This window comes from Gordonia sp. NPDC003429, assembly GCF_053588575.1.
Genome location: NZ_JBSFQF010000001.1, coordinates 56,728 through 169,815 on the forward strand (window position 1 = coordinate 56,728; position 113,088 = coordinate 169,815).

At 68.1% G+C, this 113,088-nt stretch carries 106 protein-coding genes, 5 tRNA genes, 1 pseudogene and 1 riboswitch (2 of these 113 cut by a window edge); of the genes and pseudogenes, 64 read left to right on the plus strand and 48 right to left on the minus strand.

Annotated features, from left to right (window positions below; translation table 11 throughout):
• A protein-coding gene (gene nrfD, locus ACWDSI_RS00265) for an NrfD/PsrC family molybdoenzyme membrane anchor subunit (protein ID WP_449755285.1) crosses the window boundary here: on the plus strand, positions 1–240 show its 3' end. The gene continues 861 nt to the left of window position 1, outside the view; 240 of the gene's 1,101 nt are visible here — the last part of the coding sequence; its start codon lies off the left edge, out of view; it ends in the stop codon at positions 238–240.
• A gap of 13 nt (positions 241–253) precedes the next feature.
• Here the strand turns inward: nrfD and selD are convergent, their stop codons facing one another.
• Complete coding sequence (gene selD / locus ACWDSI_RS00270) at positions 254–1,270, minus strand: selenide, water dikinase SelD (protein ID WP_449755286.1); 1,017 nt, start codon at positions 1,268–1,270, stop codon at positions 254–256.
• A gap of 93 nt (positions 1,271–1,363) precedes the next feature.
• On the opposite strand from selD, the gene ACWDSI_RS00275 reads away from it, so the two are divergent.
• The 4 genes from ACWDSI_RS00275 (at position 1,364) to ACWDSI_RS00290 (ending at position 5,215) form a co-directional block, all read left to right on the plus strand.
• A tRNA-Sec gene (locus ACWDSI_RS00275) sits at positions 1,364–1,458 on the plus strand.
• A gap of 65 nt (positions 1,459–1,523) precedes the next feature.
• On the plus strand, positions 1,524–2,873 hold the full coding sequence (gene selA / locus ACWDSI_RS00280) for an L-seryl-tRNA(Sec) selenium transferase (protein WP_449755287.1): 1,350 nt from the start codon (positions 1,524–1,526) through the stop codon (positions 2,871–2,873).
• Positions 2,874–4,661 carry a selenocysteine-specific translation elongation factor gene (gene selB / locus ACWDSI_RS00285; protein WP_449755288.1) on the plus strand — a complete coding sequence of 596 codons (1,788 nt, stop codon included), beginning with the start codon at positions 2,874–2,876 and terminating at the stop codon, positions 4,659–4,661.
• Positions 4,662–4,825: 164 nt separating this feature from the next.
• Positions 4,826–5,215 carry a DUF4189 domain-containing protein gene (locus ACWDSI_RS00290; RefSeq protein ID WP_449755289.1) on the plus strand — a complete coding sequence of 130 codons (390 nt, stop codon included), beginning with the start codon at positions 4,826–4,828 and terminating at the stop codon, positions 5,213–5,215.
• A gap of 189 nt (positions 5,216–5,404) precedes the next feature.
• Here ACWDSI_RS00290 and ACWDSI_RS00295 read toward each other — a convergent pair whose 3' ends face one another.
• Positions 5,405–7,120, minus strand: a complete 1,716-nt coding sequence (locus ACWDSI_RS00295) for an FAD-dependent oxidoreductase (protein WP_449755290.1) — start codon at positions 7,118–7,120, stop codon at positions 5,405–5,407.
• 71 nt (positions 7,121–7,191) lie between these two features.
• Positions 7,192–7,647: a hypothetical protein gene (locus ACWDSI_RS00300; protein WP_449755291.1), complete on the minus strand. Its 456-nt coding sequence runs from the start codon at positions 7,645–7,647 to the stop codon at positions 7,192–7,194.
• Here ACWDSI_RS00300 and ACWDSI_RS00305 point away from each other — a divergent pair.
• Positions 7,634–8,161 (plus strand): MarR family winged helix-turn-helix transcriptional regulator, encoded by a 528-nt coding sequence (locus ACWDSI_RS00305; RefSeq protein ID WP_449755292.1) that lies wholly within the window; start codon positions 7,634–7,636, stop codon positions 8,159–8,161. The two genes, ACWDSI_RS00300 and ACWDSI_RS00305, sit on opposite strands and share 14 nt — an antisense overlap.
• A complete protein-coding gene (locus tag ACWDSI_RS00310) occupies positions 8,158–8,580 on the plus strand; it encodes an organic hydroperoxide resistance protein (protein WP_449745750.1) in 423 nt (140 codons plus the stop codon). The genes ACWDSI_RS00305 and ACWDSI_RS00310 overlap by 4 nt, the downstream gene beginning before the upstream one ends.
• A gap of 107 nt (positions 8,581–8,687) precedes the next feature.
• On the opposite strand, the gene ACWDSI_RS00315 is transcribed toward ACWDSI_RS00310, so the two are convergent.
• Positions 8,688–8,763 (minus strand) — tRNA-Lys (locus tag ACWDSI_RS00315).
• A 243-nt stretch (positions 8,764–9,006) separates the two neighbouring features.
• Here ACWDSI_RS00315 and ACWDSI_RS00320 point away from each other — a divergent pair.
• The 9 genes from ACWDSI_RS00320 to ACWDSI_RS00360 all read left to right on the plus strand — a co-directional run bounded on the left by ACWDSI_RS00320 (position 9,007) and on the right by ACWDSI_RS00360 (position 16,184).
• Positions 9,007–9,079: transfer RNA gene (locus tag ACWDSI_RS00320), tRNA-Glu, on the plus strand.
• 36 nt (positions 9,080–9,115) lie between these two features.
• A tRNA-Asp gene (locus tag ACWDSI_RS00325) sits at positions 9,116–9,192 on the plus strand.
• A 30-nt stretch (positions 9,193–9,222) separates the two neighbouring features.
• Positions 9,223–9,296: transfer RNA gene (locus ACWDSI_RS00330), tRNA-Phe, on the plus strand.
• A 133-nt stretch (positions 9,297–9,429) separates the two neighbouring features.
• Positions 9,430–10,500 carry a hypothetical protein gene (locus ACWDSI_RS00335; protein ID WP_449755293.1) on the plus strand — a complete coding sequence of 357 codons (1,071 nt, stop codon included), beginning with the start codon at positions 9,430–9,432 and terminating at the stop codon, positions 10,498–10,500.
• A complete protein-coding gene (locus ACWDSI_RS00340; protein ID WP_449745748.1) occupies positions 10,497–11,141 on the plus strand; it encodes an NUDIX hydrolase in 645 nt (214 codons plus the stop codon). The genes ACWDSI_RS00335 and ACWDSI_RS00340 overlap by 4 nt, the downstream gene beginning before the upstream one ends.
• A 117-nt stretch (positions 11,142–11,258) precedes the next feature.
• Positions 11,259–11,819: a YceI family protein gene (locus tag ACWDSI_RS00345; protein ID WP_449755294.1), complete on the plus strand. Its 561-nt coding sequence runs from the start codon at positions 11,259–11,261 to the stop codon at positions 11,817–11,819.
• 300 nt (positions 11,820–12,119) lie between these two features.
• Positions 12,120–13,760 (plus strand): adenylate/guanylate cyclase domain-containing protein, encoded by a 1,641-nt coding sequence (locus ACWDSI_RS00350; protein ID WP_449755685.1) that lies wholly within the window; start codon positions 12,120–12,122, stop codon positions 13,758–13,760.
• Positions 13,761–13,778: 18 nt separating this feature from the next.
• The gene (gtfA, locus tag ACWDSI_RS00355; protein WP_449755295.1) at positions 13,779–15,299 is read left to right on the plus strand and encodes a sucrose phosphorylase; all 1,521 of its coding nucleotides are present in this window, start codon (positions 13,779–13,781) and stop codon (positions 15,297–15,299) included.
• Between the two features lie 9 nt (positions 15,300–15,308).
• Positions 15,309–16,184: an oxidoreductase gene (locus tag ACWDSI_RS00360; protein WP_449755296.1), complete on the plus strand. Its 876-nt coding sequence runs from the start codon at positions 15,309–15,311 to the stop codon at positions 16,182–16,184.
• A gap of 63 nt (positions 16,185–16,247) precedes the next feature.
• Here ACWDSI_RS00360 and ACWDSI_RS00365 read toward each other — a convergent pair whose 3' ends face one another.
• On the minus strand, positions 16,248–16,895 hold the full coding sequence (locus ACWDSI_RS00365; protein ID WP_449755297.1) for an alpha-ketoglutarate-dependent dioxygenase AlkB: 648 nt from the start codon (positions 16,893–16,895) through the stop codon (positions 16,248–16,250).
• Positions 16,896–16,928: 33 nt separating this feature from the next.
• The gene (locus ACWDSI_RS00370) at positions 16,929–17,558 is read right to left on the minus strand and encodes a TetR/AcrR family transcriptional regulator (protein ID WP_449755298.1); all 630 of its coding nucleotides are present in this window, start codon (positions 17,556–17,558) and stop codon (positions 16,929–16,931) included.
• 127 nt (positions 17,559–17,685) lie between these two features.
• Here ACWDSI_RS00370 and ACWDSI_RS00375 point away from each other — a divergent pair, with 127 nt between their 5' ends.
• On the plus strand, positions 17,686–18,714 hold the full coding sequence (locus ACWDSI_RS00375; protein ID WP_449755299.1) for an NADP-dependent oxidoreductase: 1,029 nt from the start codon (positions 17,686–17,688) through the stop codon (positions 18,712–18,714).
• Here ACWDSI_RS00375 and ACWDSI_RS00380 read toward each other — a convergent pair.
• A complete protein-coding gene (locus ACWDSI_RS00380) occupies positions 18,711–19,871 on the minus strand; it encodes a pyridoxal phosphate-dependent aminotransferase (protein WP_449745741.1) in 1,161 nt (386 codons plus the stop codon). The two genes, ACWDSI_RS00375 and ACWDSI_RS00380, sit on opposite strands and share 4 nt — an antisense overlap.
• 162 nt (positions 19,872–20,033) lie before the next feature.
• Here ACWDSI_RS00380 and ACWDSI_RS00385 point away from each other — a divergent pair, with 162 nt between their 5' ends.
• Positions 20,034–20,639: a pyridine nucleotide-disulfide oxidoreductase gene (locus ACWDSI_RS00385; protein ID WP_449755300.1), complete on the plus strand. Its 606-nt coding sequence runs from the start codon at positions 20,034–20,036 to the stop codon at positions 20,637–20,639.
• Positions 20,640–20,771: 132 nt separating this feature from the next.
• Positions 20,772–22,571 (plus strand): protein kinase domain-containing protein, encoded by a 1,800-nt coding sequence (locus ACWDSI_RS00390; protein ID WP_449755301.1) that lies wholly within the window; start codon positions 20,772–20,774, stop codon positions 22,569–22,571.
• Positions 22,572–22,589: 18 nt separating this feature from the next.
• On the opposite strand, the gene ACWDSI_RS00395 is transcribed toward ACWDSI_RS00390, so the two are convergent.
• A complete protein-coding gene (locus ACWDSI_RS00395) occupies positions 22,590–24,257 on the minus strand; it encodes a DNA repair helicase XPB (RefSeq protein WP_449755302.1) in 1,668 nt (555 codons plus the stop codon).
• Positions 24,258–24,498: 241 nt separating this feature from the next.
• On the opposite strand from ACWDSI_RS00395, the gene ACWDSI_RS00400 reads away from it, so the two are divergent.
• The gene (locus tag ACWDSI_RS00400) at positions 24,499–25,977 is read left to right on the plus strand and encodes an MFS transporter (protein ID WP_449755303.1); all 1,479 of its coding nucleotides are present in this window, start codon (positions 24,499–24,501) and stop codon (positions 25,975–25,977) included.
• A 33-nt stretch (positions 25,978–26,010) separates the two neighbouring features.
• Here the strand turns inward: ACWDSI_RS00400 and ACWDSI_RS00405 are convergent, their stop codons facing one another.
• Positions 26,011–28,347 carry a helicase-associated domain-containing protein gene (locus ACWDSI_RS00405; protein ID WP_449755304.1) on the minus strand — a complete coding sequence of 779 codons (2,337 nt, stop codon included), beginning with the start codon at positions 28,345–28,347 and terminating at the stop codon, positions 26,011–26,013.
• Positions 28,348–28,476: 129 nt separating this feature from the next.
• On the opposite strand from ACWDSI_RS00405, the gene ACWDSI_RS00410 reads away from it, so the two are divergent.
• The 4 genes from ACWDSI_RS00410 to ACWDSI_RS00425 are packed head-to-tail and all read left to right on the plus strand — an operon-like array spanning position 28,477 to position 30,122.
• Complete coding sequence (locus ACWDSI_RS00410) at positions 28,477–28,668, plus strand: hypothetical protein (protein ID WP_449755305.1); 192 nt, start codon at positions 28,477–28,479, stop codon at positions 28,666–28,668.
• On the plus strand, positions 28,665–29,162 hold the full coding sequence (gene moaC / locus ACWDSI_RS00415) for a cyclic pyranopterin monophosphate synthase MoaC (RefSeq protein ID WP_449755686.1): 498 nt from the start codon (positions 28,665–28,667) through the stop codon (positions 29,160–29,162). The genes ACWDSI_RS00410 and moaC overlap by 4 nt, the downstream gene beginning before the upstream one ends.
• Positions 29,159–29,641, plus strand: coding sequence for a MogA/MoaB family molybdenum cofactor biosynthesis protein (locus tag ACWDSI_RS00420; protein ID WP_449755306.1), 483 nt, complete (start codon positions 29,159–29,161; stop codon positions 29,639–29,641). Before moaC ends, ACWDSI_RS00420 begins: the two co-directional genes overlap by 4 nt.
• Positions 29,642–29,666: 25 nt before the next feature.
• Positions 29,667–30,122, plus strand: a complete 456-nt coding sequence (locus ACWDSI_RS00425) for a molybdenum cofactor biosynthesis protein MoaE (protein ID WP_449755307.1) — start codon at positions 29,667–29,669, stop codon at positions 30,120–30,122.
• A 137-nt stretch (positions 30,123–30,259) separates the two neighbouring features.
• On the opposite strand, the gene ACWDSI_RS00430 is transcribed toward ACWDSI_RS00425, so the two are convergent.
• From ACWDSI_RS00430 to ACWDSI_RS00450, 5 genes are all read right to left on the minus strand, one after another.
• Positions 30,260–30,913 (minus strand): transglycosylase family protein, encoded by a 654-nt coding sequence (locus ACWDSI_RS00430; protein ID WP_449755308.1) that lies wholly within the window; start codon positions 30,911–30,913, stop codon positions 30,260–30,262.
• Between the two features lie 7 nt (positions 30,914–30,920).
• Positions 30,921–31,093: riboswitch (cyclic di-AMP (ydaO/yuaA leader) on the minus strand.
• A 258-nt stretch (positions 31,094–31,351) separates the two neighbouring features.
• Positions 31,352–31,600: a MoaD/ThiS family protein gene (locus tag ACWDSI_RS00435; protein WP_449745732.1), complete on the minus strand. Its 249-nt coding sequence runs from the start codon at positions 31,598–31,600 to the stop codon at positions 31,352–31,354.
• 7 nt (positions 31,601–31,607) lie between these two features.
• A complete protein-coding gene (moaA, locus tag ACWDSI_RS00440; RefSeq protein ID WP_449755309.1) occupies positions 31,608–32,678 on the minus strand; it encodes a GTP 3',8-cyclase MoaA in 1,071 nt (356 codons plus the stop codon).
• A complete protein-coding gene (locus tag ACWDSI_RS00445) occupies positions 32,675–33,211 on the minus strand; it encodes a flavin reductase family protein (RefSeq protein ID WP_449745730.1) in 537 nt (178 codons plus the stop codon). Before ACWDSI_RS00445 ends, moaA begins: the two co-directional genes overlap by 4 nt.
• A complete protein-coding gene (locus ACWDSI_RS00450) occupies positions 33,208–33,417 on the minus strand; it encodes a hypothetical protein (protein ID WP_449745729.1) in 210 nt (69 codons plus the stop codon). Before ACWDSI_RS00450 ends, ACWDSI_RS00445 begins: the two co-directional genes overlap by 4 nt.
• Positions 33,418–33,618: 201 nt before the next feature.
• Here ACWDSI_RS00450 and ACWDSI_RS00455 point away from each other — a divergent pair, with 201 nt between their 5' ends.
• On the plus strand, positions 33,619–34,032 hold the full coding sequence (locus ACWDSI_RS00455; RefSeq protein ID WP_449745930.1) for a cold-shock protein: 414 nt from the start codon (positions 33,619–33,621) through the stop codon (positions 34,030–34,032).
• A 58-nt stretch (positions 34,033–34,090) separates the two neighbouring features.
• Here ACWDSI_RS00455 and ACWDSI_RS00460 read toward each other — a convergent pair whose 3' ends face one another.
• The gene (locus ACWDSI_RS00460; RefSeq protein ID WP_449755310.1) at positions 34,091–34,642 is read right to left on the minus strand and encodes a DUF2771 family protein; all 552 of its coding nucleotides are present in this window, start codon (positions 34,640–34,642) and stop codon (positions 34,091–34,093) included.
• Positions 34,643–34,645: 3 nt separating this feature from the next.
• On the minus strand, positions 34,646–36,697 hold the full coding sequence (locus tag ACWDSI_RS00465; RefSeq protein WP_449755311.1) for an MFS transporter: 2,052 nt from the start codon (positions 36,695–36,697) through the stop codon (positions 34,646–34,648).
• 94 nt (positions 36,698–36,791) lie between these two features.
• On the opposite strand from ACWDSI_RS00465, the gene ACWDSI_RS00470 reads away from it, so the two are divergent.
• The 3 genes from ACWDSI_RS00470 to ACWDSI_RS00480 are packed head-to-tail and all read left to right on the plus strand — an operon-like array spanning position 36,792 to position 40,496.
• Positions 36,792–37,574, plus strand: a complete 783-nt coding sequence (locus ACWDSI_RS00470) for a DUF3027 domain-containing protein (protein ID WP_449755312.1) — start codon at positions 36,792–36,794, stop codon at positions 37,572–37,574.
• 4 nt (positions 37,575–37,578) lie between these two features.
• A complete protein-coding gene (locus tag ACWDSI_RS00475) occupies positions 37,579–40,185 on the plus strand; it encodes a sacsin N-terminal ATP-binding-like domain-containing protein (protein WP_449755313.1) in 2,607 nt (868 codons plus the stop codon).
• The gene (locus ACWDSI_RS00480; protein WP_449755314.1) at positions 40,158–40,496 is read left to right on the plus strand and encodes a hypothetical protein; all 339 of its coding nucleotides are present in this window, start codon (positions 40,158–40,160) and stop codon (positions 40,494–40,496) included. The genes ACWDSI_RS00475 and ACWDSI_RS00480 overlap by 28 nt, the downstream gene beginning before the upstream one ends.
• A 108-nt stretch (positions 40,497–40,604) precedes the next feature.
• On the opposite strand, the gene ACWDSI_RS00485 is transcribed toward ACWDSI_RS00480, so the two are convergent.
• On the minus strand, positions 40,605–41,195 hold the full coding sequence (locus ACWDSI_RS00485) for a TetR/AcrR family transcriptional regulator (RefSeq protein WP_449755315.1): 591 nt from the start codon (positions 41,193–41,195) through the stop codon (positions 40,605–40,607).
• A 97-nt stretch (positions 41,196–41,292) separates the two neighbouring features.
• Here ACWDSI_RS00485 and ACWDSI_RS00490 point away from each other — a divergent pair, with 97 nt between their 5' ends.
• The 3 genes from ACWDSI_RS00490 to ACWDSI_RS00500 are packed head-to-tail and all read left to right on the plus strand — an operon-like array spanning position 41,293 to position 45,491.
• Positions 41,293–42,435 carry an acyl-CoA dehydrogenase family protein gene (locus tag ACWDSI_RS00490; protein WP_449755316.1) on the plus strand — a complete coding sequence of 381 codons (1,143 nt, stop codon included), beginning with the start codon at positions 41,293–41,295 and terminating at the stop codon, positions 42,433–42,435.
• 19 nt (positions 42,436–42,454) lie between these two features.
• Positions 42,455–43,027, plus strand: coding sequence for a phosphatase PAP2 family protein (locus ACWDSI_RS00495; RefSeq protein WP_449745722.1), 573 nt, complete (start codon positions 42,455–42,457; stop codon positions 43,025–43,027).
• A 49-nt stretch (positions 43,028–43,076) separates the two neighbouring features.
• Positions 43,077–45,491 carry an outer membrane protein assembly factor BamB family protein gene (locus ACWDSI_RS00500; protein ID WP_449755317.1) on the plus strand — a complete coding sequence of 805 codons (2,415 nt, stop codon included), beginning with the start codon at positions 43,077–43,079 and terminating at the stop codon, positions 45,489–45,491.
• Here ACWDSI_RS00500 and ACWDSI_RS00505 read toward each other — a convergent pair.
• From ACWDSI_RS00505 to ACWDSI_RS00545, 9 genes are all read right to left on the minus strand, one after another.
• Complete coding sequence (locus tag ACWDSI_RS00505; protein WP_449745720.1) at positions 45,479–46,162, minus strand: TetR/AcrR family transcriptional regulator; 684 nt, start codon at positions 46,160–46,162, stop codon at positions 45,479–45,481. The two genes, ACWDSI_RS00500 and ACWDSI_RS00505, sit on opposite strands and share 13 nt — an antisense overlap.
• A 64-nt stretch (positions 46,163–46,226) precedes the next feature.
• On the minus strand, positions 46,227–47,372 hold the full coding sequence (locus ACWDSI_RS00510; protein WP_449755318.1) for an acyl-CoA dehydrogenase family protein: 1,146 nt from the start codon (positions 47,370–47,372) through the stop codon (positions 46,227–46,229).
• 103 nt (positions 47,373–47,475) lie between these two features.
• Entirely contained in the window at positions 47,476–48,684 is a 1,209-nt protein-coding gene (locus ACWDSI_RS00515; protein ID WP_449755319.1) for an acyl-CoA dehydrogenase family protein, read from the minus strand.
• Positions 48,681–50,369, minus strand: coding sequence for a class I adenylate-forming enzyme family protein (locus tag ACWDSI_RS00520; protein WP_449755320.1), 1,689 nt, complete (start codon positions 50,367–50,369; stop codon positions 48,681–48,683). Before ACWDSI_RS00520 ends, ACWDSI_RS00515 begins: the two co-directional genes overlap by 4 nt.
• A gap of 8 nt (positions 50,370–50,377) precedes the next feature.
• Complete coding sequence (locus ACWDSI_RS00525; RefSeq protein WP_449745716.1) at positions 50,378–51,127, minus strand: SDR family NAD(P)-dependent oxidoreductase; 750 nt, start codon at positions 51,125–51,127, stop codon at positions 50,378–50,380.
• 32 nt (positions 51,128–51,159) lie between these two features.
• Entirely contained in the window at positions 51,160–51,951 is a 792-nt protein-coding gene (locus ACWDSI_RS00530; protein WP_449755321.1) for an enoyl-CoA hydratase-related protein, read from the minus strand.
• Between the two features lie 409 nt (positions 51,952–52,360).
• Positions 52,361–52,762, minus strand: a complete 402-nt coding sequence (locus tag ACWDSI_RS00535; RefSeq protein ID WP_449755322.1) for a (R)-mandelonitrile lyase — start codon at positions 52,760–52,762, stop codon at positions 52,361–52,363.
• 46 nt (positions 52,763–52,808) lie between these two features.
• Positions 52,809–53,840 (minus strand): aldo/keto reductase, encoded by a 1,032-nt coding sequence (locus ACWDSI_RS00540; RefSeq protein ID WP_449755323.1) that lies wholly within the window; start codon positions 53,838–53,840, stop codon positions 52,809–52,811.
• A gap of 41 nt (positions 53,841–53,881) precedes the next feature.
• Entirely contained in the window at positions 53,882–54,931 is a 1,050-nt protein-coding gene (locus ACWDSI_RS00545) for an alcohol dehydrogenase catalytic domain-containing protein (protein ID WP_449745711.1), read from the minus strand.
• A gap of 101 nt (positions 54,932–55,032) precedes the next feature.
• Between ACWDSI_RS00545 and ACWDSI_RS00550 the strand changes: the two genes are divergently transcribed.
• Positions 55,033–55,962, plus strand: coding sequence for an MmyB family transcriptional regulator (locus ACWDSI_RS00550; RefSeq protein WP_449745710.1), 930 nt, complete (start codon positions 55,033–55,035; stop codon positions 55,960–55,962).
• A gap of 60 nt (positions 55,963–56,022) precedes the next feature.
• Here the strand turns inward: ACWDSI_RS00550 and ACWDSI_RS00555 are convergent, their stop codons facing one another.
• On the minus strand, positions 56,023–56,271 hold the full coding sequence (locus ACWDSI_RS00555; protein ID WP_449745709.1) for a DUF2530 domain-containing protein: 249 nt from the start codon (positions 56,269–56,271) through the stop codon (positions 56,023–56,025).
• 22 nt (positions 56,272–56,293) lie between these two features.
• On the opposite strand from ACWDSI_RS00555, the gene ACWDSI_RS00560 reads away from it, so the two are divergent.
• Together ACWDSI_RS00560 and ACWDSI_RS00565 are read left to right on the plus strand one after the other, a co-directional pair.
• Positions 56,294–57,817 carry an NCS2 family permease gene (locus ACWDSI_RS00560; RefSeq protein WP_449755324.1) on the plus strand — a complete coding sequence of 508 codons (1,524 nt, stop codon included), beginning with the start codon at positions 56,294–56,296 and terminating at the stop codon, positions 57,815–57,817.
• 94 nt (positions 57,818–57,911) lie between these two features.
• Positions 57,912–58,355, plus strand: coding sequence for a MarR family transcriptional regulator (locus ACWDSI_RS00565; protein WP_449755325.1), 444 nt, complete (start codon positions 57,912–57,914; stop codon positions 58,353–58,355).
• Positions 58,356–58,397: 42 nt separating this feature from the next.
• Here ACWDSI_RS00565 and ACWDSI_RS00570 read toward each other — a convergent pair whose 3' ends face one another.
• Positions 58,398–59,636 (minus strand): GNAT family N-acetyltransferase, encoded by a 1,239-nt coding sequence (locus ACWDSI_RS00570; RefSeq protein ID WP_449755326.1) that lies wholly within the window; start codon positions 59,634–59,636, stop codon positions 58,398–58,400.
• A gap of 85 nt (positions 59,637–59,721) precedes the next feature.
• Here ACWDSI_RS00570 and ACWDSI_RS00575 point away from each other — a divergent pair, with 85 nt between their 5' ends.
• The 4 genes from ACWDSI_RS00575 to ACWDSI_RS00590 all read left to right on the plus strand — a co-directional run bounded on the left by ACWDSI_RS00575 (position 59,722) and on the right by ACWDSI_RS00590 (position 62,553).
• Positions 59,722–60,075, plus strand: coding sequence for a hypothetical protein (locus tag ACWDSI_RS00575; RefSeq protein ID WP_449755327.1), 354 nt, complete (start codon positions 59,722–59,724; stop codon positions 60,073–60,075).
• 87 nt (positions 60,076–60,162) lie between these two features.
• Positions 60,163–61,335: a helix-turn-helix domain-containing protein gene (locus ACWDSI_RS00580; RefSeq protein WP_449755328.1), complete on the plus strand. Its 1,173-nt coding sequence runs from the start codon at positions 60,163–60,165 to the stop codon at positions 61,333–61,335.
• Between the two features lie 31 nt (positions 61,336–61,366).
• The gene (locus ACWDSI_RS00585) at positions 61,367–62,239 is read left to right on the plus strand and encodes a TrmH family RNA methyltransferase (protein WP_449755329.1); all 873 of its coding nucleotides are present in this window, start codon (positions 61,367–61,369) and stop codon (positions 62,237–62,239) included.
• Complete coding sequence (locus ACWDSI_RS00590) at positions 62,236–62,553, plus strand: DUF2537 domain-containing protein (RefSeq protein WP_449745703.1); 318 nt, start codon at positions 62,236–62,238, stop codon at positions 62,551–62,553. Before ACWDSI_RS00585 ends, ACWDSI_RS00590 begins: the two co-directional genes overlap by 4 nt.
• A 13-nt stretch (positions 62,554–62,566) precedes the next feature.
• Here the strand turns inward: ACWDSI_RS00590 and ACWDSI_RS00595 are convergent, their stop codons facing one another.
• The 3 genes from ACWDSI_RS00595 to serC form a co-directional block, all read right to left on the minus strand.
• On the minus strand, positions 62,567–63,397 hold the full coding sequence (locus ACWDSI_RS00595; RefSeq protein WP_449755330.1) for a DUF6928 family protein: 831 nt from the start codon (positions 63,395–63,397) through the stop codon (positions 62,567–62,569).
• A gap of 12 nt (positions 63,398–63,409) precedes the next feature.
• Complete coding sequence (gene sepH / locus ACWDSI_RS00600; RefSeq protein WP_449745701.1) at positions 63,410–64,420, minus strand: septation protein SepH; 1,011 nt, start codon at positions 64,418–64,420, stop codon at positions 63,410–63,412.
• Positions 64,421–64,626: 206 nt separating this feature from the next.
• Positions 64,627–65,772 carry a phosphoserine transaminase gene (gene serC, locus ACWDSI_RS00605; protein WP_449745700.1) on the minus strand — a complete coding sequence of 382 codons (1,146 nt, stop codon included), beginning with the start codon at positions 65,770–65,772 and terminating at the stop codon, positions 64,627–64,629.
• Positions 65,773–65,860: 88 nt separating this feature from the next.
• Between serC and ACWDSI_RS00610 the strand changes: the two genes are divergently transcribed.
• Genes ACWDSI_RS00610 through ACWDSI_RS00620 form a run of 3 tightly spaced genes read left to right on the plus strand, consistent with a single transcriptional unit; the run spans position 65,861 to position 69,118 of the window.
• A complete protein-coding gene (locus ACWDSI_RS00610; protein ID WP_449745699.1) occupies positions 65,861–66,541 on the plus strand; it encodes a TetR family transcriptional regulator in 681 nt (226 codons plus the stop codon).
• Positions 66,534–67,466: an ABC transporter ATP-binding protein gene (locus ACWDSI_RS00615; RefSeq protein WP_449755331.1), complete on the plus strand. Its 933-nt coding sequence runs from the start codon at positions 66,534–66,536 to the stop codon at positions 67,464–67,466. The genes ACWDSI_RS00610 and ACWDSI_RS00615 overlap by 8 nt, the downstream gene beginning before the upstream one ends.
• Before the next feature lie 5 nt (positions 67,467–67,471).
• On the plus strand, positions 67,472–69,118 hold the full coding sequence (locus ACWDSI_RS00620; protein WP_449755332.1) for an ABC transporter permease: 1,647 nt from the start codon (positions 67,472–67,474) through the stop codon (positions 69,116–69,118).
• 24 nt (positions 69,119–69,142) lie between these two features.
• Here the strand turns inward: ACWDSI_RS00620 and ACWDSI_RS00625 are convergent, their stop codons facing one another.
• Together ACWDSI_RS00625 and ACWDSI_RS00630 are read right to left on the minus strand one after the other, a co-directional pair.
• Entirely contained in the window at positions 69,143–69,379 is a 237-nt protein-coding gene (locus tag ACWDSI_RS00625) for a hypothetical protein (RefSeq protein ID WP_449755333.1), read from the minus strand.
• 105 nt (positions 69,380–69,484) lie between these two features.
• A complete protein-coding gene (locus ACWDSI_RS00630) occupies positions 69,485–70,612 on the minus strand; it encodes a citrate synthase 2 (protein WP_449755334.1) in 1,128 nt (375 codons plus the stop codon).
• Positions 70,613–70,808: 196 nt separating this feature from the next.
• On the opposite strand from ACWDSI_RS00630, the gene pdxH reads away from it, so the two are divergent.
• The 5 genes from pdxH to ACWDSI_RS00655 all read left to right on the plus strand — a co-directional run bounded on the left by pdxH (position 70,809) and on the right by ACWDSI_RS00655 (position 77,672).
• Positions 70,809–71,501, plus strand: coding sequence for a pyridoxamine 5'-phosphate oxidase (gene pdxH, locus ACWDSI_RS00635; protein WP_449755687.1), 693 nt, complete (start codon positions 70,809–70,811; stop codon positions 71,499–71,501).
• Between the two features lie 349 nt (positions 71,502–71,850).
• Positions 71,851–73,605, plus strand: a complete 1,755-nt coding sequence (locus ACWDSI_RS00640; RefSeq protein WP_449755335.1) for an ABC transporter ATP-binding protein — start codon at positions 71,851–71,853, stop codon at positions 73,603–73,605.
• 72 nt (positions 73,606–73,677) lie between these two features.
• Positions 73,678–74,964 (plus strand): MFS transporter, encoded by a 1,287-nt coding sequence (locus tag ACWDSI_RS00645; protein WP_449755336.1) that lies wholly within the window; start codon positions 73,678–73,680, stop codon positions 74,962–74,964.
• Positions 74,965–75,013: 49 nt separating this feature from the next.
• Positions 75,014–76,099: an isopenicillin N synthase family dioxygenase gene (locus ACWDSI_RS00650; RefSeq protein ID WP_449755337.1), complete on the plus strand. Its 1,086-nt coding sequence runs from the start codon at positions 75,014–75,016 to the stop codon at positions 76,097–76,099.
• 262 nt (positions 76,100–76,361) lie between these two features.
• A complete protein-coding gene (locus ACWDSI_RS00655) occupies positions 76,362–77,672 on the plus strand; it encodes a DUF222 domain-containing protein (RefSeq protein ID WP_449755338.1) in 1,311 nt (436 codons plus the stop codon).
• Positions 77,673–77,870: 198 nt separating this feature from the next.
• Here the strand turns inward: ACWDSI_RS00655 and ACWDSI_RS00660 are convergent, their stop codons facing one another.
• Both ACWDSI_RS00660 and ACWDSI_RS00665 read right to left on the minus strand, forming a co-directional pair.
• Positions 77,871–78,743, minus strand: a complete 873-nt coding sequence (locus ACWDSI_RS00660; protein ID WP_449755339.1) for a 5-oxoprolinase subunit C family protein — start codon at positions 78,741–78,743, stop codon at positions 77,871–77,873.
• Positions 78,740–79,468 carry a 5-oxoprolinase subunit B family protein gene (locus tag ACWDSI_RS00665; protein ID WP_449755340.1) on the minus strand — a complete coding sequence of 243 codons (729 nt, stop codon included), beginning with the start codon at positions 79,466–79,468 and terminating at the stop codon, positions 78,740–78,742. The genes ACWDSI_RS00660 and ACWDSI_RS00665 overlap by 4 nt, the downstream gene beginning before the upstream one ends.
• Before the next feature lie 85 nt (positions 79,469–79,553).
• Here ACWDSI_RS00665 and ACWDSI_RS00670 point away from each other — a divergent pair, with 85 nt between their 5' ends.
• Positions 79,554–80,513, plus strand: coding sequence for a carbohydrate kinase family protein (locus ACWDSI_RS00670; RefSeq protein WP_449745689.1), 960 nt, complete (start codon positions 79,554–79,556; stop codon positions 80,511–80,513).
• A gap of 19 nt (positions 80,514–80,532) precedes the next feature.
• Here ACWDSI_RS00670 and ACWDSI_RS00675 read toward each other — a convergent pair whose 3' ends face one another.
• Positions 80,533–81,861 carry an APC family permease gene (locus tag ACWDSI_RS00675; protein WP_449745688.1) on the minus strand — a complete coding sequence of 443 codons (1,329 nt, stop codon included), beginning with the start codon at positions 81,859–81,861 and terminating at the stop codon, positions 80,533–80,535.
• Between the two features lie 224 nt (positions 81,862–82,085).
• Between ACWDSI_RS00675 and ACWDSI_RS00680 the strand changes: the two genes are divergently transcribed.
• The 3 genes from ACWDSI_RS00680 (at position 82,086) to ACWDSI_RS00690 (ending at position 85,229) form a co-directional block, all read left to right on the plus strand.
• Entirely contained in the window at positions 82,086–83,408 is a 1,323-nt protein-coding gene (locus tag ACWDSI_RS00680; RefSeq protein WP_449745687.1) for a citrate synthase, read from the plus strand.
• A gap of 120 nt (positions 83,409–83,528) precedes the next feature.
• Positions 83,529–83,897: an FKBP-type peptidyl-prolyl cis-trans isomerase gene (locus ACWDSI_RS00685; RefSeq protein ID WP_449755341.1), complete on the plus strand. Its 369-nt coding sequence runs from the start codon at positions 83,529–83,531 to the stop codon at positions 83,895–83,897.
• A 42-nt stretch (positions 83,898–83,939) separates the two neighbouring features.
• Positions 83,940–85,229, plus strand: a complete 1,290-nt coding sequence (locus tag ACWDSI_RS00690) for a cryptochrome/photolyase family protein (protein WP_449755688.1) — start codon at positions 83,940–83,942, stop codon at positions 85,227–85,229.
• 58 nt (positions 85,230–85,287) lie between these two features.
• Here the strand turns inward: ACWDSI_RS00690 and ACWDSI_RS00695 are convergent, their stop codons facing one another.
• The 5 genes from ACWDSI_RS00695 to ACWDSI_RS00715 form a co-directional block, all read right to left on the minus strand.
• Complete coding sequence (locus ACWDSI_RS00695; RefSeq protein ID WP_449755689.1) at positions 85,288–86,466, minus strand: ABC transporter permease; 1,179 nt, start codon at positions 86,464–86,466, stop codon at positions 85,288–85,290.
• A 77-nt stretch (positions 86,467–86,543) separates the two neighbouring features.
• On the minus strand, positions 86,544–87,440 hold the full coding sequence (locus ACWDSI_RS00700) for an ABC transporter ATP-binding protein (protein WP_449755342.1): 897 nt from the start codon (positions 87,438–87,440) through the stop codon (positions 86,544–86,546).
• The gene (locus tag ACWDSI_RS00705; protein WP_449745684.1) at positions 87,437–88,054 is read right to left on the minus strand and encodes a hypothetical protein; all 618 of its coding nucleotides are present in this window, start codon (positions 88,052–88,054) and stop codon (positions 87,437–87,439) included. The genes ACWDSI_RS00700 and ACWDSI_RS00705 overlap by 4 nt, the downstream gene beginning before the upstream one ends.
• Positions 88,055–88,106: 52 nt before the next feature.
• Positions 88,107–88,400: a helix-turn-helix transcriptional regulator gene (locus ACWDSI_RS00710; protein WP_449745683.1), complete on the minus strand. Its 294-nt coding sequence runs from the start codon at positions 88,398–88,400 to the stop codon at positions 88,107–88,109.
• A gap of 162 nt (positions 88,401–88,562) precedes the next feature.
• Positions 88,563–89,762 (minus strand): NAD(P)-binding domain-containing protein, encoded by a 1,200-nt coding sequence (locus ACWDSI_RS00715; RefSeq protein ID WP_449755343.1) that lies wholly within the window; start codon positions 89,760–89,762, stop codon positions 88,563–88,565.
• Here ACWDSI_RS00715 and ACWDSI_RS00720 point away from each other — a divergent pair.
• Together ACWDSI_RS00720 and ACWDSI_RS00725 are read left to right on the plus strand one after the other, a co-directional pair.
• Complete coding sequence (locus tag ACWDSI_RS00720) at positions 89,748–90,479, plus strand: enoyl-CoA hydratase (protein WP_449745681.1); 732 nt, start codon at positions 89,748–89,750, stop codon at positions 90,477–90,479. The two genes, ACWDSI_RS00715 and ACWDSI_RS00720, sit on opposite strands and share 15 nt — an antisense overlap.
• 135 nt (positions 90,480–90,614) lie before the next feature.
• Positions 90,615–92,369: a purine-cytosine permease family protein gene (locus tag ACWDSI_RS00725; RefSeq protein ID WP_449745680.1), complete on the plus strand. Its 1,755-nt coding sequence runs from the start codon at positions 90,615–90,617 to the stop codon at positions 92,367–92,369.
• A gap of 388 nt (positions 92,370–92,757) precedes the next feature.
• Here ACWDSI_RS00725 and ACWDSI_RS00730 read toward each other — a convergent pair whose 3' ends face one another.
• From ACWDSI_RS00730 to ACWDSI_RS00745, 4 genes are read right to left on the minus strand one after another with little or no spacing between them, the layout of a single operon-like run.
• Complete coding sequence (locus ACWDSI_RS00730; protein WP_449755344.1) at positions 92,758–93,852, minus strand: XdhC family protein; 1,095 nt, start codon at positions 93,850–93,852, stop codon at positions 92,758–92,760.
• Between the two features lie 45 nt (positions 93,853–93,897).
• On the minus strand, positions 93,898–95,235 hold the full coding sequence (locus ACWDSI_RS00735; protein WP_449755345.1) for a D-arabinono-1,4-lactone oxidase: 1,338 nt from the start codon (positions 95,233–95,235) through the stop codon (positions 93,898–93,900).
• Positions 95,223–96,491 carry an alanine racemase gene (locus ACWDSI_RS00740; RefSeq protein ID WP_449755346.1) on the minus strand — a complete coding sequence of 423 codons (1,269 nt, stop codon included), beginning with the start codon at positions 96,489–96,491 and terminating at the stop codon, positions 95,223–95,225. The genes ACWDSI_RS00735 and ACWDSI_RS00740 overlap by 13 nt, the downstream gene beginning before the upstream one ends.
• The gene (locus tag ACWDSI_RS00745; protein ID WP_449755347.1) at positions 96,481–97,089 is read right to left on the minus strand and encodes a TetR/AcrR family transcriptional regulator; all 609 of its coding nucleotides are present in this window, start codon (positions 97,087–97,089) and stop codon (positions 96,481–96,483) included. Before ACWDSI_RS00745 ends, ACWDSI_RS00740 begins: the two co-directional genes overlap by 11 nt.
• A 270-nt stretch (positions 97,090–97,359) precedes the next feature.
• On the opposite strand from ACWDSI_RS00745, the gene ACWDSI_RS00750 reads away from it, so the two are divergent.
• The 3 genes from ACWDSI_RS00750 to ACWDSI_RS00760 all read left to right on the plus strand — a co-directional run bounded on the left by ACWDSI_RS00750 (position 97,360) and on the right by ACWDSI_RS00760 (position 101,474).
• The gene (locus ACWDSI_RS00750; RefSeq protein WP_449755348.1) at positions 97,360–98,547 is read left to right on the plus strand and encodes an MBL fold metallo-hydrolase; all 1,188 of its coding nucleotides are present in this window, start codon (positions 97,360–97,362) and stop codon (positions 98,545–98,547) included.
• 20 nt (positions 98,548–98,567) lie between these two features.
• The gene (locus ACWDSI_RS00755; RefSeq protein ID WP_449755690.1) at positions 98,568–101,087 is read left to right on the plus strand and encodes an HAD-IC family P-type ATPase; all 2,520 of its coding nucleotides are present in this window, start codon (positions 98,568–98,570) and stop codon (positions 101,085–101,087) included.
• Between the two features lie 81 nt (positions 101,088–101,168).
• Positions 101,169–101,474 carry an antitoxin gene (locus ACWDSI_RS00760; RefSeq protein ID WP_449745674.1) on the plus strand — a complete coding sequence of 102 codons (306 nt, stop codon included), beginning with the start codon at positions 101,169–101,171 and terminating at the stop codon, positions 101,472–101,474.
• 9 nt (positions 101,475–101,483) lie between these two features.
• On the opposite strand, the gene ACWDSI_RS00765 is transcribed toward ACWDSI_RS00760, so the two are convergent.
• Entirely contained in the window at positions 101,484–102,107 is a 624-nt protein-coding gene (locus ACWDSI_RS00765; protein WP_449755349.1) for a DNA-3-methyladenine glycosylase, read from the minus strand.
• Between ACWDSI_RS00765 and ACWDSI_RS00770 the strand changes: the two genes are divergently transcribed.
• The 5 genes and pseudogenes from ACWDSI_RS00770 to ACWDSI_RS00790 all read left to right on the plus strand — a co-directional run bounded on the left by ACWDSI_RS00770 (position 102,085) and on the right by ACWDSI_RS00790 (position 107,524).
• The gene (locus tag ACWDSI_RS00770; RefSeq protein ID WP_449755350.1) at positions 102,085–102,522 is read left to right on the plus strand and encodes a type II toxin-antitoxin system Rv0910 family toxin; all 438 of its coding nucleotides are present in this window, start codon (positions 102,085–102,087) and stop codon (positions 102,520–102,522) included. The genes ACWDSI_RS00765 and ACWDSI_RS00770 overlap by 23 nt on opposite strands.
• Before the next feature lie 71 nt (positions 102,523–102,593).
• Positions 102,594–104,393 carry a substrate-binding domain-containing protein gene (locus ACWDSI_RS00775; protein ID WP_449755351.1) on the plus strand — a complete coding sequence of 600 codons (1,800 nt, stop codon included), beginning with the start codon at positions 102,594–102,596 and terminating at the stop codon, positions 104,391–104,393.
• 80 nt (positions 104,394–104,473) lie between these two features.
• Positions 104,474–105,007 (plus strand): FMN-binding protein, encoded by a 534-nt coding sequence (locus ACWDSI_RS00780; RefSeq protein ID WP_449755352.1) that lies wholly within the window; start codon positions 104,474–104,476, stop codon positions 105,005–105,007.
• 52 nt (positions 105,008–105,059) lie between these two features.
• Positions 105,060–105,944 (plus strand): annotated as a pseudogene (locus tag ACWDSI_RS00785) (FAD:protein FMN transferase).
• Entirely contained in the window at positions 105,941–107,524 is a 1,584-nt protein-coding gene (locus ACWDSI_RS00790; RefSeq protein WP_449755353.1) for an FAD-dependent oxidoreductase, read from the plus strand. The pseudogene ACWDSI_RS00785 and the gene ACWDSI_RS00790 overlap by 4 nt, the downstream one beginning before the upstream one ends.
• Positions 107,525–107,551: 27 nt before the next feature.
• On the opposite strand, the gene ACWDSI_RS00795 is transcribed toward ACWDSI_RS00790, so the two are convergent.
• Positions 107,552–108,445 (minus strand): LysR substrate-binding domain-containing protein, encoded by an 894-nt coding sequence (locus tag ACWDSI_RS00795; RefSeq protein ID WP_449755354.1) that lies wholly within the window; start codon positions 108,443–108,445, stop codon positions 107,552–107,554.
• 93 nt (positions 108,446–108,538) lie between these two features.
• Between ACWDSI_RS00795 and ACWDSI_RS00800 the strand changes: the two genes are divergently transcribed.
• The 4 genes from ACWDSI_RS00800 to ACWDSI_RS00815 are packed head-to-tail and all read left to right on the plus strand — an operon-like array spanning position 108,539 to position 112,090.
• A complete protein-coding gene (locus ACWDSI_RS00800; protein ID WP_449755355.1) occupies positions 108,539–109,762 on the plus strand; it encodes an acetyl-CoA C-acetyltransferase in 1,224 nt (407 codons plus the stop codon).
• A complete protein-coding gene (gene pcaD / locus ACWDSI_RS00805) occupies positions 109,759–110,529 on the plus strand; it encodes a 3-oxoadipate enol-lactonase (RefSeq protein WP_449745665.1) in 771 nt (256 codons plus the stop codon). The genes ACWDSI_RS00800 and pcaD overlap by 4 nt, the downstream gene beginning before the upstream one ends.
• Positions 110,526–111,380 carry a CoA transferase subunit A gene (locus tag ACWDSI_RS00810; protein WP_449755356.1) on the plus strand — a complete coding sequence of 285 codons (855 nt, stop codon included), beginning with the start codon at positions 110,526–110,528 and terminating at the stop codon, positions 111,378–111,380. The genes pcaD and ACWDSI_RS00810 overlap by 4 nt, the downstream gene beginning before the upstream one ends.
• A 14-nt stretch (positions 111,381–111,394) precedes the next feature.
• Entirely contained in the window at positions 111,395–112,090 is a 696-nt protein-coding gene (locus ACWDSI_RS00815) for a 3-oxoacid CoA-transferase subunit B (RefSeq protein ID WP_449755357.1), read from the plus strand.
• Between the two features lie 165 nt (positions 112,091–112,255).
• Here the strand turns inward: ACWDSI_RS00815 and ACWDSI_RS00820 are convergent, their stop codons facing one another.
• On the minus strand, positions 112,256–113,088 hold the 3' portion of the coding sequence (locus tag ACWDSI_RS00820) for a DUF222 domain-containing protein (RefSeq protein WP_449755358.1). Its footprint extends 430 nt past the window's final position; 833 of the gene's 1,263 nt are visible here — the last part of the coding sequence; the start codon falls outside the window, past its right edge — the gene reads right to left on this strand; the stop codon is at positions 112,256–112,258.

A 113,088-nucleotide genomic window follows, 5' to 3' on the forward strand; every position in this document is an offset into this window, starting at 1 on the left:
AGCGAAGTGCTCGCGGTCGCCGGGGGAGTGGGTGCGGTGCTGGGGAGACGGTCCCGACTGGCCTCCGCGGCCTCCGGGCTCGCACTGGTCGCGGCGTCGGCATGCACGAGATTCGGTGTGTTCCATGCCGGAATCGAATCGGCAAAGGACCCGCGCTACACGATCGAACCGCAGAAGCGGCGTCTCGCACAGCGACGCGCGGCGGGGATCGTCGACGACTCCATCACCACCGCCGAGTGAACCGCGACACTGCTCAGCGCACCCGTATTCCGCTGCCCGACACGGTTTCACCGATCACCGGGTAGCCCGGCACCTCGCCCACCAGCAGCAGTCCGCCCGAGGTCTGGGCGTCGGCGAGCAACAGGAGATCCTCCTCGGTGATGCCCGGGCCGGGGGTGAGGTGATCGCGCACCCAGTCGAGGTTGCGCCGCGTGCCACCGGAGACGAATCCGTCGCGCAGCGCCTCGCGCGCACCGTCGACCACCGGCACGGCGCGATGGTCGATCACCGCGCCGACTCCCGAGGCGCGCGCCAGCTTGTGCAGGTGACCGAGCAGGCCGAATCCGGTCACGTCGGTGCCCGCCACCACCCCTGCCGACAACGCTGCCGCGGCGGCGTCACGATTGAGCGTGGTCATCAGTTCGATGGCGGCGGCAAACACCTCCCTGGTCCGTTTGTGCCGGTTGTTGAGCAGTCCCACGCCGATCGGCTTGGTCAAGGTGATCGGCAAACCCGGTGCGGCGGCATCGTTCCGGATGAGTCGCTGCGGGTCGGCGACGCCGGTCACCGCCATCCCGTACTTGGGTTCCGGGTCGTCGATGCTGTGCCCGCCGATCACCGGGCAGCCCGCCTGCGTCGCCACCGCGAGCCCACCGCGCAGTACCTCGGTCATCAGTTCCATCGGCAGCACGTCGCGCGGCCACCCGACCAGGTTGATCGCCACCACCGGTGTACCGCCCATCGCGTAGATGTCGGACAGGGCGTTGGCAGCGGCGATGCGGCCCCAGTCGTAGGCGTCGTCGACGACTGGGGTGAAGAAGTCGGCGGTCGAGAGCACCGCGAGATCGTCGCGGACGCGCACGGCGGCAGCGTCGTCGCCGTCGTCGAGTCCCACGAGGATGTGCTCCCCGGTCTGGCCGGTCAATCCTGCGACCGCCTGTTCGAGTTCGCCGGGCGGGATCTTGCACGCACAGCCACCACCGTGCGCGAAGGCGGTGAGTCGAAGGGTATCGGTGCTGTCGACAGTGCTCACCCGCCCGAGCCTAACCATCGCCCCGAGCGCCACCATGCACAGTGGCGTCTCGGGCAGGGTGGACCGCGCTCGACCAGGTTGGATCGCGCTCGGCTAGGTTGGACCGGGCAGGGAGGCGTCTGGGTCCTGGTGGTCCCCCCGGTCTTCAAAACCGAGGAGATCGAGTATCTCGGTCTGGCGGGTTCGATTCCCGTCCGCCTCCGCCACAGCGCCGCCCCACAGTGCCGCGGCGCAGGTCACGGGGACTGTCCGTCGAGCCGAGGAGGTGGAGGTGACGCGCACCGATCCGCGACGCCACATCCCGCGTACCGACCGGCTGCTCGCGGTTGCCGACATCCGCGACGCCACGCACCGGCTCGGGTCGCAGACCGTCCGGTCCGTCATCGTCGACGTACAGGACCGTGCCCGACGCGGCGAACTGGCCCCCGAACGCGTCGAGGCCACCGTGGTGGACGAACTCGCCACCCGCACCGCCGCCACCGGCCGTCGGGTCCTCAACGCCACCGGGGTGGTGATCCACACCAACCTCGGTCGTGCGCCGTTGTCGGATGCCGCCACCGCCGCGGTGCAGGCCGCCGCCGGGTACGTCGACGTCGAACTCGACCTGCGCAGCGGTGCCCGGTCGCGCCGCGGTGCCGCCACCCGAGAGGCACTGCTGCGCGCCTGTCGCGGCGCCGGGGACGCCCTCATGGTGAACAACGGGGCCGCCGCCCTCGTACTGGCCACCACGGCGCTGGCCGCCGGCCGCGACGTGGTGATCAGCCGTGGGGAGATGATCGAGATCGGCGCCGGGTTCCGGCTCACCGATCTCATCGCGTCCACCGGTGCGCGACTGCGCGAGGTGGGCACCACCAATCGCACCCACCTGCGTGACTACGCCGACGCGATCGCGAGCGGCGACGTCGGCTGCGTACTCAAGGTGCATCCCAGCAACTACCGGATCAGCGGCTTCACCGCGGAGGCCACCATCGCCGAGATCGCCGGGGTGACCAGCGAACACGGCGTCCCTCTGGTCGCCGACCTGGGCAGCGGGCTGCTGGCCGCCGACCCGCTGCTACCCGACGAGCCCGACGCCGCATCCGCCCTCGCCGCGGGTGCCGACCTGGTGATCGCCAGCGGCGACAAACTGCTCGGCGGACCGCAGGCGGGCATCCTCCTCGGCGACGCAGACCTCGTCGGGCAGCTCGCCCGACACCCGCTGGCGCGCGCCGTGCGGGCAGACAAGCTGGCGCTGGCGGCGATGGAGGCCACCCTCTCCGGGCCCGTGCCGCCGGTGACCGCCTATCTGCACGCAGACCCGGCGACGTTACGGGCGAGGGCCGAGCGACTCGCCGAATCCGTCGGGGCCATTGCGGTCGGGGCCATTGCGGTCGAGGCCACAGTGGTAGCGCACGACGGCCGGGTGGGCGGTGGCGGCGCACCCGGCGTACCGCTGCCCGGGTGGGCGGTGGCACTGCCCGAACACGTGGCACACCTGCTGCGCACCGGGGACCCCGCGGTGCTGCCGCGGGTACACGACGGCGCCTGCCTGATCGACCCGCGCTGCGTTCCCGAAGCCGACGACCACCGCCTCGCCGCGGCGATGCGCGCGGCGCTGGCCGCCGGCGGCGAGGTCTCCTAGGTGTACGTCGTCGCCACCGCCGGGCACGTCGACCACGGCAAGAGCGCGCTGGTGCGAACCCTCACCGGGATCGAACCCGACCGGTGGGCCGAGGAACGTCGACGCGGGCTGACCATCGACCTCGGATTCGCCTGGACCACACTGCCTTCCGGTAAGGACGTGGCTTTCGTGGACGTTCCCGGCCACGAACGTTTCCTCGGCAACATGCTCGCCGGGCTGGGTCCGGCACCGGTGGTGATGTTCGTCGTGGCCGCCGACGAGGGATGGCGCCGACAGTCGTCGGATCACCGGGATGCCGTTGCCGCACTGGGAATCTCGAGTGGCGTACTGGTGATCAGCCGGGCCGATCGGGCCGACGCCGGACGCATCGCCCGGGTCGTCGCGCAAGCGCGCGACGAACTCGGCGGCACCGGACTCGCCGACGCCTCCGTCGTGGTGACCTCGGCGCTCAGCGGCCGCGGTGTCGACGACCTCCGCGCCACCCTCGACCGTGTTCTCGGCGCGTGCCCCGCAGCCGAACCCGCAGCCCCCGTGCGGTTGTGGATCGACCGGTCGTTCTCGGTCACCGGGGCCGGAACCGTGGTCACCGGAACACTGTCGGCGGGCACCGTGAGTCGCGACGACGTCCTCGACCTGCACACCGCACACGGCATCCGCCCGGTTCGGGTGCGCGGTCTGCAGAGCGAGAACAACGCCCGTGACAGCGTCGGACCGGTCACCCGGGTGGCGGTCAACCTGCGGGGCGTCACGGCGGCCGAGGTCGTCCGCGGGGATGCTCTGCTGACTCCCGGCATGTGGCACACGGGCGACGTCGTCGACCTGCGCCGAACCGCCGGTCCGGCGTTCACCGAAGTGCCGCAACGGCTTTCGATTCATGTGGGCACCGCGGTGCGGCAGGCCCGGGTGCGGCCGTTCGGCGTCGACCATGCGCGGGTACTCCTCGACGCACCGCTACCGATGGTCGTCGGCGACCGTTTCGTGGTGCGCGATCCCGGCAGCGGGCTGATCGGCGGTGGGTTGGTGCTCGACGTCGAGCCGCCACCGCTGCGACGTCGCGGGGACGCCGTCCGGCGCCGAAACGTCTTGGCGGACATGGCTACGCACCGAGATCCGGTGGCGGAGGTGGCACGTCGCGGCGCCGTCTCCGCCGCCCATCTGCGCCGACTGGGGGTGATCGACGATGCCTCGACGCCACCTCCCGGCATCCGGGTGGTCGGTGACCTGTGGGTCGACGCGACCGCGCTGCGGCAATGGGCTGTCCGATTGCGCGACGCCGTGGAGGAGTCGCATCGGCGCGATCGGCTGGCCGCCGGACTGCCGAGGGCGGAAGTGGCCGATCGGCTCGATCTGCCCGCCGATGCCCTGCTCGCGCCGGTGATCGAGGCGGCAGGGGTCGAGGACGTCGACGGAATGCTCTCGATGCCCGGGCGCACCCGGGATCTCGGGGACGCCGAGGACGCGGTCAGCGCCCTCGAACAGTGTTTCGCGACAAGGCCGTTCGCGGCTCCCGAGGCCGACGACCTCGCCGCGCTCGGGCTCGGCGCCAAGGAACTCGCCGCCGCGGACCACCTGGGCCGCCTGCTGCGCCTCGGGGACGTGGTGCTGGCACCCACCGCACCTGCGGTGGCGATGCGAACCCTCGCGGGCCTGGACCAGCCGTTCACCACCAGCGCCGCACGTCAGGCGCTGGGCACCACCCGGCGTGTGGTCATCCCCTTGCTCGAACACCTCGACTCGCGCGGCTGGACCCGCCGCCTCGACGCCGGACACCGCGAAGTGGTGCGCTGAGCACCGACCGTGGCCGTTGTGGCCGGTCAGCCCCCTGGTTCGCCGTGGGGAGTTCTCCCCATTGGCCGATCGGCATGCGTGCGGTTGACTTCTCCACATCGCAGCAAGCCGGACAGGCACCAACCCGAACAGGCGTCACGCCCGAACACGGAGGAACGAAGACAATGAGCACCACACTGAAGCGCACGATCGTCGCCGGACTGATGACCGTGGCCGCGGGCGCAGGATTGGCCGGGGTGTCCGCGCCCGCACAAGCCTTGGCGCCCAACCACTTCGGCGCGATCGCGATCTCCACCGACACCGGCAACACCGCCTACGCGATCAACTACTACAGCCCCGAGGCCGCGCGGGTGGCCGCCGAACGCAAGTGTGGTGCCGCCGACTGCCGCTGGGTCGTCACGATGGACCGGTCGTGCGGTGCGGTGGCACAGCATCCGGTGACCCTGAACTGGGGTTACGCCTACGGGCCCACCAGGGCCGCAGCGCAGCAGGCCGCCCGCAATGAGGCGGGCTTCGGGGCCAACGACATCGTCTGGGCGTGCACCGACCGCTGAGGGGGCGGTACCCGCCGACGAGAGTCGGCGGGTACCGGGTGCGGTCGGCGGGTTTCGGGCGGGATCGGGGTCAGCGTCCGCCGAACATCTTGCTCAGCCGACCGGGCTCCTTGGGATGGCCGGGGCATCGGCGCGACGCGGGAACACCGCGCATGACCTCGTCCACGTGGCGGCCGCAGCCCTTCCAGGTCACCTTGCCGCATTGACGGCATGTGGCTTGTTGACACATGTGCTGTCACCTTTCTCGATGAGTTCTTCGGCCCGTGGCCCGAGCCAGGCCAGCAGGGTCAGCATCCCGCCGGACAGATGTGTGGCATCGATCCCCTCCGCGCAGAGCACCCGCGTGGCGAGGTAGGACCGCATGCCCGATTGGCAGTGCACGCGCACGGGCCGACCCTCGGCCGCCGCACGGATCTCCGGCATCCGTGCACGGACCTCGGTGTGGGGAATGTGCAGCGCGCCGGGCAGATGCCCGTCGGCGAACTCGGCCTCGGAACGGACGTCGAGTACCAGGGAGTTCGCCATGACGTCGGCGAGATCGGCGGCCTGCCAGAGGCCCACCACGCCGTCGACGACGTTCTCGCCGATCATGCCCGCCAGGTTCACCGGGTCCTTCGCGGAGCCGTACGGCGGTGCGTAGGCGAGGTCGAGGTCGATGAGATCCGCGGCATGCAAGTGGGTGCGCAGCGCGGTCGCGAGTACGTCGATCCGTTTGTCCACACCGTCGGCACCCACGGCTTGGGCACCCAGGAGCAGTCCGTCGAGGCGGACGTGGAGCATCAGGTGGATCTGCTCGGCGCCGGGGAAGTAGCCCGCGTGGCTGCCCGGGTGTAGATGAATGGTCTCGTAGTCGACGCCCGACGCGTCGAGTGCGCGCCGGTTGGCACCGGTGAGAGCGGCGGTGAGGGAACCGACACGGACGATGGCCGTCCCCAGCGGGTGCGGAATCGGGCGCGCTGTCTGTGGTCGCAGAATCGCGTCGGCCACCAGACGTCCGGCGCGGTTGGCCGGCCCCGCCAGGGCCACCGGGCGGCGCAGACCTGTCACTGCGTCGGTGCTCACCGTCGCGTCGCCGACCGCCCAGACACCGTCGACGTTGGTGCGGCCGTGCTCGTCGACGATGATGGCGCCGCGCTCACAGGCGATTCCCGCGGCCTCGAAGGGCGCGGTGTCGGGGACAACACCCACCGACAGGACGATGAGGTCGGCCTTCAGGCGGGTTCCGTCACCGAGCACCACCGTGTCGGCATCGGCAGCGTGCTCGATCGCGGTGGCCCCGATGCCGTCGTGCACGGCGATCCCGATCCGGACGAGTTCGTCGCGCACCAGGGAGGCCATCTCGTTCTCCAGCGGTGGGAGCACGTGGTCGGCGAGTTCGACGAGATCGACGTGCAGGCCGCGCAGCCGCAGGGCCTCGGCGGCCTCCACGCCGATGAATCCGGCGCCGAGGACCACCGCGCGTTCCGCGCCGTCGAGGACGGTGTCGCGCATGGCCACCGCGTCGCCGACCGTCCGCAGCGTGCTCACTCGCGGCGAGTCGAGGCCGTCGATGGGCGGGCGGAAGGCGCGGGCGCCGGGGGAGAGGACGAGCGCGTCGTAGTCGAAGGTGGTCACGCCGTCGGGTGACACCACCTCGACGGTGCGCGCCGCTGGGTCGACCCGGGTGACCTCATGGCGGACTCGGACATCGAGATCCAGTGCAGCTCTGAGTGATTCGGGGGTCTGAACCAGCAACTCGGAGCGTTCTTCGATCTCGCCGCCGACAAAGTACGGCAATCCGCAATTGGCGAACGAGGGATGCTCGCCGCGTTCGAAGACGATGATCTCGGCGTTCTCGTCGAGCCGTCGAGCCCGCGCGGCCGCACTCATTCCGCCGGCGACTCCGCCGACCACGATGATTCTCATGCCTGCAGCCTATATACCCCAGGGGGTATATCGCAAACCGAGTTTCGCCGCGGGTCGGGCTGGTATCGGAATCAGCTGGGGGTACGCGTCCCGAGGTCGAAGCGTTCCTGCAACCGGCGAATATGGGCACGGGCCTCATAGAGCTCTGCACGACGGCGCGCGAGAGAGGAATCGCGGACGGTCGGCGCTTCGAGTTCCTCCACGATCAGATCGGCCGCGCGTTCGAGTTCGCTCACCAGTTTCGCGGCCTGCGCCCGGGCGACCGGGTCATGCGGAATGTCCACCATTACCCAAGGATCGTAAAACGAATTACACGATCCGCGCACACCGGGCGCGCCCAGATCCCCGTCGAGCGTGCCCAGATCCGGGTCGAGCGTGCCCAGATCCCGGTCGAGCGTGCCCAGATCCGGGTCGAGCGTGCCCAGATCCGGGCCGAGCGTGCCCTCTGGGCCGCGTGTTACGTGTGGCACAACTAGGTTGTGCACCAGATAAATCACCGCTAGCGTCGTGTCCGTGGGAAGAATCAAGCTCGACGATCACCTCTGTTTCGCGCTGTACACGGCCTCCCGTGCGGTTATCGCCGCCGAGCGTCCGGGTCTGCGCGAATTGGGCCTGACCTACCCGCAATACCTGGTGATGCTGGTGCTCTGGGACGAACGCGAGGTGCCGATCGGGCGCCTGTGCGAACGTCTTCAGCTCGACTCGGGCACGGTGTCGCCGTTGGTCCGACGTCTGGAGACGATGGGGCACGTGGCCCGTCGTCGATCGCCCGACGACGAGCGGTCGACCATCGTGTCACTCACTGCATCGGGTGACGAACTCGGCGCCAAGGCCGACTGTGTTCTCGCCGCCTTTGCCGACGCACTCTTCGGCGATCAGCCGTCAGGCGCCACCGAAGATCCAGCCGTCGCGGGGGATTCCGCCCGCGACGACCCACGGTTCGGTTTCGACGATGTGGTCGACCTCCGCACCGCTCTGCATCACCTCACCAACCAATTGCGGGCCGACGATGCCCGTGCAACCGAAAGGATGCCGTCATGAACGCTCTCTACACCGCAGAAGCCCTGGCCACCGGCGACGGACGCAACGGCCACGGCCGCACCAGCGACGGTCAGCTCGACCTCGATCTCGCCATCCCCAAGGAGCTCGGTGGCGCGGGTGGCGGTACCAATCCGGAGCAGCTCTTCGCCGTCGGATATGCCGCGTGCTTCCACAGCGCCCTGCGTACGGTGGCCCGCGCGGAAAAGGCCGATGTCAGCGACTCCGCGGTGGGATCGCGAGTATCCTTGGGCGCCAATGATTCCGGCGGCTTCGTGATCGGCGTGGAGCTCGAGATCTCCCTGCCGGCGCTGTCTGCCGAGGAGGCCTGGGCGCTCACCGAGAAGGCCCACCAGGTGTGCCCGTACTCCAACGCCACCCGCGGCAACGTCGACGTGAAGCTGTCGCTGGTCGAGGACTGATCACCGCCCGACGTCGAATCGTCCACCGTCCGCCCGAGGCGCGCGACCCGCATGCCTCGGGCAGGCGTGTCATCGGTCGGAGAAACGAAGCCGGGTCCGGCCTTTCGTGGTGCCCCCACCAGGGCTCGAACCTGGGACCTGCGGATTAAAAGTCCGTAGCTCTACCAACTGAGCTATAGGGGCGTGTCCCGCGCGACGGGACGAACGATGAGTTTACAGGTTCGGTTCGAGGAGCGACCGTACGGTCGGCTCCGTCCCTCAGAACGCGGCGCGATTCGGTGAACGCGGGTGGTACAGCCGCCGCGTTTGCCAACTCGCGCCGCGTTTGCGACCACATGCTGACCTGGACGTCTGGGTGCGCGACCAAGCGATTTGTGCTTTGCGCGAGGCGTGTCCTAAGCTGAGTCGGCTCCCAACGGAGAACCGGCCCCCTTCGTCTAGCGGCCTAGGACGCCGCCCTTTCAAGGCGGTAGCGCGGGTTCGAATCCCGTAGGGGGTACGCCTGCCACCTACACGGGGGCAGATAACAGAACAAGGCCCTGTGGCGCAGTTGGTTAGCGCGCCGCCCTGTCACGGCGGAGGTCGCGGGTTCGAGTCCCGTCAGGGTCGCCAATGGTCTCGGTATTCTCACCGGCACCGTCCGGCCAGGTAGCTCAGTTGGTACGAGCGTCCGCCTGAAAAGCGGAAGGTCGCCGGTTCGATCCCGGCCCTGGCCACTCAGAAAACCACCTGGTAGCGGGTGGTTTTTCTCGTATCTGGGCAGGTTGTGGTGAGCCGACGTCGATCCATTGGGTACCCGGCGCGACAAAGATCCTCCGAACTCAGCTGTGCCGGCGCGATAATCAGGCGATGTCGACCCGCAAGACCACGATCGTCGTGCGCAGCGTGTACGGAAGCGCGTCGGTGGAGTGGTTTCTCATCTTCGCGATCGGCACGATTCTCGTCACCCGCGCGTATCTGCGTCTGACCGGTTACCCGCAGATCGGCAGCGGCACGCTGCACATCGCGCACGCACTCTGGGGCGGGGCACTGATGATGCTGGCGTTGCTCACCGGCTGGCTTTTGCTGGGCAACACCTCGCGCATCATCGCGATCGTCATGGGCGGCATCGGATTCGGCCTGTTCCTCGATGAGGTGGGCAAGTTCGTCACCAAGGACAACGACTACTTCTATGGCCCGTCGGCCGAGATCATGTACCTGCTCGTCGTGCTCATCCTGGTGATCTCGCGCATCGTGCGTGACCTCAAACGCCCGTCGACGGCCGAGGCGCTGGCCAACGCCGCCACCATCGCCGCCGACGGCGTGGCCCACGGCCTGCCGGACAGCCGACAGCGTCAGGCACATGACCTGCTCGCGTTCGCGGAGGCCAACGGCGGCGATGCCGCGTTGCTCGCGCACATCCGGGGCGTGCTCGAGACGAGCGTGGACACGCCCGACAGACTCGTTCGACTGCGCGCCCGGGCCGAATCGTTGATTCCCGAGTTCCTGAAGAGCCCGAGGTGGGTCACCGCGATCGGCTGGCTGCTGGTGATCAGTTCCGCGGTGACCGTGGTGGTCGGCGCGCTGGGGTGGTACCTGGACGGCCGAGACCTCGGCGAGGTTGACGTTTATCTCGAACTCAGCCGTAACGCCACTGCCACCCGCATCCTCTTCGTGAGTGGGATCGTGACCCTCGGATTCTCGCTGCCCGCGATGATCGCGCGACGCCGCAGCAACCGGGTGTGGCCGCTGCGCTCACTGCGGATGGCCGCCCTCGTCTTCACCATGACCAACGCTCTCGTCGACTTCGCGCTCGACGGATTCGGCGCCCTCTACAACCTCGCGCTCGGTCTCTTCGCCCTGGCCGTCGTCGGATACCACCTGCGTCTGGACGTGCACGCGGACACCCTGCGCGACCATCATGATCAACTCAGAGTATGACAACCATCGACCGCGCCCGCGCCGCCGAACGGGTGGCCTCCCTGCCGCGACGATCTGCGGCACACCGAGGAACCACCGCCGCCGCGGTCGCGATCGTCATCGGCGCGCGCGATGGCGAGCAGGGCATCTGGATTCTGCGTCGACCCCTGACGATGCGTCGACATGCGGCGCAGTTCGCACTCCCGGGGGGTCGCCTCGACCAGGGGGAGGACGTCGTCACCGCGGCCCTGCGCGAACTGCGCGAAGAACTCGGCATCGCGCTGACACCCGACACGGTGCTCGGCCTGCTCGACGACTATCCGACGCGATCGGGTTTCGTCATCACTCCCGTGGTGTGCTGGGCAGACGAGACCGGCGAACCCGATCCCAATCCGGCCGAGGTGGCCGCACTGTTCTTCACCCCGCTCGAGTCCCTGCTGGTCGCCCCGCGGTTCATCACCATCCCCGAATCCGACCGGCCGGTGATCCAGATGCCGATCGCCGGACTGCACCGCGACCCCGACGATCACTCCGAGTCCGGACGCACTCCGCTGCTGCATGCCCCGACCGCGGCGGTGTTGTATCAGTTCGCCGAAGTGGTGCTGCGCGGTCGGCACACCCGCGTGGACGGCTTCGAACAGCCCGTATTCGCCTGGTCATGAAAAGTTCACAGCCCCGGGAATGAATTCGGACCACGGTCCGTTTAGAGTGGTGTTGGGTCGATACGCGGCCCACGGAGACCAACGAGTAATCGCTTCACCATTCGAGGAGTTGTCATCATGACCACCAGCACCGCCGTCAAAGCACCCATCGCCGCAGGCACCTGGACCATCGACCCGGTTCACTCCACCGTCGGCTTCAGCGTGAAGCACCTGATGGTGAGCAAGGTTCGCGGCAAGTTCGACACGTTCAGCGGCGTCATCACCGTGGCCGAGGACGGCACCCCGTCCGTGCAGGCCGAGATCGACGTCACCTCGATCACCACCGGAAACGAGCAGCGTGACGGCCACATCAAGTCGGCCGACTTCTTCGACGCAGAGACCTACCCCAAGGCCACCTTCGTCTCGACCGCCGTCAAGGCCGACGGTGACGATTACGTCCTCACCGGCGACTTCACCCTCCACGGCGTGACCAAGTCGATCGATCTCAAGCTCGAGTTCATCGGACAGCACCCGTCGGGCATGGGCCAGGGCCCGGTCGCCGGCTTCGAGGCCGGCACCGTGATCAACCGCAAGGACTTCGGCATCGACATCGAGATGCCCCTCGAAGGCGGCGGTGTCGTGGTGGGCGACAAGGTCACCATCACCCTCGAGATCGAGGCGGGCCAGGGCGCAGCCTGATTCCCACAACCTGGGCAACAGGGTGATCTGACCCTCCTGCGCACATCCCAAGACCGCCACCGCATCACATGCGGTGGCGGTCTTCGTCGTATCAGTCTTGCCCGTGGGGGTGTTCTGTGCGCAGCCCGTGCGCCACGCACGCGGTTCCCCGGACTCGTATGGCACGCCTCACGTCAGTAGTCTCATGAGACGAGCGTCAACCAGGAAGGGTGTACCGTGCGACCGCAGCGTGACCGGGGTGCGGTGACCGACCCCGACTTCGAGCGCTGGTCGCGCGCACGCCGTCGCTTCTCCATACGGTTGTGGGGAGTCGAACGCCCACCGACGCTGCGCGAATGGGAGCTCATCGGCAGCGCCGAACGCAAACGCATGGCGCGCCGCGCGATCGTGATCGGCGGGGCGGCCATCGTCGGCAGCAGCGGCTTGGTGGGAGCCGAGACCTTTCTTCTCGTCCAACTCGCCTACAACGGCGGACAGCTGACATTCGCGAGCACGCTCGGCGCCCCCAATTTCCCGGCCGTGGTGACGGCGATCCTCGTCGGCATGGTGATCAACCTGATCCTCGCGCTCGCGCTCCTTCGGTCCCACGTGGTGTGGTTCGTGGGCGGTTCGCATGCCGACCAGAAGCGACGACGGGCAGTGCAACGCATCCCGATCATGCAGGCGATGGCCAGTCTCGTCGCCTGGTTGTTGGCGGTGGTCTGCTACGTGGCACTCTCGTTGCCCGGCCTCGACGGACAGGTTGCGTTTGGTGTTGCAGTGGCCTTCGCGATGGCCGCCGTGTCGCTGGGCTGCCTGACGTATCTCTTCGCCGAACGAGGCGCGCGACCGCTGTCGATCATCGCACTGCACGATTACCCCGCAACACACGTCATGCACGGCGTTCGTGGTCGGATGGCCGCGGTCTGGGCCGTCAGTTCCGCGGTCCCGATGGTGGGACTACTCATCATGAACATCGGTCGCTGGGCCGGGTTGTTGCCGCCTGTGGCCGGCCGGATCGATTGGGCCACGGTGGTTCTCGCGCTGGTGGGACTGGCTGCCGGTGCGCGTGTGGTGGCCCTGGTGGGTCAGGCCCTGATCGATCCGCTGACCGAACTGCGGTTCGCGGTGCAGCGGGTGCAGGACGGTGACATGACCACGCACGTCGACGTCTACGACTCGTCGGAGATCGGGGTGCTGCAGCACGGATTCAACGAGATGGTCGCCGGGCTCGGCGAACGCGAACGGATGCGCGAACTGTTCGCCCGCCACGTCGGCGACACGGTCGCGGCAATGGCCATCGAACGTGGTCTGGGCATGCACGGTGCCAACACCTCGGTGGGTGTGCTGTTCGTCGACATCGTCGGGTCGACGGCGGTCGCGGAGCAGCAGTCGCCCGAAGACACCGCCGAACTACTCAACGCGTTCTTCTCGATCGTCGCCGACGTCGTCGATCAGCACGGCGGTTTCGTCAACAAGTTCGAGGGCGATGCGGCACTGGCCGTGTTCGGCGCCCCGGTGCAGGTGGACGATCCGGCCGGTGCCGCGCTGGGCGCCGCGCGTGACCTGGCCCGTGGACTGACCGAGGCGCTCGACATCAGCTGGGGGATCGGCGTGTCGTTCGGCACCGTGTTCGCCGGCAACATCGGCGCCGAACAGCGGTACGAGTACACCGTGATCGGCGATCCGGTGAACGAATGTGCGCGGCTGTCCGAGATCGCCAAGGGTGGCCGGTACCCGGTGCTGGCCAGTGGCGCCGCACTCGAACCCGCCGGTGATGAATCGGCCAACTGGACCGGGGTGGGACGCCGGGTGGTCCGCGGACGCAGCGAGGTCACCGAGATGTTCGCGCCCATCGGCCTCGACGGGCAAACCCCGCTGTCGATCGGCGGGCTGATCGCGGGGCTGCTGGGACCGGCCAAACGGATCGCGGCCGGTGCGACCCGCCCGCCGCTGCGCTGACCTCGCTACGGTTGGTGCATGCTCAATCAGGTTCACCTGATCACCTACGCGGATCGGCTGGGCGGCACCATCCCGGGGTTGACCGCACTGCTGCGAACGAAGTTCGAGGGGGTGTTCGCCGGTGTGCACGTGCTGCCCTTCTACACGCCCTACGACGGGGCGGACGCGGGTTTCGATCCCGTCGACCACACCAAGGTCGATCCCCGGCTCGGTGACTGGGGGGACATCGCCGAACTGGCGACCACCCACGAGGTGATGTCCGACCTCATCGTCAACCACGTCTCGGCGGCGTCGGCCCAGTTTCGCGACGTGATGGACAACGGATCCGAATCCCGTTGGGCGTCGATGTTTCTCACCCTGTCGTCGGTGTTCCCCCGGGGTGCCACCGAGCGGCAGCTCACCGCGATCTTCCGGCCGCGGCACGGGTTGCCGTTCACCGCGATGCGCCTCGGCGATCGGCTGCGGTACGTGTGGACCACCTTCACCCCGCACCAGGTGGACATCGACGTGCGGTCCGAACCCGGGGGCGCGTACCTGCAGTCGATCCTGCATGCCGTGACCGGCGCCGGGGTGTCGGCGGTACGTCTCGACGCGGTGGGGTACGCCATCAAGACAAAGGGCACCTCGTGCTTCATGACGCCGCAGACCTTCGACTTCATCGCCGACTTCACCGCGCAGGCCCGTGCCACCGGAGCCGAGGTCCTCGTCGAGGTGCGCTCCCATTTCGCCCGCCAGGTGGAGATCGCCCGCCTCGTTGACCTCGTCTACGATTTCGCGCTACCCGCGCTGATCCTGCACGCGCTCTACACCGGCGACGGCACACCCTTCCTGCACTGGCTGCGGGTACGACCCAACAACGCGATCACCGTGCTCGACACCCACGACGGCATCGGAGTGGTGGATGTGGGTCCCGACGAACACGAGGGCCGTGGTCTGCTGACAAGCGATCAGCTCTTCCACCTGGTGCAGACGATGCACCGCAAAACCAAGGGCACCAGCGTGTCGGCGACCGGTGTGGCCGCGTCGAATGTCGATCTCTACCAGGTCAATACGACCTACTACGACGCACTCGGCGGTGACGACGCCTGCTATCTGGCGGCGCGGACCCTGCAGTTCTTCACCCCCGGCATCCCGCAGGTCTACTACGTGGGCGCGCTCGCGGGTTCCAACGACGTCGACCTGCTCTCGCGCAGCGGCGTGGGACGCGACATCAACCGCCACCACTACACGTCCGCCGAGATCGATGCCGCACTCAAGCGGCCGGTGGTGCGGGAACTGTTCGCGCTGTGTCGTTTTCGCAACATCCACCCGGCCTTCGACGGTCCGTGCCGGGCGGATCTGCGTGGGACGACGCTCACGCTCTCACGCCGGGGCATCTCCCAACCGCAGGCGTGGGCACGCGCCGAGGTCAATCTGGCGAAAGGCCACACGGTGATCTCGTGGGGCGAGGGCGAGGTGCAGCACCGGGCGGCGGTCACCGAGTTGTCGGCCCATTGGCCGGACCCGGACCAGACCTCGAGCGCGGTGCCCGGTGGGTAGGCTGAACGGATGAGTGAATGGTCCGCCGCCGACATACCCGATCAGACGGACCGCACCTTCATCGTCACCGGGGCCAACAGCGGATTGGGGGAGCAGACCGCGCGTGCACTGGCCGCCGCCGGTGCGTCGGTCATCTTGGCGTGCCGCAACACGACGAAAGCGCAGGCGGTCGCCGACGACATCGGGAACCTCGCCTCCGTGGCCCCGCTCGACCTCGCCGACCTCTCCTCGGTCCGAGACTTTGCCGAATCCTTCGGCGGTGCAGATGTTCTCGTGAACAATGCGGGTGTGATGGCGCCTCCGCTACGCCGCACCGCCGACGGCTTCGAGATGCAGATGGGAACCAATCACCTCGGACACTTCGCGCTCACCGGACTGATTCTGCCGCGCATCCGGGAACGGGTGGTCACCGTGTCGTCGGGGATGCATCACGCCGGCCGGCTCGACCTCGACGACATCAACTGGCAACGGCGGCAATACCGTCGATGGCGCGCCTACGGGGATTCGAAGCTGGCGAATCTCATGTTCGGGAAGGATCTCGCCGATCGACTCGCCGCGGCGGGTTCGCCGGCAAGCTCGTTCGTCGTGCACCCGGGCTTCGCGTCGAGCGAACTCGGTCAAAACGAAGCGACCGGCGATCTGCTGTTCCGGTTGGGGGCGTCGCTTCCGATCGCGCAGTCGGCCGCCGACGGTGCGCTGCCGACGCTGTTCGCCGCCACCTCTCCGGACGCGGTGAACGGCACGTATTACGGTCCCACCAAGCTGTTCGGGACACGTGGAGCACCGGGTGCCTGCGGGTTCAGTCGCCGGGCCGACGACACCACCGTGCGCCGCGGACTCTGGGATCTGTCGGAGCAACTGACCGGCGTGCGTTTCGAGATCTGACTGCGTTCGAGGTCTGACTGCGTTCGAGGTCTGACTGCGCTTCGAGGTCTGACGGGCGGCGCCTCACCAGACACCGCGCGGACGGAACTGGATACTCATCCTGGCCCCCACCCCGCGTGCCTTCGGCACGGCGTGCTCCCAGGTGCGCTGGCAACTCCCGCCCATCACCAGCAGGTCTCCGGCGCACAGCGTGAACTTCAGCGATCGACCGCCGCCGCGCGGTCGGAGCATCAGCGGGCGCGGCGAGCCGAGCGAGCAGATCGCCACCAGCGTGTCGTGCGTGGCGCCGCGCCCGAACCGATCACCGTGCCAGGCAACCGAATCCGCGCCGTCGCGGTAGAGGCACAGGCCCGCGGTGGCGAATCCCTCGGGCAGTTCGGCGCGGTAGTGCTGTGAGAGGGCGGCACGCGCATCGCACAACAGCGGGTCGGGCAGTGGGTCGTCGGCGCCGTAGTGACAGACCAGGCGCGGCACGTCGACCACGCGGTCATACATTCGGCGGCGCTCGGCACGCCACGGCACGTCGGTGTGCAACCGGTCGAAGAGGGTTTCCGACGCCCCGATCCATCCCGGCCTCAGATCCACCCATGCACCGTTGGTGAGGATGCGGCGCTGCACCCGCGACCCCAGTTCGCCGAGCACCGCGCCCGACCGCGAATCGCCGGGCTCGTCGGGGACGTCGAAGATCGAGCCCTGAATTCCCGCAGTCACCCTCACCACCCTACGCGGGATCGAACAATCGTTCTATTTCGACGAGGTGGTGACCGTCTCGTCGGTGCGTGCGCCGGTGGCCCGGGCGGCGCGCAGCGAGTCGGCGGCCGCGTCGAGGATGTCGCTCGACGCGGACTGGTCGACGCGCGCCATGCTCAGCGCGGCGATGATCGCGGCCACCGTCAGCGTCGTATGACGATCGACCGCGGCGGGCTCGGCCTCGGACAGCATCGCCGCGACACCGCGACGTACGGCCGCCGACTGTTCTGTCCGATAGGCATCGATCACGGCGTGTACCGCCTCGTCGGTGCCGATCGGCGTGGCCGCGCACCCCAGAAGCAGGCACCCGGCCGGACCGCCGGCCGATGACATCGATGCGACGGCGTCGCGCAGTCCGGCGAGATAGTCCATGAGCGCTTCGGGGGTGACGTCCGCGGCGGTCAGCGGGCGCAAACGTGGTCGGACCACCTCGGTCAGATAGTCGTCCACCGCGGCGTCGAAGAGGCCACGCATGCTGCCGTACGCATGGTAGATACTCGACCGACGCACGCCTGTGGCGGCTTCCATGTCGGCCACCGACACGGTGTCGAACCCGTTGCGCCAGAACAGGTCACGCGCGTCACGAATCAGCTGCGCGGCGTCGTAGCCCGCGGTGCGCCCCATGGTGTCCACCTCCCCGCTATTTTGTAACGATCATTCTACTATGGTGTGGTGGAGGTGTCCGCACCTGCGTCGGCCGGGACACCACGCCGCTGACTGCGCCGGACACGACAACAGAACGAGGAGTGACATGACCGATCAGAGCACCCAGATCCAACTCGTCTCGCGACCCGTCGGCTGGCCCGAGGAGTCCGACTTCCGCACCGTGCAGATTCCGCTCGACGATCTCGCACCCGGTGAGGTCCGCGTGGCCAACGAGTTCATCTCCGTCGACCCCTACATGCGTGGCCGCATGATCGACGTCCGCAGCTACGTCCCGCCCTTCCAACTCGGCGAGACCATGACCGGCGGCGCGGTGGGGCGTGTGGTCGCCTCGGCCTCCGACGACCTGCCGGAGGGCTCGTTGGTGCTGCACCAGCTCGGGTGGCGTGACATCGCGCAGGCACCCGCGAAGGCGTTCACCCGGCTGCCCGAACCGCCCCGCACACCCGAGGGAGATGCCCGGTTCGCGTCATCGGTGTATCTCGGCGTGCTGGGCATGACGGGACTGACCGCTTACGTCGGACTGACCACCATCGCCCGGATGCAACCCGGTGACATCGTGTTCATCTCCGGCGCGGCCGGGGCGGTGGGCACCGCCGCGGGACAGATCGCGCGTCTGCTCGGCGCCGGGTCGGTGATCGGCTCGGCCGGCAGCGACGCCAAGGTGGAGTTGCTCACCTCACGCTACGGCTATGACCGGGCGATCAACTACAAGAACGGCCCCATCCGCAAGCAGTTGCGCGCGGCAGCCCCCGACGGCATCGACGTCTATTTCGACAACGTCGGCGGAGATCATCTCGAGGCGGCACTCGATTCGTTCAACGACGACGGCCGTGCCGCCCTGTGCGGCGCGATCGTGGGGTACAACGCCACCGAACGGGTGCCGGGACCGTCGAACATGTCCAACATCATCACCCGGTCACTCACCCTGCGCGGTTTCACCGTCGGCCATCATTTCGATCAGGCGCCGGAGCTCACCGCGCGTATGTCGGAGTGGCTCACCGCCGGCGACGTGGTCTACGACGAGACCGTGGTCGAAGGCGTCGACCACGCCGTCGACGCCTTCCTGGGCATGATGCGCGGAGAGAACACCGGCAAGATGGTCGTGCGTATCTAGCCGGAACCGAGGCGCCGCAACCGCTGCGCGGCCTCGGCGATCACGTCGTCACGCTTGGCGAACGCAAACCGCACCATGTGTCGCCACGGATCCTTGTGGTCGGCGAACACGCTCACCGGCACCGCGGCCACCCCGATGCGTTCGGGCAGCATGCGGCAGAACTGTTCGCCGTCGTCGAAGCCCAGCGGCCGCGGGTCGGCACACACGAAATACGTTGCCTCGCTGCGATGTACCCCGAAACCCGCATCGGCCAGCGCGCTCGACAGCAGGTCGCGTTTGGCTTCGAGTCCGGCCGCCGATTTCGCCACCCACTCCATCTCGGTGTCGAGCGCCAGCGCCACCGCGGGCTGGAAGGGACCCGACCCCACGTAGGTCATGAACTGCTTGGCCGCGCGTGCGGCGGCCACCAACTCGGCCGGACCGCTGATCCATCCGACCTTCCACCCGGTGCAGTTGAAGGTCTTGGCCGCGCTCGAGATCCGCAGCGTGCGTTCCCGCATGCCGGGCAACGTGGCCAGCGGCGTGTGGGTGCGGCCGTCGAAGAGCAGGTGCTCGTACACCTCGTCGGTGACCGCGATGACGTCGTGTTCGATGCACAGCCGCGCGATCTCGGCCAGATCGTCGTCGTGCAGCACCGTGCCGGTCGGATTGTGCGGTGAGTTGACCAGGATCAGTGCGGTGTCGGGACCGAAGGCGTGTGCGAGGCGGTCGCGGTCGAGGCGGAATCCGTCGCCGTCGGCGATCAGCGGAACGGTGCGCCGGATGCCGCCGGCCATCGCCACCGTGGCCGCATACGAGTCGTAGTAGGGCTCCACCATCACCACTTCGCGGCCGGGTTCGGTGAGTCCGACCACCGCCCCGGCGATCGCCTCGGTGGCCCCGACGGTGACGAGGATCTCGGTGTCCGGGTCGTAGTCGAGGCCGTAGTGCTCGCGTTGGTGCCGGGCCACCGCGGCCCGCAGCTCCGGCACACCCAGGCCGGGCGGGTACTGGTTGCGGCCCGAAAAGATCGCGTCGCGTGCGGCGTCGAGCATCGCGGCGGGGCCGTCGGTGTCGGGGAAACCCTGGCCCAGGTTGACCGCGTCGTGGGCCACCGCCAGCGCCGACATCTCGGCGAAGATCGTGCTCGAGAACGGACGCAGGCGCGAGACGGTCATGCGATCCAGGCTGTCACAGGGCTTCGGCCGTCACCACGTCGGTCATCGGCGGCGACGTCCGATCGCCGCGCCCCAAGTCGATCGCAAGCCGGGTGCAAGCAGCGGCGGTCAGTCTGTCCCCGCCGGCGTGACCCGCGCCGGACATCACCGAGAGGACACGACATGAACACCGATTTCACGCTCATCGATCCAGATCACGACCACCCGGGCTGCCCCGGACCGGCCACCGGCTCGCGGGCACCGCTGTGGCGCATCGGCTGGCGGGTTGTCGCCGTCGCCGCGTGCCTGGGCATCGTGGTGCTCACCGGCTGCAGCGTCGCACTGGGCAGCGACACCATCGACGAGGCCTCCGACATCGACCTGGGGCAATGCCTGCAGATCGGTGCCGAAGTCGATTCCGACGGCAAGGTCGACGCCGCCAAGGCCGAGTGCGGCGACGAGGGACTGACGTTCTACGCCGCATCCAAGGTTCCCGCCGACGGGGAGTGTGCCAGCGACAACACCGCCACCCTCTCTTTCGGCTCGGGATCGGAAAAGCTGTGCATGACACCCAATTTCGTCGACGGCAAGTGCTACCAGATCCCGCTGAACGGTGGCGAACTCGTCGACTACAAGCAGCTGGCCTGCGAGGCGACGGCCGCCGACAACACCGTGCTGGCCCAGACGGTCACCCGCTCGGATGCGTCGGTCACCTGCAGCGACGAGCAGACGAAGTGGGAATACAGCGAACCGAAGTCGATCGGCTACTGCCTGCGCGAGGTCGTGTGACCGCAGGATCATTCGTACCGCCGACGCGTCATGGCTCCGCATTGGCCACGCCACTCTCGGGGTGGTAATCAGTACACGGACCATGTCGTGTCGGCGTCGATGACTGCGCCTCGGCCCCGAGAGGATCAGGCAATGCCGTACAACCCCGGCGACACCTTCGCCGGCTACACCATCGTCGCGCTCATCGGCCGGGGCGGTATGGGTGAGGTCTACCTGGCCAAACATCCGACGTTGCCCCGCAACGAGGCACTCAAGATCCTCCCCACCGAACTGAGCCAGGACCCGATGTTCCGGCAGCGGTTCACCCGCGAAGCCGAATTGGCGTCGAGCATCGCGCATCCGTCGATCGTCACCATCTACAACTCCGGTGAGTCCGACGGGCACCTGTGGATAGCGATGGAATACATCGACGGCGTGGACGCCGGTGAACTGCTGCGGCGCAGCCCCGCCGGACTCGACGTGGCCACCGCGTCGGCGATCGCCCGGTCGGTGGGCTCGGCGCTCGACGCGGCACACGCCCGGGGAATGCTGCACCGCGACGTCAAACCCGCCAACATCCTGGTCCAGGGTGCGGGGACCGCCAACCCCCGTGTGATGCTGGCCGACTTCGGGATCGCCAAGTCGAAGCAGGATGCCACCAACCTCACCTCCACCAACATGTTCCTGGGGACCGTCGCCTACGTGGCACCCGAACAGTTGCTCGGTAACGAGGTCGATGGCCGTGCCGACGAGTACGGACTCGCGGCCACGATGTTCCAGCTGCTCAGCGGACGGCCCCCGTTCGAGAGCGGCAACTCGGCGAACGTGGTGGCCCAGCACCTCAACAGCACGCCGCCGGCGCTGAGCAGCCGCAGGCCGGGGACCTCGCCGGCGGTCGACGCCGTGATCGCCCGTGCTTTGGCCAAGTCGCCCGATCAGCGATATCCCACGGCATCGGCGTTCGCGAGCGAGCTCGACCGGGCGTTCAGTGCACCCGGCGGCGCATTCTCGCCGACGCAGGTGGCCCAGGTGCCCCGGGTCGTCGCGCCGCCCCCGTCCGCGCCGTCGCAACCCGGATTCGCCCCGCAGGGTGGGGGACCGTCACAGCCCGGATTCGCCCCGCAGGGTGGTGGACCGTCACAGCCGGGGTTCGCGTCGCAACCCGGGTTCGCCCCGCAGGGTGGGGGTCCGTCGCACGGGGGTCCTGCACAGCCCGGTTTCGGCGGGCCGCCGCAGTCCGGATATGTGCCGCCGGGGGCCGCCGGTGCGGGCGGTTACCCCGCGTACGGTGCGCCGCCGCCGAAGAAGAAGTCGAACACCGGCCTGATCGTGGCCGGCGCCGCTGTTGTCGTGGTGATCCTGCTCGTCATCGGCGGTGTGGCGCTGCTCGCGTCCGGATCGGGTTCGGATTCCAACCAGGCCGAGACCACCACCACGACGACCACCGCCACCGATACCACGTCGGAGGCCACCGAGCCGTCGACGGTCACCCGGCCTCCGGTGACCCAGCAACCGAGGCAGGTGTCGAGTGCCAGTGAGGTCACGGTGGGTGACTGCGTGCAGTTCGCCAAACAGGCGGACGCGCAGGGCAACGTCAACACCAGCGTCGTCGACTGCAACACCCCGGCGCTGACCTTCTACGCGGCGAGCTTCGTGCCGGGCGCGTCGTCGTGTCCGTCGGAACAGAACGCGTCGCTCTCGTTCTCCGACACCACCCAAAAACTCTGTCTCACACCCAATTTCACACAGGGCGAGTGCTATCAGATTCCCCGCACCGGCGGATCGCTGGCCGACTACTTCCAGGAGGACTGCACCGCGACGCCGAAGGTGAACACCGTACTGGCCCAGGTCACGTCGGCGACGACCGCCGAGGACGTCTCGTGTAGTTCCGACGAGATCAAGTGGACGTTCTCCCAGCCGAAGTCGCTCGGCTACTGCCTCAAGGAGACGTAGCCGAGCGCCCGCTCGTGATCAGCCGGGGGACTCCTCACCAATCGCCGGACCGAGCAGATCGTCGGCATCGGTGATGCGATACGCGTAGCCCTGCTCGGCGAGGAAGCGCTGCCGGTGGGCGGCATAGTCGGCGTCGAGGGTGTCGCGGGAGACCACCGAATAGAAGTGCGCCTGACCACCGTCCTTCTTGGGCCGCAGCAGTCGGCCGAGGCGCTGGGCCTCCTCCTGGCGTGACCCGAACGTCCCCGACACCTGCACGGCCACCGACGCCTCGGGCAGGTCGATGGAGAAGTTGGCCACCTTGGAAACCACCAGCGTCTGCAGTTCGCCGGCGCGGAAGCGGTCGAAGAGCGCCTCACGCTCCTTGTTCTTGGTGGACCCCTGGATCACCGGGGCGTCGAGTTCACGGCCGAGCTCTTCGAGTTGATCGATGTACGCGCCGATCACCAGCGTCTGCGAGTCGGCGTGACGAGCCAGGATCGACTTCACCACGTTGACCTTGGTGTGTGCGGTGGAGCAGAGCTTGTACTTCTCGTCGTTCTCGGCCACGGCGTACTGCAGGCGTTCCTCGTCGGTGAGTGTCACCCGCACCTCGATGCACTCGGCGGGCGCGATCCACCCCTGAGCCTCGATGTCCTTCCACGGGGCGTCGTAACGTTTGGGGCCGATGAGGCTGAACACGTCGCCCTCGCGGCCGTCCTCGCGCACCAGCGTCGCGGTGAGGCCGAGTCGGCGTCGGGACTGCAGGTCGGCGGTCATGCGGAACACCGGCGCGGGCAGCAGATGCACCTCGTCGTAGATGATCAGGCCCCAGTCGCGGGAGTCGAACAGATCAAGATTGCGGTACTCGCCCTTCGACTTTCGCGTCATCACCTGGTACGTGGCGATGGTGACGGGACGGATCTCCTTGCGTTCGCCGGAGTATTCGCCGATCTCCTCCTCGGTGAGCGAGGTGCGCGCGATGAGTTCACGCTTCCACTGCCTGCCGGCCACCGTGTTGGTCACCAGGATCAGCGTGGTGGCCCGGGCCTTGGCCATCGCGGCGGCACCCACCATCGTCTTGCCCGCCCCGCAGGGCAGCACCACCACGCCGGAGCCGCCCGCCCAGAACGAGTCGGCGGCCATCTCCTGATAGTCCCGCAGGTGCCATTCGTCCTGCTGCAGGTCGATGGGATGCGCCTCACCGTCGACGTAGCCGGCGAGATCCTCGGCGGGCCAGCCGACCTTGAGGAGCACCTGCTTGAGTCGTCCGCGTTCGGAGGGATGCACGATCACGCTGTCGTCGTCGATGCGCGCGCCGAGCATCGGGGCGATCTTCTTGTTGCGCATCACCTCCTCGAGCACCGCGCGGTCGAGGCTCACCAGGGTCAGCCCGTGTGCGGGGCTTTTCACCAGTTGCAGCCGCCCGAACCGACCCATCGTGTCGACGATGTCCATCAGCAGTGGCTGTGGCACCGCGTAGCGCGAATAGGTGACCAGCGCGTCGACCACCTGCTCGGCGTCGTGGCCGGCGGCGCGCGCGTTCCACAGCGCGAGCGGTGTCACCCGATAGGTGTGCACATGTTCGGGGGCGCGTTCGAGTTCGGCGAAGGGGGCGATCGCGCCACGCGCCGCCGCGGCGTCGGAGTGATCCACCTCGAGCAGCAGCGTCTTGTCGGATTGCACGATCAGGGGTCCGTCGGTCACCCGGTCGATTGTATCTGCGCGGCCGCCTGTGATGACGGGGCCGGTTACGGCGTGGAGACCACCGCGTTCATCCGGTATGCGGCTTTTGCGCGACTGTTTCAGGTGGGCGGCGCGGCGTAGGCTATCCGGAGAAAAGACCTCCGCATAACTCTCATCGGACCCGAGACAAGCGAGCTACCTGCAGATGTCCACTTCTGAGTCTTCGCCCACCGCACGTTCATCCGCGGCGCCCCTATCGACCATGCCCGATCCCAGGCGTTGGAAGGCACTCGTCTTCATCTGTATCGCGCAGTTGATGGTGGTACTCGACGGCACCGTCGTCCAGATAGCGCTGCCCGACGCCAAGGTCGACCTGGGGATCAGTACCGCCAACCAGCAGTGGGTGATCACCGCCTACGCACTGGCATTCGGCGGTCTCCTGCTCTTCGGCGGCCGCATTGCCGACCTGTGGGGTCGTCGTCGGGCGCTCATGGTCGGGTTGGTGGGCTTCGCCGTGGCGTCGGCACTCGGCGGAGCCGCGGTGAACCAGGGGATGCTGTTCGGTGCCCGCGCGCTGCAGGGAGCGTTCGGGGCACTGTTGGCCCCCGCCGCGCTGTCGCTGCTGACCGTCATGTTCACCGCACCCAGAGAGCGTGCGCGGGCGTTCGGGATCTTCGGCGCGATCGCGGGCGGCGGTGCCGCCGTGGGCCTGCTGCTCGGTGGATTCCTCACGCAGGTACTCGATTGGCGTTGGACGATGTACATCAACGTCGTGTTCGCGGTGGTGGCGTTGTTCGGTGCGATGGTGGAGATCAAGGAGCCGCCCCGGGCGCACGACCACCAACCCGGACTCGACGTCGCGGGGGTGATCCTCGGTGGCACCGGACTCGCGCTGGTCGTGTACGGCTTCAGCCGGGCGGCCGAGGAGGGCTGGGGCGACACGGGAACCGTCATCTGTCTGATCGCGGCGGTGGTGTTGCTGGTGGCGTTCGTGGCGTGGCAGGCGCGCAGCCCGCATCCGCTGCTGCCGCTGCGCGTCGTCGCCGACCGTGCCCGCGGTGGCGCCTACCTCACCGTCGCGTTGTCGGTGGTGGCGATGTTCGGCTCGTTCCTGTTCCTGACGCTGTACATGCAGGTGGTGCATCACTATTCGCCACTGATGGCCGGCGTGGCATTCCTGCCGATGGTCGGCGGCATGCTGGTCGGGTCGACCCAGATCGCGGTCCGGCTCATCACCCGGGTGCCGCCCCGGTTCCTGCTCGTCCCCGGTGCGCTCCTCGCCGCCTGCGGCATGCTGCTGCTCAGTCAGATCTCGGCGGAGTCGACGCGGTACTGGAGCGTGATCTTCCCTGCGTTGTTCATGCTCGGTATGGGAATGGGCACCGTCTTCATGACGTCGATGAACCTGGCCACCTACGGCGTCGAGCCACGTGATGCGGGTGTGGCGTCGGCCATGGTCAACACGTCGCAGCAGGTCGGCGGTGCCATCGGTACCGCGCTGCTCAACACGATTGCCGCCACCGCGGCGGCCTCGTACGTGACCGCGCACCTGGCGTCGGTCCACGGTCCCGCGCAAGCACAAGCGCTGCAGGCGGAGGCGATGGTGCACGGGCAGAGCGTCGGCTTTTACGTTGCGGCGGCGATTCTCGCCGGTGTGGCGGTGGTCGCCGGGTCCCTGATCAATGTGAAGCGGCCGATCGGTGCCCACGAGGCCGAGGTCGACACCGCTGTCGCGGTGTGAACCTCGGGAGCGGTGGACACCGGTGAACCGTGATCAGGTGTCGAGCAACTCGACGCTGGTGATCCGATGCAGCGTGAAGCGCTGTTCGTCGTCGCCGCCGTCCTCGACGCCGACCAACTGCCCGGCACCCAGGATCCGCGGGGTCACCACATGCCGACTGGCCGAACCGTGCGCGTCGACGTATCCGATGCGCAGTCGACGATTCGCCCGCAGCGCCAACTGGATCAGCGCGGTGGCCGATTCGCCACCGCCGACCGCGCGGACCGGTGCGGACCGAGTGCCCGCGGTGGGTGCCGCGCGGGTGGCGCGGTCGTGGGATCGCATGCGCGACACCACCGATCGCAGCTGTTCGGCGGTCGGTGCGCTCCGCCGCGGCACCGGATGTCGCCGACCACGCGCGGCACTCACCCGACTCCCGCGGTCGCGCAGATCCACCAGGGCGCCCGACGAATCCTCCCCGGCGGGGGCAAAACCCGCCTCGCGCAGACGGTCGATCACGTCACGGACCTCCGACGGCGACACCGCCACGGTGGGTGCCAGGGCGCGCAGCGCGAGGTGGTCGGCCGCATCGCTGCGCAGGACCGCGGCGAGCATGGTGGGGTCTTCGCAGCGGATGAACGACGACGCGATACCGACCCGCAGTTGCCCGTGCCTCCGCGCGACATCCTCGACGAGATAGGTCAGCGACTGCGGCACCGGGGTGCGCGAACGGGTGGTGAACAGGGTCAACAGTTCGCTGCTGGTGCGCCCCGCGTCGAGCGCCCGGCGCACGCTCGACTCCGACACCCGGTACACCGAGGCCGCGCCACCGGACTCGAGGTCGGCCACCAATTCGACCTGCTCGGCCAGATCGGCCGCCATGGGCCCGGGCACCGTCAGGGTGAGATCGGCCTGGGTGAGGAAATGATCCACCGGCTCGGGCAGGGCCTTGCGCATCGCCGCGACGAGCGCCGAGTCGCCCTCGGCCTCGGTGTGTTCGGACGCGAGCCGGCCCACCGACGTCAGGCAGTGATGCGCCACAACCCCGAGATGCCTTGCCTCCGAGAGTGTCTCGTCGATGAGGTGGGTGGTGAGCCGACGCATCTGATGCGGGTGAAGCCATGCGAGCAGCGCGCTCACGGTGGCGATCGAGAACGGCGCAGCGGGAGCCGAACCGGCGAGGGTGGCCAGCACGAGGTGGCGCTGGCCGGCGGCGGTGGCGTCGTAGAGTTCCGACGACAGCGCCGGATACGCGTTCCCGTCGCGGTCGGGTTCGCCGACCTGCCAGGCGCGGCGCGGCATGGTGAGCCAGGCGTCGAGCAGCGTGGCCCACTGTCGTTCCGGAGCGGAGTGCAGCCACGCGTCGGCGGCGTTCGTCGGCGCGAACGCCTGTTCCCCGCGGTCGCCGGGCGGCGGCGGTTCGGGGAAGCCGATGTCGATGAGCCGTGCGTGTCCGAGGATCTCGATGAGGAACGCCAGCCGCTTCTGATCCAGGCCGGTCACTTTGGTCAGGCGCCGCAGCTCGCGCACCCCGAGCGCACCGGAGCGGAGCACCGCGGCAGGAGTGGCGGCCAACGCCCCGAGGATCGACGTCGCGTGCCGGATCGCCTCGAGGGCTTCGCCGCCCGCGGCCTCGTCGACCTCGCGTGCGGAGAACCGGCGCGACACGGTCTCGTCGACCAACGGGGGCCGCGACAGCTCGTCGGTGCGCAACGGGGGTTCCTCGCGCAGCAGCCGACCGACCATGGGCGGTAACTCCACGGTCTGGTCGTCGATGCGGGCGAGTAGGCCGCGTGCGATCAGCCGGGCCACCGGGCTGTCGGGGTCGGCGCCGGGCGCGGCGTCGCGGCTGCGTCCGAGTGCCGGACCGCCCGCCAGGGTGGTCAGCAACTCGCGCTGCCGGTCGTCGACGCTGTCGATCAGGGCGCGTAGCTCCGCCGGGGAGGTGTGTGCCAGCGGTCCGGTCAGGTGCAACGCCTTCCACGGGAGCGTCGCCCCGAGGTGCGCACCCCACACCAGCGCCGCGTGCTCGCCCCAGAGCAGCGCGCGGGCCAGCAGCAGTTCGATGCGGTCGGTGATCTCGGCGGCGTCGGCCCGATCCGAGAGTGCGTCGACGATGTCCGCCGCGGTCGTGGACGCGGGCAGCGGCCCGCGACCCGCTGCGCCGGCCACCGCCATCACCTGCTCGACAACGGCCAGAGTCAGCAGGTCGAGTCCCTCGCCGGCCAGAGTCATCGACGCCGCGGTGAGGGCGCGCTGTGCCAGCACCGCGGTGCCCTGCGGGGGTGGCGACGCCAGATCGGGTCGCTGCGCGAGCAGATCCGCCAGGGCGTCGTCGGAGCGGGCGGCCAGATCGTCGGCCAGGCCGAGCGGCTGGTCATCCGAACTCATTCGATCAAGTCTAGTGGTCCCGGGTGTGCATCCGGGGCGCCGCCGACCGCGTGCACGCCACCGAAGGTGACGACAGGACAGGTGACGCCAAACACGGTGCTCGACTCCCGCCCATGGCACAATGTTCGCGTGGCTGAGAAGAAAGAGCACTACGTCGACAACGGTTGGCCCCGCGACGAGGACGGTTCGGTCCCCGAGCACGTGGTGTCGGAGTTCGCTACCGACATTGCCGGTGCACTGTCGCCCTTCGGCGACGTGGAGTTCCCCCTGCCCGCCGACAAGGTTCCCTACGTGCAGCCGAAGACGGAAGTCAACCGCTGACCGGTTCGGGTTTCTCGCACCTCGACGGGTCCGGCCGGGCCCGCATGGTGGATGTGGGCGACAAGCCCACCACACGTCGCCGAGCCGTGGCCGCCGGCACCTTTCACACCTCGACACAGGTGATCGACCTGCTGCGCGATGCGGCGCTGCCCAAGGGTGACGTGCTCGCCACCGCGCGCATCGCCGGCATCATGGCCGCAAAGCGCACGGATTCGCTCATCCCGCTCTGCCATCAGCTCGCGCTCAGCGCGGTCGACGTCGACTTCGTCGTGGGCGACGGGCACATCGACATCACCGTCGCGGTGGAAACGGCAGGCCCCACCGGCGTCGAGATGGAGGCGCTCACCGCCGTGGCCGTCGCCGGCCTCACCCTGCACGACATGACCAAAGCCGTCGACCGCACCGGCCGGCTCGACGACGTCCGCCTGCTGGAGAAAAGCGGCGGCCGTTCGGGTCCATGGCATCGCGACGACGAGATCGGCGAGCAGGCATGACCGATCGGCCACGGGTGGCGCGGGTGGTGGTGGCCTCGACCCGGGCCAGCAGGGGCGTCTACGTCGACCGCAGCGGGCCGGTTATCGCCGAATGGCTTGTGGCGCACGGGTTCTCGGTTGACGAGGTCGATGTTGTCGCCGACGGCGAGCCGGTGGGCGCCGCGATCCGCGCCGGGGTCTACGCGGGCGACGACGTGGTGATCACCACCGGCGGCACCGGGCTCGCACCGACCGACCGGACCCCGGAGCAGACCCGTGCGGTGCTCGACGTCGAGATCCCCGGACTCGCCGACGCGATCCGCGGCGCGGGGCTGCCACAGGTGCCCACCGCTGTCCTCTCCCGGGGAATCGCCGGGGTGGCCGGCACGACGCTGGTGATCAACCTGCCCGGCTCCACCGGCGGGGTCCGCGACGGGCTCACGGTGCTCGACGGCGTCCTCGACCACGCGCTCGACCAGATCCGTGGCGGGGACCACTGACGTGGTTTCCGGTAGACCGGTCGGTATGAGCTCGGACTCCGATGCCGTCATCGCGGGCGCCCATCTGTCGCCGCACCCGATCGATCTGGCCACCCACGAAGCGCTGGTGACGCGTGCGTCCGGCGGCAGCGCGGGCGCGATCGTCGGGTTCGCGGGCGCGGTGCGCAATCACGACGGGGGGCACGAGGCCGCGGTCACGATGCTGTCCTATTCGTCGCATCCGACGGCGCCCGCGGTACTGGCGGAGGTGGTGGCCGAGGTGATCGACGGCGTCGCAGGCGTGCGGGCCGTCGCGGTGTCGCACCGGGTCGGCGACCTGCAGGTGGGCGACATCGCCTTCGTCGTCGCCGTGGCGGCCGATCACCGCGGCGAGGCGTTCGGACTGTGCATGCGGCTCGTCGACGAGGTCAAGGCGCGCCTACCGGTATGGAAGCACCAGTACTTCGCCGACGGCACCGACGAGTGGGTGGGATCGGCCTGACGACGCGTCCCCGGCAGCACCCTCACCGGAGCCGACAAGAGAATTGGAAAAGGGCCCCGCACGGATGAACATCGTGCGGGGCCCTTCGTCTGGGGCCCGGGACCGGGTCAGGCCGGCCGGAGCGTTGGTGACACCGCTCAGGGGAGCGGGATCAGGCCCTTGTTCTGGTTGTAGAGCTTCAGCTGGTCCGGGGTGAGCTCGTAACCGCTGTCCTTGGCCGCCTTCCACAGGTTCTTGACCTCGGGGCTGACGTTGGCCTCGTCGAGCGCGCCGTCGACCTGCTTCTCCACATCACCGGTGTTCTTGGCCTCCGGGGTCTTCTCCAGCGGCGTCTGCGGCTGCTCCTCGACCTTCGGCGGCTTCGGGGCCTCGGGGGCCTTCAGCGTCTTCGGGGAGTCGGTGGGCGCGGTGCGGGGGGTGGAGCCGGACAATCCGGTGCCGCACACCGGCCAGGCGCCCTTGCCCTGCGTGGCCAGCACGTTCTCGGCCACCGCGATCTGCTGCTCCTTGGTGGCCTGGTCGGCCGACGGGGCGTACTGGGTGCCGCCGTTGGCGGCCCAGGTGCTCGGGCTGAACTGCAGTCCACCCTGGTAGCCGTTGCCGGTGTTGATCGCCCAGTTGCCACCGGACTCGCACTGCGCGACCTGATCCCATTCGGAGTCGGATGCGGCGTGTGCGGAACCGGTGCCCATCAGGGCTGCGCCGCCGCCGAGGACTGCGCCGGTGAGGGCGACCTTGGCGAAGGTCTTGGTGGTCGTGTTGGTCGTCGGCTTGCGATGACGTCCGGCCATGAGTTGTCTTTCCTCTCTCCACGCGCCTACGAAGTCAGCTGTCGGGTTCGGGCGAGAGGTGCCCGGTCCGTGGCCGTGCGGCCGGTGGACTTAACCCCGAGGACATCGGTGTCGATGCCCGGTTCTCTGGGGGAGAGTTGGGTCCCCCGTCCTCGTTCCTAGATGTTGCTTGTCATTCCACCGATGGAACGAGGCTCGGCGCGATCGGCGAAATGCTGGGTTCTTGTTTGCTGTCCTGTGACCTCCCGGAGGCGGTCGAGTAGTACGGTACGACGTCTCGCCCGCCGAATCACGCCCTCGCGCAACCCTATTTCCGTGCCGACAGTGGGCCTTTCGACCCAATGTCGGCGTCTTTGCTGCTCACGCCCGTGATGGTCGGTTTGTGGCCGTCCTGTTATCGACCTGTTATGTGATTAAGGTCACACAGCAAACGTGATGTCAACCACCGGCGAACGGGGGCAACACGTCCAGCGTGGAACAAGCGCCCAGCCGCCGGTCGCGGTCGCAGAAGGCAGCCGCGTCACGCAGATACGAGCAGCGGGCCAGGACCGGGGCGAGTCGGGGATGCCGCTCGCCGAGCAGGGTCTCGAGTTCGCCCAGGGTCACGGTGTCGTCGACATCGAGCACGACGCCGTCGGTGCCTGCCGCCGCCCGCGCGGCGGCGAAGTAACGCACGGTGAGAACCATCGGCGCCTCAACCACCGATCGCCGACATCGGGCGGTCGGGCTGCCGGAAGTCGCGCGAGTTCACCGCGTGCCCTGCCTTCTTGCGCCAGACGTCGGCGCGCCACAGACGGGCGATCTCACCGTCGTCCCCACCGCCGCGCAGAGCGTCCATCAGCGACGTCTCGGTGTCGGCGAACAGGCAGTTGCGCAGCGCCCCGTCGGCGGTGAGTCGGGTGCGGTCGCAGTCGCCGCAGAACGGTCGGGTGACCGAGGCGATGACCCCCACCCGGGCCGGGTCGCCGGCCGGATCGGTATGACCGCGGACGATCCAGGTGTCGGCCGGGGCGCTGCCGCGCGCCCGCGTGTCGTCGGCGAGGTCGAATGCTTCTCGCAGCACCGCGAGGATCTCGTCGGCGGTGACCAGCGCCGAGCGGTCCCAGCGGTGATCGGCGTCGAGCGGCATCTGTTCGATCACCCGCAGTTGATAGCCGTTCTCGAGGCAGAACCGCAGCAACTGCGGCAACCGCTGCAGATCGGCGCGGGCGGGCAATACGGCGTTGATCTTGATGGGCGCGAGTCCGCAGGCACGCGCCACGGCGAGGCCGTCGACGACGTCGTGCAGGCGGTCGCGCCGGGTGATCTCGGCGAAACGGGCGCGGTCGACGGTGTCGAGCGAGACGTTGATGCGATCGAGTCCGGCGGCGACCAATCCGGGTGCCCGGTGAGCCAGACCGAGGCCATTGGTGGTGAGCGCGATCTCGGGACGCCGGGGCAACGCGGCAACGCCGGCGATCACGTCCTCCAGGTCGCGCCGCAGCAGCGGTTCACCGCCGGTGAACCGGATGCGTCGTACGCCGAGGTCGCGCACGGCCACGGTGATCACCCGGATGAACTCGTCTGTCGTCAACAGGTCGGCGCCGGGCAGCCAGTCCAGGCCGTCGGCGGGCATGCAGTAGGTGCAGCGCAGATTGCACCGGTCGGTCACCGAGACGCGCAGGTCGGTGGCCACGCGTCCGTAGGTGTCGAGCAGCGGCCCGGACGCGGGCACATCGGCGGTGTCGCGCGGCAGCGTGGGCAGTCCCAGTGCGACGACGGTCATCGCGCCTCCGCAGGAGCCGCGGGGCGTGCTTCGAGAGCGCGGAAGGTGCTCGCGTGAAACACCAGCGGCTCGACGTCGGGGTCGCTGCGCAATGCATCGATCTCGAGTAGGACGACGGTGTGGTCACCCGCGGGGACCTCACCACGCAGGTGGCAGGACAGATGTGCGCTGGCGTCCGGGATGAACAGGGCGCCCGCATCGGTGCCGTAGGGCTCGATGGCATCGAACCGGTGATCGGCGGGCCCGGCGAGCTGGCGGCACAGTGCGCCCTGATGATGGGCGAAGACGCTGACGCCGATGGCCGGTGCATCGCGCAGTCGCGGCCATGTGGACGACGAATTCTGCACGCATACCGAAACCAGCGGCGGATCGAGCGAGACGGTGGTGAATGCGCTGGCCGCCATGCCGATCGGCTCGGCGGTGTGGTCGGAACGGCAGCACACGGCGACCACCCCGGTCGGAAAACAGCTGTAGGCGCGGCGTAGCGCGCCGGCATCGGAGACCGGGGCCAGTTCGACGTGGCGAGACGTCACCTCGCCCGCCGGCCCGATCGCAGCGCGAACACGATGCCGAGCAGGAATCCCAGCGGTGCGCACATCGTCAGCAGGTACACGAATGTGGGTGCCGTCGCGCCGTGGGCGACGATCGGCGTGACGAAAAGCGCGATCAGGGCGACGAGGCCGATCACGAACACGAGTCCGGCGACCTGCAGCAGACGCGTGGACGAATTCTTGCGCATATGTCCACGGTAGATGACCCGTCCGGGTGGGTGCGCGGTGTCGTCGCCCGCGACGGGGGTAATGCCGGTGACCGCTCGAATGGCGGTTGGCTAGAATGGTCAACAGCGGACGCCTTGCTCATTGCTTCCTGGCTCGTTTGGTGCAGTCATGGGTGGGCGTCTTTTTGTTGTGATGGTCCGACGAAGATGAAGGTGAGCACGGTGCCGACCGGCAAGGTGAAGTGGTACGACGCGGAGAAGGGCTTCGGGTTCCTCTCCCAGGAGAGCGGTGAGGACGTCTACGTCCGATCGTCTGCGCTGCCCGAGGGTGTCGAGTCACTCAAGCCCGGCCAGCGCGTGGAGTTCGGTATCGCCGCGGGACGCCGGGGTCCGCAGGCGCTGACCGTCACCGTGCTCGAACCGGCGCCGAGCGTCGCGAAGAACGTTCGTGAGGCCGCCCGCAAGGATGCCAAGCGGCACACCCCCGACGAATTGCACGGGATGGTCGCCGACCTCATCACGCTGCTCGAGGGCAAGGTCCAGCCGGACCTGCGTCAGGGTCGTTACCCGGATCGTAAGACCGCGCAGCGGATCTCCGAGGTTGTGCGCGCGGTGACCCGCGAACTCGATCGCTGAACGTTCGGGCCGCTCACCGGGCTGCCCGTCTCACGCCAGCGGACTGCGGCAGCACGACTCACGCCACCGGAGGCCCTACGAGTTCGAAGCCCTCCGGTGTGGTGTCCACAGCGAAAACCGCCCGGAACGGTAGCGCCGTCGCCGTGGTCTGCGCCGAGATGACCTTGACCTCGATCTTGACCAGCACATGGTCGTGGGTGGAGGGCAGGGTCACGGTGTAGGTGGCGCCGCTCTTCTTGTACACGGGTTCGGGATCGGGGTCGGTGATCACACCGCGAGCGTCGGCGTACTGCGTGACCAGTGTCCACGGCTGTCGTGCGATGTCGGCGGAAACCGACATCAGCACGGATTCTCCGACGGGCACCGGGACGTGGCCGAAAGTGGCCTGCGACAAGTCTTTCGGCTCGCAGTTGTTGCCGAACACGTCGCAGCGGATGGACGGTTCGACCCGCACCAGGCGGTCACCGACCGCGAGTTGGAGGTAGGGGCCCTCGTCGTGATGTCTGCCGACGGTCAGCGCGGCCACCGTGCCGCCGACCACCGCCACGAACAGCACCGCCACCACCACGATGATGGCGATGGCCTTCTTCTCCCCGCTTCGCAGTTGCACGGTCTAATGATGGCTTGTGGTGTTCGGCGGCCGATGGGGTGGTCCCGGCGGGTTCGATGATTCCGGCGGGCGGTGCGGACCGAGGTGATGGTGCCGTCTGGGGTCGCGGTGCGTCGGCTGCGGCCGGGTGGGTGCGGTCGCGGGCGTGTGCGGTGACGCGGCGTCGGCGCCCGGCCGGGTCGACGAACGCTGCGTCGGGTGGGTGAACGGGGTGGTCGCAGCCGCGGAGAACGCCACCGTCGGGGCGGCATGGTCGGGACGCCGACCTCCCATTCCGGGGATCAGCGACGATCCGCGGGTGGTCAGCACGGTCTGGACCAGTCCGAGGCACAGGAAGACGGCGACCACGGTGAACCCGATCCACAGCGTCGTCGGCAGCAACACCCCCAGCGATGCGCCGAATACCCAGCACAGCTGCAGCACCGTCTCCGACCGCCCGAACGCCGACGCCCGGGACCGCTCGGGCAGGTCGTCCTGGATCGACGAGTCCAGGCATACCTTGCCGATGGCGCTGGTGCCCGAGGCCACCAGCGCTGCAACAGCGGCCACCAGGATGTTGCCGAAAATGGCGGTCAGCACCGCCACCACGAAGCACGCGGCAGTCGCCCACACGACGATCCGCGGCGGATTCGACAGTTCGAGTCGGGTACCCACGCCGTTGCCGATCATGTTGCCCACGCCCGCCGCCGCACCCACGAGGCCGAGAAGCGCCAGCTGCATCCAGCTGTTGTGGGTCGCGTCTTGCGCCTTGGCGTAGAACGCGATGTAGAGCGTCAGGAACCCGGTGAGAATCCGGATGGTCCCGTTGCCCCAGAGTCCGGCCACCACGGTTCGGCCCAACGGCTGCCGGATGGTCTGGGCGATCGCCCGTGCGCCGAGGCGGGCACGTGCGGCGGCCTTCGCGCCGCGGCCGTCGGTGGCAGGCTCTCCCGGCACCGGCGCAGGGGGCGTGTCGACGGGACCGTGGTAACTGATCGTGGTCGGCACCTCACCTTCGGTGACCTCCACCCAGGACGGAATCCGCAGGCAGAGGTACGCGCCGACAGCCGAGATCACCGCAAGCCACGCGAGTGCGCCGGGAATGTGGATCGGCAACACCTTGCCCAGCAGCAATTCGAACAGCGCGGCCACCGCACCGCCGACGATGGTGCCGCCGATCAGGCCGAAGGTGGTCAGCCGTGAATTCACCCGCGGCAGATCGATGCTCGGCGGCACCACCCGTGGCGTGACCGCCGACTTGAGCACGCCGAACGACTTCGACAACACCAGCAGACCCAGCGCGCAGGGATAGAGCACCCACGGGTCGTACTGGAGTTGGCCGGTCACCGAATTCCAGCTGGCATTGCTCATGATCAGCAGCGCCAGGACGGTCCGCAGGCCGAAGGTGGTGGCCATGGCGATGCGCCGGCCGTGCTGCAGCCGGTCGAGCAGCGGGCCGATCAGCGGTGCGATCAGCGCGAACGGTGCGATCGTGAGCGCCAGGTAGAGCGCCACGTTCGTCTTCGATTCGCCGGTGGCCGCCGCGAAGAACAACGTGTTGGCCAACGCGACGGCCATCGCGGCGTCGACCGCGAAGTTCACGATCACCGGAAGCGTCAGCGCGGTGAGTCCCGATTTGTCGGCGCCGTCGGCGGTGGCCGCCGAATAGATCATGTCCACGCCGCGCCCGGTGAGCTGTCTGCTGCGCATCGCGGCCACGCGCATCACCGTGATCTTCTTCGGACCACCCGCTTGCGTCGCATGCCGATCGGTCTCGGGTTCCGACGGCATCGCCCGCGTGCTACCCGCACCGATGGTCTCGGTCTGGTCGTCGAGCGGCGGCAGGTGCGGGTTACGGGTCGGCGGCGGTAGATAGGCATCACCGGCCGCGCCCCGCGCCGGATGGCTCCGGCGACCGGAATGGGAATCACCGGGCGGATAGTTGGCCGTGCCGGGATGCGCGGCCGCCCGGCGCCGGGTGCGGTCGTCGGTGTGCCCCGGCCCCACGTCATGCGCGTATCCGGCGTCTGCCGGGCGCGTGGAGGCGTCCCCGGAGTCGCCGGTGGGCGAATGCATGCGGTCGGTGTCCCCGTTTCCCCGCCTCCATCGGATCACCTCATCGATTGTTCCTCATCGAAGGCGCCGGGTGGGGTAGGGGCGCGGGGCGGTGATGCGGCACACTGGTGGGGTGAGTGCAGCAACCGGAAACCAGGCGTTGATCGACGCGGCCGAGGTGGCCCGGGCGGCTCTGGTGGCCGACGGAGCGCAGCCCGGCGCACATCGCGCGGCTGTTCCCGAGGGCGAGTGGGCCGTCGCCCACTACTTCGACGCCGACCTCGTCGGTTACCGAGGCTGGCAGTGGTGCGCGGTGGTCGCCGGTTCACCCGATGCCGACCACGTCACCGTCAGCGAGACGGCGTTGCTCCCAGGGCAGGGCGCACTGCTCGCCCCCGACTGGATCCCGTGGGCCGACCGGGTGGCCGGCGGCGACCTGGCACCGGGGGACGTGCTGGCCACCGACCCCGACGACGTGCGCCTGGTGCCGAATCAGATCGACACCGGTGACGAGTTCCGTACCGAGTCGGAGGAGACCGACCCCGACGACATCGCGCAGGCCGGCGGTGAACTCGGACTCGGCCGCAAGCGTGTGTTGAGCCGTGAAGGCCGCGACGAGGCGGCGCAACGCTGGTACGACGGTGATTTCGGACCGGGATCGGAGATGGCCCAGGCCGCGCCGTTCTGTTGCGACAGTTGCGGCTTCTACATCCCGTTGTCGGGGTCGTTGCGCGCGGCCTTCGGTGCGTGCGCCAACGAATATGCCGCCGACGCGCGGGTGGTGTCCGCCGAATACGGGTGCGGTGCACATTCCGACGTCGAAGCGCCCAAGAGCGACAGTTCGCCGATCTACGAGGCCTACGACGACGGCGTTCTCGAGATCGTCGCACCCTCCTGAGCGCGTGACACCCGGGCCGGCCGATGACGGCCGATCCCACGACCCCTTCGGTACGCGCGCCCTTCGCGAGTCCACCCTGCGCGCGTGGGCGTCCTCGCCCACCCGTTTGCGTGAGGACCACACCGCCGAGGCGGACCTCACCACCATCGGGTATCGCGACCGCATGTTCACCGAACTCGCGGCGAACGCGGCCGACGCCGCCGCGGCGGCCGACCCCGGATCGGGTGGGCGGATGGCCGTCTGGCTCGACGAACGCGACCTCCACGTCGCCAACACGGGTGAACCACTGACCCCTGAAGGAGTCAGATCGCTTGTCGCGCTGCGTGTCTCGGCAAAGAAGCCCGCGCGCGACCAGATCGGCCGCTTCGGTGTCGGATTCACGTCGACGGCCACGGTCGCCGACGGGGTGGAGATCCGTTCGACGAGTGGATCGATCCGGTTCGATCTCGCCGCGACCGAGGACGCCGTGCGCGCCGCCGGAATCGAGCGGGATCGGACCGGTGGGGCGGCGTTGCTGCGGCTGGCATGGCCCGTCGACGCCGGCCCGGTGGAGGGTTTCGCCACCGAGGTCGTGCTGCACCTCCGCCCCGATGTCGATGCCGATGCGCTTCTCGAGACGATCAGCACGCAGGTGCCCGATCTGCTGGTGGCGCTCGATGCGCTCGACGGGATCACGGTAGGCGACGGTGCGGCCGCACGGCTGTTCACGGTGGAGCAGGAACCGATTACGTTGCCGCGCAACGACCGTCGCGTCACCGCCCGGCGGCTCGTGGTTCGCGAGACCTCCCCGCAGGGTTCCGCGCGCACCGTGCGGTCATGGCGCGAGGTGTCCGACGGCACCACCCGTTGGCTGGTGGCCGAGGCCGACGAGTCCGACGGAGCTGCGCGCATGCTCGGCGACCTGCGGCCCCACCACATCGCCCCGTCCGGCCCGGATGTGCTCTACGCGCCCACCGCCACCGACATTGAACTGGGACTGCCGTGCCGTGTCATCACGACGCTGCCGTTGACCCCCGATCGCCGGCACTTGCATCCGAGTGCCGACATCACCGACGCCGCTTCGGGTTACGTCGAGCTGATGCAGATCGTGGAACCGGGCGACCGGGTATTCCTCATCCCGTCGCCGCAACGAGTCCGCAACGCCGACGACGCGCGACTGACCGAGGCAATCCTCGAGCAACTGCGTGACTCGGTGTGGTTACCGGGCGCCGATGGCGGTGATCTGGTGCCCGTGCGCGCCGTGTGCGTCGCCGGTCTGGGCACCGAACTCGCCGAAATTCTCAGTGACGCGTTCGCCGACCTGGTACACCCTGATATTTCTGCACCGCAACATCTTCCGGCTCTCGAACGGGTCGGGGTCACCCCGCTGTCGCTTGCGCAGGTGGCCGAGCGCCTCATCGGGGTCGATCGCCCCGCACGCTGGTGGCACCGACTCTACGCAGCGCTCGGCCCGCTCGTGCCCACCGCGCGTGAGGCCGAGGAACTCTCCGCACTGCCCGTGCCACGCGCCGACGGTCGGATGTCGGTGGGCGCACGGGGTTTGGTGAGCATCGCCACGCCCATGCCGCTCCGGTGGCTGCCGACCGTCGATCCCGACGCCGATCATCCGCTGCTCGACCGACTCGGGTTGCAGCGCATCGAGGTGACCGACGCACTGGCCGACCCGGGCCTTCGCGAGATGGTGTCGTCGCTCGACGAGAGTCTCGACAGCATCGACGTCGATCCCGATGACTCCGAGACCGCCGGCTCGGACATGCGTGCGCTCGTCGACGAGATCCTGGGTGCGGTGCGCGCAGACCCGCATGCGATTGTGCCGGACTGGTTGCGCGGCTTACCCATTCCCGACGCGGACGGCGGTTGGCGACCGGCCGACGAACTGCTCCTGCCGAACAGCCCACTGCTCTCGGTCCTGGTCGACGACCATCCTTTCGGCCTCGTCTCCGACGATCTGATCGAGGAGGCCGGGGCCGACGCGCTGCGCCGGATCGGCGTGGGGTGGGGCTTCATGACCGTCACCGACGACCTGCCCACCGCCCCCGACCACGACCTGCCCGACGAGGAGCAGTGGTGGGACGAACGCCCCGAGCCACCCGAAACCCTTGCCGCGGTGCGTGATCTGGATCTCGTCGACGAGGATCGCTGGGCCGATGCGCTCACGCTGCTCGCCACCGACGAGGCGCTGGCGCCACTGCTCGCACGGCGCGACGGATACACCTGCTGGTGGTTGCGTCAGCACGCGTGGATCGACGGCCATCGGCTCGGCTGGTATCGCGCCCCGGCCGACACCGCGTTCGACGGCGTCCGCGACGTCCTCGACCATCCGCACGCTGATGCGTTGCGCCACGCACTCGGCGGCTCGGCGGTCGAATCGGCGGCCGACGCCGACGATCTCCTCCGCAACCTCGGCGACCCGCAGCGGACGGTGAGCGCCGGAACCGCCGCAGAGGTCTATGCGGTGATCGTCGCGACCGCACGACGCGGCGTGTTCGAGCCTGCGGATCTCGCTGTCCCCGAACGGATTCGCGTCGTGTCGGGTGGCACGTCGGAGGCCGCCGTCGTGATCGACGAACCGTGGTGGGTGCAGTGTTCGACCCCGGCGAGATGGTGGTGATGGGCGCGGCGGAGCATGCGGACGCCGAACTGCTCGCCGAGATCCTCGACGTGCCGATCGCTTCCGAGGCAGCCGCAGCCGAGGTGGACGGCGAGGGGTCCGCGGCCACGGGATCGGTGACCGAGGCGGTGCTGCTCGGGGTGCTCACCGGACGGCGTCCGCGGCGCGGCGAGGTGCGGTTGCACGACACGCTGACCGTGCGGGTCCGGCACGGCGGCGACGAACGCACCGTCCCCGTCGACTGGTGGGTCGACGACCGGGGCATCACGCATCTGCGCCGCCGCGGGACGGCCGTCGGCCACACGCTCTGACCCTTCCCGCGGACCCTCTCTGCTCCCGCGGTCCGTCGACCACTCGCGGGAACCGAGACGGGCCGCGGGAAGCGCTGCGGCGCTGGCAAATCACCGAGAACTCGCGGGTCAGGCACCGCAGTTCTGCTCCGCGTCGATCCCGTGCATGAGGATCGACGCGAGCTGCCGGTAGGCGTGCGCGTCGTCGAGCCCGGTGGTCGCGGCGACCTCGCGCCGTTGGATTCGGCTCATCATCGTGGCGGCCAGATCCCCGGCGAATGCGGCGTCCACGTCGCGGAATTCGCCCGCGGCCACGCCGGCGACGATCAGTTCACGCACCCGCCGTGCGGCAGCCGCGGTGTTCTGGGCGTAGAGCTCACGGGTCGGGGTGAACGCGTGAAGGTCGGTCATGAACTGCTCGGAGGCGGGGGTGAGCGCGTCGCCGACCGCGGTGAGGTAGGTGAGTACGGCATCGCGGGCATCGTCGGCCCTGGACACCTGCGCTTCCACCCGCTCGGTGGCGGTGCGGAAGAAATGGGTCACCGTCCTGGTGACGAGTTGTTCCTTGCTGTCGGCGAGCGTGTACAGCGTCGATTTGGAGCAGTGCAGGCGCGCGGCGAGGTCGGCGATGCCGAGATGGGCGAAACCTTCGGCCAGTATCAGCGCCAGAAGCTCGTCGAAGAGGTCGCTTTGGCGTTGCGTGGCGAATCCGCTGCTCATGGGCCACATCCCGGGTTGTCTCTGGTGCACGAACACCGGTGATAGTACTATTTGGCATACTCCAGTACCAAGGAAGTTACTCGTTCGGAGGAACGTCATGCCCGTCGACCGATTGCTGCCCACCGATGAGGCGCACGATCTCATTGCTCTGGCCAGGGACTTCGCCGACAAGCGGTTCCTGCCGATCGTCGACGAGTACGAGAAGGCCGAGCGCTATCCCGACGGACTGTTCGCGGAGATGGGTGAGGCCGGACTGCTCGGTCTGCCGTATCCGGAGGAATGGGGAGGCGGCGGACAGCCGTACGAGGTCTATCTGCAGGTGCTCGAAGAACTCGGCGCCCGCTGGGCGTCGGTCGCGGTGGCGACCAGTGTGCACGGACTCGCCTGTCATCCGCTGTTCTCCTTCGGCACCGAAGAGCAGAAGCAGCAATGGCTTCCAGACCTGCTGGAGGGCAAGCTGATCGGCGCGTACAGTTTGTCCGAGCCGCAGGCCGGCTCCGACGCCGCCGCCCTCAAGTGCAAGGCGTCACCAGTCGAGGGCGGCTATTCGGTCAACGGTGCCAAGGCCTGGATCACGCACGGGGGCATCGCCGACGTCTACAACCTGTTCGCACGGTCGGGTGACGGCTCGAAGGGTATCTCGTGTTTCCTGGTGGCCCGCGACACGCCAGGCCTGAGCTTCGGCAAGCCCGAGGAGAAGATGGGGCTCGCCGCCGTGCCCACCACGTCGGCGACCTACGACGACGCGTTCGTCGACGCGAAGCGCCGACTCGGCGACGAAGGCCAAGGTCTCCAAATCGCCTTCTCCGCACTCGATTCCGGCCGACTCGGCATCGCCGCCGTGGCCACCGGTCTGGCACAGGCGGCACTCGACGCCGCGGTGGACTACGCGCAGCAACGAACCACGTTCGGCCGCAAGATCATCGACCATCAGGGCCTCGGTTTTCTGCTCGCCGACATGGCCGCCGCCGTCGACTCGGCGCGGGCCACCTACCTCGACGCCGCCCGGCGCCGCGACGCCGGTCGTCCGTACTCGCGCGCGGCGGCCACCACGAAACTCGTCGCCACCGACGCCGCGATGAAGGTCACCACCGACGCCGTGCAGGTGTTCGGCGGGTACGGGTACACACGTGACTACCGGGTGGAGCGCTTCATGCGGGAGGCCAAGATCACGCAGATCTTCGAGGGCACCAACCAGATTCAGCGTCTGGTGATCAGCCGGGCCCTGGCCGCGCGATAGTCGACGTGTGCAGCAGGCGATGATCGTCCCTATCGTCGGGGCAGACCGTGCCGTCACCGACTGGGTGGTGGACCACCGCGCCGAGCCGTGGACCACCCTGGCGCATGTCGGCACGCTGTTGGGCAACACGGTGACCCTGGCCGTTGTGGTGGCTGTGGTCGCGGTGGCCCTCGGTATCCGGCGCCACCGTGTGGAGTCGGTGTTCCTCGTGGTGGGGTCGCTCGTCGGCTACGGCCTCATGGTGGCGCTCAAACACCTTGTCGCGCGGGCCCGACCGCCGCGCGACGACCGTCTGCTGCACATCGAGACCTACTCGTTTCCCTCCGGGCACGCGATGATGACGATGGTCGTGTTCGGCTTGCTGGCGGTGGTGGCCTATCGGCTCGTCGACGGGGTACGCGAGCATCCGTGGTGGCTCGCCCTGGCGCCGGTGCTCTCGGTGTTCGTCGGACTCACGCGTATCTACCTCGGGGTGCACTGGATGACCGACGTGATCGCCGGGTGGGTGTTGGGTGCGCTTTTCGTGGCGCTGTGCGCCGCGGTGCCGGCCCGGTGGTGGCCCCGATCGTCGACTCGTTCGGTCGACAATTGATCCGTTCGGGTGACATCTGACGCCGCTGCGCGTCGGATGTAATTGAGCGATGGTGAACCCCGGTCCGCCCTCCGGGGGCTGGCAATACAGTCCCCGCCCCGGCGATCCCGCATATCAGCCGACGATGGCGGGGATTCCGATGCAGCGGGGGGAGATGCCCGGTTACGGACCCGCGCTTTCCTCCCCATCGCCATCATCCGGGCCTCCGCGCCGGCGCGGGATCGTTCCGTGGATTCTCGGTGCCGTGGCGGTGCTGCTGGTGATCGCGATCGTCGCGGTGGCGGGAGTGTGGTGGACGCATCGTTCGTCCGACGAGTCCTCGGCGGGCAAGCTGCTCGCCGGGCAGCTGAGCGGGGCGTTTCCGACGGCCCCGACTGCCGGGTGGAAGGTGTCGGCGACGCAGTTCGGCGGCGACCGCTTCATCTCCGTCGATCCCTCGCGAAATCAGTACCTCAGCGCAGGAACGGTCCGTGACGACGCCATGATCCTCACCATGGTGGGCCAGATGGGTGCAGGTGGCACCGGTGGCCACCAGCTGGTCGGCATTGACGCGCACAACGGCAACACCTGGAGGGCGCAGAAACAGTTCAAGGGATGTGCCGACACGATCGTCGACCATCGCATCGCCTGTTACGACGACACTTCGGTGACCTTTGTCGACACCACCGACGGCCACGCGCTGGCGAACGTGCCGGCGTCCTCGGGGAGTTACGCAGTTGCCTACAACGGTGATGCGGCGTTCTTGCGGTCATTCACCGACGGCAGCCTGAGTATCACCAAGCTGACACCCAAGGGCGTCGAATGGACCAAGCGGTTCACCCTTCCCGACGGCATGCCCGCCGGTGATTCCTCCGCGGTGACCGCGACCCCGGCACTGTATGCCAGTGGCGGCGGCAACGTGGTGGTGATCTCTGCCCGTGACGGCCACGAGATCCTCAACAGGCCCGGCTCGGCAACTCTGGAACGGTTGCCCGACGGCTCGATCGCGGTGGTCGTCGGAGATCCGGACGGCGTCGGTGGACCCACGTACGGGCCGGTCACCGTTGTCCACCCCGACGGGTCCACCACCGAGATCGCCGGGCGGGAAGTCTCCGCGCCGGAGATCGCGAGTCCCGACCAGAGCCAACTCGTACTGGTCGGCGGCCGACTCGTGTCGGCGACAACCGGTTCCTCGACATGGACGGCGACCCCACTCGGCTCCGAGGGTGGTGCGTCGCTGAGCGTGGTGGACCAGACGCAGACGGTGGTGCGCCTCAACGACCGTGTGGTCGCGGCCGACACCGCCACCGGCAGACAGTTGTGGACCGCCCCGGTGAACTCCGGATACAGCGGCAGCGGGACCACCGACGGCACGAGGTTCGTCGTCGGCACCGGCGACGGTGGCGTGACCGCGCTCGACCTGCGCACCGGCACTCCGGCATGGGCACTCGCCGCCGGCGACATCGGCAATACGGGGCTGGACGGATCCACCTCATTATTGCCGCCCCAAGTCGTCGCTTCCGGCGGCAACCTCGTCGCCGCGTCGGGAGCCGCCATCACGGGACTGACGCCCACCGGCGGCCCGGCCACCGTTCCCGGAGCACCGACCGCGTCGTCGGGCGGCACCAAGGGTGGCGATTCGTATGTGACCCGCTGCGGTACGCCGCCCATCTTCACTCCGCAGCAGTTCCGTACGTCGACCGGCGGCCTGGTGGTGACGATGAAGGTGACCGCCAAGTGTCCACATGGCGATGTGCTGTCCGGGCCGCAAACGAGCATCTCCATCAGCGACGCCGGGCACCTGGTGGCAGCCGGTGTGTTCGACTTCTCCCGCACACCCGCGGCGATCCCGGAGCCGTCGTCGGGTGACGGCGGGTCCATCACCATGGACCTCACCTATCCGCCCGGCAGCTTCTTCCGGCTGCCCGACACGCTGGGGACGCAGACTGGCGGCACCGCGTCGACCGGGCACACCTATGTTGTGGAGTGCGATCCAGGGCCGCAGACCGGAACAGACCGGCTGCCCAGCCCGGCGCCCGGCAGCCCCGCCCCGGCACAAGTCGCCGCGCGCGCAGCGTTACCTCCCGGTACCGATCTCGCCGCGACCACCGGCGATGCTCTCCGGCAACAGGCCGACGCCGACCGTGCCTTCATTCTCGCCAACCTGAACAATCATTGGGTGGCCCAGCTCAGTTCGAAACGACCGGGACTCGTCGCCGACGGCAGAACGTGGGATGACGCCGCGATCCTCGACGAATTCCTGCGCCTGCGACTGAGATTCAACGATGTCCGGCTGCTGTGGAGCGACGAGTGGAGTGTGTTCAGCGAGAAGGGTTGGTGGGTCACGGTGGCCGCCGCCACGTTCCCCGGACCCGCCGAAGCGAACAGCTGGTGTGCCGCACAGGGATTCGACGGTGACCACTGCTTCGCCAAACTGATCAGCACCACCGCGCCGCCGGACGGGTCGACGGTCTATCGCCGGTGATCTGCCAGGTAGTGGTTGAGCTTGTCGGGCACCACGATGGCGGGCAACGCAAACCGGAGCTGGGCGTCGACGTACTGGGCGAGCGAGCGGTCCCCTGCGAAGTGCCAGTGTTTGAGCGCCCAGCCGTGCGCGAGCATCATCAGGTCGAAAACGACGAGGTCGGCGTCGACGTCGGCCTGCATCACGCCATCGGCGATGCCGGCGGTGATCGCGTCGCGCATCGGTGCCGACGTCTCCACCTCGAGTTGTTTGATGCGGTCGCGTCCCGCGGAGTCGAGGGTGCGGCTCTCCCGGTAGGTCAGCACCACAGCGTCGCGGTTCTCGTCGACGATCTGCGCGTACTGGCGGAAACCCGCGATAAGTTGTTCCACCGGATCGTCGCCGGCGAGGTCCATCGCGGGCTGCAGTTGGTCGCGAAAGGTTTCCAGGATGTCGACGATGGCGGCGAGCAGGATGTCTTCCTTGGAGCCGAAGTACTTGTAGAACAGGCCCACGCTGACCTGTGCCTCCTCGGCGAGCGCCTGCATCGACATCTGGTGGAAGCCGGTGCGTTCCATCACCGCGACCGCCGCGTCGAGCAGTTGTCGGCGCCGCGAGGAGACGCGGACCGCGCGCACCGCGTCCTCGACCGCGAGATCCGACGTCGATCGCGCCGCCGCCGTTTTCGCCACTGTTCCTCCTGAAAGCTGCCCGGTGAACCGTCGTTCACCGCTGTTGTGGGTCAACTGTAGTGGGTCAGATGCCGAGATCCTTGGCGACGATCGTCTTCATGATTTCGGTGGTGCCGCCGTAGATGGTCTGAATCCGCGCGTCGATGAACGCGCGTGACACCGGATATTCGCGCATGTACCCGTATCCGCCGTGCAGTTGCAGGCACCGGTCGGCGGTGCGGACCTGCAGTTCGGTGGTCCACCACTTCAACCGGGCCGCACGCGCCGCGGTCAGCTCGCCCCGGACGTGTTCGGCGATGCAGTCGTCGAGAAAGGTTCGGGCGATGTCGAGTTCGGTGGCCACCTCGGCGAGTACGAACCGGGTGTTCTGGAACGACGAGATGGGTGAGCCGAAGGCGGTGCGTTCCCTGACGTACTCCAGGGTGGCAGTGAGCACGCCCTCGGCCGCGGCCACCGCGCCGATCGACAGCGACAGCCGTTCCTGCGGCAGGTTGCGCACGAGTTGGTAGAAACCCTGCCCCTCCTCACCGAGGCGGTTGGTCACCGGAACCCGCATGTTCTCGAAGGACAGTTCGCTGGTGTCCTGGGCGTGCAGCCCGATCTTGTCCAGCTTGCGACCGCGATGAAATCCGGGCGTGTCCGCCTCGACGACGAGCAGGGTCAGACCCTTGTGCTTGTCGGGGCCGGTGCGGGTGGCCACCACGAAGAGGTCGCCGTTGCGGCCGTTGGAGATGAACGTCTTGGAGCCGTTGACCACGTAGTGGTCGCCGTCGCGGACCGCCGACGTCCGGATGCCGGTCAGGTCGCTGCCCGCGCCCGGTTCGGTCATCGCGATACCGAGCACCGTTTCGCCAGCCACCACGCCCGGCAACCAGCGGGCCTTCTGTTCGTCGGTGGTCAGTTCGGTGAGATACGGGAGCACCACGTCGTTCTGCAGAGAGAAGGCGATCGCCTCGGCCGCCGCGCCGGTGCGTGCGATCTCGTCGATGAGGATCGCGTTGTACCGGAAGTCGTCGACGCCGGGACCGCCGAAATCCTCGGCCACCTCGAACCCGAGGAGTCCGTTCTTGCCGGCCTCGGTGAACAGGGTGCGGTCCCACTGACCGGACTCCTCCCACGCCTCGTGCGTGGGCGTGATCTGCTCGGCGACGAAACGTGCTGCGGTGTCGCGGAATTGACGGTGTTCGATGTCGTGTGTGAGTGAGCTCATTGTTCCTCTTGTCGCTGGTCGAGTAGCGGGCGAGCGGAGCGAGTCCGCGTATTGTCGCTGGTCGAGTGGCGGGCGAGCGGAGCGAGTCCGCGTATCGAGACCTTCAGCGGAACGCGTTCTGACCGGTGAATGCCTGGCCGAGCACGAGTTGATGCATTTCGGGAGTGCCCTCGTAGGTCAGCACCGACTCCAGGTTCACCATATGCCGGATCACCGGATACTCCAGGGAGATCCCGTTGCCGCCCAGAATGGTACGGGCCGTACGGCAGATCTTGATGGCTTCGCGGGTGTTGTTGAGTTTGCCGAAGCTCACCTGATCCGGACGTAGACCGACCGAATCCTTCAGCCGGCCCAGGTGATAGGCGAGCAGTTGTCCCTTCTGCAGTTCGACGGCCATGTCGGCGATCTTCCCCTGTGTCAGTTGGAAACCGGCGATGGGCCGACCGAACTGGGTACGCGCCGTGGCGTAGTCGACCGCGGCCTGCCAGGCGGTGCGGGCGGCGCCGATCGATCCCCAGATGATCCCGTAGCGAGCCTCGGTGAGGCTCGACAGCGGGGCCTTGATGCCGTTGCCCTTGTGCAGGTCGGCGTTGCCGGGCATCAGCGCGTCGGCCGGAAGCCGAACGTTGTCCAGCACGATCTCACCGGTGGTCGACGCCCGCAGCGACAGCTTGTGCTTGATCTCCGGGGTGGTCACACCCGGTGTGTCGGTGGGCACGATAAAACCCCGCACACCGTCATCGGTGTGCGCCCACACCACGGCGACATCGGCGATGGGGGAGTTGGTGATCCACATCTTGCGGCCGTCGAGAATCCAGTCGCTGCCGTCGCGTCGGGCCCTGGTCTTCATCGACGCCGGATCCGACCCGGCATCGGGCTCGGTGAGGCCGAAGCATCCGATGGTGGTGCCCTCGGCCATCGACGGCAGCCAGTGGGTCTTCTGTTCCTCGCTGCCGTTGTTGTAGATGGAGAACATGGCCAGCGAGCCCTGCACCGACACCATCGAGCGGATGCCCGAGTCGCAGGCCTCGAGTTCCAGGCTGGCCAGGCCGTAGTGCACCGATGACGAACCGCCGCAACCGTATCCGTCGAGATGCATCCCGAGCACACCGAGCTGCCCGAACTGTTTGAACAGGTCGCGGGCGATCGGGATGCTGCCGGCCTCGAACCAGTCGGCGATGTGCGGGGTGACGTGGTCGCCCAGGAACCCGCGGACGGCATCGCGGACGGCGAGTTCGTCGTCGGAGTAGCCGAGGTCGATGTTGAGGGGGTCGATGGCGGAGAAGGCGGCGGTCGAGGTGGTGGTGCTCATCGGGCGGCTCCCTGGGAGGTGGAGGTGGACAGGTGCTCGGGAGAGGTGAACGCACCGGCGGCCATATCGGCCGCGGCGTTCTGACTGGCCTTGTAGTGCAGCTTCTTTCCGGTGGCCGATACGGGAAGCGAGGTGACGAACCGGTAGGCGCGCGGTCGCTTGAAGTGCGACAGCATCGGATGATCGCGGCAGTAGTCGTCGAGTTCCTCGGCGGTGGCCGGGGCGGCCTCGTCGGTGACGATGTAGGCCACCACGATCTGACCCCACCGTTCGTCGGGGACGCCGACCACCAGCGAGTCGATCACCGACGGGTGTCCGTTGAGGGCTTCCTCGACCTGGACCGGGTGGACGTTTTCGCCGCCGGAGATCAGCATGTCGTCCTTGCGTCCGACGATCGTGACGAACTCCTGGGCGTCCCAGGTCGCCAGATCGCCGATGTGCAGCCAGCTGCCGTGATACTTCGCCTTCTCCTGGTCGGGTGAGTCGAAGTACGCCGCAGCGCATTTGGGTGATCGGATGATCACCTCGCCCACCTCGTCGCCGTCGCGGGCCACCACCTCGTCGGGGTCGGCGAGATGACCGTCGTCGTGCACGCGCACCACACGGACGTCGTCGTCGATGCAGGCGCGTCCGGCGGTACCCGCGTGCTCGGGCAGGTCGGTGGGCCGCAGGAAGGTGTTCCAGAATCCCTCGGTGCTGCCGTAGCCGTTGAAGATCCGCGGGGTGAGCACCTCCTGGTAGAGCAGCGCCGCGTCGCGTTCGAGCGGAGCCCCCATCGTGACGATGCCGCGCAGGCTCGACAGGTCGCGGGGGCGTTGCCGCTGCGCTGCCGCGAGCATCGCCAGGTTGGTGGGCGCACCGATCAGGAAGGTGAGACGGTGGCGCTCCACCCAGTCCAGGGTGGTGTCGGCGTCGAAGGTGCGCATCGGTACCAGCGAGGAACCCAGGTAGAACGTGGGATTGGGCCCGGCACAATAGAGTCCGCCGCGGTGGAACCACGGGGTCATGTTGAGCGTGCGGTCCTCGGGCGTCAGCGGGAAGTGCATGATGACGTCGTGCGCGGAGAAGATCTCGATCGCACTGTTCATCGGTACCGCCTTGGGCATGCCGGTGGTGCCCGACGTGTAGAGGCGGGTGGTTTCGTCGAAGATGCCGCGCTCGGTCGACGGAACCGGGGCAGAGGCGTCGGGGAGTTCGTCGAACCGGATGGACGCCGGGTGGTCCACCAGGTCTCCGGTGCCCACCCCCACCAGCAGTGCCGGGGTGTGATCGGCGCGGGTGATGGCCTCGGTGACCATCGGTGTCAGGTCGGTGTCGTAGACGTAGACCCGCGGCCGGCTGACGTCGAGAATGACGGCGGTCTCGCCCGCTGCGAGGCGGAAGTTGACGGGTGAGCCCACCGCGCCCGCCACCTGGGTGGCCAGGTAGAGCTGGGCGAACTCGGTGCCGTTGAACAGTTGGTAGCCCACCACGTCGCCGTCGGAGACGCCGCGCTGCGCGAGACCCGCGGCGATGGCGTCCACCGCACGGCCCAGTTCGGCGTAGGTGCATTCGGTTCCGGTGTCGGGATCGATGATCGCGATCGCGTCGGCATACCGGGACACGTTGCGGCGGAAGCCGTTCAGGTAGGTGAACTCGCGGGTGAAGAACTCGCGGTACTGGTGTGCGTCGTAGACGTCACTCATGACACACCTCATCCCGCCATGGTGAGGCCGCCGCTGACGCTGATCACCTGTCCGGTGATGAACGACGCCGCGGGCGAGGCGAAGAACAGGACGGGGGCGGCCACTTCGTCGGGCCGTGCGAGCCGGCGGAACGGAATCGCCTTGACCAGAGCCTCTTTCAGCTTGTCAGGCTGGGCCTGGAACAACGGTGTGTCGGTGGGCCCGGGGCAGACGGCGTTCACGGTGATCTGGTGCCGCGCCATCTCGCGTGCGAGGGACTTGCTCAGTGCGATGACGCCGCCCTTGGCGCCCGCGTAGATGCTCTCGCCGGCGCTACCCACCCGGCCGGCGTCGGAGGCGAGGTTGATCACCCGGCCGCCCCGCCAGCCGTCGGTCTTGGCGGCCTCCACCATGCCCGGCAGGAATGCGCTGGCCATGTGTACGGGTCCGAGGTAGTTGATCGCGACCACTTTCTCCGCGAATTCGGTGGTGGCGTTGAGGAACTGGTCGGTGCGGTCCCACCCGGCGGCGTTGACCAGGATGTCGGGGACGCCGACCTCGGCGTTCACCGCGTCGCGCAGCGCGTCGACGGTGACGCGGTCGGCGACGTCGACGGCCATCGGCACGATGGCGGGACTCGATTCGGCGGTGCGCTTGGCGGCGTCGAGGTCGAGGTCGGCGGCCACGACGGTGGTGCCCTGCTCGGCGAAGGCGAGGGTGATGGCCTTGCCGATGCCCGATCCGGCGCCGGTGACGACGGCGATGCTGTTGCTGCTCATGGATTCTCCTCGGTGGTCGGGTGCGGGTCGGCTCAGACGCCGACGTACTGGTTGAACTGCGGGGCGCGCTTCTCAGCGAACGCGGTGGCGCCCTCGAGCCCCTCGGGGGAGTGGGTGAACAGGTCGAGAGCGCTCATCGCCATGTTGGAGAGTCCGGCCTGATGATCGGTGTCGGCGTTGAAGCTCTGCTTGAGGAATCGCAGTGTGGTGGGCGACTTCTCGGCGATCTCCGCGGCGATCTTCTTGGCCTCGTCGAGGAGGTCGGCGGCCGGGACCACCCAGTTCACCAGGCCCCATCGCTCGGCGGTCTGTGCGTCGTACTGCCGGCACAGGTACCAGATCTCGCGCGCCCGCTTCTCACCCACGATGCGGGCGAGAAAGGCCGACCCGAAGCCGGCGTCGAACGAGCCGACCTTGGGCCCCGACTGACCGAATCGCGCGGTGTCGGCGGCGATCGTGAGATCGCACAGCACGTGCAGCACGTGTCCACCGCCGATGGCCAGTCCGTTGACCGCCGCGATCACGGGTTTGGGGATGTCGCGGATGGTCTTGTGCAGGTTGCCGATCTCGAACATGCCGCTCTCGCTGGGTCCGTAGTCGCCGGTCTCGGCGCGCTGCTTGACGTCGCCGCCGGTGCAGAACGCCTTCTCCCCGGCACCGGTGAGGATCACCGCCTGCACGCCGGGATCTGCCCACGCGCGGCGGAAGGCGTTGATCATCTCTTCGACCGTCTTCGCCCGGAACGCGTTGTAGCGGTGCGGCCGGTTCATCGTGATGATCGCGGTCGGTCCCTCGACGGTGTAGTCGATGTCCTCGTAGTCCATGTCGCTGCCTTCCTTGCTCTACTCCGCGACGGTGATCGTCGCCTCATGGTGAATGAACGTACATTCACTGCGGCCGATGTGTCAACGGCCTGGCGCTGACGGTGTCTGAAAACACCTGGGCTTGCAGGTCACCGATCCCGTTGGGGGCCCCGGTAACGGTAGGCGTTAGGCATTTGTGTTCTGTCGCCCATCAGTCGCCGGCGGGTCGGTATGCGCCCGTACGCGGCGGCGTTGGTCGAGGTGGATAATGTTGGACTGCAACGGTTCTGTACCGGTGTGTCTGATGTTGGGGGTGCCTTGCAACCACGCCACAAGAGGCCACCGACAAAGCTCGTTCTCGCAGTTCATCCGGGCCGACGAACGATCACGCCCGCGTTCTCGTCCGAGATGCGCCGGGCTTGTCGTCACGTCATGCCAGGTAGTCTTCGTCGGTCACGTGCTCAAACCACGTGGTTGTCGAGGCGGGGTCGTCGGTGCAGGTGTCGAGCATTGCCAGGTGCTCCATGAACGAGTCGTTGCTTGCACCATGCCAATGTTCCTCACCGGGAGGGCAATACACGGTCTGCCCGGGGAGGACGTGAACTTTTTCGCCGCCGCGGGACTGCACCCACGCCACTCCCCGCAAGATGTGCAGGGTCTGACCCAATGCATGGCTATGCCAGGCGGTGCGGGCGCCGGGGGCGAACAGCACCTTGGCGACAACCATCTTCTGGCCCGGATCGCGGGGCGAGGCGATGGGATCGAGCCACACATCTCCGGTGAACTGCTCAGCGGGATTCTTCGTGGTCGGGTGACGCTTGTCGAGGATCATGTCGTGTTCTCCTGGTCGTGGGTAGTGCTGCTGCCGGGAACCAACGCTATTCCCGGGTGCCGCCACGGCGGCGAGCACTCGGGGTGAGTTCGACAGCGCCGTAACTGTTGTCGTCGGGATTGACCGTCACGCCGGGTGCGACGAGTTCATCGATTCGGTCGAGCACGTCGGTCGAGAGTGTGACGTCCGCAGCCGGCAGGTAGGCGTCGAGTTGCGCCATGGTGCGTGGACCGACGATCGCCGCGGTGACGCCGGGATGATTGAGCACGAACGCAATCGCCAAGTCGATCAACGTGATTCCGCTCTGCTCCGCGAGGTGGGCGAGCTCGTCGACGATGTCGAGCTTGCGCTGGTTCGCCGCCACCGACATGTCGAAACGTGCGCTCGGGCGGGCAGACGAGGTGGGTGCCGACGACGTCCCCTTACGCCATCGTCCCGACAACCATCCACCGGCCAGGGGACTGTAGGTCAGCGTTCCCATGCCGTGGCGACCGACGGCGGGCAACACATCCTCCTCGATGCCGCGGACCAGAATCGAATACGGAGGTTGCTCGGTCACGAACCGGGACAGCCGGTTGTCCGCGGCGACCCACTGGGCCTCCACGATCTGCGAACCCGAGAACGACGACGATCCGATATAGCGCACCTTGCCCTGATGGACCAGGTCGGTGAGCGCGCCCAGGGTTTCGTCGATGTCGGTGTCGGCACTGGGCCGATGCACCTGGTACAGGTCGATGTGGTCGGTGTGCAGGCGCCGCAACGAATCCTCGACGGCCCGCATGATCCACCGGCGAGAGCCTCCACCGTGGTTCGGGTCATCGCCCATGGGCATGAAGAACTTCGTCGCCAGGAACACGTCGTCGCGCCGACCGGCGAGCGCCTTCCCGACAATCTCTTCGGACACCCCCGCGGAGTAGACATCGGCCGTGTCGACGAAGTTGATGCCCGCGTCCAGGGCGGCCCGGATGATGCGAATGGAGTCCTCTTCGTCGTCGTTTCCCCAGGGGCCGAACATCATTGCGCCCAGGCACAGCGGACTGACCTGAACACCGGTACGACCGAGTGGTCGGTATTTCATCGCAAGATCCTCTCTGTTGTCTCTGCTTCAGACGTCGCTGCTCACGGGCGTACGGCCACCTTGAGGGCGTCGCGGGCATCCATCGCCGCGTATGCCTTCGGGGTGTCGGCCAGCGACACCGTCCGGTCGAACACCTCACCAGGCGTGACCGTGCCATCGAGCACGGCGGGAAGGAGGCCATCGATGTAGGCCCGCACCGGTGCCGGGCCGCCGGTGAGCGTGACGTTGGGTCCGAAAAGCGAGCCGAAACCGATTGGCGCGTCGGCGTATTGCGGTACCCCGACGCGGCTGATGACACCTCCGGCACGTACGATGCCAACGGCTTGGTCGTAGGCCGGTCGATGTCCGACGGCCTCTATCACCACGGGGCTGCCCAGGCCTCCGGTGAGTTCGCGGACCCGCGCGATGCCCTCGTCGCCGCGCTCCGCCACGACCTCGGTGGCACCGAACCGCCGGCCCAGGTCGGTCCGGGCTCGGTGCCGGCCCATCAGGATGATGCGCTGCGCACCGAGTTGGCGAGCCGAGAGAACTGCCAGCAGTCCCACGGCCCCGTCGCCGATCACGGTGACCACGCTCCCGGTTGTCACACCGCCGCGCACCGCGGCGTGCCAGCCGGTGCCGTAGACGTCGGAGAGGGTCAGCAGTGAGGCGAGTAGCGCATCGTCGGCGCTCTCGTCCACCGGTACGGGCACCAGCGTTCCGTCGGCGAACGGCACCCGAACGGCCTCGGCCTGCGCACCGGCGGTGCCCAGGGCTGCGTCGTTCCAGAATCCCCCACGCAGACACGACGTCTGCAGGCCTTCGCGGCAGAACTCGCACGTCCCGCACGAGACGGCGAACGGCGCGATGACGAAGTCGCCGACACTCAGCGTGGAGACGTCGGCGCCCACCTCCTCCACCACGCCGATGAACTCGTGGCCCATGGACGCCCCCTCCGGGGTATCGGGCATGCTGTGGAACGGGTGGAGGTCGCTGCCGCACACACAGGCGCGGACCACGCGCACCAGCGCGTCGTTTGGCTGTTCGATGCGGGGATCGGGGACGTCGATGACCCGGACATCACCGGCGCCGTACATGTAGATGGCTTTCATGACTTCAGTTCACCGCAGCCGCGGCCCGAGGGGGAGTCACTGCTGTTCCAGGTACTGGCAGTGCCTCCCGCGCGCCGGGTTCGGTGCCTACCCTGGATTTCATGGTGAGCGCAGACCTTCGCATCCAGATCCGCGAGTTCCTCAGCTCGCGACGGGCGAGGATCACGCCGGATCAGGCGGGATTGCCCGCCTACGGCGGCAACCGCCGCGTCAAGGGACTGCGGCGCGAGGAGGTCGCGCTGCTGGCCGGGGTGTCGGTGGACTATTACGTCCGGATGGAACGGGGAAGTCTGGCAGGCGCATCGGACGGTGTCCTGGCCGCGCTCGCCGACGCGCTGCAACTCGACGACGCCGAACGTGAACACCTGCACGCCCTGGCGCGACAATCGGACTCCGGCTCCCGACGCCGACGTTCACGGACGGCCAACGCGACCATCCGCCCACCGCTGCGGCAACTCCTCGACGCCATCACCGATGCCCCGGCCTGGATCCGGAACGGCCGACACGACATCATTGCCATGAATCAGCTTGCCCGAGCACTCTATTCGCCGATACTTGCCGATCCGCGACGCCCGGCCAACACCACCCGATTCATCTATCTGCACCCAGCCGAGGCAGCAGAGTTCTTCGTCGACTACGACAGAATCGCCGCCGATGCGGCGGCGATGCTGCGTCTGGAGGCCGGACGCGACCCGCACGATCAAGAGCTGATCCAACTCGTCGGCGAGTTGTCCACTCGAAGCGAGGTCTTCCGCCGTCGATGGGCCTCCCAGGACGTCCGGTTCCATCGGAGCGGCCGCAAACGGCTCCGCCACCCCGCCGTCGGGCAACTCGACCTGGACTTCGAGGGCATGGAACTGCCATCGGAACCCGGGCTGCAGCTCAACGTCTACACGGCCGCGGCCGGCACACCCACCGCGGACGGACTCAGACTGCTCGCGTCGTGGGCGGCCAGCGAAGAACACCTCGACACCGAACTGGCCGCGCCCCACCGACCTCGCGGGGCCGCCGACCTGCCCGGGACCCACTGACCGGGACCCACTGACCGGGTCGGCCGATCGGCTGCGTCGGGTCTCGAACAGCCCGTGCGCTCAGTCCAGCCCGCGCTGTGCGGTGCGATCACCCCGCCTTGCCGCGGCGCGCTGGACGAGAAAGATCGTCGTGCCCAGCACACCCACGGCGAGGCCCACCAGGCAGACCGCGAGCGTGCGGTCATCACCCCAGCCGGTGATCCACACGACGATCGTGGCCACCAGCCAGGCCATCATCCCGACCGCGATCACCGGCTCGGGTGCGCGCAGGGCGCGGGGGAGTTGCGGAATGTCGGCTGCGTCGGCCATGGCCTCAGGGTAGCTTTCCGGTGTGCCCAACGATTCGTCGAGTGAGCCCACCAAGCCGGCCACCGAGGCCGACGCCACCGCCCCCGCGTCCGGCTCCGTGGGCGGCGGTGCCCTCGATCGGTTCTTCCGCATCAGCGAGCGCGGCTCCACCGTCGGCCGGGAGTTCCGCGGGGGCCTCGTCACGTTCTTCACGATGGCCTACATCGTGGTGCTCAATCCGATTGTCATCGGCGGCATTCCGGGCGAACCGAAGAACGCCGACGTAGTAGGCAACGTACTTCCGCTCGTACAGGTCGCCGCGGTCACCGCGCTGGTGGCCGGGGTCATGTCGATCATCTTCGGGCTCGTCGCCAACTATCCCTTCGCGATCGCGACCGGTCTGGGCATCAACAGCCTGCTGGCGGTGACCATCGCACCCGAGGTCACCTGGCCCGAGGCGATGGGGCTGGTGGTGATCGACGGCATCATCATCGTGCTACTCGCCGTCACCGGCTTCCGCACAGCCGTTTTCAACGCCGTTCCGGCCGAGCTCAAGGCGGCCATCGCCGCCGGTATCGGATGCTTCATCGCCTTCATCGCCTTCATCGGCTTCGTCGACGCGGGATTCGTCAAACGCGTTCCCGACGCGGCCGGCACCACCGTGCCCGTCCAGTTGGGCACCGACAATTCCATCACCACGGTCCCCACCCTCATCTTCGTCATCGGGGTGCTCCTGATGGGCGTTCTGGTGGTCCGCAAGGTGCCCGGCGGTCTGCTCATCGGCATCGTGCTCACCACCGTCGCCTCGATCATCTGCGAATCCGTGCTCCACCTCGGCTCGAGCGCCAAGAATCCGAGCGGGTGGTCGCTGTCGGTACCGCAGATGCCCGATTCGCTGGGCGGACTGCCCAATCTCAGTCTGGTCGGCGACGTCGACCTGTTCGGCGCGTTCACCCGGATCGGGGTACTGGCCGCCTCGGTGTTCGTCTTCGCGCTGGTGCTGTCGAACTTCTTCGACGCCATGGGCACCATGACCGGCCTGGGCCGCGAAGCCGGACTTGCCGACGAGAAGGGCAACCTGCCGGGCATCGGCAGGGCGCTGGTGGTGGAGGGGACAGGAGCGATCGCCGGTGGCGTCGCGTCGTCGTCGTCGAACACCGTCTTCGTCGAGTCGGCGTCCGGTATCGCCGAGGGCGCCCGCACCGGCCTGGCCAATGTCGTGACCGGCGTGCTGTTCCTGATCGCGATGTTCCTCACCCCGCTCTACGAGGTGATCCCGTCCGAGGCCGTCTCGCCCGCCCTGGTCATCGTCGGAGCGCTGATGATCTCGCAGGTCCGCACCATCGACTTCATGAAGTTCGAGTACGCCCTGCCCACCTTCCTGACGATCGTCACGATGCCGTTCACCTATTCGATCGCCAACGGCATCGGCGTCGGATTCATCACCTGGGTGGTGATGGCCACCGCCGCGGGCAAGGCGCGATCGGTCCACCCGCTGCTGTGGGGAGTGGCCGCGGTGTTCGTCGCCTACTTCGCACGGGCGCCCATCTCCCACCTGGTGGGTTGATGATCGGGAAGAATCCGGCGCGCGTGTAGTCCGAACGTCCTCATCTCCGAGCAAGACCGCCAATTTATTGCTTCGAGCAAACTACTCTTTATCTGTGACCTCTCCGAGTGACAACGATGGACTCGCCGGCGCCCTGTCGTTGATCGTCGTGCGTCTGTCCCGCCGCCTGCGCCTTCGGCGGAACAATGAGTTGGTGTCGCTGACCCAGCTGTCGGCGTTGTCGACGCTGCATCTCGAGGGTCCGATGACGCCCGGCGGGCTTGCCGCTGCCGAGCGCGTCAAGCCGCCGTCGATGACGCGGGTGATCGCATCGCTGGCAGATCTGGGCATGATCGAGCGCGCCCCGCATCCCACCGATGGTCGTCAGGCGATCGTTACGCTGTCGGAGGAGGGCGAGAAGGTGATCGTCAACGACCACGCCGCCCGGCGGGCGTGGCTCTCCGACCGCATCGACGCGTTGTCGGCGCATGAGCGGGAGTGTCTCCGCGCCGCGCTACCCGTGCTCGCCAAACTGGTCAACGCACCCGAGACCAGGTAGTCGCCGCGCTCGTCGCTCGCCGGAAAACGGCATCTCCCGCGCCTAGAAGAACGTGCCCGCGAAGGGTGCGAGTTCGGCGGCGAACGCCTGGTCGAGCGCGGTCACGGTGTCTGCGGAATCGGCCCACAGGCGTCCCGCCGCGGCGAAACCGCGTGCGCTCATGCCGCCGAGAAACAGGCTGGACAGAACCGAAATGCTGAGTCGCACTGTGGGTTTCGCCGTCGATGGCGCCACGATGGCGCCGCCCCCGCGGATGGACACGTCGAAGATGCCGTTACGCATGCGGAACCCGTCGGTCACCTCGATCACCACGTCGAGGTCGGCCGCGTAATGACGGGAGCCGAGCGCGGCGGGCACGTCGAGCAGCGTCAGCCACATGTTGTCGCTGCGTCCGGTGACCGACACCGCGCGCAGGTCGGTGAGCTTGGCGGGCAGCGGGTCGTCGACCGGCACCGAGGCACTCAACGTCGGGATCAGGTCGAGGCCGCACAGCACCCGCCACAGTTCGGTGTGCGCCTCGTCGGTCACCGCGACCACCTCGTCCACCTCGGCGCGCACGTCGCCGTCGCTGTCCTTGAGGATGCGGTAGGCGGCGTAGCCGTCGTCGTGCAGGAGATAGTGCAGCCCGCTGCCGGTGGGAGGTCGTTGCGACTCGCGGTCGGCGAGGATCGGCGCCCACCAATCGGCGTCACGACTGAGCGCCCCCGGACGGGTGCGGGTCCACCGTGCGTGGATGTCGGGGACGGTGGCCGCGACCTGATCGGGCGTGGCGAAATAGACCGGTGCCGTGTGGGGGTGCGGCTCACGGAACACCGGGCGACCCGGGACGATGCGGGTCGAGTCGGCGAAACACGCCGGGCCGAAACCGAATCGCTCGTAGATGGTGCCCTCCGAGGCGGTGAGGATCGCGACGGCGTAGTGCTCGGATTCCCACTGCCCGTAGAGATCGGTGATCATCTGCCGCAGGATTCCCCGTCGCCGGTGTGTCGACGCCACCGACACCCACGACAACGCCGCGGCGTCCAACGCGTCGCCACCCGGAACCGACATCTGCATGCGATAGAACATCGACACACCCACCAGCGGCGCCGGCGCGCGCCCGGTGTCTCGCACCACCACGACGTCACCGTCGCGCACCTTGGCGCGCAGGTCGGCCCGTTCGTCGTCGGGCAACGGGTTGCGCATGGCGAATGCCCGGGCGTCGGTGACGATGATCTCGTCCCAGTCGGCATCGGTGGCTCGCGACAGCTGCAGCGTGGGGGCTTTGGCAGAGGTGGTCACCCTCTCACCGTGTCACAACCCGAGCTGTCGGGGCATGGCGGTATAGGTGATGGACGAGATGGCCGGCGCAACAGGAGGAGTGCACATGACGAGGGATCCGGAGTCGGTGTCGTGTGTCGAGGCCGGGCGTACCACCTGGAACTTCACCGATCCGTGCCGACTCGAGATCGAGAAGCTCGACGACGAGGGCGGCGACGATGCAGTCCTCGGCTTCTTTGACGCGTTGATCGAGATGTCGGGTACCACGGCGCTTACGGCTCTTCTCGGGTGGAAGTCGGCATCCGACATGCGGACCGAGTCGCGGGCAGCGAGCAAGGGGTCCCGACGGTCCGGTTCACGAGCCCACCACAAGCAGACCAAGCAGATCGAACAGTCGCGGCAGATTGTTGCGCGGTGGGCACGGGAGATGTCCGTCGGATATCGTAAGCTGCGTCGATAGACGATTCGTTGCAGAGTGTGCAACAGTCGGGGTTGCGGGCAGTCTGGGTTGCGGGCAGTCGGGGTTGTGGCAGTCGAGGAGGTTCCGGTGGGTGGACGTCGCACACTGGCGAAGCAGAGTGCCCGCAACGAGTTCGCGTTCAAACGCGCGCTCGTCGAGGCACGTAACGAGGCAGGGCTCAGCCAGACCGATCTCGCACGCCGCATGGACGTCAACCGCAGCACGATCAGTCGCTTCGAGAAGATCGACAGCGACCCCCGTCTGTCCGAGATCGTCGAGTACGCGATGCACGTCGGCCGTGTGGTCGAGATGAGGCTGCAGGGATCGACCCCGATCGCCGATCACGATGGCAACGATCTCGCGTTGGCCGGCCTGAACGAGCAGGTGTTCGTCGCGAGCGTATTGGCCGACGCGGCCGCGGCAACATACCGCCTTGCGCTACCAGCGTCGGAGCAGGTCATCGGACTGATGCACGGTTTCCTGGACGCGGTCGAGCGCAGCCGGGACGAGGTCGGCGCGCGCGCTGCCGTAGCGCCGTCGACCGGCGTCGTCCGGTACCTGCTGAACGCATGGATGGCATTGAGCGAGAACTACGTTGCCGTTACACGTCAGTCCGCGGCCGCGCTCGACCTGGACCCCTACGCAACATCGGTCGCACTCGTCGACGCGCTGGCGATTGTCGAACAGCTGCGTCATGCCCGGATCTCCGACCCGGATCTGGGAGCTCGCACGGCCGCCTTGCTGAGGGCATGCGACGCCGCTGCGGCGACGCTGCGTAAACGGTCTGCGATCCGGCAGACCAGCGACGACTACATTCTGGCGATCCGACGCAGTGACTTGGCGGTGCGTGAACTCGATCCGGACAATCCGGCGTCTTTGCGCGCATTCGCCACGGCCGTCGACGACTATGCCGGCGCGTCGGAGCGACTCGTCGAGTTCGCCGAAAACGCCATCGCCGCGCTGCCCGACGACGGAACGTTCTTCGAGATGACCTTCGACCAACTCGAGTCGACCGAGTCGCATCATGCCGAGTGGATGGAGTTCCTCACCCCGTTGGCGCAGCACCTTCCAGCGGTCGCCGACGAGATCAACGCCGTGCTCGCCGTGCTCGCCGCGACGATCCAGAGATCCAGAAGTCTGCGTCGACGTATCGCGAGGGAGCGGCTGACCACGAGAACGGTGGGCGTCTTCTGGGAGGACGTGACGCGCTTCGATCCGGCCGAACTTCGGGTCGTCGAATCGGTGGAGGCGTCCGCGTGAGCAGTCGCGTCGCTTTGGCACACTGATCGACGTGTCCGATCCCATCTCCGTTCCGCCGCTATCGGTGCAGGTCATCGACATCGACGATGCCGACGACCCGCGGGTCGACGACTTTCGCGACCTCAACTCGGTGGACCGGCGCCCCGATCTGCCGGCCCTCCCCGGCGGTCGCAAGGGCAAGGGCCTGGTGATCGCCGAGGGTGTGCTGGTGGCGCAGCGGATGGTCGCATCCCGATTCACGCCGCACGCCTTCCTCGGCGTCGACAAACGGCTCGCCGAACTGTCCGCGGACCTCGCCGCGCCCGCATTGTCCGGGGTGCCGTTCTTCCGGACCACGCCCGAGGTGATGGCCGACATCGTCGGCTTCCACCTGAATAGGGGAGTGCTCGCCGCCGCACGCAGGCCCGCGCCCCTCGACGCGGATGAGGTCCTGGCCGCAGCCACAACCATCGCGGTGCTCGAAGGCGTCAACGATCACGAGAACATCGGCAGCATCTTCCGCAACGCGGCCGGTCTCGGCGTCGACGCGGTGCTGTTCGGCGCCGGCTGCGCCGACCCGCTCTACCGCCGATGCGTGCGCGTCTCGATGGGTCACGCCCTGCTGGTGCCCTTCGCGAAGTTCGACGATTGGCCCCGCGATCTCGGCATGCTCACCGACCACGGGTTCACGTCGGTGGCGCTCACCCCTCGGCCCGATGCGGTGGCGCTGGCCGACGCGGTGGCCGCACCGCGAATCGCGTTCCTGGTGGGCGCCGAGGGGCCCGGTTTGAGCAACACGGTGATCCGCAGGGCCGATGTGGCCGCGCGGATACCGATGAGCCGCGGCACCGATTCGCTCAATGTGGCGACCGCGGCCGCGATCGCCTTCTATGAGCGGGTGCGGTCGGGCACGATGAACGGGTGAGCGCACTCGACGTCGAGCCGGGACACGGCGAACCGACGCCATGGGCCACCGGCCTCACGGTGGGCACCTTCTGCGCGCTGTTCGGCGCGCTGCTCCTCGTCGGCCTCTACTCGCTCATCGCCGCGATGATCCCGCAGCCGACGTTGGCCCGATGGGTGGGAGTGGCGGCGGCGCTGTTCGTCGCGGGCGGCCTCGGGTGGACCTTGTGGGCGATGCGGGACCGGCCGGTGTGGCGGTGGATCGTCTGGGGTGCCCTGATCGGATTCCTCGCCGGCGTCGGTTCCTCGGTGGCGTTGCTCGCGCTGGGACGATGACGTCCGGTTCGAGTCAGTTCTTGCCGAAACCGAAGTAGCGCGCGATACGCCCCAAACCGTGCGCCTCCGTGTCGGCGCCGCCGTCGACCTGCCCTTCGAACTGTCCGTGGGCCGAGGGCACCTCCTCACGCGCCCGTGCGGACTCGGTCGCGGAGTGGTAGCGCTCGGTGTCGGCGGCGGTGGGCTCATAGTCGGCCGGGTGGATGCTGAAGCCGGTCACCGGTATCAGCGCGGGGTCGAGATCGGTGGGCGCCAGCGGCCGGGTGAAGCGGAAACCCAGCCACTGCCTATTGGATTCCTCGGCGAGTTGCTGCGGGTGGAATGGCAGCGCCAGCGGATCCGGTGCCACGCCGGGCGCATAGCGCAGCGGATGTTCCCCCGCCCAGAAGGGACGTTCGAACGGGAATGGCAGCCCCTCGTCCTCGATGATGTCCACCGGGTCGGCCGCGAAAGCCCGCTGCAGCGTGCCGTTCTCCCATCGGGCGAACGCCCCCGTCGCCGAGGTGGGATCGGTGTGCAGCAACGTGGCCGTCGCCGACTCCGGGATCGCGGCGCGCTCGCGGAGCGAGTCGACGGTGCGCGTCAGCGTGGACGGCCGTGACGTGGCGAACAGCGAGCAGGACAGCACGCTCAGCCGGCCGTAATAGCCTGCGTACACGTGGCTGTCGGCGGATTCGGCCGCCGCTGCCAGGGTGGTGTCGACCGAGGGGAGCAGGACGCTGTCGCCGTAGATGGCCGCGGCCAAGCGGTGTGCGGCGGTGACGTCGTTGGCCACGCCGGCGCGCAGTAGCCCCGCGGCGTCGTCGGTGTCGATGAACCAGAGTGTGACCGCTCGTGCTGACATCAGACCCGCGGCTCAGCTGTTGCCATTGCTGCGGACACCGAGCAGAACGTCTTCCCACGCCGGAACCGCCGGCTTGCGCGATTTGCGGCGCCGATGAGCCGCCGGGGTGGCGGGGTCGTTGTGCGTCGAGGGGTCGTTGTGAGTCGAGGGATCCGCGAGGTCCGGGGTCGGCGACCCGGAGTCGTCGGCCAGTGTGTGCTCGCCCTGGTTCGCCTCGCCGGGACCGGCGGGCTCCTCTGCGCCGGGTTCGGCCGGAACGTCGAGGTCGGCGTCGAAGTCGAGCGTGTAGGCGTCGTGGTCGGCGCGACCGATGTGGCGGGTGCGCTGGGCGCCGATCAGTGCGTCGGCATCCAGGGTCACCTCCTCCCGGCCGTCGGTGTCCACCTCGACCGCGGGCACGATCGGCGGAGTACTCACCGGGGTGAGACGGCGACGGGGCTCGATCAGATCGGGGTGGGTCAGCTCCTCGGCGAGATCGTCGAGCGGGTCGGCGGTACCGCCGTGCGAACCGGGCTGGAAACGCCAGTGTGCGTGGTGGTCGGTGTGGCCGAGCTGCCAGTTGACCTGGACCACCCAGAAACCGTCCTCGCCCTTCCACGCGTCCCAGTCGGCCTCCGATGGGTTGTAGCCGTAGGCAACGAGGCTCTCGGTGACCACGTCTCCGAGGTTCGACGCCGACGGCCCGTCATGCCGGATGGGGTGGGCCAGCGCCGCGAGCTCGGTGGCACGGGTGCGTTCGAGGAGAACCGGGTGGGCGAATCGTTCGATCTTCTCCACCGGAACCCCGGCGACTGCCGCGACCTCCGCGACGCTGGCACCGGCCCGGATGCGGGCCTGGATCTCACGGGGACGCAGGGAGGAGTCCATTTCGATCTCGATCTGTCCGAGGCGGGAGAGGTCACCGCGCGCGGCCGCACGCAGCCGTTCGTCGGCGTCGAGCGAGAAACGCTCACCGGACTCGGTGTCCTGGCAGATGACATGCGTTCCGTCGACGTCTACGCCGACGACTCGAAGCTCACGCATCTGCTCCTCCTCCGGTGACGATGGGTGCGGGCATTGGGGTCAGGTTAGACCACCGATACCGGCGCAGCCGTCGGGACACGCGGCAAATCCGCAGGTCGACAAGGCTGGGGCCCTCGGGGTTGATGATACGGAAGGCGCGGGGGTGGCGCGTGTGACTGTTGGTGTGATTTCGGGGGTTGAGGGCGAAAGGAGACCGGGTGGAACCCTCAGAGCCGCTCGACGACGAAATCGATGCACTGGGTGAGCTTGGTGACGTCCTCGGGATCGATGGCCGGGAACATGCCCACGCGCAGCTGATTGCGGCCGAGCTTGCGATAGGGCTCGGTGTCCACGACGCCGTTGGCGCGCAACGTCTTCGCGACGGCCGCCGCGTCGACGTCATCGGTGAAGTCGATCGTGCCCACCACCTGGCTGCGTAGCGCGGGGTCGACGACGAACGGCGTCGCGAACTCGCTGGCCTGCGCCCAGGAGTACAGGCGCGAGCTGGAGTCGGCGGTGCGCGAGACGCACCAGTCCAGCCCGCCGTTGCCGAGCATCCACTGGATCTGGTTGTCCAGCAGCAGCAGTGTGGCGAGTGCGGGCGTGTTGTAGGTCTGGTTCTTCGCGCTGTTGTCCACCGCGGTCGGCAGCGAGAGGAACTCCGGGCACCAGCGGTCGGAGTGGGCGATCTGATCGGTGCGCTCGAGTGCGGCCGGGCTCATCAGCGCGATCCACAGACCGCCGTCGGAGGCGAAGCACTTCTGCGGGGCGAAGTAGTAGACGTCGGCGTCGGCCACCGACACCGGCAGCCCGCCCGCACCCGAGGTGGCGTCGATGGCCACCAGTGCGTCGTCGGAGCCCGCGGGGCGGGTCACCGGGACGGCGACACCCGTCGAGGTCTCGTTGTGGGCCCAGCCGATGAGGTCGACGCCGCCGAAGTCGTCGGCGGTCAGGGCGGTCGGATCGGGTGCGGTGCCCGGGTCGGTGGCGATCACCGACGGGGCGTCGAGGAACGGGGCCTTCTTCGCGACCGTCGCGAACTTCGACGAGAACTCGCCGTACGTGAGGTGCAGCGAGCGCTGCTTGATCAGGCCGAATGCGGCGGCGTCCCAGAACGCGGTGGTGCCGCCATTGGACAGCACCACCTGATACCCGTCGGGCAGCGAGAACAGGTCGGCGAGCCCGGCGCGGATGGAGCCGACGACGTTCTTGACCGGTGCCTGGCGGTGGCTGGTCCCGAACACCGACGCCCCGGTGTCGACCAGGGACTGCAACTGCTCGGGACGCACCTTGGACGGTCCGCAGCCGAAGCGCCCGTCGGTGGGCAGCAGGTCGGCGGGGATGGTGATCGGTGCGGTGGCGGTGTCGCTCATGGCCGCAAGTCTAAGGATGTGGCCGCCGCCACTGCGTTCCGGCCCCGGGCTCTTGTGGCTCGCTGAACGGGCGTTTAGAGTGCTGAACATGCGTTCAGCGCACCAGCGGCCGCTCCCTGCCGACGACCTCACGACGCGAGCCCGCATCCGCGACGCGGCCGTCCTCGTCTTCGCCCGGGACGGTTTCGGGGCGACCGTGCGTGCCGTGGCCGCCGCCGCCGGGGTGAGTCCGGGCCTGGTGATACATCACTTCGGCAGCAAGGCCGGGCTTCGCGCGGCCTGCGACGAGCACGTGCTGCGGGTGACCCGGGACGCCAACCGCGACGCGGTGGCCCCGCCCGCCCCCGCGTCGCCGATCGAGCGGATTCTCGCGCAGATGGACGATCTGGGGTCCGGCGCCGAACGGCTCCTCTACCTGCTGCGCAGCCTGCAGGACTCCGGACCGGCGACGCGCGACCTGCTCGATCATCTGGTTGCCGACGCCGAGGTCACCCTGCGGTCGGGAGTGGCGGCCGGCACCGTCGTACCGTCGCGCGACGAGGCGGCGCGCGCACGGTTCCTGGTGGCACAGTCGCTGGGCACGATGCTGGTGGACCTCGTGATGCACCCGCCCGCCGAATGGTCCGACGCCGGCGCCGTCGTCGGAGGCCACGTGGCCCGAATGCTGGTTCCCGCAACCGAATACGCGGTCCACGGGGTGATGGCCGACGAATCGCTACTCGACGCGGTGCTGGCCTGGCGCGAGGAACACGGTGAAGCCCATGCGTGAACTATCCGAAAGCAACTCGCGCGCAGACGATCTCGTCATCGACGTCTCCGGCCTCACCAAGCACTTCGGCAGCTTTCGCGCACTCGACGGCCTCGACCTGTCCGTGCGGCCCGGCGAAGTCGCCGGCTTCCTCGGTCCCAACGGGGCGGGAAAGTCAACGACGATCCGAGTGCTGCTCGGCATGTACCGCTACGACGCCGGACGTGTGCGCGTGTTCGGTGCCGATCCGCTCGCCGACGCGGTGGCGATCCACACCCGGCTGGCCTACGTTCCCGGTGACGTGAACCTGTGGCCGCAGCTCACCGGGGGCGAATGCATCGACCTGCTCCTCGGACTGCGTGGGGTGCGTGCCCAGGGGCTGCGCGGCAAGAACGAACTGATCGACCGCTTCGAACTCGATCCGACGAAGAAGGCGTCGACCTACTCCAAGGGAAACCGGCAGAAGATCGCCCTGATCGCGGCACTGGCGGTCGAGACCGAGTTGCTCGTCCTCGACGAGCCCACGTCCGGGCTCGATCCGCTGATGACCCACGAGTTCACCGAATGTGTGCGGGAGCGGGCCGCGGACGGGTCGGCGGTGCTGATGTCGAGTCACCTGCTCGCCGAGGTCGAGCAGCTCTGCGACACGGTCACGATCATCCGCGACGGACGAACCGTGGAGTCCGGAACGCTGGCCCACCTGCGGCACCTGCGCCGATCCCGGGTGCGGGCCACGGTTGCCGACGACGCGTCGGATCTCGCGACCCTCGACGGCGTGCACGACTTCAGCTACGACGACGGCGAGGTCACCTTCACCGTGGAGGACTCCGGATTGTCGGCGGTCACCCGGACACTGGCCACGCACGATGTGCGTTCACTCGCGGTGACGCCGCCGAGCCTCGAGGAACTGTTCCTGCACGCGTACGGCACGAACACCGATCGGTGACGAGCATGGCGACAACAGCGACCGAACGCGGACCGACGCGCATCCGAAGTTCCTTCAGCGCACGGTATTTCACGCGGCTGCCGATGCTGCTGCGGCTCACGGCGCGACGCGAGCGGATCACTGTCCCGGTGACCGTGCTCGTGTTCGTGCTGCTCAACCTCGCCACCGCGGGATCGATCGCCGCCGCATACGGCACACCGGAGAAACGTCGTGAACTCGCGGCCGGGCCGGGATCGAACGCGACGTTTCGGTTTCTGCTCGGCGACACCGTCCACCTCGACTCGACGGCGTCGGCGGCGGTGTGGCGGGCGGGACTGTTCATGGTCGCCGCCCTCGGGGTGTGTGCGGTGCTGATGGTGGTGCGCCAGACCCGCAAGGAAGAAGAACTCGGCAGGACGGAGATGGTCCGCGCCGCGGCGGTGGGCCCGTTGGCCGCGCCGGTGGCCGCCGCAACGGTGGCCGTTGCCTTCAGCGTCGTTGTCGGACTGGCCATGTCGCTCACCCTGATCCCGTTCGGCGCCCGGGGTCTCGACCTGTTCGTGGTGTTCGCGCAGTACGCGGGGGCCGGGGTCGCGGCCGTGGGGCTGGGTATGGTCACCGCCCAGATCGCGGCCACCAGCCATATCGCCAATCTGTGTGGGTCGTCGATCGTCGTCGCCGGATATCTGTTGCGTGGCATCCCCGACGCCACCGGTGGGTGGGGCTGGCTGCGCTGGGTGAGTCCGGTCGGGTGGGCCGAACTGGCCGATCCCTTCGGCGCCAACCGCCTGTGGCCGCTGCTCGCCTCGGTTGCGGTGTGCCTCGCGGGTGTCGGCATCGCCTGCGCGGTGGCGGTCCGACGCGATCTGGGTGCCGGGCTCATCGCGCCGCGACCCGGACCCGCGGGCAGCGCGCGACTCGGCTCGATGGGGGCTGTGGCGGTGCGCCTTTCGATGCCGCTGCTCACCTCGTGGCTGGGCGGGCTGGCGGTCTACGCGTTCATCGTCGGCGTCATGGAACCGTCGGTGGAGCAGCTGGCCGAGGGCAACGAGCTGGTGGAGAGGGTGCTGCGTGCGCGGCTCGGCGACATCGGGCTCGGCACGGTATTCGCCGTGACGATGCTCTCGATCCTTGCGGTGGTCGCGTGCGCATGGGCGGTCACGTTGGCCGAACGCTTGCGTGCCGAGGAGTCGGCGGCGCGAACCGAGGTGATGCTCGCGACTCCGACCTCGCGTTCGCGGTACTACTTCGCCTATGTCGCGGTCGCCGTCGGCGGTCTGATCTGCGCGGTGTTCACGGCGGCGGCGGGAATGGTGCTGGGCAACGGCGTCGCCGGTGGGGGATGGGCGGGCCCGGCGGGACACGTGGCCAGGACCGCAGGCGTGTTGCTCAGCGCGGCCTTGGTACTGGGCACACTCATGGTGGCGCTGTACGCCGTTCGCCCCGTGCTGGTTCACCTCGGCTGGCCGCTGGTGGTGGCGGCGTTGTTCCTGGGCCCGTTGTCGGGGATGTTCGACCTGCCGCAGTGGGCGATGGACATCTCGCCCTTCACCCACGTGCCGCTGGTTCCGGTGGAACCGATGCGGTGGCTGCCGGTGATCGTGATGATCTGTGTGGCAGCGGCTTTCGTGGTGGTCGGATGGTGGGGGTTCCGTCGCCGGGACGTGGGCTGAGGGCGCACGGCCCGGCGACGTGCCTCACCCGGCGATGCGGTGCTTGATTCCTCCGGCGACGTCGGCGGCGTGATCCTTGGCCTCGATGCCGAGCTTCGCCACCACCGCTGCGCGGGCCGCGGGGTCGAGATCGTCGATGGTGTCCTCGATCTTGCGCGTCGCGGCATCCACGACGGTCTTCTCCCGCTTGAGGATGATCAGGAGGGCGACGAGCAGCCCCAGGCTCAGCACGATCAAGGCGATCTTCACGTTCTTCGACATGGTCCTAACGCTTCCTTTCGGGATGCACTGCGGTGTGATCTCACTCCAGCATGCCCGCCGGAGGGGCGTTGTCGAGGGATCTGGCCCGGGTTGGTCGGCGATCCGTCACATGCCGGGTTTCACCAGCTCGCCCCAACCCTCGACGTCCTCCGGGCGCCGCGGACCCGGGCCGGTGTAGATCGCGGCCGGACGGACCAGCTTGCCGAGGCGCTTCTGTTCGAGGGTGTGTGCGCACCAGCCGGCGGTGCGCCCGCAGGTGAACATCGCGGGCATCATGTGGGTCGGTACCTCGGCGAAGTCGAGGATGACCGCCGCCCAGAACTCGACGTTGGTCTCGATGGCACGGTCGGGCCGGCGTTCGCGCAACTCGGTGAGCGCGGCCTGCTCGAGCGCGGCGGCCACCTCGAAGCGCGGCACGCCGAGTTCTTGCGCGGTGCGCCGCAGCACCCGGGCCCGTGGGTCTTCGGCCCGGTAGACCCGATGCCCGAAGCCCATCAGCTTCTCCTTGCGGTCCAGAATGCCGCGGACCAGCGCGCGGGGATCGCCGGTCTCCTCGACCTCGGTGATCATCGGCAGCACGCGGGCCGGTGCGCCACCGTGCAGCGGCCCCGACATCGCGCCGATCGCGCCCGACAGGGCGGCGGCGACGTCGGCACCGGTGGACGCGATCACCCGGGCGGTGAAGGTGGATGCGTTGAGGCCGTGTTCGGCCGCGCTGACCCAGTAGGCGTCGATGGCGGCGACGTGTCGCGGATCGGGATCGCCCTTCCAGCGGGTCATGAAACGACCGGTCACGGTGTCGCATTCGTCGATGACGCGTTGCGGGACGGCCGGCTGATGGATGCCGCGCGCCGACTGCGCCACGTACGACAGTGCCATCACCGAGGCGCGTGCGAGGTTCGCGCGGGCGGTTTCGTCGTCGATGTCGAGCAGTGGGCGATATCCCCAGATCGGGGCGAGCATCGCCAGGGCGGCCTGGACGTCGACCCGCACGTCGCCGGTGTGGATGGGCAGTGGGAACGGTTCGGCCGGGGGCAGGCCGTCGCCGAATTTCCCGTCCACCAGCAGCGCCCAGACGTCGGCGAAGGTCACTCTGTTCTCGACGAGATCCTCGATGTCGACACCCCTGTAGCGCAGGTTGCCGCCGTTCTTGTCGGGTTCGGCGATCTCGGTGGTGAAGGCCACCACGCCCTCGAGACCGGGCGTGAAGTCGTCGGGCACAGCGTTCGCCATCGCAGACCACCTATCTCCACACGACGTCGTGGGTGGGGTTCGTCGGCGCCGGGCCGGGCGCCTCTCTCAGCACTGTAAGACACCCGACTTCATGCGTCATTACGGCCGGTGTGGTCGGGGTCGGCAGGGTAGCGTCTGATCGGTGGACAGTCAGCCCATCGACCTACCCAACGAGCAGCCCATCGATCTGCCCAACATGCGTGTCGGATACGGCGGGGGCATCCCGCCCAATGTCGGCGACGGTGACCGCGCCGCCGGTGCCGACGGTGTGCGGGAGAACCTCGATCCCAGCTGGCTACGCGGCGATCCGCCCTGGCTCGACCTGTTCATGGTGTGGCTGCGTGAGGCGATCGATGCGCGGATCGCCGAACCCAATGCGATGGTCCTCGGCACCGTCGACGTGAACGGACTGCCCGCCACCCGCACCGTGCTGTGCAAGGGCGCCGACGCCGACGGTGTGGTGTTCTTCACCGGCTACGACTCCGACAAGGGCCGCGATCTTGCGACCAATCCCTTTGCCGCGGTGACATTTCCGTGGATCGCACTGGAACGTCAGGTGCACTTCCGGGGGCCGGTGAGCCGGGTGAGTGCCGACGAGACGCAGGAGTATTGGGCGAGCAGACCCCGTGGATCGCAGTTGTCGGGGTACGCGTCGGAGCAGTCGCAACCCATCGGGAGCCGCCACGAACTGGAGGAGAAAGCCGCCGCGGTGGCCGCCGAGTTCGGGGTCGACGATGACACGCCCGTGCCGGTCCCGCCGACGTGGGGCGGATTCCGTATCGAGCCGGTGTTCGTCGAGTTCTGGCAGGGGCGTGCCAACCGGCTCCACAACCGGGTGCGGCTGGAGATGATCGACGGCTTGTGGCAGGTGCAGCGGCTGCAGCCGTAGATTTCGCCCCACTCGTGTAGTTGAGGATGGCGCCGGGTGTGTGGACCGGGTCATGGCAAGTTCGTGAGAAGCGCCCGGGTTTCCTTGATGGCCTCGGTGACCGTCCGTAGCGTGGGCTTCGCCGGCAAAGAAATCCAAATCCGCTACACGAGAGGGGAATTCACATGCCCGAACCGCATCCGATCCTGAGGCGTCACCGTCGTCGAGTCTGGGACCGCCACCTGCGCCGCTGGGTGTGGGTCTGGAGCTGATCCCACGCTGACCACAGCGCGTCCCGGGTGCGTCGATCACGGCGGACCCGGGACGCCGTTGTGATCGGCCCTGGTGATCGATGGAAGAGGAACATGTCATGACTCTCCTCGGCTCGTATCGGCGGTTCGCCCCCGCCGTACATGGCGAGGGCCGACGATTCGCACTCGCCGGCACACTGCTCGTCGTGGCCGCAGCATGCGAGGTGCTGGCGGTCTTCGTTCTCGCAGACGTCATCGACGGTGCTCTCAGCGCCCGCGGCCTCACCGACTTCGCGCGCATGGCGTCGCTCTGGTTGCTCGTCACCGCGGTGTCCACCGCGGCGGACTACGGTGGTCAACTCGTGTCGGTCGGAATCTCCGAACGCGTGGTGCTCCGGCTTCGCGACCAGCTGTTCGCGCATGTGCAGACACTGCATCCGGTTCAGCTCCGGCGCCTGGGGATCGGCAACCTCGTCAGCCGCCACACCGGCGACCTCGAAGCGGTGGAGTATCTGATCGGCACGGGCGCAATGCAGTTCGTGGTCGCACTTGCACATGTCGCGGGGTTGATGACCGCAGCGCTGTTGATGAACTGGCAAGCGTCACTCATCGCCATCGGCGCCGTTCCCGCACTGTGGGTGCTCTCGTCGATCTTTGCCCGCCTGCAGGCCTCGGCGACGCATGACGAGCGCGGCGCGAACGGTCACATCGCCGACTCGGTGGAATCGACCCTGATGGGGCACGAGACCACGATCGCCTACAACCAGCAGGGGCGTGAGCATCGCACCCTGCACGACCACGGTGTGGCATGGATGCGTGCCCGCCTCGGACAGACGAGGGTGGAAGCAGGCTTCGGCGCCATCCTCGGCATGGGTCAACTCGTCGTGACCCTGGCCATCGCACTCGCCGGCCTGTGGCAGGTGCGCGAGGGCAACCTCACCGTAGGCCAGTTACTCGCCCTCACCGGATACCTGGGGATGCTCTACCCCAAAATGCAGGAGATCGCCGACGTGCGGCTCGCGGTGTCCTCCGCCCTGGTCAGCGCTGAGCGCGTCGCCGAAGTCCTCGATGTGCGTGCGGTTGAATCGGATCATCCGAACGCCGTCGATCGTATCGCCTCCGGACCCGTCGGCATTGCGCTCCGACACGTGTCCCTGTCTCGTGGACACCGCAGAGTTCTCGACGACGTCTCGCTCGATCTCGAACCGGGAACAATCACCGCACTCGTAGGAGCGAGTGGAGAGGGCAAATCGACCCTGGCCTCGCTGCTGACCCGGCTCGAACACCCTGATTCCGGCGAGATCTGGCTCGGCGCAGTTGAATACCGCATGCTCACCGGGACGGCGATTCGCAATCGGGTCACCCTGCTGCCGCAGCAACCCGTCGTCCGCGCGGCGACCATCGCCGACAACATCGCCTACGGCAGACCCGGCGCAAGCCGCGCGGAGGTCGTGAAGGCCGCGCGCGCCGCCGATGTGGACACTTTCGTCCGCTCGCTTCCGCGTGGCTATGACACCGTGATCGACGACGGGGGCCTCACACTGTCGGGTGGCCAGAGACAACGCATCGCCATGGCGCGCGCCGTGTTGCGAGACGCCCCGGTACTGATCCTCGACGAGCCGACGTCGGGACTCGACGCAGCGGCCGTCGATCGAATCCTGCGACCGCTGCGGTGTGTCGCGGGCGGCCACACCACCCTGCTGATCACGCACGATGCGCGAGTGGCCGCAATGGCGGACCGCATCGTCGAGCTGCGCGGTGGACGCCTCCACGAGTTGGCTGTGCGACGGGTCCCGGTGGTCGGCGAACAGAGCGCCGGTGCCCGTTCCCGGCGCGGTCGGCACCGGGTCGAGATGCAGCCCGCGCCGGGGTGACCGGAGGGGTGCGACGGGAGTTGGTGGCAGTGGCCGCGGGCGTCCGTCGACGGGCGAAGTACCCTGACCAAAGTGCCCCGACTGCTTGCCGACACCGCGCCGCTGCGCAACATCTACTTCCGGCGGCTGTGGATCGCCAACATCGTCACGGTCATCGGCGCGCAACTCACCATCGTGGCTGTCCCCGCCCAGATCTACGCCCTCACCGGCAGTTCGGCCTACGTCGGGCTGACCGGCATCTTCGGCCTCGTTCCCCTGGTGATCTTCGGTCTGTGGGGCGGTGCCCTCGCCGACACTCTCGACCGCCGAATCCTGTTGATCGTCACCACGATCGGGCTCATCGTGTGCAGCGGTCTGTTCTGGGCACAGTCGGCATCCGGTGTCGGGAATGTCTGGATCATCCTGGTGCTCTTCGCGATTCAGCAGGCGTTCTTCGCGGTCAACCAACCCACCCGGACCGCGGTGTTGCCCCGACTGCTGCCCGATCGGGAGCTGCCGGCGGCGCTCTCGCTGAACATGACGGTGATGCAGGCGGGAGCCATCGCCGGGCCACTCATCGGCGGTGCGCTGATCCCGGTGCTCGGGTACTCGCTGCTCTACCTCCTCGACACCATCTTCCTGTTGCCGACGCTCATCGCCGTCGTCCTACTTCCGTCGTTACGGCCGGAGAGCGACGCCGCACCCAAGGTGGCCGGGTTGCGCTCGGTGCTCGACGGTCTGCGGTATCTGGCCGGGCACAAGATCCTGCTGGCGTCGTTCCTGGTGGATCTCATCGCGATGATCTTCGGTATGCCGCGCGCACTGTTCCCGCAGATGGCGCACGAGAACTTCGGCGGCCCGATCGACGGTGGCATCGCGTTCGCGCTGCTGTTCGCCGCCATCTCGGCCGGTGCGGTGATCGGCGGCGTGTTCTCCGGTTGGGTGAGCAGGGTCAAGCGCCAGGGGCTCGCGGTGATCATCTGCATCATCATCTGGGGGTTGGCGATCACCGGGACGGGAATCGCGGTCGGTTTGGCGCACGGCAGCGCACTGCCGATGCTGCCGGTCGCGTTGGTGCTGTTGATGATCGGCGGTGCCGCCGACATGGCCTCGGCCGCCTTCCGGCAGTCGATACTGCTGGCGGCGGCCAACGACGAGGTGCGCGGTCGGCTGCAGGGCGTGTTCATCGTGGTGGTGGCGGGCGGTCCGCGTATCGCCGACGTGGTGCACGGGGCAGTGGCAGCGTCGGTGGGTGTGGCGGTCACCACCGCGGGCGGCGGCATCCTGGTGATCATCGGCACTGTCCTTGCCGCGCTGGCGATTCCGGCGTTCGTACGCTACCGGGTAGGGCAACGCGCCGATCAGGTGCCGGGCGAGTGACCGCGGTCTGCGGGCCGCTGATCAGCGAGGTTGCCGTCGGGATGCCACTATGGAGGCCATGACTGCCACCGTCGAGGAATCCCGTAGCTCCTTTCGGGTACCGCTGATCGACATCACGCCGTACACGGCCGGGGGAACGGCCGCCGAACGCGCCGTGGTGGCCGCCCAGATCGACGACGCCGCCAGTTCGGTGGGCTTCATTCAGATCGTCGGGCATCAGATCCCATCGGCGGTGCTCGACGAGTTCACCTCGGTGATGGACGACTTCTTCTCACTGCCCCTCGAGGACAAGAAGGCATACCGGACGCCACCGGAGATCAATCGGGGTTATGCACCACCGAAGTCGGAATCTCTCTCGCTGAGCCTCGGTGTCGAGTCGGCCGGCCGGATGAACGACTTCTTCGAGGCATTCAACGTCGGTGTGGAGGCCAAGGAGTACCCTGACCTCGAACTGCCGGGCACCGATTACGCCGACAACACCTGGCCCGCGGTGGACCACTTCCAGGCGGCGGTGTCGACCTACTTCGCCGAGGCACGGCGGGTGGCGCACATCCTGACCCGCATCTTTGCCGACGCCCTCGATCTGCCGCCCGACTTCTTCGACGGTTACACCGACCATTCGCTCGACGTGCTGCGGATGAACAACTACGCGCTGCCCCCCGGCGAGGTGGAACTCGACGGCGAGCTCACCGGAATGGGGGAGCACACCGACTACGGCATCGTGACAGTGCTGTGGGCCGATCAGGTCAAGGGACTGCAGGTGCTCGACCACGACGGCGAATGGCACGACGTCAGCCCGACCGATGGCGCACTGCTGATCAACCTCGGCGACCTGATGGCGCGATGGACGAACGAACGCTGGATGTCGACGCTGCACCGGGTGAAGCCGCCGGTGGTCGACGGCACGATCGAACGCCGCCGCTCGGCTGCCTATTTTCACGACGGCAACATCGACGCCACCATCTCCACGCTGCCGTCATGCGTGGGCGCAGGCAGCCGCTATTCACCCATCACGGTGGGCGAACACATCGGTGCCAAACTCGCCGGTTCCCGTGCGGGACAGGCGAATCCGTATGCAAAGCGCGAAGCCGCCCGAGTGCAGCGCGCGATGCAGCGGGGGTTGGGTCAGCAGTAGGCTCTGCCCCCGGGGTCGAGCGTGCCCGGATCCGTGTCGAGCGTGCCCGGATCCGTGTCGAGCGTGCCCACATCCCGGTCGAGTTTCGCCTGCTGGTCGAGCTTGTCGAGACCACCACGCCGTGCCGTCTCTCGCCCCGCCGCCCGCGGGAACAGTTGCTGGTGTGACGCCTGTTCACCACAGTCGACGCCCGTTCACCCCTGGGAATCACCAGTCGGGACCTGCAGAAATACTTCTTGACTCGAACACATGTACGAGTACTATGGGTGACATGACCGATTCGGGGGACCACACCACTACGGCAGCCATTACGGCAGCTGCCGACGCGCTGCGCGCATTGACCATCGACGAACACGCCACCGGCCGCGACGTCTACCACGCCATGGAGACGCTTATCGAGATCCGTAACCTCGTCGACCACCAACTCGCCGTGCACGTCGCCGCGGCCGACCGGATTGGCCTGGCGAAGAAGCAGGGCCGCAGTACCCGGGAGTTGCTGATCGTCATGGGATTGGCGCCGGCGGTCGCCCAACGGTTGCTGCGTATCGCCGGCGCCTTGGAGTCGGTCGGTCGCGTGGCCGGGCACGCCGCAGACGGCGCGATTTCCGGTGAGAACGTGGACGCGATCGTGCGCGGGACCGCCCATGTGGATCGACGCCACCCCGAACCGCTCGACGAGCAGGCACGCGCCTCCGTGATCACCGATCTGCTTGCCCAGCACTTTTCGGGCGCGACTCCTGCCGATATCGGCGCCAGGGCGCGCACCCTGGGCAACCAGGCCGCGGCCACACACCCCGACGGACTACCGGCTGCCGAGGACCGCCACATCAACACGCTGGTTCTCCACGACGACGAGGGTCGGGTGCAGATCCGTGCTGATCTCGACGCGGTGGTCGGTGAGAAACTGTGGACCACCATCGACCACCTCGCCGAACCACGCCCGCACCCCGACGGCTCCCGCGACTCCCGCACGCCCGAACGGCGTCGCGCTGACGCGTTGGAAACGATTCTCGACCTTGCCGCCACCGGTGCCGGCGGGATCGACAGTAAGACGAGGGTGGGTGAGGTGATCGTGCCCGCGGCTCCCCGCACCCAGATCGCCGTGACCATTCCCGCTGACACGCCCAGCCTGTCGAGCCTGCAGTTCCTGGGCTCGGTCACCGAAGCGACCGCGAAGAGACTCGCGTGCGACGCTTCGGTGACGGTGGCGATCGTTGACGGCGAACACGTGCCTCTCGCGGTCGGGCGGGAGAAGCGGCTGTTCAATCGGGCGCAACGCCGCGCCTTGGCGCACCGTGACAAAGGCTGCGTCAAATGCGGCGCACCGGCGTCGTGGACGCAGGCGCATCACATCGTTCACTGGGTCGATGGTGGGGACACCGACCTCGACAACGGCTGCCTACTGTGCCCGTCGTGTCACGACGATGTCCACCACGGCGGCTGGGACATCCTCATGGGCTCCGACCGCCACCCCTGGCTCCGTCCACCGGCAAGCGTCGACCCGCGCCAGGAACTGATCGCCTCCTACCACCGACGCCGCATGCACATCGCGGACCTGCCCGCGGCCGCCTGAACCGCCAACCGACCACTTCCGAGAAGTACTGATCCTCAACGACTTTCGCGTAGCACATTCGTGCACCCGGCTTCTGTCGGGCCGCACACGAACATTGAGAACTCCACAGAGACACCTGCGGCCCTCGCCGCCATTCCGTGCTCGACGGCCACCCACCGTGGTGCGCAGCACGGAGATGGCGGATGGGACCCAGGCCGCTCAGATCATGCGGAACCGAACCCGGGTTCCTGCGACCAGTTGACCGGCACGATCGACGGCGACGGCAGTGAGGACCGCTGACACCGGATAGCCGCCGGTCACGGGGTGGTCGGCGAGAAAGACGATCGGCTCGCCGGCAGGAGGAATCTGCACGGAACCATGCGCGACGCCTTCCGAGCGAAGCTGTCCCACGTCGGCTCGGTGACTCAAGATCGGCAGATCCGATCCCTGGGCGCGACGCAGCCGCACGCCGATCCGGTTGCTCGCGGGCGTCACCTCCCATTCCCCGCGGAACAGGTCGTCGGGTGCCGTGAGGTGGTCGCGCCGAGGTCCCGGCCGGGCATCCAAGGTCACGACGTCCGGCCGTCGATTGTCCGGGGGCGCCAAGGTGACCGTCGGCCACTCCCTCGCACTCTCTGCGATCGCGAGAACGTCGCCGTCGGCCAGTGGCTCGGGACCGAGCCCGGAGAGGGTGTCGGTGGCGCAGGATCCCAGAACCGCATCGACGTCGAACCCTCCGCGTACGGCGACATAGTTCCGGCAGCCCCAATCCGGTGTGCCGACAACAACGTCCATGCCCGCGGCGACGGTGACCGCGGCGTTGCGACCAACCGGGGTGCCGTCTACAACGACGGATGCATGCGCGCCGGTCACCGCGATGACGGTCGCGGAATCGGCGCGCAGACGCAGTCCGCCCATCGTCGCTTCGATGGTTGGGACCGCTTCGTCGTTGCCGACGAGTCGGTTGGCCAGCATCAGTGATCCGCGGTCGGCGGCGCCGGATCTGGGTACCCCGAGATGAGCGAATCCGGGGCGCCCGAGATCCTGGATGGTGGCGAGAGGTCCGGTGGCCAGCACGATCAATGCGGTCACCGGCCGCCCTCACTCGCGCCGGGCTCAGCGCCCGCATTCGCAGTGCCCGCATCCGCAGCGCCCGTATCCGCAGTGCCCGCATCCGCGTCCACGAAGCGCACCAGGCTCCCGGGCGCAAGCAGCGCCGGCGGTGATGCATCTGGATTCCACAGTCGGATGCTGGTGTGTCCCAGCAGGTTCCACCCGCCCGGGCTCTCCCTGGGGTAGACTGCACTATAGCCTGCTGCAATCGCCACAGCGCCCGTCGGTACCCGGGTCCGGGCGGTTTCGCGGCGTGGTACCCGCAGCAGCGGATTGTCCGGATCATCCAGCGGGACAAGATATCCGAATCCGGGAGCGAAGCCCATGAACTGGACCTCCCAGACGGTGTCACGGTGCGCGGAGATCACGTTGTCGACGCCGAGGCCGAGTGCGGACGCCACATCGGCAAGATCGTCGCCGGTGTAGCGCACCGGAATCGTCATCTCTCCCGGTCGATCCGGTTCGTCGGCTGCATCGGTCGCACGCAGCACACGGTGGATGCCGAGAAGGTCCACCCCCGCGTCGTCGGCACCCTGAACCAGGACGGTCTCGGCGGCGGGCACCACAGCTTCGATACCGGCCAGCGCGCCCGTGTCGACGGCATCCCGCAGCGCAGCCACCGCCCTGCGCGCCGCGTGGGAGGGATCGGGGTCGTCGGCAAAATCGAGGAGTACCGCATCGGCACCGGCTGGTAACTCTCGCATGCCATCCGAATCTACCGCCGGCCCCACGGCAGTGATGGCAGACTGAAACCATGACCCGAGCGGCCATGAGCCTGGAGATCGTCGCATGAGGGAATTGATCGTCTGCGGCGAGGCGCTCGTCGACGTGGTCGCCACCGGCGCGCCAAGCCGACGCCCGGGCGCATTGCCACCACTGCAGCCCGCGCTCGGAGGCGGCCCGTTCAACGTCGCGGTAACCCTCGGACGGCTCGGCAGCGCCGTCTCCTTCTACTCCGCGGTGTCCACTGACTCCTACGGTGACGAGATCGTGGCCGCACTGCAGCGCAGCGGCGTCGGAACCAGTCTTGTGCAGCGTCGCCGCGAACCCACGTCGCTGGCGCTGGCCACCATCGGAGCAGACGGCGCCGCGCAGTACTCGTTCTACGTCGAAGGCACCGCAGACAGGTTCGTTCAAGAAGTCGACGACCTCGCCCCGACGGTGTCGGCGGCATGCTTCGGCACCCTGTCGATGGTGTTGGAGCCGGGGGCGACCACCTACGAGCGCCTCATGCGCCGCTGCCACGCCGCCGGCAGACTGATCGCCCTGGACCCCAACATCCGCCCGGCGGTCATCGACGATCCCGACGCCTACCGCCGTCGGTTTCTCGAGTGGGTGCCGATGGTGGACGTTCTCAAGCTCTCCGACGACGACGTCGAGTGGCTCGCCGCGGGTGCCGCGGGTTCCACGGTCTCCGACTGGCTTGGCGCCGGCGCGGGAGCGGTGGTCGTCACCGGCGGTCGCGACGGCATTACCGTGACCACTCGTGATGTCGAGGTCACGGCCACCGCGCCGGAAATCGCTGTCGTAGACACGATCGGCGCCGGTGACAGCGTGATGGGCGCACTCCTGCACTATTTCGACCGCGCCGGCGACCTGTCAGCGGTGGCCGTTCGATCCCGAGACGGCGACTACTGGCTCCGCGCAGCCGAATTCGCGGCGCGAGTGGCCGCGGTCACCGTGTCGCGCGCAGGTGCCGACCCGCCGTGGGCAGGGGAGTTGGCCCAACGCGACACACCGGCACGCTGAGCGAGGCGCGGCCCGAAAGTCAGTGACCGCCTTCGATGGTCATCTCCGGGGGCCGTCGGGTGAACCCGCGGGTGAGCACGATCAGGTACACGATGCCGATCGCGAGCCACGAGACACCGAGGATCAGTGCTTTCGAGTCGAGTTGGGTCAGCAGGTAGACGTCGATCGCCGCGCCGATCAGCGGGAGAACCACGTAGCGCCAAGGGTTCGGCTTCTCGTCGCGATGGCGCATGAAATAGCCGATCACCGCCAGGTTGACCAGCGTGAACGCGGTGAATGCGCCGAAGTTGATGAACGACGTCGAGGTCGCGACGCTCAGGAAGATCGCGGCGAGACCGATCACACCGGCGAGACAGATGTTGAAGACGGGTGTGTGGAAGCGTTCGGAGACCCAGCCGAAGAAACGTCTCGGCAGTACGCCGTCGCGTCCCATCGCAAACAGCAACCGCGCCACGGCCGCCTGCGCCGCCAGACCGGAGGTGAACTGGCCGATGATCAACGCGGCCAAGAAGATCGCACCGAAAAACGCACCGCCGATGTCCTTGGCGATGTCCTCGGCGAGGCTGTCGGCGTTGGCGAACGAGCCGCCGGGTGACACGAGGGTCACGAAATAGGACACCACGATGAAAATGGCACCGCCGATCAACGCCACCAGCACGATCCCGCGCGGAATGTTCTTCTCCGCGTCGTGGGTCTCCTCGGTCAACGTCGACACCGCGTCGAAACCGAGGAACGAGTAGGCGGCCACCGCGGCCCCCGCGGTAATCGCCCCGAATCCCGAACCGCCGGTGAACGGCGTGGTGGACGCCAGCGACTGCGAACCACTGACGAGATGGGCGATCGACAACGCGACGAACAACGCGAGGATCAGCAGTTGGAACGACATCAGCACCAAATTGGTCCGGTCGGCGACCTTGAGACCCAGGATGTTGAGCCCCGACGTGATGACGATGAATGCCACGATCCACACCCAGAACGGAACCCCGGGAAACTGGCCCTGCAGATAGGCTCCGCCGATCAGCCAGATCACCAGCGGCAGGAACAGATAGTCGAGCAGAATGGCCCAGCCCACCAGGAAGCCGAGCCGGGTGTCGAGCCCCTTGCGGACATAGGTGTAGGCCGACCCCGACACCGGGTAGTGCTTGGCCATCAGCCCGTAGGACAGCGCGGTGAACAACATCGCCACAGTGGCCACCAGATACGAGCCGGCGCTGCCGCCGTCGGACTTCTCGGCGATGACGCCGAAGATGCCCAGCACGATGATCGGAGCCATGTAGGCAAGCCCGAAAATCACCACAGATCGAAGATGGAGGCTCTTCTGCAGGCCGGGATGTGATTGGGTGGTCATCACGTCTCCTCGCCGCACGGCGGGCGCCGCACTTCGGCTCAACGTATCCCGCTCGCCGGCACCGCGCATGAGGATTGTTTGCGCTGGTCAGATGTGTCCGGAAAGTCGGATTGATCGGTCATTGCCCCCTCCTCGGGCGAGCGGGCGCAGATGCGGCTAGGTTTAGGAGAAAGCGCATGTGTGCGTGCAACAGCTGTCTCGCACCTGAGTAAAGGGGTATTCGAGTGTCCGCTGAAACAGTGCCCGCCGACCAGTCCTCCGACACGGCCTCGGCAACCTTCACCTACCCGGGTGGGCAGCTCGAACTTCCGATCCTGCAGGCCACCGAGGGCAGCGATTCGGTAGCGCTGGGCAAGTTCCTCTCCGAGACGGGCCTGACGACCTTCGACGGTGGCTTCGTCAACACCGCGGCGTGCAAGTCGGCCATCACCTACATCGACGGCGACGAGGGCATCCTGCGATACCGGGGCATCCCGATCGACCAGCTCGCCGAGAAGTCGACGTTCATCGAGGTCAGCTATCTGCTCATCTACGGTGAACTGCCGAGCCCGAGTGAACTCGAGGAGTTCACCACCAAGATCCAGCGGCACACCCTGCTTCACGAGGACCTCAAGCGCTTCTTCGACGGATTCCCCCGCAACGCGCACCCGATGCCCGTCCTGTCCAGCGCGGCCAACGCACTCAGCGCCTACTACCAGGACTCGCTCGACCCCAAGGATCCCGAGCAGGTCGAGCTGTCGACGATTCGCCTGCTGGCCAAGCTTCCGACCATCGCCGCCTACGCCTACAAGAAGTCGGCGGGGCAGCCGTTCCTCTACCCCGACAATTCGCTGTCGCTGGTCGAGAACTTCCTGCGGATGACTTTCGGGTTCCCCGCCGAGCCCTACGTGGTGAATCCCGAGGTCGCCAAGGCGCTCGACATGCTGTTCATCCTGCACGCCGACCACGAGCAGAACTGCTCCACCTCCACCGTCCGGCTCGTCGGCTCGTCGCAGGCCAACCTGTTCACGTCGATCTCGGGCGGCATCAACGCCCTGTGGGGCCCGCTGCACGGCGGCGCCAACCAGGCAGTGCTCGAGATGCTCGAGGACATCAAGGCATCCGGCGGCGACACCAAGGCGTTCATGACCAAGGTCAAGAACAAGGAAGCCGGTGTGAAGCTGATGGGCTTCGGCCACCGCGTGTACAAGAACTACGACCCGCGCGCGGCGATCGTGAAGAAGACCGCCGACACGATCCTGGAATCCCTTGGGGTTCAGGATGATCTGCTCGACATCGCGAAGGGCTTGGAAGAGGTCGCGCTGTCCGACGACTACTTCATCTCTCGCAAGCTCTACCCGAACGTCGACTTCTACACCGGCGTGATCTACCGCGCGATGGGCTTCCCGACGCGGATGTTCACGGTGCTGTTCGCGCTCGGTCGTCTCCCCGGGTGGATCGCGCACTGGCGCGAGATGAACTCCGATCCGGCGGGCAAGATCGGCCGTCCGCGTCAGCTCTACACCGGCTACACCGAACGTGACTATGTGACCATGGGTGACCGCTGACGCGGCCACCGGTGACCATGGGCGACCGCTGACGCGGCCACCGGTGACCATGGGTGACCACTGACCCACTAGCCCGGCAATCGGCGTCCACCCGATCCGACGACTCAAAGGAGAGTCTCCGTGACCAGCACAGAGAAACCTGAAATCGACTTCCCCGAAGGCCCGGCTCCCGTCGAGCTCGAGATCACCGACGTCATCGTCGGCGAGGGTGACGAGGCACAACCCGGCGGCATCGTCGACGTGCACTACGTGGGTGTCGACTTCGAATCCGGCGAAAAGTTCGACTCGTCGTGGGACCGCGGGCAGTCCGCGCATTTCCCGCTCGATCGGCTCATCCCCGGCTGGCAGCAGGGCATTCCGGGAATGAAGGTCGGCGGCCGCCGGCAGCTCACCGTGCCGCCTGCGCTTGCCTACGGGCCCGAAGGCGCCGGACACCGGTTGTCGGGCCGCACCCTGGTATTCGTGATCGACCTGCTGGGCGTGGGATAGATCGCCCCGGCCTCGGAGAGCACCGCGTCGGCGATCTGCTGGCTGCGCCGTGACCTGAGGGTCGCCGACCTGCCCGCACTGCGGGCGGCCGCCGGCGACGGATCCCGTTCGGTACTCACCTGTTTCGTGCTGGATCCGCGGCTCGAATCGTCGTCGGGCGACCGGAGACTGGCATTCCTCTACGATTCGCTGCGCGAACTCGACGGCAAGCTCGACGGTCGGCTCCTGGTGGTGCGCGGCAGGCCCGACGAGGAGATCCCGCGACTGGTCACCGCGACCGGCGCCGCGTCGGTCCACGTCAGTGAGGACTTCTCGCCGTTCGGTCGGCGTCGGGACAAAGCAGTCGTCGACGCACTCGACGGCATGGACGCCGACGTTGCGTGGGAACCGTTGGGGTCACCGTATCTGGTGTCCCCAGGGCGGGTCACGAAGTCCGACGGCAGCCCGTACAAAGTGTTCACTCCGTTCTTCCGGCAATGGCAAGACCACGGCTGGCGCACCCCTGCGGACTCCGGTGTGCCGTCGAATGTGTTCGATCCCAGCGAAATCCGAAAGTCTGGTCGTATCCGCATACCCAAATCACCTACGCGGCTGGACCTCCCGGCGGGAGAAGACGCCGCCCTGGCCCGCTGGGCGGAGTTCCTCGATGGCGGGCTGTCGGAGTACGAAACCGACCGCGACCGGCCCGATCTCGACGCCTCGAGCCGGATGTCGGCATACTTGAAGTTCGGCAACATTCATCCGCGCACGATGGCGGCCGACCTCGGCCGGTCGGCCGGAGCGAAAGCATACCTACGCGAGCTGGCCTTCCGCGACTTCTACGCCGAGGTGCTGTACCGATGGCCGAAGAGCCTGTGGCGCAACTGGAACGATCAGTTCGACGACATCGAGCTCGACACCGGCAAGCGCGCCGATCAACGGTTCGCGGCGTGGCGCGAAGGCCGCACCGGATTCCCCCTCGTCGACGCGGGTATGCGCCAGCTCGCCGAGACCGGTTTCATGCACAACCGGGTGCGCATGATCGTCGCATCGTTCCTCGTCAAGGACCTGCATCTGCCGTGGTGGTGGGGTGCCGAATGGTTTCTCGACCAGCTCACCGACGGCGACATGGCGTCCAATCAGCACGGCTGGCAGTGGGCTGCGGGCACGGGAACCGATGCAGCGCCCTACTTTCGGGTGTTCAACCCGGAAACCCAGGCCAAGAAGTTCGACCCCGATGGGGACTATGTGCGTCGTTGGATTCCCGAACTGGGGACCGACGACTATCCGGAGCCGATCGTCGACCACAAGGCCGAACGCGAAGAGGCGCTGCGCCGGTACGGCGCCATCTAGGTTCTCGGGTTCGTGAGAACCCCTTGTCGCCCTGTGCTTCTCCTACTGTGTTCCCGTCCTACTGCGGCACACGCAGCGCCTGCAACCACCGCACGCGCGTCCCGGTGTGCAGGATCGAACGCTGATAGATCCGGGCCGCGATCCAGGTGGCGACGACGCACGCACCCACCATCAGCGCGAGTGCCACGACGACTTGGAGAGCGTCGGTGTCGCCGGTGGCGATCCGGATCGGGACGAGCACCGCGGAGAACGGTGGAATCCAGGTGAGTACCTTGATGATCGTCGAGTCGAGCGCCTGAACCCCGAAGATGCCCGCATACATCACGCCCATCGACAGCACGGTGAGCGGCAGGATCGTCGAACCCAACTCCTCCTGGCGTGACACCAGCGCACCGGCCGCCGCGTACAGCGTCGCGAAGAACAGGAAACCGAGCACGAACCACAGCAGCGTCGCCGCGAACATGCCGACGGCGGTACCCGCGATGGTGAGCATGCCGGTGGCGACGCCTGCGGCCAACGCCGTGACACCCAGCACCACCATCTGTCCGAGCGCGACCACCCCGATGCCGAGGATCTTGCCCCACATCAGATGCAACGGTTTGACCGACGACAACAGCAGCTCAACGATGCGTGACGTCTTCTCCTCCACCACTCCCACCGCGATCATGTTGCCGCCCAGCATGATCGCGGTGATCAACAGCATTGATCCCACCAATGCCACAACAATCCGCTGCCCGGCGTCGGGTGTGGCGGGTTCGGTGTTCACCAGTGTGACCTGTGGCCGGGGGAGAGTCGCCGCGTCGACGCCACGGGTAGCGAGACCGCTGATGAGCGTGGATTGCTCGATCGCGGTGCGCAACACCGACGTCAGCGACTCCGACATCCCGTCCTTGCTCACCAGGGTGTAGGAGGTGCCGGTACCCACGACGACGGCCCCGTCGAGGTCGCCCGCATCGACCTGGGTGCGTGCCTGTTGCCGATCGGGAACGGTGACCACGTCGATGGGTGTGCCGCCGGCGGAACCGATCTGTTCGATGGTGGTGGCAAGTGCAGTGTCGCCGCCCACCACGCCGATGCGCTGCGCGTCGGTGCCGCCGCCGCTGAACGCCTTCCAGATGACGAGTCCCACAACGATCACCAGCATCAGGGCGACGGTGCTGATGACGAATGATCGCGTCTTCACCCTGGTGGTGATCTCTCGTCGGGCGATCAATCCGATGGCCGAGGCCGTGCTCATGCCGGTGTCGGTGCCCACCCGGTTGTCGGTGCTGATCCGGTTGTCGGTGCTGATCTCATTGTCGTTGCCAGGCCTGGTCATGTCGAAACCACCTCTCGGAACATGTCGGTCAGCGACGGACTCGATGTGGTGAAGCGATGGACCGGACCCACCCGCAGTGCCGCCGCGAGGACCTGCTGGTCGTCGGCCGATCCGGGATCGATGTGCAGCAGGGTGGTGGGGCCGTACGTCGCATCGAGAACGCCGGGAAGGTCGTCGGCCCAACGGATGTCGGCGCGCGGACCGGTGACCTCGAGGGTCACCCCACCTCGCGAGCGCAGTTCGTGGACGCTCCCGAGCGCGCGCATCCGGCCGCGTGCCACGATGCCCACACGGTCGCACAGGCGTTGGACTAGGTCGAGCTGGTGCGAGGAGAAGATGACCGGGATACCCTCGGCCGCTTTCTCTTTGAGCACATCACTCATCACGTCGACGGCCACCGGATCGAGACCGGAGAAGGGTTCGTCGAGAACCAGGACGTCGGGGTCGTGAACCAGCGCCGCGGCGAGCTGCACGCGCTGCTGATTGCCCAGGGACAAGTCGGCGACATTGTCGTGTACCCGGCTCTGCACGCCGAGGCGCTCCGTCCAGTGACGCACACTGTCGGCGGCCGCGGCTGCCGGCATCCCGTGCAGCCGCGCGAGGAACAGCAACTGCTCGCCGACCTTCATCTTCGGGTAGAGCCCCCGTTCCTCGGGCATGTAGCCGATCCGTCGGCGCATCGCGAAATCGATCGGCTGCCCACCCAGACGCACCTCGCCGGCATCGGCGGCAAGCACCCCGAGGATCACCCGCATGGTGGTCGATTTCCCCGCGCCGTTGGAACCGACGAAGCCGAAGATCTCGCCGGGCGCGACAGTGAAAGTCATGTCCTGCAGGGCGATCACGTCGCCGTAGCGTTTGTGCAGGCCGTCGACGGTCAGCGCGCCGGTCATGAGAGTCCGCCCTGGGACTCGATGGTGCGGTGGACGTCGCCCGCGGGTGGCGCGAAATCGTCGGGATCGGGGTCGGACATCCACCAGGCGGTGAGCATGGTGGGCAGCAGCCCGGCGGCCAACATCAGCGCGATCATCAGCACGCCGGTGCCATACACGAGCTGACCGCGCACCTCGTCCTGGGTCCCGAGTGCGATGAGGACCAGATACGGAATGAACATCAGCGCGAACAGCACGATGAAGCCTATTGATCGCGCCGAATTGCGTTGCGCCAGCTGGATCTCGTCGAGTGCGGGCACCGGCGTGTCGGCGACCGAACCGGTCACGATGCGCAGCATGTACTGGCAGCAGATGGCGCCGACGAGCCCGAGCACGAGTGGGGGCAGTACCCACTCCATCGACACATAGGCGGCGCCAACACCGACGAACACCACCACGAGTGAGATCAGTTGAAGGATGACCAGACGGCGGTAACCCCGCCGATTGCGCCATCGGGGCAGGCGGTGGGCGGTGCGCTCGGCGAACCGCTGATGTCGGCGGGCCCGCCACTCGTCGTAGCGTCGCCACGCGGCGGGGGTGGCCTCGGCGGGGATCGCCGAGTTCGGGTCGTTCATTGTGCGCCTCCTTGTCGGGTGGAGCGACCGAGTGCGGGTTGCGATGTGGCGGCTATCGGTTGTCGCCTGCTCCGGTGGTGGTCGAGGGTCGTGGGTAGAGTTCCGCCGACATCGCGCCGAACGGCGTGCGGCTGAACACCGCCTCAACCGGGAGGTTGAAGACGTCGCTGATGCGAAACGCCAGGTCGAGGCTGGGGTAGTTGTCGCCACGCTCGAGAGCGCCCACCGACTGCACGTTGACGCCCACGAGTGCGGCCAGGTCGGCCCGCGACATGCGACGCTCCGCACGCAGCACGCCGATCCGGTTGAAGATGGGGAGCTTCTCCCCGCGTCGAACAGGACTCACCTAATCAAGTGTTAGGAAAACACAACAATCTATCAAGCATGGACGACGATTGGTTGTCGCTTGTGGGCACGCTCGACGCGCTTGTGGGCACGCTCGACGCGCTTGTGGGCACGCTCGACGCGCTTGTGGGCACGCTCGACGCGGATGTGGGCACGCTCGCGGCTACGTGTCGAGTAGCTCCATAACGTTGCGTGCGGCCTCGCGTCCGGCGCGATTCGCGCCGATCGTCGACGCCGACGGGCCGTAGCCGAGGAGCTGGATGCGTGGGTCGGCGGCGACAACGGTGGCCAGTCGCCCGGTCATGACGATTCCGCCGCCGGGACCGCGCAGGTGCAGCGGCGCGAGGTGGTCGAGTGCGCTGCGGAAGCCCGTGTTCCAGAAGATCACGTCGACGTCGAGATGCTCGCCGGCACGCACCGGTGCGGTGGCACCGTCACGATCGCCGCCGTCGCAGTCCCAGCACACCCCCGTTTCGGTGATCCGGGTGAACATCGGCCGCCACGCGAGGATGCCGTCGCGCCGTGCCGCGGCGATCGACGGGGTCAGTGCCAGACCGGTCACCGACACCACCGAGGTCGGCGGCAGGCCCGCACGTACCCGCGCCTCCACCCGGGCGACCGCCGCCCGTCCCCGCTCCGGGCTGAACGGCTCCGGGTCGAACCTCGGTTCGGTGCGCGAACACCAGAACGTCTGCACACCGGGTGCGCGACGGGCGATCTCGATGAGCAGCTGAATGGCCGAGATGCCCGCGCCCACCACCAGAACCCGCAGTCCGGCGAACTCGTCGGGTCCGACGTAGTCGTGGGTGTGCAACTGGCGCCCGTGGAACTCGGCAGCGCCGGGAACGTGCGGGATGAACGGCCGGTCCCAGGTACCGGTCGCGTTGATGATCGTGCGGGCGGTGATCTCGCCCGCGCCGGGAACCCCGGCACCATCGATGTGCACCTCGAACAGGTCGTCGACGGCGCGTACCGACCGCACATGCACCGGCCGGCGCACCCGCAGCCCGAACTTCTTCTCGTACTTCGCGAAATACTCGGGCACCGCAGTCGAAGCAGGGTACTCGTCGCATTCGGCCCCGAGTGCCTCGCCCAGCCCGTACCCGGGTAGGTCGTGGACGTGGTTGGCGCCCGCGAGAGTCAATGTGGGCCAACGAAACTGCCATGCGCCGCCCGGTCCGGGGGCGTGGTCGAGTACCAGGTAGCGGTCGCCGAGACCGAAACGCTGCAGAAAGTACGCCGCCGACAAACCGGCCTGCCCGCCGCCGATGACGAGCACGTCCTGGTAACGGGGCGATGCATCCGGAGAAACGGTCACCAACCCAGTGTGCCGGGTAGTGTTCGCCCCATGATTGACTCCCATGCCGACGGCGCGGTGACGACCATCGCACTCGATCGTCCCGACAAACGCAACGCCCTCAACGACGACGTGGTCACTCAACTCGCCGCTGCCTTCAACGGTGCGGTTGATTCCGGTGCGCGAGTCATCGTTCTGACCGGGCATGGCTCCGTGTTCAGTGCAGGCGCCGACCTCTCCGGCCCGGTCTACGATCCCGCATTCCTGGAGAAGTTGGTGGCCGTGCTCAAGCAGATCGAGACCACCCCGGTCCCGGTGATCGCCGCGCTCAACGGCTCGGCGCTCGGCGCCGGACTGCAACTGGCGATGGCCGCCGATCTGCGGGTGATGGCCCCCGACGCCATCGCAGGAATTCCGGCTGCCAAAATCGGTGTGGCCGTGGATGAGTGGACCATCCGCCGGCTGGTGTCGCTGGTCGGCGCGGGACAGGCGCGGGGCATGCTGATCGGCTGCGATCCCCTGTCGGCCGATCGCGCGCACGCACTCGGGTTCGCCAACAGGATCGGCGATCTCGCCGACGCGCAGCACTGGGCGTCGGCAATCGCCGAATTCGCCCCACTGACGCTGCAGCACTACAAACTCGTACTGAATGGTGACGGTGCGCGTGACGATGCGCCCGCCGACCGGCAGCAGGCGATGCTGCGCGCCTGGGAGAGCGATGATCTCGCCGAGGGGCGCGCCGCCCGATCCGAGAAACGAAAGCCCCAGTTCACCGGCCGCTGATTCTCGCGGACAGACATTTCCGGCCATACGTCGGGAGTGTCCGGTTTGCCTCCCCGAAACATTTCGAGCGGTTGACCGAAACATCCTTCTCCTAGCGTTGGCGAGTCTGTAATCCCGACCACAGAGGAGAGGCTGATGAGTAGGGAACACCACGAGCTCAGGGACGTCGGTGAGATCGAGAACGCCGAACACAGCATCATCGCCACCGGGGCGCAGGCGGCGGCCATGCGCGAGACCCTCGAGGACTACACGCTTCGATTCGCGCCGCGCAGCTACCGCAAGTGGGGTCCCGGGGTTGTCGCGATCTCGGCGCTCGGCGGTATCGCCTACCTCGCCGACTTCGCGATCGGTGCCAACATCGGTATCGCCAACGGCACCGGAAATGCCCTGTGGGGCATACTCTTCTTCGCGGTCGTCATCGTCCTGACCGGCTATCCGCTGGCCTACTACGCGGCGCGATACAACATCGACCTCGACCTCATCACCCGCGGCAGCGGATTCGGGTACTACGGGTCGGTGCTGACCAACGTGATCTTCGCGTCGTTCACGTTCATCTTCTTCGCGCTCGAGGGGTCGATCATGGCGCAGGGCCTCAATCTCGGCCTGCACATTCCCCTGTGGCTGGGCTACCTTCTCTCGTCGGTCCTGGTGATCCCGCTGGTGATCTACGGAATGAACACACTGGCCAAACTCCAAGTGTGGACCACTCCGTTGTGGCTGATCATGATGGTGCTTCCCTTCATCTACCTCGTGATCAAGCATCCGTCGGCGGTGGGTGACTTCTTCGCATTCAGCGGTGTGGATGCGGACGGGGCGCCGCTCGGCAAGGGAGTGAGTTTCGCGGGCACGATGCTCGCCGCCGGAGTCTGCCTGTCGCTGATTGCCCAGATCGCCGAGCAGATCGACTACCTGCGGTTCATGCCGCCGCGCACCCCCGAGAACAGCCGCAAGTGGTGGATGGCCACGCTGACTGCCGGACCGGGCTGGGTGTTCTTCGGCGCGATCAAGCAGATCGTCGGCCTGTTCCTGGCGGTGTACCTGATCGGCATCAGCGTCGACAACGCCGGAATCGCGAATCAGCCGGTGCACCAGTTCGTCGAGATCTACGAAGACTTCCTACCGCATTGGCTGGCACTGACCCTCGCGGTGATTCTCGTGGTGATCAGTCAGATCAAGATCAACGTCACCAACGCCTACTCGGGTTCGCTGGCGTGGACCAACGCGTTCACCCGCGTCACCAAGACCTACCCGGGGCGGCTGGTGTTCCTGTTCTTCAACGTGCTGATCGCCATCATCCTGATGGAGGCCGACATGTTCAGCTTCCTCAACAATCTGCTGAACTTCTACGCCAACTGCGGTATCGCCTGGATCGCGGTGGTCGCATCCGACATCGCGATCAACAAGTACCTCCTCGGGATCTCGCCCAAGCAGCCGGAGTTCCGTCGCGGCATGATCTACAGCGTGAACCCGGTGGGGTTCTGCTCGCTGCTGATCTCCGCGGGCGGCTCGATTCTCGTGTACTTCCACGTCTTCGGAGACACCATCCAGCCGTACTCGCCGCTGGTGGCGCTGATCCTCGCGGTGGTGCTGCCGCCGATCTTCGCCGTGGCCACCAAAGGCAAGTACTACCTTCGGCGCACCGACGACGGCATCGACATCCCGATGTACGACGAGCACGGCAATCCCACCGACGCGCGACTGACCTGCTGTGTCACCGGCATCGACTTCGAGCGCCCGGACATGATCGCCTCGGCGATCCCGGGGCCGAATGGGGAGAAGCAGTACATCAGCTCGCTGGCGCTTTCGTGTGACAAGAGCGGAAAGCATGTGCTCCCCGCGCAGAAGGTCGAATCGAGCACCGCCGATATCGCGGCCACGGCCTCGGAGTAGACCCGTGTGTTGAGCGTGCCCAGATTCGGGTTGAGCGTGCCCAGATTCGGGTTGAGCGTGCCCAGATTCGGGTTGAGCGTGCCCCGCGGGGTGGTTTCGACAAGCTCAACCAGCGGGGGCCCGCTCAACCAGCGGGGGGCGCGCTCAACCAGTGGGGCTGGGGTGGTTTCGACAGGCTCAACCAGCGGGGGCACGCTCAACCACCGGGGGGCGCGCTCGGCCGGCGGGGCTGGGTGGGTGGTTTCGACAGGCTCAACCAGCGTTGGTGGGCTCAACCAGCGGGGGGCGCGCTCGGCCAGTGGGGCTGGGCGGGTGGTTTCGACAGGCTCAACCAGCGGGGGCACGCTCAACCAGCGGGGGGCGCGCTCGACCAGCGTTGGTGGCGAGCTCAGTGGTGGATGGGTCCCGACCGCCGGTGCAGCGGAAGTCCCGACGCCGCATGGCGTTCGGCGATGAGCTGCGCGGCGATGGAGACCGCGGCCTCGGCCGGCGTGTGACCACCCAGATCGAGTCCGAGTGGGGAGCGCAACCGCTCGAGGTCCGCGGCATCCACACCGGCCTCGCGCAACCGGGCTAACCGGTCGTCGACGGTGCGTCGTGACCCGAGCGCACCGACGAATCCGATGCGGTCTCCGGCGCCCAGAGCCACCTCGATGGCGGGGACATCGAACTTGGTGTCATGCGTCATGACGCACACGGCGGTGTTGTGATCGGTTGCACGGGAATCGATCTCGGTCTTCAGGTAACGGTGGGGCCAGTCCACCACCACGTCGTGGGCGGCGGGGAAGCGTGCCGGGGTGGCGAACACCGCTCGGGCGTCGACCACCGTGACGCGGTAGCCCAGGTCTGCGCCGACCTTGCTGAGCGCCCGGACGAAGTCGTTGGCCCCCACCAGGATCAGTCGGGGTGGTGGTGCGAAGGTCTGGACGAAGGTGCGCGGGCGCGAACCCGCCGACGATCCACCGGCCGGGTCGTCGCAGTCGTCGACACCCACGATTCCACTGCGCCCCGACGCCAACAGGTCGGCGACGTCACCGTCGAGGCGGTGCCACGGTCGAGAGTCGCCGGGCGTGGTCAGGTGCCACTCCGGGCGCGACCCCAGCGTGGTCGCCCACGCGATCGGCCGCGCGGCGGCGATCGCGGCCGACAATTCGCGGAGTTCGGGCATGCGGTCGCGGGTGACGCACTCGACGAAGACCTCGATCTGCCCGCCACAGGTGAGACCGATCTCCATGCCGAGAGGATCGGCGACCCCGAAATGTTCGATCACCGCGTCGCCGTCGGCCAGGACACCCGCGCACGTGTCGACCAGCGCGGATTCGACGCAGCCACCCGAGACCGATCCGATCACCTCGCCGTCGCCGGTCACCACCATCGCCGAGCCGACGTCGCGCGGTGCGGGCCCGCTGGTGCCGACCACACGAGCCAGCGCAACGGGGCCACGGTCGAGGCGGTCGATCACGATCGGCAACACGTCATGCACACTCCCGATCTTAGGAAGCGTCGCGCATCTGCGCCCGCCGGGCGGCTAGGGTCCCAGCACCTCGCGCAGGTACGGGTTGACGAACACGCGGCTCGGGTCGAGACGGTCGCGGACGGCGAGGAATTCGTCGAACCGCGGATAGACCGACCGCAGGTAGTCGGCGTCCCGGGTGTGCATCTTGCCCCAGTGCGGTCGGCCGCCGTGCGCGGTCATGATCGCCTCGACGTCGTCGAAATAGGCGGCCGAATCGGCGGGGTCGTCGCGGTGATAGCGGTGCACCGCGATGTAGCCGCTCTCGCGGCCCGACGCCGTCGACATCATCAACGAGTCGGCAGCGGCGGCGCGTACCTCCACCGGGAAGCTCACGCGGTAGCCGCGGCGGGCGATCATCGCCCGGACCTCCCGCAACGCGTGGATGGTGGCGTCGAGCGGCAGCGCGTACTCCATTTCGCGGAACCGGACGTTTCGCGGCGAGATGAACACCCCGGTCGAGGTGTCGGTGTAGCTGCGCGCCGACAGTGCCCGCCCGCTGAGCTGCGCGATCGAGGTGACCGTCGCCGGGAAGCGGGCGCCGACGGCGCACATCGCGCCGAACACGGTGTTGCTGAGCAGTTCGTCGTCGATCCACCGGCGCCAGTGCGGTGGCCCACTCGGTGCCGCCTCGCCCGGCAGCCGCGTGTTCACCTTGCTCAGCGCCCGATCGGTGTGCGGGAACCAGAAGAACTCGTGATGATCGTGCGCCCGGAGGCGGTCACCGAAACCGTGCATCGCGTCGTCGATGGACAGCGGCTGTTCCTCGGCGTGCATCGAGAACGCGGGCACACACTGCACGGTGATCTCGGTCAGCACCCCCAGCGCGCCCAGACCCAGCGCCACCGCCTCGAGGTCGGGATCGTCGGGGCCCACCCCGATCACTGCGCCCGAACCCGAAATTATTGTGGCACCGACGATCTGCGTGCTGATGCCGCCGAAGGCCAGCCCCGTGCCGTGCGTGCCGGTCGATGTGGCACCCGCGATGGTCTGCCGGTCGACGTCGCCCAGATTGGCCATGGCCAACCCGTGCGGCGCGAGCAACGCCGGAATCTGATGCAGGTTGGTTCCCGCCCGCAACGTGACCCGGGCTGCCGCCGCATCGACGTCGACCACTCCGGACAGCCGCGACAGTTCGATCTGCACCGACGGCGCCACCGCGATCGCGGAGAAGCTGTGCCCGGCGCCCACGGTTTTGACCTGCTCGCCGCGAGCCGTCGCGGCGGACACGATCTCCGCGACCTCGTCGGCCGTCGCCGGGTGCTCGACGCGCATCGGTGTGGCCGCCGCGGTACCGCCCCAATTGCGCCACGGCCGTAACGGAATCACGCTCGACGCGGTCACAGAAAACATCTCCCCTCGCCCCGGTAGGTCGCCACGACATCGGTGACCCGTGCTTCACCCGACGCGCCGCGTTCCACCACGGCCACCTCGTCGGTGCGTTCGCAGATCTCGCCGGATTTGGTGTGGCGGAACCAGACCCGATCACCGATCCGGAGTCCGACAGTACCCTTGCCGCGCAGCGGGGTCTGCACCTCACCGGCCCCCTCGGTGCCGATGTAGCGCAGGCCTTTCGGCCACACCGGTCGCGGCAACCGATCGCGGTGCGGCGGACCCGACGCGATCCAGCCGCCGCCGGCGCACGTCACCATCCGGCGGCCGGGAATCCGGACGACGTCGAGCGCGAACGCCATCGCCGGTGCCGGGCGGAACCCGGCGTATCCGTCGAACAGGTGACCGCCGAAAACCCCGCTGCCCACGGCGATGTCGGTGATCGACGGGTCCCGGCCGGTCTCCTCGATCGATCCGGTGCCGCCGGCGTTGATCACCTGCAGGTCGGCGAGTTCGCGCAACTGCGCGATCACCGCCGGCCGCCGCGCACGCAGTTCGTCCATCGATCGGCGCTGCATCTCGGTGACCAGCCGGTTGCGGACGGGGGTGCCGGGGGTGGCATTGGTGGTGCCGGCCACCTGCGCCTCGTACGACATGACACCGACGAGGTCGAACCCGTTGCGCGCCACGATGTGACGCCCGAGTGTCATCGCTTCGTCGGCGGTGTGGACGGGGGACCGGCGGGCGCCGATGTGGATCTGGCCGGCCACCAGTCGTAACGAGGCGTCGAGGTCGATGGCCACGCGCACCGTGGGCCGACGGCCCGGCGCGACCACCGAGTCGATGATGTCGAGGTGGGTGGGATCGTCGACCAGCAGGGTGACGCGTTCGGTGGCCACGGGGTCGGCGAGGAACCGGGCCAGCGCCGTCCGGCGAACGGTCGGATACCCGAGGAGGATGTCGGACAGACCCTCGGTGGCCAGCCAGTGCGCTTCGGCGAGATCGAAGGCGAGTAGACCCGCGAATCCCGACCGCGCGGCGATGGTGGTGATCAGCGAACGCACCCGCAACGACTTCGTCGCCAACCGCAGCGGCACCCCGGCAGCACGGCGTTCCAGATCGGAGATGTTGTGCGACATGGCATCCGCGTCGATCACCACCACCGGACTGTCGAGTCCGGCGTCGCGGACCGCCGCGGTCAGTCCGCTCCAGTAGAGTTCGGGATCACGCGCCCACAGTCCCGGCGTGGCACCGCCGGCATCGGAATCACCTGACATACGTCGCAAGTTGGTTGACCGCCAGTTCGATGACCGTGGCGACCACCGCGTCGTCCGGGGCGGAAAGGTAGATCAGGGTGATGGACGTGGTGGTCGCGATGATCACCGGGCCCAGTTCGTCGACCGGCCGCATCCACTCGGCCCCGCAGTGCAACGCGGCGGCCTTGAGGCCCTGTGCGGCGACCGCGTAGAGGTTCTCGTACATCTGCCGGCCCACACGATGGAGTTCGGGATGATTGTGGGCGTAGATGCCGAGTGAGATGGTCGCCTGCAATCGCCCGGGATCGGCCTTGAGCAGTGTGTAGAACGCGTCGAAGATGTTGAACATGTCTACGCGCATCGCCGCTGCACCCTCACCGGGTGGGGTCGACTGGGCGTCGAGGATGATGTCGAGCATGTGCTGGATGTCGCGGGGAACCGCGGTCTCCATGACCGCGGACAATAACGCCGTCCTGCTTTCGAAGGCGTAATGGAAGCTCGCCAGGGGCATTCCCGCGTGGGCACAGATGCGGCGGGTGGTGGCGCCTTCGACGCCGTGGTCGGCGATGACGCGATACGCCGACTCGATGAGTGCCGCACGTCGCTCATCAACGGACATGCGAGCCAAGAGACACCCCAGGGAGCGTGTGCGCACGCGCACGTGTGCGGAACAGGTGCGCAAATGGTAGCAGTGCGATGTCCCGGTTCGGGCCCACCAAACGAAAGTTCCGGAAGCTCCGACGCCAGGACCCGCCTCCGACGCCAGGGCCCGCCCCCGGTGCCAGGACCCGTCCCGGGCCAACCGGTAGAAGCGCCCCGGCCCGCGGGCGCCGGACGGTCGCGTCCGTGATCAAGACGTTCGACGCGGACCGCGGGATAGGGTGGCCAGGTGGCGTCGACAACCGGAAAGACAGTCGGAAACAGCGGCGAGTCGGTGATCGGTCGGATCGCCGGGGCGGGGGTACGAGCGGCCGACCTCGCCACCGGCGTGCTCTCGGCCGCCGGTGTGCCCGCGGCCCGTGCGCTCGGCGCCGATCGCGCCGAGATCTATCCGCACGTCGCGAAGTCACATCATCTCGTCGATGGTGTCTTCACCAATCCCGAGCCGCCCACCAGCGGCGTCGACGCCGATTTCGGTGTGATCGTCGACATGGCACGGCGGCCGGGGCGACCGAGTCGCCCGATTCCGGTGACGCGTCCACGATTCGCCGACGAAGCGGCGGCGCTCTCGGCGACGTGGCTGGGCCACGCCTCGGTCCTCGTCGAACTCGACGGAGTCCGGGTGCTGACCGACCCGGTGTTCAGTGGCCGGTGTTCCCCGAGTCGACTGGTGGGTCCGCCGCGGATGCATCCCTCCCCGGTGGCCGTGGCCGATCTCCCGCCGATCGATGTCGTCCTGATCAGCCACGATCACTACGACCACCTCGACATGGAGACGGTGGCGGCCCTGGCCGTCGCGTCGCCGGACGCGGTGTTCGTGGCGCCGGTCGGGGTGGCGGCACACCTCATCGGGTGGGGCGTGCCGGCCGACCGCATCCGGCAGGCCGACTGGTGGCAGAGCATCGAACTGCCGGTCGGCGCGGGCTCGACCACGCTGCGGTTCACCTGCGGTCCGGCGCGGCACTTCTCCGGTCGTGGCCTGACCCGCAACCTCACCCAGTGGGCCAGTTGGGCGGTGGTGGGGCCGTCGCATCGCTTCTTCTTCTCCGGGGACACCGGCTACTCCGAACGGTTCGAGGACCTCGGCGAACGTCTCGGGCCGTTCGACCTCACCTTGATCGCCGTGGGGGCCTACGACCCGGTGTGGCCCGACATCCACATCGATCCCGAGGAGGCGGTCGCGCTGCACCGCATGGTGTCGGGTGCCGCGGGCACCGATTCGGTACTCATCCCCATCCACTGGGGCACGTTCAATCTCGCCCGCCACCCGTGGGCCGAACCGATCACCCGCCTGCTCCCGCACGCCGCCCGGAACGCGACCACCGTGGTGGTTCCGCAACCGGGCGGAACCGTCGACCTGCTGCACCGCAACGGCACCGGGCTGCTGACGCCGAACTGGTGGGAGGCCTCGGCGTGAGCGGTACCGGCGGTGATGCCCTGCAGGGAGGTGTCACCGAGGTGGCGCATCGGCTCACCGGCCTGAGCGCCGCCGAGGTGGCCGAGCGGGTGGCCAACGGGCAGGTCAACCGGTTGCCCGACCGGTCGGGCCGCTCGGTCGCCGACATCGTGCGGGCGAACGTCTTCACCCGCATCAACGCCATCCTCGGGGTGCTGTTCGCCATCGTCGTGTCCACCGGCTCGCTGATCAACGGGCTGTTCGGGCTGCTGATCATCGCCAACAGCGGCATCGGCATCATCCAGGAGGTGCGCGCCAAACGCACGCTGGACCGGCTGGCGATCGTCGGTCAGGTACGGCCGAAGGTGCGCCGTGACGGGCAGGTCGTCGAACTCTCGCCGGGCGAGGTGGTGCTCGACGACATCATCGAGGTGGGTGCCGGCGACCAGATCGTGGTCGACGGCGAGATCGTCGAGGCCTCGGTGCTCGACGTCGACGAGTCGCTACTCACCGGTGAGGCCGATCCGGTCGACGAATCACCTGGCGACCAGGTGCTCTCCGGCAGCTTCGTCGTCTCGGGATCGGGGGCGTATCGCGCCACCAAGGTCGGCGCCGACGCCTACGCCGCGCAGCTGTCGGCCGAGGCGTCGAAGTTCACTTTGGTGTCCTCGCAGTTGCGCTCGGGTATCGACCAGATCCTGAAGGTCATCACCTGGTTGCTGGTGCCCGCCGGCATCCTGACCATCGTCAACCAGCTGTTCATCAGTCAGAACGGGCTGCGGGCGTCGCTGCTCGGCATGGTGGCCGCGCTCGTGCCGATGGTCCCCGAGGGTCTGGTGTTGATGACGTCGATCGCGTTCGCAGTCGGTGTGATCCGCCTCGGGCAGCGGCAGTGCCTGGTCAACGAACTTGCCGCGATCGAGGGTCTGGCGCGGGTCAGCGTGGTGTGCACGGACAAGACCGGAACCCTCACCGAGAACGGGATGGACCTCTCCGAGGTGCGCCCGGTCGGCGACGCGCACGACGACGCAGGGCAACGCACGGCCGAGCAGGCGCTGGCAGCGCTCGCCGCACACGACCCCAGTCCGAACGCGAGCATGCAGGCGATCGCCGCGGCCTTCACGAATCCGCCCGCGTGGTCGGCGACCGCGGTCGAGCCGTTCACGTCGGCCAAGAAGTGGAGCGGTGTGTCGTTCACCGACGACGCCACCGGGGCCGACGCCGGTAACTGGCTGATCGGGGCACCCGACGTGCTACTCGACGCCGACACCGACGTGGCCCGTCTGGCCTCCGACGTCGCCTCGGGCGGGTTGCGGGTGCTGCTGCTCGCGCGCACCGACGTGTCCGTCGACACCGAACCCGAGCCCGGGTCGGTGGCGCCCGGCCACGTGACGCCGGTGGCCATGGTGGTGCTCAACCAGCGGGTGCGTCCCGACGCCGGAGACACCCTCGACTACTTCGAGCGGCAACACGTCGCGGTGAAGGTGCTCTCCGGCGACAACGCCCGTTCGGTGGGGGCGGTGGCCAAGTCGCTGGGACTCGGTTCACCCGACACGTCGATCGATGCCCGCCGACTGCCCTCCGACGAGGTGGAACTGGCCCGCGTGGTGGAGGACGGCACAACCTTCGGCCGGGTGAAGCCCGACCAGAAGAGGGCCATCATCAAGGCGCTCCAGTCGGACGGCAACACCGTCGCGATGACCGGCGACGGCGTCAACGACGTGCTGGCGCTCAAGGACGCCGACATCGGTGTGGCGATGGGTTCGGGCTCGTCGGCGGCACGGTCGGTGGCTCAGATCGTGTTGTTGGACAACAAATTCGCCACCCTGCCCTACGTCGTGGGCGAGGGTCGGCGGGTGATCGGCAACATCGAGCGGGTCTCCAACCTGTTTCTCACCAAGACCGTCTACGCGGTGCTGCTCGCGTTGTTCGTGGGTGTGGCGGGCATCGTGGGCCACTGGTTCGGACTCGGTTCACTCAGTTACCCCTTCCAGCCGATCCACGTCACCATCTCGGCATGGTTCACCATCGGCATTCCCGCCTTCGTGCTCTCGCTGGCGCCCAACAACGAGCGGGCCCGGCCCGGATTCGTCAAACGTGTTCTGGCCCAAGCTGTTCCGAACGGAATTATCGTCGGTCTGGCGGCTTTCACCACCTACGTCATCGTCAATCCGGGTGGCACGGGCGTTGCCCTCGGCGGCGATTCGGTGGATTTGTCGCCGGAGCAGACCCAGGCCGCGACGGCCACCCTGATCACCCTGATCGCGGTGGCGGTGTACGTGCTGGCGGTGGTGGCCCGCCCCTACACCTGGTGGAAGGTGGTGCTGGTGGGGGTGTCGGTGGGCGCGTACGTGATCATCTTCGCCTGGCCGTTCACCCAGCACCTGTTCAAACTCGACTCCTCGAACTGGTGGATGAACTCCGTGGCCTTCACCTCCGCGGCCGTCGGCATCGGACTGGTGGAGCTGGTGTCGCGGATCGCTCCGCGGTTGATGGCCCGGCGCGATCTGGCCCGCGCGAGCTCGGTGCACCGCAACGCCGGCCACATCGCCGGTGCATAGACTGAAGGCCGGCTCGGTGCGGCAGTGCGCTGCGACGCATGAGCCAGGCAACGTCGACGAGAAGCAGATCGGGAGCAGGCGATGGATCTCAAGGCACTGGTGGACAAGGCGAAGGCGGCTCTGAGGAGCAATCCCAGCCTCATCGACAAGGGCGCCGACGCAGTCGACAAGGTGACCGGCGGAAAATACGCCGACAAGGTGGACCAGGCACAGGAGGCCGCCAAGAAGGCCGTCGGCGCCGAGGACACCCCGACTTCCGCCCAGACCCCGCCTCCTGCGGACAGCGCGCCTCCCGCCCAGACGCCGCCCCCCGCGGACAGCGCACCACCCGCCCAGACCCCGCCGCCCGCGGACACCCCGCCCCCGGCGGATCCCCAGCCGAAGTAGGCCGAACACTCAGGAGGGTTCCGTTTCGGCGCGGGGATGGCGCCGAAACGCCGACACACTCCGGTCGCCGGTGATCCAGAACCGCCACGGCCGGTCGGCGGCGCGGCGCACTCCCACGCGGGGTCCCTCGCTGACCAGCGGTGGCGCCGGTGTCGTCAGGCCGGGCGTCGGCAGGTCCACCGGCAGCAACCGCACCGACGACGGTCCGTCGAGGTCGACGCCGAGATCGTTCATCGTGATACCGAGCGCGGCACACAGGTTCCCCGGTCCGCGGGCGAGATGCTCGTCGCGTACGTGCGTGCCGCGGCGTCGGCGTGCAAGCTCGAGCCCGTCGGTCACCGCGCCCGCCCGCAGCAGCACCGCGGAGGCCTCGCCGTCGGGTCCGCTCACCACGTTCGCGCAGTGATGCCCGTGGATGCGGTACACGTAGAGCCGGTCGGCCGGGCCGTACATGATGTCCGAACGCGCGGTGCGGGTGAAGGCGTGCGACGCCGGATCGTCCGGGCCGGCATACGCCTCCACCTCGGTGATCCGCACCGTCACGCCGTGGCCGCGCAGCTTTCGGCCCAACAGCGAACGTGCGGTGACGGTGACGCTAGGCTGTCGAACCATGGCTAAGACGAGTGACTCCATCGAGATTCATCTGTCTCCGGAAGATACCTGGTCGGCGGCAACGGATCTGGACCGGTACTCGGAGTGGCTCGTGCTGCACGACGGCTGGCGGTCGCCGTTGCCTGCGCCGCACGAACTTGCCAAGGGCGCCGAACTGGCCTCGGTGGTGAAGGTCAAGGGCACCCGTGTGCGATTCGATTGGGTGGTCGAGATCTACGAACCGGTCCGCGAGGTGCGGCTCAAGGGCCACGGCAAAGGCGGGGTCAAGGCGAAATTGGATCTGGCCATCGCGCCCGTGGAGATCGGATCGACTGTACTGTTCACTGTTGATCTCGGTGGGTTGCCGCTCATCGGGCCGGCGGGCAAGGCAGCGGCAATGGCAGTGTCGGGGGATCTGAAGAAGTCGCTGGTCTCCTTCCGCGACGTCTTCGGCTGACCCGGACCCGCCGGATTCTCACGACCTGACAGCGCGTCGGCTGCGACGCGACCACCGAGGGGGATGGCACCATGGGGCGGCACAGCTCCGATTCCGACCGGCCACAAGGGCCGTCGAATTCGTCACGCGGCGAGGGTGGTTCCGAGCCGTCGGTCCGCCGCCGCGGACCCACCCAACCACCCGCGGCCGGCTCCGCCCCTCGTGATGAGCGGTCGGCGAACACGCCGCGTGCGGCGCGCTCGGCGGGCACCGGGGATCGTTTCGGATTCGCCCACCGCGAGCCGCGGTCGGGGCGCCGCGGCGCCTGGATCTGGGGACTGGCCGCGCTGATCGTGGTGCTCGCGGTGACCGCGGGCGTCGTGGTGTGGCGCTCGGGTGCGGTCGGCGGATGCGGCGACCGCACGTCGGTGACGCTGGCGGCCGACCCGGCGATCACCGATGCCATGCGCGACGTGGCAGCCAAGGCCGCCGAGAACTCCTGCTTCGACTACACCGTCAACCCCGTCGCCGGCGCCGACGTGCCGGGCCTGTTGACCAGCGGCGACAAATCACCCGACCTGTGGGTTCCGGATTCGCAGGTTCAGGCGCGCCGCATCACCACGCAGGTGCGCAAGGATCTCGACCTGATCTCGCCGTCGGTGGCGGCCACCCCCGTCGTGGTGGTGGGCAAGGATCTCCCCAAGCTGGAGAACTGGGTGCAGGTGATGAAGCTCGACGGGCTGCAGTCGGGTAACCCGATAGACACCAGCACCGGCGACGCCCCGATCATCGGTGCGCTCGCCGAGGTCGATGCCGGTTCACTCACCGACGCCCAGCTCATCGACGCGATGACGGTGCTCGCCGTGCAGCAGAACAATGCGCGACCGACCAACGACACCGAGGGCACCCGGCTCAACATCGCCAACACCTCCAATACCCCGGTCATCAGCACCGAGCAGCAGTACACGCGGTTCACGCGCACCCATCCGGGGTCGCAACTCAAGTCCGAGGTTCCCGCAGACGGCACCGTGATGCTCGACTTTCCGCTGGTCAACACCGCACCCGCGGCACGCGGCGACACCGCCCGCGACGCGGGCAAGGCACTGACCGATGCGCTGTCGGCCGACGGCGGGACCACGCCGCTCACCGACGCCGGTTTCCGCGCACCCGGCGACACCAAGGGCATCACCGTGCTCACCGTCAAAGATCCGGCCCAGGTCGACAAGGCGCTGCGGCAGTGGCAGGTGCTCGGTGTTCCCATCCGCACTCTCGTCGCGATCGACACCTCGGGGTCGATGGCCGATCCCGTCGGCGACACCACCCGCGCCGGCCTGACCATCGACGCCGCGCTGACCGGCCTCAAGCTGTTTCCCAACAACACCGAGATCGGCGGCTGGGCGTTCGGCATCGACAAGGGTGGTCCCGGATCGGACTGGAAAGAACTCTCGCCGATCCGCCGCCTCGACGCCAAGACCGCCGACGGCACCACCCACCGCGACGAACTGGCGAGCGCCGTGGAGCAGGGACTCGCGCCCTCACAGCTCGGTGGCGGCACCCCGCTCTACGACACCACGCTGGCCGCGTTCAAGAAGGTCCAGGACACCTACGACCCCAACTATTCCAACAGCGTCATCATCATGACCGACGGTGAGAACGAGGACCCGAACACCATCAGCCTCAACCAGCTGATCTCCGACCTCAAACGGCTCGAGGACCCGGCACGCCCGGTCCTGGTGCTGACCATCGGCATCTCCTCGGAAGCCGACACCGAGGCCCTCGACCAGATCGCCGAGGCCACCGGCGGCACGTCGTATGTGGCCAAGACACCCGACGACATCAAGTCGGTGTTCGTCAACGCGATCCGCGCCCGCGTGGCCGCTGCCGGACGCTGAGCCTGAGTATTCGGTGAGGGTTACCTACGAATGGAGGCTTGGGCCGACGTGAAGCCCTCGTCGTCACGCACAATGGTGAAATGAATCACCCGAAACGGACATCATCTCGCGACGAGGCCGCGGCTGCGGGCGTTCTGCGTGACCGCGTCGGTCTGGCACGCACGGGCGGGGTGGTGGCCGCTGTCGCAGCCATCGGGCTGGCCACCGCGGCGTGCGGCTCCGACGACGCCGGCGACACGGGAAGCACCTCCGCGCAGGCGACGCAGACCACCACGGCCGCCGGCGGGGGAGCCTCGGCCACCGACACGGCTTCGGGCACCTACAAGAACGGTGAGTACAGCGCGACCGGCCACTACGTTTCGCCCGGCGGTCCGCAGGAGATCGGCGTCACCGTCACCCTCTCCAACTCGGTCATCACCGCGCTCAGTCTGGACACGAGCAACACCAGGGGCACGTCGAAGGAGTATCAGGGGAAGTTCGCCAGTGGCATCGACCCGCTGGTGATCGGCAAGAACATCGACGAGCTCAATGTCAGCAAGGTGTCCGGATCGTCGTTGACCTCCGGCGGGTTCAACGACGCCATCGACCAGATCAAGAACGAGGCCAGGAGCTGACCGGGCCGGCGTGAGTGCGAGTGCCCCGGGTGAGCGCCATGGTGAGTGCACCGTGAGCGACGACGTCGACTGGACCTTCGATGCGCTCGGCACCCGCTGGGAGATCACCACCGCGGGCGAGTTGTCGGGGGCGGTGCGTGACCGGATCACCGCAGAGATCGACCGGATCGACGGCGTGTGGTCACGGTTCCGGCGCGATTCGATGGTCGCGCGGATGTCGGCCGCCGGCGGCCACTACCCGGTCGCCGTCCCCGACCGTGCGTTGCTCGACTGGTACCGAGTGCTCCACGACGCAACCCGCGGTGCGGTGACGCCGCTGATCGGGTGCACGCTCGCCGACGCCGGCTACGACGCCGACTACACCCTGCGCGTTGCCGACCGCATCCGCCCGACCCCTCGCTGGGATGACGTGATCGATTGGGACGGTGCCGAACTGGTCCTCAAGACTCCGGCGCTGCTCGACGTCGGTGCTGCGGGCAAGGGGTTCGCGGTGGACCGGGTCGCACGGCTGGTGGCCCGCCATACCGACCGCTAAATCGTCGACGCCGGCGGCGACATGGTGATCTCCCCGCGCGAGACCCCGGTGCGGATCGCGCTGGAGCACCCGCTCGATCCCAGCAAGGCCATCGGGGTCGTCGCGCTGACCGGCGGCGCGTTGTGCGCGTCGGCGAGCAACCGTCGCGCATGGGCCGACTGGCACCACATCGTGAACCCCTCGACGGCGTCACCGGTGCGGGAGGTGCTGGCCACCTGGGTGAGCGCACCCGACGCCATGACCGCCGACGGGTTGGCGACGGCGCTGTTCTTCGTGTCCGCGGGCGACCTGCGATCGCACGTCACCTCCGGCGACATCGATGTCGATGTCGATCACGTGACCGTCCGCCGCAACGGCACCGTGGAGCACACGGCCATGCCGGGATTGGAGCTGTTCTTGTGACGCGACTGATTCCGGCGTGGCTCACCGCGCACCGCGCGGTGTTGGTGGCGCTCGTCGCGCTGACCGCGGTGTCGTTCGTGGTGGCCGCCACCGACGATGAGTTCGCGTATCGTCCTGCCGCACTGGCAGTGTCGCTCGTGATGGCGCTCGTCGTGAGCGCGGTGGTCACCGTCGCGGGTGCCGCGCTGGTGCGGGTGCCGCCGGGTTCGGATTCGTGGGCGATCACCGGCCTCATCCTGTTCTTCCTGATGCCGGGGATCACCGACGTCGCCTCGGCGGTGTCGATGATCGTTGCCGCCGGAGCCGCCGCGGCGTCGAAGTACGTGCTGGTGTGGCGGCGGCGGCTGATCGTCAACCCTGCCGTCGCCGGCGCGGTGGTGGCCTACGGTCTGGCCTACGCCGGCGTGAGTGTCGGTGGCACGCAGTTGAGTTCACCGTTCTGGTGGGTGGCCGCCGAACCGCTGTTCTGGCCGATGGTGGTGATCGGGTTGTTGCTGGTCACAGTGCTGCGGGTGTGGGAACCGGTCGTGGTGTTCCTCGCCGTCGCCCTGATCACCATCGGCGTGGTCGAACTCGTTCGCGGCGGGCAGGATCTGCAGCTGTGGTTCGTGTCCACGCCCACGTTCTTCGTGGCGGCGGTGATGTTGCCCGAGCCGCTCACCTCGCCGTCGACCCGCCTGCATCGAGCGGTGTACGCGGCACTCGTCGCGGTACTCATGTTCTGGCAGCAGACATTCGAGATCACCACGTCGTTCACCCTGGAATTCGTGCCGCAGATCGCGCTGCTGGCCGGCTGTCTGTACGCCTTCGCGGTGCGACTCGCCGGGCGAGCCCCGGCAGGTCGCACGGTGCTGGCGACGAGTGCGAAGCCCATCGCCGCGCAGACCTTCGAACTCGACGGCCGCTCGTCGGCGCCGGTCGGTTTCACCCCGGGGCAGTGGGCCATGCTGAGCGCGCCGTCGTGGTCGACGCCGCTGTGGGGCGGGTCGCGTCGCGTGTTCTCCTTCGCCTCGGCACCCGACGACGACGCGGTGCGCTTCGGTTTCACCGTCGGCTCCGCGGGCGGCGTGTCGAGCTACAAATCCGCCCTGATCGAGGGAACCACGCACCGGCTGTACCTCGACGTGGTGGGCGGCGACTTCACGCTGCCCCGGGCGTGGCGACGTGACGCCGCACGGCGACCACCGGTGGTTCTCATCGCCTCCGGCATCGGTATCACTCCCTTCGCCTCGATGGTCGCAGCCGGGCTCGCCGGCGACAAGAACCTGACCGGACTGCGGCTCGTGCACGTCGTCCGTGCCGCCGACCGTGCCGTGTATACCGCCGACCTCGCCGCCGCGGCGCCAGCCGGGGCCCAGCTCGACGTCATCGAATCCGCCGACCCGGCAAAGGAATTCGCCGATCCGGCCCGGCTGTCCGCGATCGTGGGGGCGACGTGGACCGGAGATGCCGCGACGCGATACTACGTGTCGGGAGCGCCAGACTTCGTGCGGAACACCGCGACGTCGGTGCGACGGATGGAATCGGGTGTCGGGTGGCGCTTCTGGCGGCTGCGCACCGACACATTCCTCGGGTACTGACCGGACCGAGTGACCGACGGTGGCGGCTCAGCCGTCGTCGACCGCGACCCCGTGCAGCACGCTCAACGCCCGTTCGACGATGGGGGAGTCGTCGCCGGCACGGTGCGCCGCGACGAGGTCGACGCCGGGGACCTCGGGGCGTATCGGCAGGTAACGCACTCCGGCCACACCGAGGGCGGCGGTGGGTTCGGGCACCACCGCGACACCGAGACCCGCCGCGACAAGGGTCACCAGAGTGGAGGTCTCTTCCACCTCGTGGCGGATCTGCGGGATGAAACCCGCTGCGGCACTGAGCGTTGCGAGTTGGGTATGCATCACCGACCGGCCCCGGCCCGCGTGCGAGACGAAATCCTCGCCGCGGAGGTCGGCCAGAGCGACGCTGGGTTGTCCGGCGAGTGGGTGACTGTCGGCGAGAGCGACGAGGAGTCGGTCGCGTCGGACGTGGGTCACGCTCGCCTCGGGTGCGGCGATCGGCGGACGCAGCAAGGCGAGGTCGATATCGCCGGCGAGGAGGGCCGCCATCTGCGCGGGCGCGAGCATCTCGCCACGAACGCTGACGTCGACGTCGGGCAGCTCACCGCGCAACGCGCGCACCAGCCGGGGCAGCAGCGAGTAGGTCGCCGACCCGACGCAACCGATCGCGAGACGTCCCTGCCGTCCCTCGGCGACGCGCTGCGCGTGGGTGCCGGCGTTGTCGACGGCGTCGAGGATTGCGATGACCCGTTCGAGATAGGCCTCGCCGGCCGGGGTCAGTTCCACCTTGCGTGTGGAGCGTTGCAGCAGGGTGAGGCCCAGTTCCGACTCGAGTTGCCGGATCTGTTGCGACAGCGGCGGCTGCGCGATGTGCAGGCGTGCCGCTGCGCGGCCGAAGTGCAGTTCCTCGGCCACCGCGCGGAAGTATCGCAGGTGACGCAGCTCCATCACTCCAGCGTAAACCAATATATATCTGAAAAGTCTCATTCGATCTCAAATGGATACTTCACAATATGATCGCTGGTTCTTACCGTGGGACCCATGAGTACCGCTACCGATGTCGTCATCTGTTCGCCGCTGCGCACCCCGGTCGGACGCATGGGCGGGGCGCTGGCCCCGCTCTCCGTGACCGATCTGGCGACCGGATTGCTGCGCGAACTCGTCGCGCGCACCGGACTCGGTGAGGGCGATGTCGACGACGTGATCCTCGGGCAGGGGTACGCCAACGGCGAGTCGCCCGCCATCGGGCGCATCGCCGCCCTCGATGCCGGACTCGGTGTCGGCGTTCCGGGCATGCAGGTGGACCGGCGGTGCGGATCGGGTCTACAGGCCGTGCTCAACGGCGCGGCCCAGGTGGCCACCGGGGCGGCCGGTCTGGTGATCGCCGGTGGCGCCGAATCGATGTCGAATGTCGAGCACTATGCGCTCGGGCTGCGCACCGGTGTGCGGCAGGGTGGTGTGGAGTTGATGGATCGCCTCGACCGTGGTCGGCTGACCGCCGGCGGCGCGTCGCATCCGGTGCCCGGCGGCATGATCGAGACCGCCGAGAACCTGCGGGCGCAGTACCGGATCTCCCGTGCCGAGCAGGACGAGGTGGCGGTGCGCTCGCATCAGCGCGCCGTCGCCGCACTGGAGTCGGGCCGGTTCGCCGACGAGATCGTCGCGGTGACCGTGCCCGGGCGGCGCGGCAAGCCCGACGTCGTCGTCGACCGTGACGAGCATCCGCGCGCAGATGTCTCCCTCGAATCGCTTGCCGCCCTGCGGGCGGTGCGGCGCAAGGTCGATCCGGATGCGACCGTCACCGCGGGCAACGCGTCGGGGCAGAACGACGGCGCCGCGATGTGTGTGGTGACCACCCGCGCCGAAGCCGACCGGCGCGGCCTGCAACCCGTGCTGGCGTTGCGTTCGTGGGCCGTGGCGGGATGCCCGCCGGAGACGATGGGGATCGGGCCGGTCGGTGCCACCGCGAAAGCCCTCGACCGGGCCGGACTCACCCTCGACGACATCGACCTCATCGAACTCAACGAGGCGTTTGCCGCGCAGGTTCTCGCGGTGCTGGCCGAGTGGAAGGTCGACGCCGACGACGAGCGACTCAATCCGAACGGATCGGGAATCTCACTCGGCCACCCGATCGGGGCCACCGGCGCCCGCATCCTCGCCACCGCCGCCTACGAGGCGCATCGACGCGATGCCCGGTACGTGCTGGAGACCATGTGTATCGGCGGCGGGCAGGGACTGGCCGCGATCTTCGAGGTGGCCCGGTGAGCGCGGTCGATCTCGCCGCCACGCTCAGCGGACCGGCCGATGCGCCGGTGGTGGTGCTGTCCAATTCGCTGGGGTCGACCCACCGCATGTGGGACGCGCAGCGCGATGTCCTCGAGGAGCGGTTCCGGCTGCTCCGCTACGACACGCGCGGACACGGCGCATCACCGGTGCCGTCGGGCCCCTACAGCATCGACGATCTCGCCGACGACCTCGTGGCCCTGCTCGACCGCTTCGGTATCGACTCCGCGCATCTCGTCGGTCTCTCGCTGGGCGGCATGACCGCGATGCGGGTGGCCATCCGCAATCCCGAACGCGTCGACCGTGTCGTATTGCTGTGCACCGCGGCGCATTTCCCGCCGGCTTCGTCCTGGGTGCAGCGTGCCGCCACGGTGCGCGACGCGGGCTCCGGTGCCGTCGCCGACGGTGTCCTGAGCCGCTGGTTCACCCCGGACTACCTTGCCGGGCAGCGTGATCAGGTGGCCGCCTGGCGAAACATGATCGCCGGCACGCCCGCCGAGGGTTACGCCGGTTGTTGCGAGGCCATCGCCGCGATGGATCAGCGCGGCGACCTGTCGGCGATCAAGGCGCCCACGCTGGCCATCGCCGGTGCCGACGATCCCGCCACACCACCCGAGCGTCTCGCCGAGATCGTCGACGCCGTCCCCGACGGACGGTTGCTGGTGGTCGACCACGCCGCCCACCTCGCCAACGCCGAACAACCCGCAATCATCACCCCCGCAATCATCAACCACCTGGAGCAGTCATGACTCGCCACGCCGGCCCCAACACACCGCACACGTCCAAGATCGCGGCGTCGACTGCGGCCGCTGTCGCCGACATCCCGTCGGGATCGAGTCTCGCGGTCGGCGGATTCGGGCTTGCCGGCATCCCGTGGTTCCTCATCGAATCCCTCCTCGAGCAGGGTGCGGACGGACTGACCATCGTCTCCAACAACTGCGGGGTGGACGGCGCGGGCCTGGGCCTGCTGCTCGAGGCGCGCCGCATCGACAAGGTGATCGCCTCCTACATCGGGGAGAACAAGGAGTTCGGGCGGCAGTTCCTCGCCGGTGAGGTGACCGTCGAACTCACCCCGCAGGGCACGCTGGCCGAGCGGATGCGCGCCGGAGGCAGCGGGATCGGCGCCTTCTACACCCCGACCGGAGTGGGCACGCTGGTCGCCGAGGGCGGACTGCCCTGGCGCTACGCGCCCGACGGATCGGTGGCACTCGCCTCGCCGCCGAAAGAGGTACGCGAATTCGGCGGCAAGCAGATGGTGCTCGAGGAGGCCATCGTCACCGACTACGCGCTGGTGCGCGCCGCCGTCGTCGACACCGCCGGCAACTGCCAATTCCATGCCGCCGCACGAAACTTCAACCCGCCCGCGGCGATGGCCGGGCGCGTGACCATCGTCGAGGCCGAGCGAGTCGTCGAGGCCGGAGCGATCGACCCCGCCGACGTGCACCTGCCCGGCATTTTCGTGCAGCGCATCGTCGAGCTCACCCCCGAGCAGGCTGGGCGCAAGGAGATCGAGCAGCGCACCACCCGGCCACGGCCGGTGCGCCAGGGCTGCGAGAACACCGACACCGCAACCACCACCGCCGCCATTCCGGTCGGCTGACACGAGGAGACACCGTGACCTGGACCCGCACCGAGATGGCTGCCCGCGCATCGCACGAACTGCAGCCCGGTGACTATGTGAACCTCGGCATCGGACTGCCGACACTGATTCCCGACGAACTGCCCGATGACTCGGGCGTCACCTTGCACGCCGAAAACGGAATCCTCGGCGTCGGACCCTTCCCGTACGACGACGAGGTGGACCCCGACCTCATCAACGCGGGCAAGCAGACCGTCTCGGTGGTCCGGGGTGCGTCGTACTTCGACTCCGCAACCAGTTTCGCGATGATCCGCGGCGGCCACGTGGACGTGGCCGTACTCGGTGGCATGCAGGTGGCGGCCAACGGTGACCTCGCCAACTGGATGGTGCCCGGAGCGCTCGTCAAAGGCATCGGCGGAGCGATGGACCTCGTCAACGGCGCCGGCCGCGTCATCGTGCTGATGGAGCACGTCAGCAAGAAGGGCGACGCCAAACTCGTCGACCGGTGCACACTCCCGCTCACCGGCAAGTCCGTGGTGGACCGCGTGATCACCGATCTCGGGGTGTTCGACGTCGTCGACGACGGATTCGATCTGGTGGAACTCGCCCCCGGCGTGGACCTCGAGACGGTCATCGCGAAAACTGCCGCATCCGTGCGGGATCGAACTCTGCAGGATCAAAGCGTGCAGGATCAAAGCGTGCGGGATCACGGCATCACTGCTGCCGTGTAGACCACCGGCGTGGGAGGCCGACCGTCTCGTGCTGCGCACCGCGGTCGGCAGCCGTCGAGCACGGGATGGTGGGTGGTCCCCGATATCTGTGTGGAGTTCTCAAGGAGCGTGTGCGGTCCCGACGTGTCGGGTGCACGAAAGGTGCTGCGGCGTAGGGTCTTCTGCTCAGGCGGCGATCGTCAGGTCAGGGAGGTCGGCGACGTGCATGCGGCGTCGGTGGTAGGACTCGATGAGTTCGCGTCGGGAGTCAACGCTGACCGGCGGACGGAGCCAGGGGTGACGGTCGGTGCCCATGATGACCTCCCAACCGCCGTGGTGAACGTCATCGTGACAGGCGGGGCAGAGCAGGCAGCCGTTGTCGACGTCGGTGTCCCCACCGTCGGCCCAGTGCACGATGTGATGGGCGTGGGTCCAGGATGCGGGTGCACCGCATTTGACGCATCCTTTGTCGCGGCACGCGAATGCTCGGCGTTGGGCTGAGGTGAACAGGCGTTTCTCCCGGCCGACGGACAAGGGTACTTGTTCGCCGTCGACAATGGCGACGCTGATCGTGGCGTCGCAGGCGAGCTTCTTGGCGGTGGCTTCGGTCACCGAGCCGAGGAATTGCAGCGAGGACAGTGACGGAGTGTCGGCGGGAATCGTCAGCGCGATCCGGGTTTGTGGTGCGGGCACCTTCGGCCCCGCGAACCGGCCCCTGTTGGTGGCGAGGTCGAGGATCGTTTCCAGCGCATCGGCGCGTCGCCGCTCGGGTGAACGGGGATCGCGGGAGCCGTCGGGTTGGGGGCGGGGTTCGGAGATCCTGTCGATCGCGGTCCAGAGTTTTTCCCCGGTGACGGTGTCCAGGTCGGCACGTACCTGCGTGCGGCCATCCTCCTTGGTCAGGGTGAGGGAGTTGACGGTGCGGTCTTCGCCCGGCGGTAACCCACCGTCGGTGTGGGCTGCGATCTGGTTTCCCAGGGTCCGGGCTCGTTCGGCGATCTCGGCGGGAGTGGCGCCGG

Bases quoted from the DNA above. Each gene is read 5' to 3' on its own strand.
- ACWDSI_RS00650 (WP_449755337.1), top strand. From the start codon at position 75,014: ATGGAGGCCATGACTGCCACCGTCGAGGAATCCCGTAGCTCCTTTCGG.
- sepH (WP_449745701.1), bottom strand. From the start codon at position 64,420: ATGCGTGAGCTTCGAGTCGTCGGCGTAGACGTCGACGGAACGCATGTC.
- ACWDSI_RS00375 (WP_449755299.1), top strand. From the start codon at position 17,686: ATGACCGATCAGAGCACCCAGATCCAACTCGTCTCGCGACCCGTCGGC.
- ACWDSI_RS00655 (WP_449755338.1), top strand. From the start codon at position 76,362: ATGGGTGACATGACCGATTCGGGGGACCACACCACTACGGCAGCCATT.
- ACWDSI_RS00575 (WP_449755327.1), top strand. From the start codon at position 59,722: ATGACGAGGGATCCGGAGTCGGTGTCGTGTGTCGAGGCCGGGCGTACC.
- ACWDSI_RS00775 (WP_449755351.1), top strand. From the start codon at position 102,594: ATGGGGCGGCACAGCTCCGATTCCGACCGGCCACAAGGGCCGTCGAAT.
- ACWDSI_RS00765 (WP_449755349.1), bottom strand. From the start codon at position 102,107: ATGGAGTCACTCGTCTTAGCCATGGTTCGACAGCCTAGCGTCACCGTC.
- ACWDSI_RS00385 (WP_449755300.1), top strand. From the start codon at position 20,034: ATGAACACCGATTTCACGCTCATCGATCCAGATCACGACCACCCGGGC.
- ACWDSI_RS00595 (WP_449755330.1), bottom strand. From the start codon at position 63,397: ATGTCAGCACGAGCGGTCACACTCTGGTTCATCGACACCGACGACGCC.
- ACWDSI_RS00640 (WP_449755335.1), top strand. From the start codon at position 71,851: ATGACTCTCCTCGGCTCGTATCGGCGGTTCGCCCCCGCCGTACATGGC.
- ACWDSI_RS00800 (WP_449755355.1), top strand. From the start codon at position 108,539: ATGAGTACCGCTACCGATGTCGTCATCTGTTCGCCGCTGCGCACCCCG.
- ACWDSI_RS00435 (WP_449745732.1), bottom strand. From the start codon at position 31,600: ATGGTTCTCACCGTGCGTTACTTCGCCGCCGCGCGGGCGGCGGCAGGC.
- ACWDSI_RS00760 (WP_449745674.1), top strand. From the start codon at position 101,169: ATGGATCTCAAGGCACTGGTGGACAAGGCGAAGGCGGCTCTGAGGAGC.
- ACWDSI_RS00450 (WP_449745729.1), bottom strand. From the start codon at position 33,417: ATGCGCAAGAATTCGTCCACGCGTCTGCTGCAGGTCGCCGGACTCGTG.
- ACWDSI_RS00400 (WP_449755303.1), top strand. From the start codon at position 24,499: ATGCCCGATCCCAGGCGTTGGAAGGCACTCGTCTTCATCTGTATCGCG.
- ACWDSI_RS00500 (WP_449755317.1), top strand. From the start codon at position 43,077: ATGGTGAACCCCGGTCCGCCCTCCGGGGGCTGGCAATACAGTCCCCGC.
- ACWDSI_RS00715 (WP_449755343.1), bottom strand. From the start codon at position 89,762: ATGGGAGTCAATCATGGGGCGAACACTACCCGGCACACTGGGTTGGTG.
- ACWDSI_RS00810 (WP_449755356.1), top strand. From the start codon at position 110,526: ATGACTCGCCACGCCGGCCCCAACACACCGCACACGTCCAAGATCGCG.
- ACWDSI_RS00295 (WP_449755290.1), bottom strand. From the start codon at position 7,120: ATGAGAATCATCGTGGTCGGCGGAGTCGCCGGCGGAATGAGTGCGGCC.
- selD (WP_449755286.1), bottom strand. From the start codon at position 1,270: ATGGTTAGGCTCGGGCGGGTGAGCACTGTCGACAGCACCGATACCCTT.
- ACWDSI_RS00470 (WP_449755312.1), top strand. From the start codon at position 36,792: ATGCGGCACACTGGTGGGGTGAGTGCAGCAACCGGAAACCAGGCGTTG.
- ACWDSI_RS00740 (WP_449755346.1), bottom strand. From the start codon at position 96,491: ATGTCAGGTGATTCCGATGCCGGCGGTGCCACGCCGGGACTGTGGGCG.
- ACWDSI_RS00525 (WP_449745716.1), bottom strand. From the start codon at position 51,127: ATGAGCAGCAACAGCATCGCCGTCGTCACCGGCGCCGGATCGGGCATC.
- ACWDSI_RS00720 (WP_449745681.1), top strand. From the start codon at position 89,748: ATGATTGACTCCCATGCCGACGGCGCGGTGACGACCATCGCACTCGAT.
- ACWDSI_RS00360 (WP_449755296.1), top strand. From the start codon at position 15,309: ATGAGTGAATGGTCCGCCGCCGACATACCCGATCAGACGGACCGCACC.
- ACWDSI_RS00695 (WP_449755689.1), bottom strand. From the start codon at position 86,466: ATGAGCACGGCCTCGGCCATCGGATTGATCGCCCGACGAGAGATCACC.
- ACWDSI_RS00705 (WP_449745684.1), bottom strand. From the start codon at position 88,054: ATGAACGACCCGAACTCGGCGATCCCCGCCGAGGCCACCCCCGCCGCG.
- ACWDSI_RS00770 (WP_449755350.1), top strand. From the start codon at position 102,085: ATGGCTAAGACGAGTGACTCCATCGAGATTCATCTGTCTCCGGAAGAT.
- ACWDSI_RS00700 (WP_449755342.1), bottom strand. From the start codon at position 87,440: ATGACCGGCGCGCTGACCGTCGACGGCCTGCACAAACGCTACGGCGAC.
- ACWDSI_RS00495 (WP_449745722.1), top strand. From the start codon at position 42,455: ATGATCGTCCCTATCGTCGGGGCAGACCGTGCCGTCACCGACTGGGTG.
- ACWDSI_RS00735 (WP_449755345.1), bottom strand. From the start codon at position 95,235: ATGTTTTCTGTGACCGCGTCGAGCGTGATTCCGTTACGGCCGTGGCGC.
- moaA (WP_449755309.1), bottom strand. From the start codon at position 32,678: ATGACCGTCGTCGCACTGGGACTGCCCACGCTGCCGCGCGACACCGCC.
- ACWDSI_RS00675 (WP_449745688.1), bottom strand. From the start codon at position 81,861: ATGACCACCCAATCACATCCCGGCCTGCAGAAGAGCCTCCATCTTCGA.
- ACWDSI_RS00630 (WP_449755334.1), bottom strand. From the start codon at position 70,612: ATGGCGAACGCTGTGCCCGACGACTTCACGCCCGGTCTCGAGGGCGTG.
- ACWDSI_RS00345 (WP_449755294.1), top strand. From the start codon at position 11,259: ATGACCACCAGCACCGCCGTCAAAGCACCCATCGCCGCAGGCACCTGG.
- ACWDSI_RS00340 (WP_449745748.1), top strand. From the start codon at position 10,497: ATGACAACCATCGACCGCGCCCGCGCCGCCGAACGGGTGGCCTCCCTG.
- ACWDSI_RS00425 (WP_449755307.1), top strand. From the start codon at position 29,667: ATGAGCTCGGACTCCGATGCCGTCATCGCGGGCGCCCATCTGTCGCCG.
- pdxH (WP_449755687.1), top strand. From the start codon at position 70,809: ATGCGTGTCGGATACGGCGGGGGCATCCCGCCCAATGTCGGCGACGGT.
- ACWDSI_RS00620 (WP_449755332.1), top strand. From the start codon at position 67,472: ATGGCGACAACAGCGACCGAACGCGGACCGACGCGCATCCGAAGTTCC.
- ACWDSI_RS00430 (WP_449755308.1), bottom strand. From the start codon at position 30,913: ATGGCCGGACGTCATCGCAAGCCGACGACCAACACGACCACCAAGACC.
- ACWDSI_RS00625 (WP_449755333.1), bottom strand. From the start codon at position 69,379: ATGTCGAAGAACGTGAAGATCGCCTTGATCGTGCTGAGCCTGGGGCTG.
- ACWDSI_RS00670 (WP_449745689.1), top strand. From the start codon at position 79,554: ATGAGGGAATTGATCGTCTGCGGCGAGGCGCTCGTCGACGTGGTCGCC.
- ACWDSI_RS00550 (WP_449745710.1), top strand. From the start codon at position 55,033: ATGGTGAGCGCAGACCTTCGCATCCAGATCCGCGAGTTCCTCAGCTCG.
- ACWDSI_RS00555 (WP_449745709.1), bottom strand. From the start codon at position 56,271: ATGGCCGACGCAGCCGACATTCCGCAACTCCCCCGCGCCCTGCGCGCA.
- ACWDSI_RS00535 (WP_449755322.1), bottom strand. From the start codon at position 52,762: ATGATCCTCGACAAGCGTCACCCGACCACGAAGAATCCCGCTGAGCAG.
- ACWDSI_RS00665 (WP_449755340.1), bottom strand. From the start codon at position 79,468: ATGCGAGAGTTACCAGCCGGTGCCGATGCGGTACTCCTCGATTTTGCC.
- ACWDSI_RS00405 (WP_449755304.1), bottom strand. From the start codon at position 28,347: ATGAGTTCGGATGACCAGCCGCTCGGCCTGGCCGACGATCTGGCCGCC.
- ACWDSI_RS00485 (WP_449755315.1), bottom strand. From the start codon at position 41,195: ATGAGCAGCGGATTCGCCACGCAACGCCAAAGCGACCTCTTCGACGAG.
- ACWDSI_RS00745 (WP_449755347.1), bottom strand. From the start codon at position 97,089: ATGTCCGTTGATGAGCGACGTGCGGCACTCATCGAGTCGGCGTATCGC.
- ACWDSI_RS00515 (WP_449755319.1), bottom strand. From the start codon at position 48,684: ATGAGCACCACCACCTCGACCGCCGCCTTCTCCGCCATCGACCCCCTC.
- ACWDSI_RS00420 (WP_449755306.1), top strand. From the start codon at position 29,159: ATGACCGATCGGCCACGGGTGGCGCGGGTGGTGGTGGCCTCGACCCGG.
- ACWDSI_RS00380 (WP_449745741.1), bottom strand. From the start codon at position 19,871: ATGACCGTCTCGCGCCTGCGTCCGTTCTCGAGCACGATCTTCGCCGAG.
- ACWDSI_RS00510 (WP_449755318.1), bottom strand. From the start codon at position 47,372: ATGAGCTCACTCACACACGACATCGAACACCGTCAATTCCGCGACACC.
- ACWDSI_RS00610 (WP_449745699.1), top strand. From the start codon at position 65,861: ATGCGTTCAGCGCACCAGCGGCCGCTCCCTGCCGACGACCTCACGACG.
- ACWDSI_RS00390 (WP_449755301.1), top strand. From the start codon at position 20,772: ATGCCGTACAACCCCGGCGACACCTTCGCCGGCTACACCATCGTCGCG.
- ACWDSI_RS00335 (WP_449755293.1), top strand. From the start codon at position 9,430: ATGTCGACCCGCAAGACCACGATCGTCGTGCGCAGCGTGTACGGAAGC.
- ACWDSI_RS00725 (WP_449745680.1), top strand. From the start codon at position 90,615: ATGAGTAGGGAACACCACGAGCTCAGGGACGTCGGTGAGATCGAGAAC.
- ACWDSI_RS00490 (WP_449755316.1), top strand. From the start codon at position 41,293: ATGCCCGTCGACCGATTGCTGCCCACCGATGAGGCGCACGATCTCATT.
- ACWDSI_RS00545 (WP_449745711.1), bottom strand. From the start codon at position 54,931: ATGAAAGCCATCTACATGTACGGCGCCGGTGATGTCCGGGTCATCGAC.
- ACWDSI_RS00780 (WP_449755352.1), top strand. From the start codon at position 104,474: ATGAATCACCCGAAACGGACATCATCTCGCGACGAGGCCGCGGCTGCG.
- ACWDSI_RS00520 (WP_449755320.1), bottom strand. From the start codon at position 50,369: ATGAGTGACGTCTACGACGCACACCAGTACCGCGAGTTCTTCACCCGC.
- ACWDSI_RS00370 (WP_449755298.1), bottom strand. From the start codon at position 17,558: ATGGGGCGCACCGCGGGCTACGACGCCGCGCAGCTGATTCGTGACGCG.
- ACWDSI_RS00530 (WP_449755321.1), bottom strand. From the start codon at position 51,951: ATGGACTACGAGGACATCGACTACACCGTCGAGGGACCGACCGCGATC.
- ACWDSI_RS00615 (WP_449755331.1), top strand. From the start codon at position 66,534: ATGCGTGAACTATCCGAAAGCAACTCGCGCGCAGACGATCTCGTCATC.
- ACWDSI_RS00465 (WP_449755311.1), bottom strand. From the start codon at position 36,697: ATGCATTCGCCCACCGGCGACTCCGGGGACGCCTCCACGCGCCCGGCA.
- ACWDSI_RS00540 (WP_449755323.1), bottom strand. From the start codon at position 53,840: ATGAAATACCGACCACTCGGTCGTACCGGTGTTCAGGTCAGTCCGCTG.
- ACWDSI_RS00795 (WP_449755354.1), bottom strand. From the start codon at position 108,445: ATGGAGCTGCGTCACCTGCGATACTTCCGCGCGGTGGCCGAGGAACTG.
- serC (WP_449745700.1), bottom strand. From the start codon at position 65,772: ATGAGCGACACCGCCACCGCACCGATCACCATCCCCGCCGACCTGCTG.
- ACWDSI_RS00290 (WP_449755289.1), top strand. From the start codon at position 4,826: ATGAGCACCACACTGAAGCGCACGATCGTCGCCGGACTGATGACCGTG.
- gtfA (WP_449755295.1), top strand. From the start codon at position 13,779: ATGCTCAATCAGGTTCACCTGATCACCTACGCGGATCGGCTGGGCGGC.
- ACWDSI_RS00310 (WP_449745750.1), top strand. From the start codon at position 8,158: ATGAACGCTCTCTACACCGCAGAAGCCCTGGCCACCGGCGACGGACGC.